Genomic DNA, 115,343 nt, shown 5'->3' on the forward strand with positions numbered 1-115,343 from the left:
GGTACCAACAGCTGCACGGGCACGCTGCAAGTCATCAATGGCGCGGGTCACAACTTCAACAGCATTCTGTGCACCAGCTGCGGTAGAGATTGCGTTTGCACCAAGATCACTAAGCGATTCCTGACCGGTACCACCAGTTCCAAGTGCGGCGGAATCAACCGCCGTCAGATCAATCGAAAGACGGTCGTTGGCAGTATTGCCGCCGCCAACCTGGAATTCGATATTGGTCGCAAGCTGCTGCCCGCTATCGGCCGCCATTGTGACAGTTGTGTCGCTAACATCCACGCCGCCGCCGCCAAAGTCGGTGCCCGAGCCAAAGTCACTGTCGCCCGAGTTGTCACCGGAAATGGTTGCAACCGTTGAGGAGAAGTTGGTGTTAACTGTGAAGGTCAGGCCGAGTTCATCGAAGTTCAGCGTTGCGTTTTCACCTGCGCTAATTTCCGTGGTGCCACCGGTAGCATAGTCCGTGACATCAATCGATTGCGTCCGGTCATTCGCGCCGCCACCATCAATGGTGCTGGACACAGTCATAATGACCTGGCCGCCCGCAGCATAGTTGATATTTACGGTGAATTGGCTGTCCGTAAGGTCTCCACCGGTATCTGTGTCGGTTGCCCAGTAGTTGTTGTCGGTAATGGCAAAGCCATCAAAGCCGAATGCCGGAACAAGGTCTTCGCCACCCTGGCCGGCAGCAAGGTCACCATATTCAATCGCAACGTCACCACCGTTGCCCAACAGCTGGATGCCGTTGAAGTTGGTAGAGGACGCGATACGGTCAATCTCGTCTCGCAGTTCGGTGAACTCGTCATTCAGGAAGCCGCGTTCGGTGTCAGACAGGTTGCCCGAGGATGCCTGAACCGCCAGGGTCTTCATCCGCACGAGAACATCATCAATGGTGGCCATCCCGCCATCAGCGATCTGGAGCATCGAGTTGGCCTGGCCAACGTTGACGGTTGCGGTTTTAAGAGCCTGAGTGGTTGCGTTCAGACGTGCACCAATTGCCATGGATGCAGCATCGTCACGTGCCGAAACGACGCGCGTACCAGCAGACAGCTTGGATAGCGAACGGGTTGCCATCTCATCAGATGCAGTAAGGTTACGGTGTGCAACGTTAGCTGCGTAGTTTGAAATAATATTGAGTGCCATCGTTTGGATTCCTACTTGGAATGGGGCTACCAGAAGGTAGCGGTTCGGGTGCGCAGGAAGTTCATCATGAACAACCAGTAATTGCGAACTCCGCTTATTTGGCTATCGTGCAGGGACGATGTCAAAAGAAATTGCTTGGTAAATAAGAAAAATCTTACAAACCCTATGCGGGAGAGGTGGCCAAAATATGCAACCCAATTCGTAAGTATATGTTGAATTTTGCATATAGAGGCAATTTTAATAGCTAAGGAGAAGGCAAACAGTTTGAAAACAAACGATTCGCCTGCTGCGTTGGGCTGTTGGTTGAAGCGTCTTTGGTCGAGGCAGGGCACAGAGGCAAAAAGAAATGGCGGCAATCCTTGATTGCCGCCATTCGCCGCCGTGGCTGAGAGGTTTGGTTGGACTAAGCTTAGCCCTGAAGCAGACGCAACAGATTCTGCGGCATCTGGTTTGCCTGTGCAAGCATAGCCACACCCGATTGAACCAGGATCTGCTTGGAGGTGAAGTTGGTCATTTCTGCCGCAACGTCGAGGTCAAGCAATGTGGAGCGGGCCGACTCAGTGTTTTCCTGAGTGGATGCCAGGTTCTGTCCCGCGAAGTCCAGCCGGTTCTGGTATGTACCGATATTGGCGCGAGAGCGTTGCAAGTCATCAATTGCTCGGCTGACAACTTCAACCGCACTTTGGGCGTTGGCCGCGGTGTCAATTGCGTTATCTGTAAGGTCGGCGATTGACGTTTGAGTGCCTGCAGACCCACCGCCCAATGTATCTGAATCAACAGCTGTAAAGGAAATAGCAAGCCGGTCGTTCGCCGTATTGCCTGCGCCGACTTGGAAATCTACGGTTTGTTGTAGTTGCTGGCCATTGTCAGCTGCCATCGTGACAGTGTTGCCCGCGGCAGAGTCCAGGCCAGAGCCGTTGAAGTCGGTGTCGGTACCAAAGTCGGATGCGCCAGTGTTATCGCCCCGGATCACAGATACAGACTCAGAGAAGTTGGTATTGACCGTAAAGGTCAGGCCAAGTTCATCAAAGTTAAGCGTTGCATTGTCGCCGGCGCTGATCGCAGTCGTGCCACCCGTGCGGTAATCCGTAATATCGATTGACTGGGTTCGGTCAACTGCGCCATCAATCGTGCTGGTAACGGTCATGATAACCTGATCACCTGCGGCGTAATTGATGTTTACTTCGAAGTTGTTGTCCGTGACGCCATCATCGCCTGCGTCCGTCGCCCAATAATTGTTGTCAGTGATATTGAAGTTGTCAAAACCGTTAACTGGCACAAGGGCTTCGCCCCCACCGCCAGCCGCAAGGTCGTCGAACTCAAGGGCCACATCACCGCCATCACCAAGCAACTGAATACCGTTGAAGTTGGTGGAAGACGCGATACGATCAATCTCGTTGCGCAGTTGAACGAACTCATCATTCAGGAAGCCGCGTTCAGTGTCAGACAGGTTGCCCGAGGATGCCTGAACAGCAAGCGTTTTCATACGCACCAGGATGTTGTCGATCGTTGCCATGCCGCCATCGGCGATTTGCAGCATCGAGTTCGCCTGGCCAACGTTGACGGTTGCGGTCTTCAGGGCCTGTGTCGTTGCATTCAGACGCGCACCGATGGCCATGGACGCAGCATCATCACGTGCGGAAACAACACGGGTACCAGACGAGAGTTTTGCAAGCGATCGTGTCGCCATCGTGTCCGAAGCAGTCAGGTTTCGATGGGCGACGTTCGCTGCATAGTTGGAAATAATATTAAGAGCCATTTTATTTCTCCTACACGGATAAGAAAGAATGGCTCAGGCCATTCAATTCTTCGGCGACATTGCCTTGTGGGACACCAAAGCAACGCACGTGCCAATATACTAGGCAAAAATTACAGGTCGTGCTGCACAGAGTATTTTTCATTCGGCAAGATATGCTGCCAGGCAACCTGACGTGCCGTATCTACAAGAATAGGGGCGCGTAAATTCGTCGACATTGTAATGCCCTCACCACTGGGGGCGCTACGAATAGTGACAACCATCAGAATGGCCATGTCCGCACTGTCGATGGCGAGGCTTTTCTGCGCGGTCATCAAGTCTTTGTCTGCGTAAACGCCGCTTTCCATATTGTAGGGTGCGACAATGAAAGACAGGCTGGCATCCGTCAGGCTTTGATAAAGCTTGAACTGATCCAGTGACGTGTTGGGAATATTTGCCAGTCCGAAGACATGATGTTCAGGAAAGCCGAGAAGACCTACCGGCATATAAATGCCCTTGTCCCAGCTAAACTCGATGTCGCCGAAGCGTGTTTCCACGACAACGGATTCAGGTGTTTCATTTTCGGCGACGTTTTCGGTTTCCATTCCCGCAATTCTCCGACGGTCGAAAGGTTCTGTCCTGGATACTACTTAAAGTATCATTCTGACAAAACGGTTAATGACGCAATACTATCTATATCACAATCAACGCAAATAGTTAGCCAAAGATAAATCTGCGGCGCGCGAGATGGAAATAAAACTGGCCTGCAAGGCTGTTTCGTACTGGGTCAATTCCGCAAGCGTCAGAGGCACATCGACGGTTTCAATGTCGCTGATCGCCTGGGCCGCAAAAACCTTGAAGTCCTGATGGCGTTCTTCAAAACGTTCGACATTGGCAATATCAAGGCCAATTTGCCCCTGAACGTTGGGAAGATCATTGATGGCATCATTGATAAAGCCAAGGGCGGTAGAGAGCGCGTCCTGATTCTCAGTGCTTGCGGCAATGCCAAGACCCTGTATCAGCTGCTGGAAAGCCGGATTTTCCGCCAGAATGCCATAGGACACATCGTATTGCTCATCGACGCGCAGTTCCATGATCTGGTGGTCGCCCATGTAATAGTCGGCGTCCGGACGTGGATTGCCGATTTTTTCCATGCCGAGCTTAGAGAGAAAATCACCTGTACCGGTTTCGGTAATGGTGATCGAGCCATTGCCGACATTTTCAATGTTCAGCAGGGGTGTTCCCTCACCACCGAGACCTCGCAGTGATGCCATTGCACGGTTCGTCGTGACATTGTTGATGCTGTTCATGATGTCGCCGACGGTATCGCCAGTGGTGTAGCCAACTGTCGAAGTCGAACTGTTGCCATCTACGTCGGTGCTGACGATCTGGATGGTTCCATTTGCCGTGACGCCCAGTGATGCAAGGGTCGCGCCTGTGGTAACGGACGTGCCAAGTTCGCTCATATAGTTGTCCGGCGCCCCGATCTTTTCAATATCGACGGCAGGTTCTTCAGAGCGTCCTCCTGCAAAAAGGTAACGTCCGTCAAGGTTTGTATTGAGCAGATTGGCAATCTGTTGAAGGGCCTGATTGGCTTCCTCGCGAATGTTGACATCGTCGGCCTGTTGCGCCGAGCTGGCCTGAATCATCAATGTCTTCATCTGGGTCGCGATGGTCAGCATGCTATCGACAGCTGTTTCCATGCTTTGCAGGCGCAATTTCCCCTGCGTTGTATTGCGCAGGTACTGTTCCGTGCGGGTATATTCGCCTTCAAGATTGAGCAGGCGTTGCGTACTATCTGCTATCCCGGCGTAATTGCGCGACTTATAGCCACTCGACGCCTGATTTTGAAGGTCGGTTACACGCGCTGCGTTCCGGAGTGCAAGGTCCGAAAGCAATGTGTGGTTCGTATATGTAGCGACACGCGTTACCATGACAGCCTCACTTTACAAGCTTGCAGTTTAAACTGCATTGAGCAATGCATCAAACATTTCATCAACCGTGGAAATTACCCGTGCGGTTGCGGTGTAGGCGCGCTGAAAAACAACCAGATCAGACATTTCTTCATCCAGGTTGACACCAGCTTCGTTCTGAATGCGCGTGCTGAGGTCAACGACCAGATTGTTCTGGAAGTCAAAAGAGCTCTCGGCAACGCGGGTCTTGGTTGCAGCGGTTGCAACGATGCCGGCGGCATAATCGGTCAAGGACGTGCGTTCACCTGACAGGCCATCAGTTGCTTCGAAATCAATGTCCGAACGTTCAAAGGCATTACTGATCGAATTGGCGGCACTGTTGTCGCCCTCATGCACCCCGAAATTGATCCCAAGGCCAAGAATGGTCGTCAGTGCATCCGCATTGGGAAGCCCGTCATCACTGAAATAGAAGGGGTCGCCATCGGCATCGATCACGTGCAGTTTGTAGCCGCCAAGCTGACTGTCGAACTTGACTTCGGCAGTTATGTTGTTGTCGGTCATGGTTGCACTGTTGTTGATCGCGTCCGCGATATCCTGCAGCGAAGTGTTGGTGTCATAATTGATGTTAACATCCGTGAAATTGCCACTCACGGTCAGGGTGTAATTCAGCGGCGGGGGCGTGGTCGGCCCCAGGCCGTTAATGGCAGCGTCAGGATCAATGACTGCTGTTGACGTATTGTAGGTATCTGCGTTGAGCTGCCCACGCACGATCCTGGATGGGTCATTCTGGATCGCGGCGGCAACGTTCATGTTACCCGACAGGGACGGGCGGTCCTCGGTGAAGCCGATCTTCGAGGACATCGTCCCCGAATCATTGATCGTCAGGTTTGCGTTATATTCAACGACCAGACGATAGCGATTGCCGTCTTCAACAATGAACGCTGCTTCTTCAGACGCAGCAGCAGTCATGCCTGCACCCTGAAGTGCTGTACGAATGCTATCGCGCACGTCTTCAAGTGAATCAGTCGCTGTATAGTTGACAGTAATGCCGGCCCCGGCCAGCACCCCGGTGCCCGCGCTGATGGTAAAGGAGCTTGCCGTAACGCCCAGTGCGTCGGTTGAGCTGCTTTGCGGCGCAGAGGTCATCGTGTCGGACCGTTTGGTGGTCGCGATGAAATCATTCAGACCAAAATAGTGCGATGCGCCCTGCTGGCGGCCGTCGCTTAGCGTGATCTGGCTGTCGAGTTCGTTGATGGCCACACGGTTACCGTCCTGGCCTTCGATTACGAGCCGGTCATCAACCAGCGATGCGGTCAGATAAGAACTCGCATCCGATGCGTTAATTGCGTCAACAATACCCTGAACGGTCGCCGGGGTGGTTGGCAGTTCGATATCGGCCCAGCTGTCGGTTGCAACAAGGTCGCCATTCTGATCAAGGGCGGCGACGCGAAATGCACCGGTTGCAGTCAGTGGGTCACTGCCAGCGACTGTACGTGTACCTGAAAGGTTGGCTGGTGGCGGGAATGAGGTACCCTTGTTGTGTTCCTCATTGATGGCATCGCGCAGTTCGCCAGCCAGCTCGTTGATCTGGTCATTCAGTGCCGGAATTTCGGAATCGCGCATCTCAAACAAGCCCTTGAGCGTGCCCGTACGCAATGTATCGGTGATGTCTTCACCGTCAAGCGAGACACCCGAACCACCTGTGCCCGGTTCAAAACCGGCAGTCTGGGTGAAGCTCAGCGAATTCGGTGTGCGGTCCAAAAGCGTGTTCGCACCTGCCGCCGAGTAAACGACAATCGAACCGTCACTGCGGCTAAACGTGGTGATGTCGATGATCTTCGAAAGTTCGTTCAGTTTCTGGTCGCGCTGATCCTCGAGCTCCGTGGTCGGTTGCTCAAGGTTATTCAGACGGATGATGCCACTGTTAAGTTCCGAGATCTGTGTGAGCAGCGTGTTGGCAGTATTCACTTCGTCTGTGATCTGGTCGTCAATGTCGTCACGCAGATCCTGAAGCTGGCTTGAGAGCTTCTCGAAAGATTCCATGACCTGGATCGCACTTTCGATGGCTTCGATGCGTGGCGAATTCTGATCCGGCGTCACACCAAGCTGTTCGAATGCATCGGCCAGATCATTGATGCGCTGACTGATCGCAGCATCAGATTGGGTCGTGCCAAACAGCGTCTGAATACGCTGGAAAAACTCGTAACGGGCTTCTTCGCGGCCGGCTTTACCCAGTTCGCCGCGCATTTCACGTACCAGGCCCTCATTGACGTTGCGATAGATGTCGGCAACCTGAGAACCAGCACCGATACCGTCCAGCGTCAGGGTTTCCTGACCGGCGATCTTTTTGGAATAGCCCTCTGTGTTCACGTTCGAAATGTTCGATGACGTGATCGCAATACGGGCCTGTGCCGTGTTAAGGCCGGAGATCGCAGTATTGAGTGCCTGAGTAAGTGACATGATACTTGCCTTTACCCTTAAAGCGTTTCGTTGACGCTATAGGCGCCACCGGATTTGTTGATCGTGCGACCATAACCGCCAAGCGATGCCTTGCTGGTTTTCGCCGCGCGGTTATAGGTGGTGCATTCTTCCTTGGACTTTTCATTAACCGCGCGCACGATGGCCTGAACCACACGTTCGTTGGTTTCCTTGGCCGCCATAAGGGTGGACATGTTGCGTCTTGCGGTTTCCTGGAACTCGGCCTGCAGTTCGCGCAGTTCTTCACGTTCCTCTTCGGACAGAGCGCGAAGCTCTTCGCCACGGCTGCGCAGTTTTACGACAAGTTGTTCGTACTGCATCGACAGGGCAGATTTTTCCGACAGGAATTGCTCATATTCGGCTGATGTAAGACTGCGAAGTTCGCTCGACTCACGTTCCAGCAGGGACATAAGGTCATAAGTGACGCTTTTAAGTTCGGTAACCAGCTCTTCGGTCGTCATTTTCATCCCTCCTGGACTTTGAGGATTTCGCGGGTAACGGCATCTGCAATTCCGATGCCACCAGCGCGGGTCATTTCTTTGGCGTATTCGTCAACCAGCATGGAACGCATCATCGTTTCGCCATGCCCGCCGCCAAACATTTCGTTGGTTTCAATCCCGGAGAACATGTGGCTCAGCATTTGACCGAGAAACATTGATTCAAATTCTTCGCCGGCCTTGCGCGCCTGTTCTTCGGTTTTGATATGGCCATCGGTGAGTGAATTCATCCGGGCTGTGATATTGTTTTGTTTGCCGTACTGTGCGCTTGCCTGTGCCTGCGCCATCAGTGCTGCGGTGCCGTCGGTCATCATTACATCACCTCGATTTCAGCCTGCAGCGCGCCAGACGTTTTGATTGCCTGAAGGATCGTGATCATGTCGCGCGGACCAACGCCAAGACTGTTGAGACCGTTGACCAATTCCTGCAGGCTGACGCCACCATCCATGATACCCAGCTGGTTGTCTTCGCCTTCATCGACTTCGATGTTGGTGCGGTCGACAACCTCGGTTGTGCCTGCCTGCGCAAAAGGCGAGGGCTGCGATACCTGCGGGGTTTCCGTAACACGGATCGTCAGGTTGCCCTGGGCAATTGCAACACGATTGATGCGGACATTTTCCCCCATGACAATCGTGCCGGTGTTTTCGTCAATCACGACACGTGCGATCTGATCCGGCTCGACGCGAAGCTGTTCGACATCGGTCAGAAGAGCGACGATGTTCTGATTGTAGCGTTCCGGGATGCTCAGACGCACCGTCCCCGGATCGCTCGGGCGGGCCGCGACTTCACCCAGATAGGCATTAATTGCTTCTGAAATACGGCGTGCGGTGGTGAAATCAGGGTTACGCAAGACAACCGACATGTCCTGCATGGAATTCAGGTTAAAGTCGATTTCGCGTTCGACGATACCGCCATTGGCAATACGTGCCGAGGTCGGAACGCCTTTGACGATTGTTTCTGCATTACCACCGGCCGAGAAACCACCAACAGCAAGGTTGCCCTGGGCAACGGCGTAGACTTCGCCGTCTGCGCCGACCATCGGGGTTACCAGCAACGTGCCGCCCTGCAGGCTTTCTGCAGTGCCGATTGCACTGATATTCACGTCAATCCGTGACCCCTGACGCGAAAATGGCGGCAGGGTTGCGGTTGCCATGACCGCAGCAATGTTATCGGATTCCAGATCTTCGATCTGATCGCGGACGTTAATGCCAAGGCGCTCAAGCATCGCGACCATGCTTTGACGGGTAAATTCTGCATCGCCCAGGTCATCGCCGGTGCCGTTCAGGCCAACCACAAGGCCATAGCCAACCAGCATGTTGTCACGCACGCCTTCAAAATCGGCGATATCCTTGATGCGCGACTGTGCATGTGCAGGGCCAAGCTGCGTCAGGGCAAGCATTCCCAGCGTGAGCGTAACGGCCGCTTTTTGCGCTATTTTGCCAAGACCTGTGATCATACTCTTACTTCCGCTTTTACGTTGGATGCATGGCATCCGGTAAATGAGGCGATTGATCGTAAACCGCGTTTGCAAACGTATTTGCGAAAACCGTGCCAACTGAGGCTTTGTGCCGCTGTGACGTTCAGGAAGCTGGAATGGCGCAGAAATCCGCGCAATTTCCGGGAAGTTGCCGCGGTTCCGCCGCCCTTGTCCCGTCAACCCGGCATTTTTTTCCCGTTGCGCGTCTGGCCCGATTGAGGGAGACTCCCGATTGTTGGTCACACGGATGGTGTTCCATCTGACCTTTCGGGTATGATGCCCGCGTCCAATATGTGCAGTGCATATGTTTATTGAGCGCACCTATAACAACTGAGCGGGAATGGATCATGAAGGTAAACGGTTCCAAAGCTGCCGGTGCGGGGGCTGCCTCGCGCAAGAAGGCATCCGGTGCGTCCGGCGGAAGCGGTTTTGCTGATACCATGCGTTCGCTTGATTCTTCTGGTGATGCTGTCGGAGCGGGCGGCGTTCGAAGCACCGGTACTGTCAGTGCGTTGGATGCGCTGCTTGCGCTTCAGCAAAGTGGTGATGCACTGGATTCGCCCAAAAAGGCTGCCATGTTGCGCGCCAAAAGCATGCTTGAACAACTGGAAGCCGTGCGTGATGGCCTTCTGAGTGGGCAACTGTCCCCCGCTCGGCTGCAGCAACTGGTCGGGTTGCTTGATCAGCAGCGTGAAACGATTGACGATCCTGAACTTTCCGCAGTTCTTGACGAGATTGATCTGCGTGCACGGGTTGAGCTGGCGAAACTGGAAGTTTCAGGCCTGATCTAGCTGTTTGATTTGCGGTATTTTCCACTAAAAAATCGCAGAATTCTGCGCCATTGAGGGGTGGTTGACATTTATTTGTTCAATCGGCTTGCACCGTTGGCGTGTGCCATCTATATTGCCGCGCGATCGATGAGTCCTGTATAGAGGGCATACATGACTATCACTTTACCACCTGACTATCGTCCTGCAGAGGACGAAGAGTTCATGAACCCGCGTCAGCGGGAATATTTCCGGCAGAAACTTCTGACCTGGCGGGCAGAGCTTCTGCATGAATCTTCGGAAACATTAGCGAACCTGCAAGATGGCGGGCTTCAGGAACCGGATCTCACCGACCGTGCGTCGGCTGAAACAGACCGGGCACTTGAACTTCGTACTCGTGACAGGGCGCGCAAGCTAATTTCAAAAATTGATGCTGCTTTGCGTCGAATTGAAGACGGATCATATGGTTACTGCGAAGAAACCGACGAGCCGATCAGCTTGAAAAGACTTGAAGCTCGTCCGATTGCTACGCTGAGCATTGAAGCTCAGGAGCGTCACGAACGGATGGAGCGCACACGTCGCGACGATTGATCGCGCCGGGTGGAAAAAATGAAGGATCCGGCTTAGCCGATCCTGGTCATGCAACGACATGACATGGTGGGAGATACCTGGTTAGGGATAACCAAAATCAAAAGCCCGGCCTATTTGGCCGGGCTTTTCCTGTTTGGGGCGCTCTTATGCGAAAAAGGTCACCCGAAGGTGACCTTTGAACGCTTCGTCATATGGCCAACCGGAACCCGGAAAACGGGATTGAGCCACAAGACTTTTCAAATGTTAGAACGGCAGAATGATGTCGAGAACTTCGCTGCCATAACGCGGTTGCTGAACATCGGAAATAGTTCCGCGGCCACCATATGAAATTCGGGCTTCGGCAATCTTGTCATAGTTGACTTCGTTGGCAGAGCTGATGTCTGCAGCGCGAATGACGCCGGCAATCTGGACTTCGCGAATTTCGCTGTTCACACGAATTTCCTGACGACCGTGAATGACATAGTTGCCGTTCGGCAGAACCTGAATGACAATGGCCGCAACCCGCAAATCAATTGCTTCGTTACGATCAAGAGTTCCAGCCCCCCGGTTTGACGTGTTGCTGTCAAAATCCAGCATGTTGGTCGGATCAATCGTTTCAGGCAGCACCTTGGTCATTTCGGCCTCAAGCCCGAACAGGTTCGGAACCGCAAGGTCTTCCGAGTTGGTGCGCGATCGCACCGTGGTGTTGGCAAGTGCCGCACTGTCCTGCATTTCGACAACCACGGTCAGAATGTCGCCAACCTGATTGGCGCGCTGATCCTTGAAGAAGGATCGGGCGCCGGAACGCCACAGCGAGTTTGGATTGCGTTCTGCGACCTGCGGGGCAGGCATCGGCAAGCTTACCGGGCGATAGGCCTCGGACTGGGTCGGGTTGTCTATGGATGACAATTTTGGCGGCTCACCAACTTCGGAAAGTCGTTTCATCGCGTTGCAGCCTGACAACAGTGCAGTCGCACCGATCAGGGTGCCGACAATGGCGATGCGTCGCCAAGATATCTGTGCATTTTTACCGGACATGAATTCCTCCTGGGTTCCTGCATTCTGTAACGCAAGTACCGTGCCAGTTATCAGCCGATCCAAGAGGAAAAGCTTGCCGGGTTGGCTGAGGGTTTGCCGGATGTGACGGGGTAAATTACTGCGACATTGCAGGCAGGGCGCGAACTTCGTTTTCTGCAACGACTTCGACCTGAATGGTCTTGTTGCTTGACTGGTTCACCACACGAATGACGTCGCCGAGCGATCCGTTTTCCATCGCTTTGCCCCGTGCGGTCAGGGACATATTGGCTGTGACCAGTCGGATAATGACAAGCGACCCGCGTCGCACCAGGATAGGGTTGCTCAAATCGCGGAACATCAAGGGTTCATTGGGGTTGCTTGGTCGTGTGACTTCTTTGCCAATAACATCGTTGATGTCGCGAATGGCCCCGGCAGGAACCCGTTCTGAACGAAATTCGCGGTATTCGACCTGATCGGCACGAATAACCGATCCACGTGATACCGGTTCGACCAGCACGGGAACATTCGTCAGCGGGTAATATTTGCCGCTAATCCGATAGGTACGTTGTTGGGAAGTTTGTGCAGCGGTTGTCACACTGGCAACAAACCGTTGGGTGCGCGAGTTGATTTCAAGCGCACTGACATCAATATCGCTGCGCGCGTCAACCGGCAGGTGAATTTGAAAATTCTCGCTGGAAAGGTCGACGGTGAAGGGGCGCTCGATACCGTGATCCACCAGGGCAACTTCGACCGCATCACGGATTTCATCAATTGTGATGACCTGACTGGCCCGGGTGATCAGAACCTGATCGGCGGTCGTGCGCGGCCGCCATTCAATATCGTGGCGCTGCGCAATGCCGTACAGCCAGCGATAGTCCAGAATGGTTTGTCTGCCCGGTTGCGGGGCATGTGCGACAGCAATGTCTTGCTGCTGGGGATCGACACCCGAAAACAGATCGCCAAGGGTTACATATTGCCCTTCGACGAGTGCATCGGGTTTGAGAAAGATGGAAGAACTGTTTGGCTGAATGTTGCGCAGGTCATTGCCTTGCGACGATTGCGCGAAGGCAGCCTCTGACAAAAGAGGCAGAGACGCAAGTGCCGACAAGATCGCGAATGCGAGGATTGTGTTCTTTATCTTCATCCACCCACAATACCACGGAACGGTATACATCGTGTAAAGACAGTTTGCGCAAGTGCGCGCGTGATGCGACGGCGACTTGCGCAAACCCAAAGCATGTTTCAGGCGGTGGTATTAGCGCAGGTTGCTGACCGCGCTCATCATTTCGTCGGTGGTCGAGATTGATTTGGAGTTCATCTCGTAGGCACGCTGCGCCTTGATCAGGTTGGTAATTTCCTGAACGACGTTGACGTTTGAGGATTCAAGATAGCCCTGCTGAACCGTGCCAAAACCCACATCCCCGGGGGAGCCCACACTTGCGGCACCCGATGCCTCGGTTTCAAGGAACAGGTTATCGCCAAGGGCATTCAGGCCCGGGGGGTTGATAAAGGTTGCAAGCTGGATCTGGCCAAGGTTCTGAAGGGCGACCTGGCCATCAATCTCGGCAAAAACTTCACCGTTGGAGTTGATGGTAACAGAGCGGGCATTGTCCGGAATGGTGATACCCGGCTGAACCGCAAAGCCATCCTTGGTCACAAGGGCACCGTCAGCATCCAGTTTAAGGGTACCATCACGGCTATAGGCGGTTTCACCACTTGGCAGGTCAATCTGAAGATATCCGCGGCCCTGAATGGCGATATCAAGTTCGTTTTCGGTCATGGTCAGCGACCCCTGACCCATGTAACGGCCGATCGCGGCGGTCTTCACACCAAGGCCGACCTGAACACCGGTCGGGACAATGGTGCCGGTGTCCGAGGACGGCGAACCCGCACGGCGCAAATCCTGATAGAGCAGATCCTGAAACTCTGCGCGCTGGCGTTTGTAGCCCGTTGTGGTCATGTTGGCGATGTTGTGCGAGGTGACGTCCACGTTGGTGGACTGTGCCTGCATCCCCAAGGCGCCGATATCAAGTGACCGCATCTGTCTTCTCCTTCGATTGCGCTGATTTTGCGCTAAATTTCCGTGTTATCGGGATCGCTGCCGATTAGGCGCGAACATCTCCGAGCTTGTTGATCATGTTGCGCATACGCTCGTTCTCGCTTTCCAGAGAACGGGTAACGGATTGATACGTGCGAAGAACATCAATCATCTGGGTCATTGCACCGATCGGATTGACGTTGGATTTTTCAAGTGCGCCCTGCACGATGCCCGGGTTCTCGACCAGTTCGACCAGATCCTGATTGTCCTCGCCTTCCGGCGCCTGATACAGCGTGTTCCCGGTAACGGTCATTTCCTGGACGTTGTCGACGGTCACGACCTGAAGTTTGCCGATCTGACCGATGTCGGTGGCGATGGTTCCGTCACCCTTGATTTCGATCTGGCCGTCCGCTTCGTTGAAGAACATGGGCTGGCCTGCATCGCTGAGCACCGGGAAACCGTCATTGGTAATCAGCTGCCCGCCCGGATCCAGCGAAAAGTTGCCCGAGCGGGTATATTGAACACCGGTCGGGGTTTCGACGGCAAAGAACATGTCTGGCTGACTAAGCGCGACATCCAGCGGGCGGTCGGTATGTTCGATCGTGCCTACTGTGGTGTTGCGATACTGGGAGATATCCTGAACCAGCGAAATCTCGCGTTCGCCACGGAACGGCGCATCCTTGTTCTTCGCGATCCAGTCGGTGAACATCATGCGCTGCTCTTTGTAACCGGTCGTATTCATGTTTGCCATGTTCTGCGACAGGTTGGACATCATGCTGCGCAGCGTCTTTTGACGGGACAGTGCAATGTATGAAACGTTTTCCATGGTCGAAATTTCCCTTTCAGGACTGTAGCTTGACCATCAGGAATGCGATCTGTGTGCCAGTTTCATTAAGATATTGATTTTATTTAATAAAAATCAGGTTCGGCATTTGTTGCCGGGCGTTTTTATCGGCCAGCTGGCAGAAACTGCCGGAAAATTTCTGGGTTTCAGGAAAAGGATTGCCGGGATCGGGATGCGTGACGTGACCATCGGCAATTTCTTCCGGTGGGGACGGGGGCGTGCATTGTTTTTACCGCGCGCCTGATACATATGGCGCAGAGATGCAAAAATTTCCGCCTGTCTCAAATCGTCAGTGGACGGAAACGCAACAGATTTTTAACGTGATAGCGTTATGGCTTTTAATCCGGCACAGTGTTTGCTGGATCAGGAAGACAGAACTTCAAACGCAGGAATTTGCGAAGCGATGGGTGACGACGTCGACGAAATTGAAATGGACGAAGGTGGCGGCGGCCGCAGCAAGAAAATGCTGATTGTGGTCGTTTTGCTTGTGCTGCTTTTGTTGGGTGGTGCTGCGGCGGCGTATTTCACAGGTTTGCTTCAGCCAGTGATCGACATGCTGACCGGTGGCGGTGGCGAGCAGACCGAAGAGGTCATCACCGAAGACTCCATTGAAGAAGCCCCGGGGGTGCCGGAAAATGTCGGTTTCGTGGATCTGCCTGAAATTCTGGTCAATCTGAATACAGGGGGTGGCAAACAGAGCTACCTTAAAATTCGGGTCAGTCTGGAAGTTGCCGATCAGGGAATGCTGCCGCAGGTCGAACAGATGATGCCGCGCATTGTTGACAACTTTCAGGTTTATCTTCGCGAACTGCGTCCCGAAGACCTTTCCGGGTCAGAGGGGATGTTCAGGCTGCGCGAAGAACTTCTGATCCGGGTAAGTGCCGCAGCCAAGCCTGCGAAAATAAACGACGTTTTGTTCAAGGAAATGCTGGTACAATAATCTTGTAGCAGCCCGAATGCCAAATTCAGGAAGCAATCGCTGATGGCTGATGAAGACGATGATGATGATGCTCTCGCCGCTGAATGGGAAGCCATGGCAGGCGGCGATGACGAGGATGGAGACGACGGCGGCGAGGATATGGCCGCCGAATGGGAGTCCATGCTCGGTGACGATGACGGCGACGAAGGCGGCGGCGATGACGAAATGGCCGACGCCATGGGTGGCGGTACATCTGCGCGCGTTCTGAACCAGGACGAAATTGACAGTCTTCTGGGCTTCGATGACGGTTCGGGGGCGGGCGATCAGTCGGGTATTCAGGCCATCATCAACTCTTCAATGGTGGCCTATGAACGACTTCCGATGCTTGAAGTCGTATTTGACCGCCTTGTGCGTATGATGTCGACTTCCCTGCGTAACTTCACATCCGATAACGTCGAGGTATCGCTTGATAACATTCTGTCTTTGCGTTTCGGCGATTACCTGAACTCGATCCCGCTGCCCGCAATGCTTGGTGTTTTCAAGGCAGAGGAATGGGATAACTACGGGCTGCTGACAGTTGATTCAGCGCTGATTTATTCCATTGTGGACGTTCTTCTGGGCGGGCGTCGTGGTACGGCGGCAATGCGTATCGAAGGCCGCCCTTACACCACGATTGAACGGAACCTTGTCGAACGCATGATCCATGTGGTTCTGGGTGACCTGTCAGCGGCGTTTGACCCGCTAAGCCCGGTAACCTTCCGTTTTGAACGCCTTGAAACCAACCCGCGTTTTGCCACCATTGCCCGTCACGCCAACGCTGCCATCGTCGCGAAGCTGCGCATCGACATGGAAGACCGCGGTGGTCGTCTTGAACTTCTGATCCCGTATGCAACGCTGGAGCCGGTTCGTGAACTTCTGCTTCAGATGTTCATGGGTGAAAAGTTCGGTCGTGACTCCATTTGGGAAAACCACCTCGCAAACGAACTGTGGCAGACCCATGTTAATCTATTGGCAGTCCTTGATGAGCAGGTCATGGCCCTTGGCGATGTGATCAACCTTGAAGTTGGGAACCGACTGGTTCTTAATACTGGTCCGACCTCGCCAGTCGAGGTTCGGTGCGGGGATGTACCCCTGTTCAAGGGATTAATGGGGCGCAAGGGTGACAGGATCGCAATTCAGGTTCGTGATCGTGCGCGCTTAACCGAGGAAGATAGCTGATGGACTTCGCGTTCTATCTGGATCTTGTGATGATCGTGTTGCTGGTGGCAACGATCATTTATGCGATCATCCTGAACCGGAAGCTGGCGGCCTTTCGGCGTAGTCGCGAGGATATGCAGAACTTTTTGACCGCTTTCAACGCGGCCAACGAACGCGCGGAAACCTCGATCACAGCGCTTAAGGAAATGGCCGAGCAGTCTGGTGAAAGGCTGCGCGAGGACATTGAAAAGGCAGGGGCGCTCACTGAGGACCTCAGCTTTATGGTCGATCGTGGTGAAAGTATCGCCAACCGTTTGGAAAAGGCCGCGCGTGACGTGAACTCGGTTCGTCGCAACGCAGGTGGCAGCGAAGGTGTGCAATCGGGATCATCGGCGAATAGCGATACGGTAAAGTCCCCCGGCGGAGCGACGGCTGGTCTTGGTCGTATGATGGGGGCCCAGGATCGCAACGACGTGATTGATGATCGCGACCATGTCGGCGTTGAAACCCGCGCAGAGGAACTCGCTGCAAGAATGGTGGGCGAGATCGAGCGCGGATCAAACGGGCCGGTTGATGATGGTTACGACCGTGAAGAACCTGCGCGTGGTGGCATGCAGGGCAGTCGGGCCGATGTTTCTGATCCCTATGACAAGGACGAAGACGCCGGCCGCTCTGAGGCAGAACGTGAATTGCTGGCCGCACTCCGGTCAGTACGATAAGAGGCCGCGAACGGCGCGTTTTGCGTCGTTTGTGGGCTTGAGATTATGAGTTTTCTTTTTATCTAATGGCTAGGATCCTGTTCCGCTGGAAACGCCATTGGAACAGAAAGAAATCAAGTGAGAAGGAGCATGGGCACTTTGTGCCGACATGCTTGGGTGTGTGAATGTCAGGTGTGCGAATTCTGCCGTTGGTCGTCTTGGTCGGCGTGATGGTGCTGTCGATGCGGGTGGTCAACCTGTTTTCCTATGATACCGATGCACCGGTATCAGCAACGAAAACGGGTGTGAGCATGGTGCAGATCGCACAAGCGCAGGCACCGGAAACCGCAGGTGATCCAGCAGCAGAACAGGCCGCCACACCGGAAAATGGTGACCCGGGGCTCGACAGCCCCGAAGGACTCACCATGGAAGGTGAACCGATTGACGGTGTTACCGGCGATGCTGCCGTCCCGCCAATGCTCGGTGGCGATCCAACACTTTTCACGCAAGAAGAAATCGACCTGCTGCAGAACCTTTCGGTGCGTCGCGGCGAGCTTGATCGCAAGGAACAGCGTCTTGACGAACGCGAAAGCCTGATTGCGGCGGCCGAAGCGCGTATTGATGCCAAGATCGAAGAAATGAAATCCCTGAAATCGGCCATCGAAGATTTGGTCGAGACCAAGGAAGCCCAGGAAGATGATCGCATCAAGAAGCTGATCAGCGTTTACGAAAAAATGAAGCCGAAAGATGCCGCGCGCATCTGGAACGACCTTGATATGGATATCCTATTGCAGGTCGCCCTTGGTATGCGCGAAGCCAATACAGCTGCGGTTCTTTCGGAAATGACACCGGATCGTGCGCGTGCGCTGACCTCGGAGTTGGCCTACAAGCAAGATATCAATATGTTGCCGCTGCAATAGCGACACAGCTTCAAAGGATTGACCGCGCGGTCCGAATGGGAAAGAGTGATCGACAGGACAATTTTTTGAAAAGAGCCAAGGTGATGAACAATTTAATAGCGGGTTAAACATCTTGATTAACCAATATTAAATATGTACATCACGATTATTAGGGGCCTTGTCACTATGCGGAAGTATGGTAGGCAAGGGTGGGAGATCAGATAGCTGATGGAGTTGTGAATGGCCGTCGATCCGAATATGCCGATCCTGATTGTGGATGATTACAAAACCATGTTGCGTATCATCCGTAACCTTCTGCGGCAGCTCAACTTTACGAATATTGAAGAAGCGACCGATGGTAGCATGGCGCTTCGCAAGCTGCGTGAGGCTCCTTTCAGTCTCGTGATTTCTGACTGGAACATGGAGCCGATGACCGGTCTCCAGCTTCTGAAAGAAGTGCGCGCAGATGCCAAACTGAAGGATATGCCCTTCATTATGATCACCGCTGAAGCCAAGACCGAAAACGTTGTCATGGCGAAAAAGGCAGGCGTTTCCAACTACATCGTGAAACCGTTCAACGCAGAGACGTTGAAGGGCAAGATGAAGACTGTCATTGGTGATTTCTGATCAGGAGCGCGGGGCTTTTGTCCCGCGATACCGCTATGTCTAAGGCGTCCAAGGACGAACTACGGCAATTGTTGAATGATCTTCGGGCGCGCCTTGATGGTGATGACCTTAAGGTCGAACAATTGTCAGAGCTGATGGATCAGCTTTCGCGCTTCATGGGCGACAAGCCGTCCGAGGACCAGCAACGGCTGTTTGGCGAGCTTGACGAACTGTCGGGCATCATCCGCAAGATGAAGTCGGAGATTGCCTCGCTCCGTCCGGATGACATCAAGGCTGAATATATCCCCAACGCAACCGACGAGCTCGACGCAATTGTCGATGCGACGGCGGGGGCAACCCACGAGATCCTTGATGCCATGGACGCGCTTGAGGAGTTCGCGACAACCTTGCCGCCAGAACAGGCAGAAATCGTGACGGGTGCAACCATGCGCGTGTACGAGGCCTGTAACTTCCAGGATATTACCGGGCAGCGCACGACCAAAGTGATCAAGGCCCTGAAATCCATAGAAGAACGTGTTGAGGGGCTGGTCACGGCATTTGGCGACGAGATTGCCAAATACGCAGCGGCTAATCCGCGCCAGAAAAAAGAAGCCGAAGGCGAGGATGCCTTGCTGAACGGTCCGCAGCTTGAAGGAAAAGGCGTAACGCAGGCCGACATCGACGCGATGTTTAACTAAGTGGCGTTATCATGGCGGAGATAGAGGAAGACGGACCAACACCACCATCCCCCCCAGCGAACGGGGCCGTGGCGTTGTTTCTGGCCCTCTATCTTCTTCTGCTTGCCTTCTTTATTCTGCTGAACACCATCTCGACCTTTGAAGAGGTCAAAACCCGCGAAGTGCAGGAAAGCCTCTCCTCGGCATTCGCGGCCATTCTCCCGCCGACGACCAGTCTGCAGACCGTGACCTCGATTGAAGGGCCAACGGTCTCTGCGCAGGAAACCCAGGACAAGCTGGGGCATCTTTTTGAAACTGCCATCAAGGTGGTCCGGGTTGAAGTCATTCAGCCGGGCAAGCTGATGGAAGTCATCATGCATGTCGATCAGCTGTTTGATACCAATTCCATCCTGATCCGCGAACGTCAGGCCGACTTCATGCGTCAGCTTGCCGAAGTGCTCGCAGATGAAGAAGGCTACGCGTCCTACGAGATGGAAATGGTGATGGGTAGCCAGATCGAAGACAAGGGCACGATCCAGATCGAAAACAACCTTCAGATCGCGCAGGCAGGATCGTTTGCGCGTGAGCTGATTGATGTTGGCGCCCCGGAAGACCATTTCTTTGTGGGCATTGACCCGGGCGCTGACCCGTTCATCGTGACGTTCCGGTTCTTCTGGAATTTCGGACCCAAGGAACCGCCAGAACCCATCGAGCGCAACGGGAATGGTAATACGCCTGATGTAACGCCTGACGCCACATCACCGGGCACGGATGGCAACGGTGGGGGAAGTTCCGGGCAAACCGGCGCAATTGCACCTCAGCAGTTCATGATTCCGCCGGCAACGGGCACTGGCCAACCAGCCATTTCCCAGCCAATCCCGCTTGGGCCGCAAGCATCGGGAGGTGGCGGATGAGCGACGACGCACCGCGCAAGGAAGAACACAAGGGGCCGCCGCCCTGGATGCTCAGTCTCGCGGACTTGATTTCGCTGCTGCTGACATTCTTTGTGATGTTGTTTGCCATGTCCAAGGTCAAGATCGACCGTTGGGACGAGGTGGTCGACGCCTTGTCGCAGTCTATCAAACCCTCGCCGGTCGAAGATACCGACGAGCCGATGGCAAATATGAACATCCCGCGTGTCTATCGTAAACCGGCGATGAACCTTGATTATCTGAGCGCCGTGATCGATGACGCCATTGATGACAACGCGGTTCTGGGGGATGCCCGGATGTCGCGCGAAGCTGACAAGCTGGTGATTTCACTGCCGGGTGATCTTTTGTTTTTTGCTGGCAGCTCGGAAATGACGCCAAAGGCAAGGCAGGCTTTGTTTGTGCTGGGCGGGGTGTTGCGAAATATCGGCAACCGTATCGGTGTTCAGGGGCATACCGATCCGCGTCCGCTAAGTGGTCGTGGGCAATATGCATCCAACTGGGAGCTTTCCCTTGCCCGTGCCGGTTCAGTTGCCAACGAGTTAAAGCAATCTGGTTACACAGATTACATAAATATTTACGGATTTGCGGCATCAAGATACGACCAGCTTCCCAAATTGTTGGATGAGGAGGCGCGATTTGAGATGGCGCGCCGGGTCGACATTGTAATCGAGCCTCATGGGGGAAGCGGGATCGGAGGCACGTAAGTATGGCGAAACTTGCCGTGCGCATCCTGCTGGCGGTTGTTGTTGCGACCACCACGGCAATGGTTTTGCCCTTAAGCGGTATGCGCCCTGCAATAGCCCAGGTGGCGGACCCTGTTATTATTCGCTCTGGGCTTCATAACGGTTATGGACGAATTGTTCTGCAATGGAACGAACCGGTCAATTACACCGCCGAAATTATCGGCGATCAGTTGGTTGTGCGTTTCGATGAACGGTTGGTTGCCTCTTTGCGTGGTGTTGTTGCGCCCGTTTCGCGCTATGTTTCCGATGCTTTCTTTGATCCTGACGGGCGGACTATCGCCTTTGTCTTAAGCGATGACTACGAGGTCCGCGCCTTCAACGTTGGCAGCAACGTGGTGCTTGATATTCTCGATAAGCCCGAAGCTGAACCGACACCTCCACCGGCATCGGTCCCGACGCCGCCTGTGCGCCCCGCACAGCAGGATCAGAATCAGACCCCTGAAATAACCCCGGCCCCAACGACGCCGGTTGAGACAGTCGCTGATGACGGTGCGACACTGCCCGAACTTGATGTCCGCGTCGGGCGTCACCCGACATTCTATCGGCTGGTTTTTGATTGGCCGAACCGGACTGACTATGCGCTTGAAGGTGCGCAAGGATCACAAACCATTGCCTTTGGTGCTCCTGCCCGGATTGATGCAACAGATGTTTCCCGTCGCCTGCCTCAAGGTGTGCGGGTGCGTCAGGATGGCACCAACCCGCTTGATGTGGTTATCGAAACCACACCGGCACGGCAATTGCGCCATTTCCGGTCCGGTAACAAGGTGGTGGTAGATATCATGGGGGTGCAACGTGCACCGGCAACGACCAGCGCGCAAAACCGCACCGCAGGAACAACGGATCCAGCAACAACCGCCCCGACACCACCTGCACCTGCGGCACCCGCGACTGAAACCGCGGCGCAAACGGATGACACCCCCGCAAATGGCAGCGCCGAAGACTCTGGCGATGCCGCGGTTAATGCCGAGGGGGCGGAACTTGACCCCAATTCGCCAGAAGCACTGGCGCAGGCGGCCCAGAACGCGGAAAACACCGTTCGTACAAACGGGCAGGCACCAGTCGAGCGCGAAAGCATTGGCGATCTTGTGGTCACGGTCGAACAGACTGCGACGGAACTTTCGCTTGGTTTCCCGTTCGGGCAACCGGGCGGTGCCGCTGTCTGGTCGCGCGCAGGTTTCTTGTGGCTGGCCTTTGATGTCCGTGCCAATCTCAACCTTGATACCGTGCGGCAAGAAGCTGCCCAGATCATCGGGGTGGTCGAACAGGTCGAAAGCCCCTATGCCACGATTGTGCGCATGACAATCCCACCGGGTATCGGCCTTTACACGACCCAAAGTGATGCCGGTGACTGGCGTGTCACCATGCAGCAGGGCATAATGCAGCCGGTTGAGAAGCTGGGCCCGTCAATTGAACTTGATGAGCAAACCCGCGCACGTCTGATCGTGCCGCTGGATGATGTTGGGCCGATCATCCCGATTGATGATCCAGAGGTCGGTGACACGTTGCGTGTCACCACAACAACCCAAAGCGGGTATGGCATCGAGGTTTCTTTGCGCTATCCCGAATTTGAGGTTTTGCCATCTGTTCAGGGTGTTGTTGTCGCCCCGATGAATGACAGCGTTCAGGTCGCCGGGCGTGATGACGGTCGGGGTGTGATCGTCACGGCCGAAGATGGTTTGAACATCTCGCCAGAAGGGGCGCGTTTGTTGGCATCGGCAACTGGCGTGCGGGCAGGAACCGGCGATGGCCGCGAAGGATTGATTTTTGAGCTCGAAGAATGGCGTCGTGGTGGGCTTGATAATTACAACAGGACAATCCGCGATCTTCGCCAGGGTATTGCTGATAGCGGTGACGAACATCGCAACAAGGCCCGTCTGGACCTGGCGCAGTACTATCTGGCCAATGGACTGGGCCCAGAAGCCGATGCTGTCATTTCGACAATGGAACACGATGATCCATTGATCGCACAGCGCCTGCAATTCCGGGCGCTCAAGGCGGCGGTAAAGTTTCTGAACCGCGATTACGAGGAAGCTGAACGCCTGCTTGAAGACGAACGTTTGCGCGAAATCCCCGAAATGCAGTTGTGGCGCGCGGTGACACTTGCTGCGCGCGGTCGCCCGAACGAAGGTGCGCGCGATCTTCTGGAAAGCGTTCATATTCTTGACTACTACCCGCCGGAACTGTTGTCGCGCATCGTGCCGATTGCAACCGAGCAGGCGCTTATCGTCGGCAACCCGGAAGCGGGGATGGACATGATCGAGAAGATGCTGGTGACGCCCGGATTGTCCGAAAGCAAGATTATGGATATCCAGTACCTCAAGGGGGTCTTTGAGGAAGAGGCGGGCGAGCTTGAGCAAGCGGTCGCGACCTGGGATCAGGTTGCCGAGGGCGAGAACCGCAAGGCGCGCGCCCATGCAATCTTTGATCGAACAGAACTTTTGATGCGTCTGGAGCGTTTGACGGTCGAAGATGCGATTGAACAGCTTCAGAAGCTTCGCTTTGCCTGGCGCGGTGATGCATTCGAGATGGCATTGCTCAAGCGCATTGGCGAACTGCAGATCGAGAACAAGGATTTTCGTGAAGGGCTGAACACGCTGAGACAGGTGGCGATCTTCTTCCCCAATATGCCGGTGGCCAAAGAAGCAACCGACATGATGCATGAAACCTTCGAAAATCTGTATCTGGGTGACGAGATTAACAACATCTCGGCGATCAAGGCCGTTGCGCTGTATGACGAATTCCGCGAACTGACACCCGCCGGCGAAAAGGGCGATGAACTGATCCGTCGCCTTGCCGACCGGATGGTCGATGTCGAACTTTTCGAGCGTGCCGAGGATCTTCTGGAACATCAGGTAGACTTCCGCCTGTCCGGTGTTGAAAAAGCCCGGGTCGGGGCGCGATTGGCGCTGGTTTATCTTCTGGATAGCAAGCCCGAAGACACCATTCGCGTTATCGAGGAAACGGAAGTACCCGATCTTTCCGAGGAACTTGCAACGCAGCGTCGCCATCTTCGCGCGCGTGCACTGCTTGATACGGACCGCGGTGCCGAGGCCGTTGCATCGCTTGAGGGTGACTATTCACGTAATGCGGAACTGCTGCGGATTGATCATTATCGCAGCACCCGTGATTACATGTCCGCAGCCGAAACATTCCAGCGTCTGGTGGGTGAAGAGCCGTTTGACGGGGACGGGATCTCTGATGAGCGCGGGCGTTACATGCTCAACTGGGCGGTCAATCTGGCAATGGCTGGTCAGGAACGGACGCTTAACATGCTCAAGCGCCGCTACGGCGAGATCATGGCCCAAAGCCCGTATGCAGAGGCATTCAGCCTGATTACATCATCGCCGACCCAGGGGCTGATTGATTATCGCACCCTTGCGGATCGGGTTGACGAAGTAGAAGACTTCCAGGGTTTCCTTGCAACCTATCGAGACCAGTTGGAAAAGTCTCAGCTTAGTGCTATAAATTAACGTTCAATAAATATATCGTGGTGCCGAATTCGCCCTTTGCGGGTGTGAGCGCTATGATTCTGTTGGATTTTTTGAACGGTAATGAGTGTAGAGCTGTGATGGATCGTGCACTTAAAATGGTCTATTACGATGAGGCAAATGTCGAAAAGGACATTTTTGCCCAGCTTTCGCTTGCCCAGAAACACTATCAGGGCGACGGGATGCCGCGTGACGAATCCGCGACCCGCCGTATCCTTGACCAGATTCACCGCCAAAGCCGTGCGTTTGCTGCTGTTTGCTATGGATATATGCGCAGCAAGGGACTCGGCGTTGCCGAAGACCTTGGTGAAGGTCAGCAATGGTACCGAGAGGCGGCCTATTGGTTTAACGAAGAAGCCACTTCTGGCGGCCCGGTATCGGCCAACAATCTTGGATATCTCTATGCCAAGGGGCTTGGCGTTCAGGAAAATGCCGAGACCGCTGCACACTGGTTTGAAGAAGCAATCGAATTCGGATCGGTCGCAGCCCTCTATAACCTTGGTGTCTGTTATCTCAACGGATGGGGCGTGCCACAGGATGACGAAAAGGCTGTGTCCTATTTCGAACGTGCAAGCGAACTGAACGACCCGTCCGCTGCCAGTGTTCTGGCGTACCTTTATCTTGAAGGGCGCGGGGTGCGTCGCGATCCATCCAAGTCATTTGAATTCAACATGCGCGCAGCACGCGCCGGCAGTGTCGAAGCGGCATCGGCCCTTGGCTACGCGCTGGGTGTCGGGTTGGGCGCAGAGCGCAATATTGCCGAAAGCATCAGCTGGTTTGAACTCGCCGCGAGCGAGGGGGACGCCTATGCGCAGGCCAATCTTGCGATGTATTTCTGCCATTCTTCTGATCTGAAATTGTTTAATCGCGGCTGGAAGATGTTGAGCCATGCGGTGGATCAGGGGGATGCATCTGCGAAATATCAGATGACCCAGATCCAAATTTTCGGTGTGCCACATCGCGAACCGGATTATGCCAATGCGCTTGATCTGGCGATGGATCTGGCGGAGCTCAGTCATCCGGGCGGATATCATCTGATCGGGGTTATGTACGAACATGGTCTTGGCGTGCCTGTTGATATGGTACGTGCGGCGACCTGGTATGAACGCGCGGCCCGCAAAGGGTCAGCAAACGGTCAGGCAGCACTTGGACGCCTCTATGCGATTGGCAGCGGTGTCGAACAGGACAATGTTCTTGCCTATTACTGGCTGAAAATGTCCGCACCGACAGAAGACAGTCAGGCGCAGCGTGAAATGGGGGCGATTTACGCCCGCATGAGCGAAAGGGAGCGCCAGGTGGCCGAGAAATATGTGACCGAAAATCCGGGTCCGCGTCGGGGAAGTTTTGGCCTCAAGCCGCTTGAACAGGATGTTTTTAAATCCGGTCGCCAAAAAGGCTAAACCGGATATCTGTGGGGCATCAATGCCCAGGTCTAGGGAAGACCAGAAGCCGCCATGCAATGCAGGCGGCTTTTTTATTTGTCCTGTCAGATATTGTTGGCTGTGCTGTTGCGGCGACGTACCGATCAGGTCAACGGAATGTATTGATATAGTTGGAACTTGAGTTAGGGTTTTTAAATCAAACTGTTACTTCACGTATTCTGGTCTTGAGGCGAAATGCCCTGCCACCGAGGTCCGCATGAAAGATGAACTGACATCGCTATGGGAGGCGACCGCCAATGACGCCCCCAAGACCGAAAAGCCCGAAGGCGAATATGATTGCGATGTCATGATTGTCGGCGCTGGCTTTACGGGCATGTCCTGCGCGCTTCAACTGGCCAAGGGTGGTGCATCGGTCATTGTGGTCGATGCTGTGCAACCGGGGTTTGGGGCCTCGGGCCGAAATGGTGGGCAGGTTATTCCCGGGTTGAAACATGACCCCGAAACGATTGACCGGCTCTATGGTGCGTTCTCGACCGAGTTTGCGGGGAATACCGCCAAAACCACATTTGATCTGATCGCGAAACACAGTATCGATTGCGACGCCACGCCAAGTGGCTGGATACAGGGCACGATCAAGCGTGATCACCTTGACTTGCTTGAAACCCGTATGCGGGAATGGCAATCGCGCGGCGCGGATGTACGCTTGCTAGATGCAGCTGAAGTTCAGGCGATTTCAGGCAGTAAACGCCTTGTTGGTGGCTGGCTTGATAACCGTGCAGGTCAACTTCATCCGCTTAAATACATCCGCGGTTTGACCCGTGCTGCGCAGGCGGCGGGATGTCAGGTGTTTGCCCCCGCGCCAGTTCGCAGCATGAACTGCATTTCCGGAAAATGGCATGCCAGGATTGCCGAGGGCACGGCAACGATCAAAAGTGACCATGTGGTGGTCGCAACAAACGGCTATTCCGATGACCTGTTCCCGAAATTGCGCAGAAGCCTGATTCCGGCAAACAGTTTTCAGGTTGCAACCGCACCGCTTGGCGCGGAACAACTTGCCAGCGTTCTACCAAACAAAACGCCTGTTTCGGACAGCCGGCGCATTGGTAATTATTTTCGGATTGGGCCAGGTGGGCGGTTGATGATGGGCGGACGCGGGACGTTTGCAGATCCGGTTGGCCGTGATGCTTTCAGGGAAATTATCTCGGAGCTGCATGCCTATTACCCGCAGGTCAAATCTTTGCCGATTGAATTTTGCTGGTCGGGTACGCTTGCCATGACCTATGACCATTTCCCGCATCTGCACCGACCGCTGGAGAATATGACCATGGCGGTTGGCTATAACGGGCGCGGCGTGGCCCTGTCGACCTCACTGGGCAAGGCGATTGCCGATAACCTTCTGAGACCGGATATGCCGTTGCCGCTGCGTTTTAGCGACATCAAACCGTTATTTGCCCATGATCTGCACCGTGCCTATGCCACGATGGCGATCTGGTATTATCGCCTGCGCGATCATCTCGAACGCTAAGATGACCTGTTTTCTGTTCGTCTGGAATGGAACGTTTTCGGCCCGCCGGCCTAACCACCGAAACTCTCGACCAGAGATCCGGCGATCAGATACCAGCCATCGACCATCACAAAGAAGATCAGTTTGAATGGCAGGGAAATAATAACCGGCGGCAGCATCATCATGCCCATCGACATCAGGATACTGGCAACCACCATGTCGATGATCAGGAACGGGATGAACAGCAAAAAGCCGATCTCGAACGCACGGCGCAGTTCACTGATCATGAAGGCCGGGATCAGGGAACGCAGCGGGATATCCTCGGGCGCGGTGACTTCCTCAATACCAGCCAGATTGACAAAAAGCTGAAGGTCGCGTTCGCGCACCTGGGTCATCATGAAGTCATGTACCGGCTGGACGGAGCGTTCGAACCCTTCGAATTCGTCAATGTTGCCATTGATCATCGGCTCCAGGCCTTCGTCCCAAACCCGTTCAAGGGTTGGCATCATGATAAACAGGGTCAGGAACATCGCCAGACTGATCAGAACCTGGTTCGGTGGTGACTGCTGAATACCAAGTGCAGTTCGCAGCAGGCTGAGCACCACGATGATACGGGTAAAGGACGTCACCATCATAAGGATGGCGGGGGCAATACTCAGAACCGTGATCAGGCCGATCAGCTGAATCAGGCGGCCAGATGATGTCACGCCCGGACCGTCACCCAGATCAAAATTGAAAGACTGCGCCTGAACCGTGTCGCCGCCCGCCAAAATGGCAATCATCGGGATCAGTGACCAGATCGCACACAGGGTTAGCCAGCGCGGCGCACGCCACCCGGCCTTTGCCGGTTTCTCATCCTCGGTGCGGGCTGATGGGATATCACGGTTCATGCAGGCGTATTCCTGTCAGTCGGGGCGGCATCTTTTGTGGCATCAATGGCAATTTCGGTGGTTTCAGGCGACAGGGTTTCGTCTGACGGGGGCTGATTACCAAGTATTTCGCTGAAATGGGTGCCAATATTGCGTTCGACCACGGTGTCGCCATTTGGTCCAAGCATGACAAGATGTTCGGTATCATCGCGTCTGAGCAAAACCAGACGGCGCTTGGTGTCGACAGGAACGACTTCGACGACCGACAGGCGTCTTTTCACGCCACGGCGGTTGATGTTGCGCGCGCCCGGAACAAATCGCCGCGCCAAAAGGGCAAACACGCCAATAATCCCCAGCACAAAAAGCAGGGCGGCAACAAACCGGAAATAGGCGCTTAGTTCCATCAGGCAGCTTTCCCCGTCAACAACCCGTGATCATCTGTTGGCAGCATTACCATCGCACTTGCGATCACCGTCTTCATGTCCTTGTTTACCGTGCCGTGCAAGGCCAAGCAAGATGACATCCAAACCCCGCCTTTACGATAGCCGTTTTCAAAACAGCGCCTTAGGGGGGCTTTGCTATTTGGTGCGTGCAGCCTGTGCATAGGCATTTGTTGCCTGCGCGGTGTTGCTGATGCCACGAAGCTGGCGCTGAATGTCACTGTATTCCTGCTGCATCCGGGTTTCGAATTGCCCCAGTTCCTCGGTCAGTGATGCAAGCAGCGGCGCGACTTCCTGGCGTTGCTCCGGGGCAAGGGTGCGGGCCTGTTCGCACAGGTCGGCAATGCGGCTTTCAAGGGCTGACAGTTCAACGACCTTGCCGTCTTCGAGATATCGTTGTCCGGTGCGGATCAATGACAGGACGCGCTTCAGGTCGTTTTTGAACTGATCGGGCTTGTATTGCTCTGGGCTCATGATGGGCCTTCCCCGTTTACGTCATCTGTTGGTGTTGCCAGGATCTGATCTTCTGGATCGGACTGGCTGCGCGACGGACCGCCATAAATGCGATTGATCCGGTATATATAGTTCAATATCTCGGCGACGGCTGCAAAGGCTTCAAGCGGTATTTCACTTTCAACGTCCACAGCCATCAAAATCTCGGCAAGATCACTGTCCTTGCGGACCTTGATCCCGTTGGCAAAGGCGACCTGCAATATCTGTTCCGCAACGCTGCCTTCGCCTTTAGCACTTAGTGTCGGGGCATTGTCCCGCCCATGCTTGTACCTTAGCGCGACCGCCTTTTGGTCAGGCGCACCCGGTGCGGCAAGGTCTTCCGTCTTGCTCGCCGGTGTGTCGGTAATGTCATAGGTCGGCTTTTTCCCGCTCATACGGTCCTTCAATTCAGGACGGTTTGCCATTTTTGCCAGTGGCAGGCACCCCTAACAGGGTCGACCATAGACCCAAGATGGTCAACAAAACGTTGTCGACCTGAACGTCGACCCAAATCTTGTGATCATCACATCGGCAATACAATCAAAACCACACTGGCCAATAGGCCTGCATGCTGTTGATGGTAGGACAAATTGTCGGGATTTGTTACCGGTCCGAACTCTGTGTGACCGGCGCAAGGGTGCTAGTCGTCGCTGGAGCTTTCGGTCGACTCAGCATCGGCCTTTTTCTTGGAAGCGGCTTTGTCAGACGGGTCAACATTGCCAAGATGACGAATAAGGTCCTCGCTGACGGCTGCAGAACGGTTTTCTTCCTGAATGCGGTCATAGAGTTCGCGGCGCAGGACCTGAACATCTTCGGGGAAGGTGAAGCCAAGTTTCACGGTTTTGCCACGCACCTCAACGACGGTGACTTCAATATTGTCATCAATGACAACGGAGTCGCCAACTTTTCGTGTGAGATAGAGCATGCAGTGTCCCGGTTTCGATAGATAGGTGACAAACTTAATTCGTCAGATGAGCCCAATATGCCCGGTTTCATAGGCGGGGTCTAGTACTCGCAGTGATTAGAACTATTCTTGGGTGAATTCAACGCTGTTTTTGGTTTTGGCACGCAACGTGCATTTGTGTTGGCAGGATTTGACGGGGCGGCAAAAACGGCCTTTCGGAAAATCCCGGCCCGATCAGGGCGTGACGTTAACTTCGGCTTTACCCGCGCACTCAATACTGAACGACGCGCAGACAAGGAGCAGGAAATGGATATCGGCAAACTTGGCATGTTCGCCAATCTCAAGGAGAAGATGGACTGGCTGACACAGCGTCAGGAAGTCATCGCGCAGAATATTGCCAACTCCGATACGCCAAACTACCGCGCCAACGATCTTAAGGAATTCGACCCGAAAAATATCGGCCGCGACCGCCAGTTCATCCTTGCGATGCAGGCGACCACGCCGGGCCATAGTCAGGGTCTTAACAAACCGCAGAACTTCAAGGACGAGGAAGTGCGCAAGAACTACGAAGTCGCACCGGGCAAAAACGCCGTCATCCTTGAAGAACAGATGGTCAAGATGAACGAAAACCAGGTCGATTATCAGACCATGACCCGTTTGTACGCCAAACAGAAAACAATGTTTATTTCGGCACTTGGCCGCTAACCGGTAATCAGAGAGTAAGAAACCATGGAACTCTACAAGGCTTTTAAAATCTCTGCTGCCGGCATGCGCGCACAGGGGACCCGTCTTCGGATTGCGGCAGAAAACGTTGCCAACGCAGACAGCTTGCCGACCGCGCCCAATCAGGATCCGTATCGCCGCAAGCTCCTGACGTTCAAGAACGTTATGGACCGCGAAGTCGGTGTTGAAATGGTCAAGGTCAATAAGGTAATGCCGGACCGCTCTGATTTTGGTATGAAGTACGAACCAAGCCATCCGGCGGCCAACGATCAGGGTTATGTCCAGACCCCGAATGTCGAAACGCTGGTCGAAATGATGGATATGCGCGAAGCACAGCGGTCCTATGAGGCAAACCTCAATGTGATCCAGTCATCGCGTAGCATGTTGCTCAAGACCCTTGATATTCTGCAATAAGCAGCCGATATAGCCGGGTACGAACACGTTTAAGGATTAAGACCGATGGTCGGAAGCTTCAACGATGCCATTTCTGCCTACCGCAATGCGGCCGCAGGCAAGACCAATACCGTTACGGAAACCGTGACCGGTACGGGCCAGTCCGTAAACCCGGGGGAAAGTTTTGCCGACATGGTGAAGGGCGCGGCATATGATGCCCGCGACACCATGGCGATGAGCGAGCAAATGACCCAGAAAGCCGTCACCGGTGATGCGGAACTGCACGAAGTTGTCACCGCCGTTTCCGCAGCCGAGGTTACCTTGCGTACCGTGGTTTCAGTTCGCGACAAAGCCGTCGAAGCGTATCAGAGCATCCTGAATATGCCGGTCTGATTGGCATTCGCAGACGTGACTGACAAAACCGCGCGATCATTCGTGCGGTTTTTTGTTCTTTTGGAACGATCCACAACGAAGCATTTGATAAGACAGGAAATCATGGCAATACCCGTGATAAATCCTGTATGAAGGATAAAGGCCCGACGCGGCGCGCAAGACAAGACGGCGAGACAGGAAGACCCAATGGATCAAGCGGAAATCATGGACGTGGCCTATGACGCGGTTTGGACACTGCTGAAAGTCACCACGCCGCTGATGCTGATTGCCCTTGGTGTCGGTTTGATCATCGCCCTGTTTCAGGCCCTGACCCAGATTCAGGAAATGACACTGACCTTTGTCCCCAAGATTCTGGTGATCTTTGTCGCGCTTCTGGTTTTGCTGCCGTGGATGATGACCGAGATGATCGAATTCATGGGCCGAATGGTTGACCACTTTATCGGGTTGCCCAACTAGCGTTAACTCCGCCGCATGCCAGCGTGAATATGTAAGGCAGTCGAAGACGACATGGATCTTCAAGAACTTCTTACGCTGAATGTTTACGTCGTCCTGATGACTTTCGCCAGGGTGGGGGCGGCTTTTGCCTTTATGCCCGGAATCGGATCCCGCGCCGTGCCTGCACGTGCCCGGCTTTTGTTTGCCTTTTGGGTGGCGGTTGTGATCTCGCCGCTGGCCGGGCCGTTATTCCCGCCACAACCGGCTGATGCGCCGTCTCTACTTGTCGGAATCGGATATGAAGTTACGGTTGGCCTGTTTTTCGCCCTGTTTGCCCAGGTCATGTTGGCGGGTATTCAGACGGCCGGGTCAATTATTGCCTATCTGTCTTCGATGGCGAACGCCTTTACCGCCGACCCGCTGTCAGGCGCGCAAAGTGCGGTGACGGGTAACTTGTTGATGCAAGTCGCGCTTGTGCTTTTGTTTGCGACCGGGATGGATCATTTGATGATTCAGGCCGTGTTTGAAAGCTATACCTTGTTCCCGCCCGGTGGTGTTTTGCCCGTCGGGGATATGAGCGAATTTTTCGCCAATGCGCTCAATGACAGTTTCGTCATCGCAATGCAAATGTCTGCACCGTTTCTGGTCGTGGCGATTTGTTTGCAAATTGCGCTGGGCTTGCTGAACAAGCTGATGCCGCAATTGCCCGTGTTCTTTGTTGCCATGCCGGTTCAGATCGCGATTGCGCTGCTTTTGTTGACCTTGGCCCTGCCATCCATGATGATGGTCTTTCTTGCATATTTCGAGACCGGGCTTGAGGCGTTTCTCAATCCATAATACCAAGGAGTAGAAATAGTCACCTATAGAGACACCTTATCGGGTTCTCTGGTTAGGAGAGGCTCGCGCGGCGATGCGGAGCACCGGAAATGAGCTACGCCGCGATCCGGAGGGCGTGATAAGGTGCCGTCCCGGTCGCGCAAACAAACTACCGGCTGGCGTCAGATCAGCTTGACGATGCACCGCATCGCCTGCACTGTTCTTCTTGGCCAATAGCTCGTTTGCACGATCTCTATTGATGAGTATTTCTGCTCCTTGGTATAAGGCCGTGACGGGCGGCGTTTTGCCCCGTTTTGCCAAGCATGGGTGTGCCAATGGCAGAAGAAGACGACAGCCAAAAAACAGAAGACCCCACAAGTAAAAAGCTTGAGGACGCGCGAAAAAAAGGTCAGGTGGCGGTTTCCAAGGAAGTCGGGAACTTCATGATCCTGTTCGGCGGTGGTCTTGTCATGACCATGCTCGGCCCGACCATGGCGGCTGGCGTGCGTGATCTGGCCTTCGGTTTTATTGAACACCCGCATATGATTGATGTGACCCAGGCGGGTGTCCCCGGTCTGTTTGAAGACGTCATCCTTGGCATGCTTTGGGTGATGGGCATCCCGTTTGTGCTTTTGGTATTCTTCGCCGTGGCCGGGCATATCGTGCAGAACGGGATTGTCGTCGCGGTTGACCGTATCGAGCCCAAGCCCGAAAAGCTTAATCCGCTAAAGGGGCTCAAGAACCTCTTTTCGATGAAAAGCCTGGTCGAGTTCGCCAAGAATGTCAGCAAGATCATATTGGTCGGTGTGGTCCTTGCACTGGTGATCATGCCCGAACTGGTGGATGTCGAACTGTATCCGCAGCTGTCCCTCGGTCTGACGCTTGAACGCCTTTATGACATGATCATCATCCTGTTGATCGCGACGGTTTCTTTGACCGCTGTGATTGCCGGGCTCGACTTTGCCTATCAGAAGTACGAGTTCAATCAGCAGATGAAGATGTCCAAGCAGGAGATCAAGGACGAATTCAAACAGACCGAAGGTAGCCCCGAGATCAAGGCGAAGGTCCGTCAGATCAGGATGGAACGTGCCCAGCAGCGCATGATGTCAAACGTGCCAAAGGCCGATGTTGTCATCACCAACCCGACGCACTTTGCCGTTGCCCTGCAATATGACATCGACACCATGGGGGCACCGATGTGTATCGCCAAGGGGCAGGACAACGTTGCGCTCAAGATCCGTGAAGTCGCCGAAGAACACAACATCACGATCATGGAAAACCCGCCGGTCGCCCGGGCGTTGTTTGCCACCGTCGAAATCGATCAGGAAATCCCGCCCGAACATTACAAGGCGGTTGCCGAGATCATCTCGTTCGTGTTCCGTCAGCGCGGCAAGAAGCTGGGCTAGCGCGGCGCGTCGGTATCTTTATCTGAATGAAAACTTGCCGGTAGCCAGTCGGGCGATAAGCAGCTAAAAGTATAGACTATTTTGTTAAGTTATTGTCGTTAAAGGCGGTCGCGTGCTGTTTCGGGGGCTTATCCTTGCTGTAAGTGTCGCATTCGTTGCGTTTGTCTTCGTCCTGATGGATGTGCTGGCAAAGGCAGGACTCGACGCGCGTCTGATGTGGATTATCGGTGCCATGGTCACGGGGGTGGCTGTCGTGGCTGTGGCGTCGCTTTCCCTGTCGGCAAAGCTTCGCAGTGGCGGTCATGATGGTCTTGCGCCGCTGATTTCGGGTTTTGCCAAATCTGACATTGGTGTTGCGCTGATTGATGCCTATGGCAAGACGATCTATGCCAACCCGGCCTTTTCTTCCAAGCTTGGTATTGATGCAGGGTCGGACATGTTGTCCGCACTTGAAGCCCGTCTGTCATTTCTGGGGATCGGCGGTGACGAACTTGCCGAACTTCGCACACGGGCGATGCGCGGCGAGGGCGGCCAGATGTTTGTTGATCTGTCGCGCTCTGACAAATTTGCCGATGATACAGGTGCTTCTGACAACGAAGGTTCCGAAGAAACCGGCGAGGACAACGAAGACGACCGCACCGAGAATACAGAGACATCCGCCAACGGTGCTTGTCTGAGGATTGCTGTCACGGCGGCCAATGCACGTGCGGGTCAAATGCTTTGGACTGTTGACGGGGTTGATCAAACGGTCTTGGCCGATCGCGACGCGTCCGTGCTTCTGCCGTCAGACGAGCCACAGCAAAGCTTTGCCCTTTCTGCGCCACAGGCACCTGAAATGGCGGCCAACCTGCCGGTTGCCGCCGCCCAAGGTGGATTTGAGCATGCTGATCAGATGATCGAACGCCTGCCGGTCGGGGTGTGCGGGCTCGATGAAGACGGGCGCATTATTTACCTTAACCGCCGCCTTGCAAGCTGGCTGGGTGGAGAGCCCGAAGACTTCAATGACGGCACGGTTGAGCTCGCCGACCTGATCGTTGGGGACGGTGTGAATGGTGAAGTCAAATTCAAGGTGGCCGGTGGCGAGCCCATTCGCTGCTTTGTGACCCACTCAATCAATGCGCCGGGCACAGGGCCTGTGCGCAGTCAGGCGGTGGTCTTCCCGGACCCGATGCCGGCCCACGAATGGGAACATGCGCTTGCCGAAACCGAACGTCGCGTGCGCTGGTTCTTTGATGAAAGCCCGCTTTCCATTGTTCTGGCGGATATGTCGGGCACGGTAACTGATGCCAACCGTGCCTTTATTGTCACCGCCGGTCAGACACATGACAAGGTCGTCGGGCGTTCGATCCTGGAGCTGATCGTTCCCGAAGATCGCGACGAAGTGGCGCGCTATTTGTCCAAGGCTGTGATGGGAATGGGCAAGGGCGGCCAGATTGAGGCCCGCCTTGCCGGTGCGCGCGGTGTTGCCGCACAGATTTATCTGCAACGCGTCGCAGGCCGTTCTGGCGAAGCCGGTGCGCTGCTTTTGAACTTCCTTGATACGACCGAACAGAAGAACCTTGAGGAACAATTTGCCCAGTCCCAGAAAATGCAGGCTGTTGGCCAGCTTGCCGGTGGGGTGGCACATGACTTCAATAACCTTCTGACGGCGATGATCGGTTTCTGCGATCTTTTGTTGTCGCGTCACGGGCCGGGCGATCCGAGCTTTGCCGACATCATGCAGATCAAACAGAACGCCAACCGTGCGGCCAACCTTGTCAGGCAGCTTTTGGCGTTCTCGCGGCGTCAGACATTGCAGCCGAAAATCATCAATATCACTGATGCGCTGGCCGAAATGTCCAATCTTCTGCGCCGCCTGATTGGCGAGAAGATCGACCTTAAGGTGAGTCATGGGCGTGACATCGGATTGGTCAAGGTCGATCCGGGCCAGCTTGATCAGGTGATCATCAACCTTGTCGTCAATGCGCGTGATGCCATGGCAGGCGAGGGCGGAACGCTTACGGTGCAAACCAGCCCCGAAATCATTGACGAACCGACCGCGACCGGTACCGAGATCATCCCGCCGGGGGATTATATTGGCATCAAGGTGACCGATACCGGTATTGGCATTCCCAAGGAAAACCTGACGCGCATCTTTGAACCCTTCTTCTCGACCAAGCAGCGTGGCGAGGGTACCGGGCTTGGGCTTTCGACCGTGTATGGGATCGTCAAGCAGACCGGTGGTTTCATCGCAGTCAACAGCGAAGAAGGCAAGGGCACGACCTTCACCATTTATCTGCCGCGCTATGAGGCATCCGAGCAAGAGCTTGCCGAAACGCAGGCCGTGATCGAAGAAACCCCGTCACGCGACCTGACCGGAACCGGCGCGATCCTGTTGGTCGAGGACGAAGACGCGGTGCGCACATTTGGCGCCCGGGCGCTGCGCAGCAAGGGATATGACGTGCTTGAAGCCAATAACGGCGACAACGCGCTTGAAGTCCTGAACAATACGGACAAGACAATCGATCTGGTGATTTCGGATGTCGTGATGCCGGGCATTGATGGCCCGACACTTATTCGCATGCTGCGCGAACAAAAGCCGGAACTCAAAGTCATCTTTATATCGGGCTACGCCGAAGATACCTATCGCGACGAACTGGACGAAGAAAATGGTGTTCACTTCCTGCCCAAACCGTTCTCGCTCAAGGATCTCGCAACCAAGGTCAAGGAAGTGCTTTAAGCGCTTTGGCGTAAACTGACCGAACAGAAATGAACAAGGCGTCTGGTTCTCAGACGCCTTGTTTTTTGGTTCATGCGGCAATGTTTTCATCAGTCGGGCCGAAAAATTCGTAGTGAATGCGATCGGTTTCCACACCGCGTTTTGCAAGTGCATATACCATTGTGCGCAAGAACGGTTTTGGACCACACAGGAAAAAGTCGGCATTGTGAAACGGCGTGTTGGCCGATAGCCAGTCTGGTGAAATATATCCGTCCTGATCATGCGTTTTACCACAGAGATCATCGTTCGTCGGGTCGCTATAGAACGTTGCGACAAACATCTTTCCGTGCTGCTTTGCGACTTGGCGGACATGTTTGTCCATCGCATGTGTCCGGCTGTTGAGCGCACCATGGACATAGTACGTTTCAATATCAGGGTAATGTGCACCGATAGTTTCTGCCATACTGACCATCGGCGTCAGGCCGACACCCGCTGACAACAATACAACAGGGCGTTCGGGTTCATCGGGCAGGAAGAAATCACCAGCCGGGGGCGTCAGGTCAATAACATCACCAATCTGTGCAGTTTCATGCAAGAAGCGCGACCCGCCTTGGCCGTTTGGCTCCAGCTTGACGGAAATCCGATAGTGATCATTATTTGGTGCGCAGGATATTGAATAGTTCCGCTTGATCGTACGTCCATCTTCGAGCTTAAGGCGCAGCGTCAGATATTGTCCGGGACGATGGTCCAGAACAGGTAACCCATCGACCGGTGACAGCGTAAAGGATGTGATAACGTCACTTTCTGGCTGCTTTGCCGTTATCTTGAATTTGCGCCATCCGTTCCAGCCGCCTTTGCTGTTTTCAAGCGTTGTGCGGATGTCGGCTTCACGATTGATCAGGATATCGGCAAGAAACCAATATGCTTCTCCCCAAGCCTCAAGAACCTCTTGCGTGATATCGGGTGCAAGGACTTCTTCAATGGCAGCAAGAAGTGCGCGGGCTACATAGTCATAATGTTCGGGCAGAATATGATAGCCGATATGTTTGTGGGCAATGCGTTCAACGACCGGAACCAGCGCATCAAGTTTGTCGATATTCTGTGCATAGGCAATGAGCGCGCCTGACAGGGCATGAACCTGTGATCCGTTATCACCTTGGTTGGAGTGATTAAAAAGCGCCCGGATATGGTCATCCTGAAACAGTTTTCCATACATCACCGTTGTGATGTCGCTGCCCCGCGCGGAGAGGGCCGGGACGGTTGATTTTACCAGTTCGATGGTGCGTGGAGAAAGGGGGTTTGACATTGCAAAATCTCTTTTCAGGCTTCGGTTAAAGACAAGGGTAACGGTTCGGCACTTCGGACGAAGTGCCGGTCACGATGCGAAAACGTGACGGAGGCAAGCTCAGTCAGGCGTCTTGAAGACGCTGATCCGGTTTTGTGTCAGGGATGAATATCGGCATGCTGGTGTCCGTGACACGGTTCATACATGACCGCCTTTAGGCGAGACGAGATGCGCCGGGCCTTGGTCTGCATGATCATGGCCACTTCCGGGGACAGCAATTCGTCGGTGGTGGCTGTCCATATTGCAAGCCAGCGATCAAACATGTTCGGGGTAATCCGGTCGGAATGCAGCGTATGCATCACAAGCGGATTTCCCTTGTAGCGCCCGGATGCCAGCATCAGTGACGACCAGAAGTCTTCGAGGCGGGCGAGGTGTTCGTCCCAATCTTCAACAATGTCATCAAAGACCGGCCCAAGTTCGGGGTCCTTGCGCACGCGTCCGTAGAATACCGACAACAGTTCTGTGATCCTTTGCGGGGGGAACTCATCAACATGTTTCATGACGACCTCTTAATAAGTATTCTAAATGCATATATAACTATAAATATGCATTGTAAATACCAATTTTATGACATCGCATTTCAAACTGAGCGGTTGCAGTCTAGTGATTTGATATGAAGTGACTTATTTGGCGTTCATGCTGATCAAAAGATCAAACATGCCGCTCTGACGTTTCAAAACATCCGCCAGCGTGACCTGATCCAGGGTTCTGAAAAACGATTCTTCTGCATCTTTCAGGACAACCGCCAAGCCACAGGCAACTGACAGCCGACAATTGCCGCGATCTTCACGCATGCATTCGACAAGGGCAGTCTGGCTTTCAAGTTTGCGGACGAGTGTGCCGATGCAAATTTGATCAGGCTGTTTTGCCAGGGCGATCCCGCCGCTGCGTCCCCGGATTGTCTCAATATAACCTTCATTGGCCAGCCACTGCGTGACCTTGGCGAGATGGTTGTATTTGGCACCATGCAAGTCGGCTATTTCGCGTGTCGACATGAGGCGTCCGTTGGCGGCGGCCAAGTGCATCATGACGCGAAGGGCATAGTCAGTGAAACGGTTTAACTGCATGAATTCATTCTACAGATAAAAATGCGCATTTGGAATGCAAATATTTCTGCGTGGTCACAAGGCGATGAGAACCGGCCGGTCAATGTTGTGACGTTTAGCCTGCCAGATAAAAGATCGACGCCCCATAAAGGGCCAGCATCGCCACACTTTCCCAGCCGATATTGCCCATGCCGCGTCTCTCGCGGTTGAGCATGCCCAACAGCAACACGCCGCTCATCAGGATAACCAACGCGATGGTGAACAGGTGCTGATTGCTAAAGGCGGCATAGATTGACCCTTCGCGATAGGCGATGTCAGATGCCGCCAGAAACAGCACATCAAAGGCGTTGCCGCCGATAATGTCCCCGACCGCCAGATTAACAGCACCAATGCGCACTGCCGCAATGGCCGAGACAAATTCTGGGAAGGACGTTGAAATCGCCGTCAGGAAAGTTCCAACTGCGGTCTCGCTGATCCCTGTTTTGGCAACAATGGCAAGGCCAGCTTGACCGATAATGTGACCGGCAACCGCCGTTAGCAGGGCAAAGGCAAGGAATTCGGCCCACAGTCTTGCGCTGGTTTCCGGGTGACTGTCATGTCCATCCTGTTTGGCATCTTCTTCGGTCAGGTCGGTTTTCTTGGGGTGCCACATCGGCTCGTCGCGGATCTCCGACAACAGACTCAGGCCAAACCCGTAAATAATGAACAACAGGATGGATGCCGGATGAATATGGAAAAAAGTCCAGTCCGGTCCGGCATAGGCCAGAACCGGCACGGAAAGCATGCTGACAAGCAATGTCGTTTGCGCAAGGCCGGTTGCGCTGGCAGCGGCATGTTCAAGATTGCCCTTGCGGTAAAACAGATCGGCAATCGCCAAAAACGTCGTTTGGGCCGCAATCCCGCCAAGCGCATTGCCAATGGCAAGATCGGTATGCCCCTGCCAGGCGGTGGTAACCGAGAGGACACTGCCCGGAAGACTGGTCGACATGCCAACAAACAGCGCCCCGGCGATGATTTGCCCCATGCCCGTGCGTTCGGCCAACTTGACCGCCACCCCCGCAAGGCGGGTTCCGGCAAAACCGATGATCAGCGTGCAAACTGCAAAGGTCAGCACAATCATGCCAAGCGACTGCTGGCCAAGGTCAAAGGGCATATACGACTTTCCACAAACAGATAAGGCTTGATGATGTAACTACTGGCAGGCTTGCTTGTTCCCTTGGCATCGGGTTTTGTTTGCCAACGCAATGTTCGTGGTTGGCAATTCACGTTCGCGGGTCTTTTCTCAATCCATGGAATCCTGCACCTGACCCTTGTTGGGCCAGCGTATTTCGGCGGGTTTGGCCAAACGGCGTGTTTCGTGCTGGTCAAACCAAATATTCCCACGTATCGTCTTCCCAAAAGGGGCAACTGACCCGAAAAAAATTAATCCCGATAAGATTGAATCAAGAAACTTCGGGGGCGGCATAACAAGAATAATGAAACTGCCGTGGGGGCTGTATGGTGCGCAATTCAAAGTATCGTTTTGTCAAAATTTGCGTGCTCGCAACAATTGGCTTTGTTGCCCTGCTGCTGTCCTTTGGGCTTTTGCCTTCTGCCAGTGCCGAGCAAAGATGCCTTCGGATCGCGATGCCGGAAATCCTTGCCGATCAATGGAAAATCGATCTTTATCATCAGGTTATGAAGGACGAGGGGCTTTGCGTTTATCCCCGTATGTATCCTCAGGTCCGGGCTGTTTATGCCCTGCGCCTTGGCAGGATTGATGGTGTTTTCGCTGCACGGGATGATTTGCCCCGTGAGGCAAATGTCGCGATGGTGCGCGGGGACGTACTGTTGGGGGCGCTAAACGGCTATCTGATTGTGCGAGATGGTCCCGTCAAAGGTATCGAAGACCTTGGTGACGAGGTGCTCGGCGTGCCGATTGGCGCGACATGGTGTGACAAGCTGTTGGGAGACTATCCGAACGTTGTCAAAGTTCCACGCGGCGCATCAATGTTGCAGGAAATGCTGGCCGAAGGGCGAATAGATGCCATGCTGCTTGATGCCTATTCGCTCGGGACCTCCGGGGGCATACCGGACGGGTACAAGGCCATCACAGTTGATCATTTCGAAGTTCATAGCTGGCTAAAAGCAGAGTATGCCCAACTCAAGCCGCAGTTCGACCGGGCTACCAGCACCTTTCTTGCCGCGCTTGCCCAATAGGGCGTCTGATACGCTTCAGTCATCAGTAATGACGTTGGCCTTTGATGTGCGCATTTGCCCGCCAAATCGGGATTTGCAAATATCGGTTTCGTCGGGCGCTTGTCGTGTGGAAACATGCGCGACTTAGATGATCATCAAAACCTATACGTTTGCCTTATCCTGGAGATAAACAGGCGCTTGCAGGGGCTTTTGGATTGCGCTTATAGTTTTTCCCATAACGGCAAAAGCCGAACCTAATAATCAATGATAATGACCCGACCGCATTTAAATGACGGCGGGCAATCAGGAAGGTAAAGCAACCTGTCCCACAACGATTGGGATTGATGTTGCCTTGGGGGTATTAACATGGCGCTTCGCAAGCCAAATGCGATCGTTCGCTCGTGGATGTTTGCTGTCATTCTTCTGACGGCGCTTTTCCTTTCATTTGAACTTTTGCCATCGGCACGTGCCGATGAGGAAGTCTGTCTCAAGATTGCCCTGCCGGAAATGGCGGACCATGACCGTTCTGCCGAACGATATCGCGCGGCAATGGCCGAGGCGGGCTTGTGTGTTCAGCCGGTTTGGCTGCCCAACAAGCGGACGGCGGTTTCGCTGAAGCGCGGTGAAATTGATGGCGTGTTTGCCAGCGGGGATACCATTCAACAATCCGCCGGCGTGCCGCTTGTCGCCGGAGGAGTCGTGGTCGGGCGTCCCAAAAACGTGCTGATCACCGCAGATACAACGATCCATGCATTAAGCGATCTTAAAGACAAGGAGATCGGGGTATGGCTTGGTGATGATCGTGGCAAACAGGAACTGGTTGGCCTTGCCGATATCGTGATGGTTCCCGGTGGGGCGGACATGATGTTGCGAATGTTGCGCCTTGGGCGGCTGGACGGACTGTTGATTGACGATTTCTCCCTTAATCAAAGTTCAGGTGTGCCTGAGGGCTATCGCACGATCGAACTCGAAGCCCATACGACATACAGCTGGCTTCGTAAGGAATACGAGGCCCTGTTGCCGCAATTCAATCGCGGAACATACCTTTTCCGAGCTTCGCTGGAACCGGAAACGGGAACCGAAACAAAGTCGTGAATCTCCAGACCTGATCTGATAAGTTGAAATTGTATCATCTTATCTAATGTTTCAGATCAGGCTTGGAGTCCGCTTTATGCGGTTGTTCGGTACCGCTAGTGTGTTGATTGCCCTTGTGATTCTCATCGGGCAGCCAATTTCAGTAAGAGCACAACCGTGTTTGCAACTGGCTGGCCTTGAAGATGCCATCGGCAGAGAAGTCGGTGAAAAGCTCGAACACATCTTTGTCGGTCATGACCCCTGCCTTTCAGTACAATATATGCCTGCAAGTCGTTCAGAGACTATGCTTCTGAGTGGTCAGATTGACGGCGATTTTCCAAGGTTGCCGGAGTTTGCGCCGTATGTCGGCGGCAAGGCAGTAATGGTTCCGGTCCCGCTGATATCCGGTGATGGGATGTTGGTAACCTCTGATCCCACCATCACATCGATTGATGATCTTGGTGCCGTGACATTGGGGCTTCGGCGTGGCACGAAATGGTCGCTGGAGGCCTCTGGCGCGCATATCAACCGGATCTTTTTACCTTCATATGACATCGTCGTTGATATGTTTCTAAGAGGTCGTCTGGATGCGTTTCTGATCGAAAGCAATAATCTGAGACAGTATGAGGCGCAATTGGTTTTTGCGACCAGAACCCTGGTCAGACACGGCCGTGCCTATCTTTGGCTCGCAAAAAAGAACGAAAAATATCTGCCAGAAATCACGCGTGTGCTGAACCAATCTGATTTTCAGGCTCTTGATATCTACGATCGATAAACATCAAACACCGTCTGGCCGCTGTGTTGCGCCCTCAAGACCTTCATCAAGACCATCATCTGATCAGTCTATTTTCCGTTATGCGGCCTAAGACATGTCGGCCAATGGAAGCTTGCGTCTTTGCCGGGTAATAAAATCCATTGCAAATGATGTAAAACTTCGCTGTATGACAGAGGCAGGTATGCGTCACCACGGCCTGCACTCATAACCGGCATCAAAGTCGGACAGACAAACCATTTTTTGGAAACGCCCCATGATCCCCCTGTTTGGCGAAGCTGCCGCCCTAACTGCTGCGCTCTGTTGGGCGACATCGAGCATGATTTTTTCCAATGTTGGCGGCAAGGCCGGTGCACAAACCGTCAACCGTGGACGTCTGGCATGTTCGATCTTTTGTCTGACCTTTTTGCACTGGATACTTGAAGGGCAGCCATGGCCAAACGCCGTCACGTGGGAACAGCTTGGCTGGTTGTCGCTTTCCTCGGTGCTGGGGCTGGTGATTGGTGATGCCATGCTGTTTCAGGCCTTTGTTCTGATTGGGGCGCGACTGTCGATGTTGTTGATGTCGACGGTCCCGATCATGGGCGCGATTCTGGCCTGGATCCTGTTTGATGAAACACTTCGACCGATTGAAATCACCGGAATTGCATGCGGTGTGGGCGGGGTCTTGATTGTCATTCTTGGCAAAAAGGGCCGGCCGATCGGGCTTGAGGGGCGCAATTACGTCATTGGCATTTTGTTTGGTCTGGGTGGCGCGGTCGGGCAGGTCGCAAATCTGATCACCGCGAAATATGCTTTGATCGATGGTTATTCCGCTCTTTCCGCGACCTGGATCAGAACACTGGTCGCGGTGATTGCCATGTGGGGACTGGCGGTCATCCTTGGCCGGGTGCGTCGGACTGTTACGGCCTGTATCGCGCCGGATGTTGGCAAATGGCTGTTGCTAGGCGCCCTTGTCGGGCCTGCCATCGGTGTGTGGCTTTCGATGCTGGCGGTTCAAAATGCCAATGTCGGTATTGCCTCAACCCTGATGGCGCTGCCGCCGGTTATTCTGATCGTCTATGAAGGCCTGATCCTGCGCAAGCCTGTCGGGTTTCAGGCCGTGGCAGGAACGTGCCTTGCGTTTGGCGGGGTGGCCTTGCTGTTTATGCCCTGATCAGTCCGACGGTTTCCGGGCGATCTGGCGACGCTGCCAAAGCAAAAGCCCGCCAAACAGGTTGGCGAGGATGCTGCAGCCAAACAGGATGCTTGCCCAAAGCGGCAAATCAAACAGGGCGGGTGTGCCCTGGATGGTCGTTGCGGTCATTGCCGACGCGCCAGCAGCTTTCTGGCCGCCCGCCGGAACGGCAGTGGTATCGGTTGGTTGATAAGTCAATTGCACAACATGCCCCATGCCATCGGCCACCTTGAGGTGGAGTTCACTTGGCGCATCTTGTGGCGTTGTGCTGCCAAGCCCAAGGGAGAACTGACCGATCCGGTCCGTACGCGCCTTTTGCCAGACCTTGCCGTCCTTGGTTGTGACAACAACCTCGGCAAAGGCCATCGGGGATCCGTCAGTATATCGGAAACCATAGGTCTTTGTTTGGGCGCTGTCTTCGACCTGCCAACCAGCACCATGGGCATGGGCCGATGTCGAAGTGGCCAATGGCCCCGCAATCAGCAGGGCCATCAGAACCAAAAGGTGATAAAAGGCGATCCGTGCCATCATCATTCATCAACGGCAAAGGAAAGAGTCGCGCGGAGGTTATGGTTGCCAACGCCTTCCTCGGCATCGGGCATATCGGCTGCGACACGCACAATCCACAAACCCGGGGCAGAAACCCGGATCTTGGCAATACCGCTGCCATCTTCAGTGCTGAGTGTTTCGGTCGCATAGGCCCAGGAGGACGGTGTTTCGGTAAATCCGCCGTAGGTTGCCAGCACCGATGTCGTCAACGGGTGGCCGTTTAGCAGAATCCGGAATTCTGCATCCTCGCCAACCCCGGTGTCACGCGGGTCGCTGAGCGGGACAATTTCAAGCATGTCGCCAATCGGTTTGGTGACAAAATCAGAAGTGCTTTCGCCGCCAACCAGAAGTTTGGCAAACTTTTCATAGCGGGTCGATGCAATGGCGTCCGGGTGCTTGTCAGCACCCCCAGCCTGCCAGCCATCAGGGGTTTGTGACCAGACAACACCCAGACGATGCGCGGCAATCCAGCTGGCTGCATTGGGAATTTCAAAACTGCCGATCAGGTTGGGAGCGTCGTCATTTTGGGAAATCGCAATGTCGTTCGTGCCATCGGCGGTGATCAGTGTGGCGCGGACATCATTCACGCCTTCTGCTTCTTCGGGAAGACCAAACTGATGGGTAGAATCAAGAACAAGTGTCGCATTCTCGCCCGGTTTTGCGTTCGCAGGGGTGTGGCTTGCCATGAATTCATGGGCGCTTGCCGACATGCCGATCAGGAATGTTGCCGCACCAATCGCCATGCTGGCTGCGAACTTTGATTGAAACATTTGCGATCCTTTGGGAAATTGGTTTTATGGGAGAACAATGTCGGGTATGAATTTTTCAAAAAAGATCATACTCGTCAAGCCGTTGATTTTGAAAGGTAGTCAATATGACCCGCGTGACCGTATCGATTGAAGACGATCTGATGGAGGCGTTTGACGCTTTTTTGGATCATCGGGGGTACACCAATCGGTCCGAAGGGTTTCGCGATCTGATTCGTGAAAAGCTTCAAAACACCAAGTTGGAAGAAAATGCCGACGGGGTCGGGATTGCGGTTCTGAACTATGTTTATGATCACGAAGAACGCATGCTGGCATCGCGTTTAATGAGCACACAGCACGAACACCACAATCTGACCGTCTCCACGGTTCACTTCCACATTGATCATGATACCTGTCTTGAAAGCGTGACCTTGCGCGGACGCCTTTCCGAAATTCGTGCGTTTGCAGACAAGGTATTGGCACAACCCGGTGTGCGACATGGGCAGCTTTACTCCGTACCGGGAGAGCTTCATGTCGAGACCCATCACCATGGCGGTGATCACGAAGGTCACCCGCACAAGCACGAACATCTGAAAATTTCGACCTGATTTTCAGGCGTGGCAGCGCCCAGTGGCCGGGAGGGCGCTGTCTGAGGACGCCGTGCGATGGCTCTAAAACCGCAAGGCATTTGACAGCTGCGCCTCCCATCCCCTGAGGGATACGCGTTTGGGACGCGATGCGAGAAGCATACTGCCTGCCTGCCGGAATACAATGTGCCGAGAATCCAAATAAATGTGCATGGCGTCCAATTCTTGCGACGCCAATTGTTCAGCCTGCCTTGTGGGAGGTGCCGGTGCCATTGCCATGATCTGGTTAAACGGCTGCCCGATCCCTGTTTGTGCAGGATTTGCCCCGGACGCGACAGCTCTTGGGAAGGCAAACGGCGTTGGCTTTCCTGCTTGATAAATGGATAAATGAGAACAAACTTGCAACATCTGAAGTTTTGTGAGAATGTTCGCATTATGTTCTCAATTGTTTTGTTGATGAGAACGCGGTGGCAGGCCGCGGCAACAGGCAAGACAGTCTAGCGGTGGCGTTCCGCATCTAGGTCCGGGGAACCGCCTGCGTTGCATCCAACCCGGCCCTGTGGAATAAGAGAGTTCGAGCAATGATTCAGACCGCGCTGCATTTGGTGGATAAGGATACTATGGATAAGCAGAAGGCACTCGAAGCCGCCCTTGGGCAGATCGAACGGGCATTTGGCAAAGGTTCGATTATGAAGCTGGGTCAGCGGGAAAGCGCCGTTGATATCTCCGCAATTTCAACCGGTTCGCTCGGTCTTGATATCGGGTTGGGCATTGGCGGTCTGCCGCGTGGCCGTATCGTCGAAATTTATGGCCCGGAAAGTTCCGGTAAAACCACGCTCGCACTCCATACCATCGCCGAAGCCCAGAAGCTTGGCGGGACCTGTGCCTTTGTCGATGCCGAACACGCACTTGATCCAAGCTATGCGCGCAAGCTGGGTGTAAACACCGATGAGCTGCTGATTTCCCAGCCCGACGCGGGTGAGCAGGCGCTTGAAATTGCCGACACGCTGGTACGTTCGGGTGCGATTGATGTTCTGGTCGTCGATTCGGTTGCGGCCCTTGTGCCGCGTGCTGAACTCGAAGGTGAAATGGGTGATACCCACGTGGGTCTGCAGGCCCGCCTGATGAGCCAGGCGCTGCGTAAACTGACCAGTTCCGTTTCGCGGTCGAACTGCATGGTCATCTTCATCAACCAGATCCGTATGAAGATCGGTGTAATGTTTGGCAGCCCGGAAACCACCACCGGTGGTAACGCGCTGAAATTCTATGCCTCTGTCCGTCTTGATATTCGCCGTATTGGTCAGATCAAGGACCGTGACGAGGTCGTGGGCAACCAGACGCGCGTCAAGGTCGTCAAAAACAAGATGGCCCCGCCATTCAAGCAGGTCGAATTCGACATCATGTATGGCGAAGGCGTTTCCAAGATGGGTGAAATCCTTGATCTTGGTGTCAAGGCTGGCATCGTCGAGAAATCCGGTTCCTGGTTCTCTTATAACTCGACCCGTATCGGTCAGGGCCGCGAGAACGCCAAGAACTTCCTGCGCGAAAATCCGGAAATGACCAAGGAGATCGAAACCAGCATTCGCGAGAGCGCCGGTCTGATCGCCGAAGCCATGACCAACATGAGCGAGGATGATCCGGTCAACGACGATTGATCTGATTGATCTTTCGAACGGATTGCAAAAAGGCGGGATCAACATTGGTCCCGCCTTTTTCTTTGTTCATTTACGCCAACAGGTCGCGTTGCCCACATGTGGGACTATGGGGACGATTTTTGCTGCCACTGGCTTGGTGTTTTGCCGGTAATCCGCAGGAATTCGCGATTGAAGTTCGACTTGGTGTTAAAGCCGCTTGCCAGCATGGTGTTGGTGACATTCTCGCCGGCGTCAAGTGCGCGACAGGCATGGTCGATCCGGTATTTATTGATATAGCGCGACACATTTTCGCCAGTAACCGCGTTGATCGCCGTTGAAACCTGTTTAAGCGGATATCCCAAACGCCGTGCGATGCGCGCCAGCGTCAGATCCGGATCAAGATAAAGCTTCTCGCGGCTGACCAGTTCTTCCAGCTGTTCCATGATTTCTGTAACCGGAATATCGGGATCATGATTTCCGGTGTCCGGCTCGGTCTGTCCTTGCTGATCATCATCCTGCGCCAGCGCAATCGCGGGTGACAGGGCCAAAAAGCCGATGGCGAGCAAGGCCAGCGACGAGAAGATGCTCAGGATAATGCCCGGTGCGTCCTTTGCGCCCAGTTGCAGGGTCGCGGAAATCAGGGCGTCACTTGCTGCCGAGATGATCAGGGCAATGGCAATCACCCGCCAGATCAAGGCCGGGACCGGACCGGATGCCAGACGCGTGTGGGCCAGTTCATTGCGCTGACGGTGCAAGACCAGAAGAATTGCAAGCCCGTACCCGACAAACAATCCCCCCAGAAGCGCATCAATCAGCATTGGCGCGATCGTCACCACCCCGGCCATCACGATCGGGGCGGCAAGATGCCAGATATCGCTGCGCTGAAAACGCTGGTGCACGCCGCCTTCAAGAAACGCGACCCATGCCAAAGCCGGGATCACGGATGCGGTGATCGGCTGAACAAGGCGCAATTCCGTCACGCCGTAATAATGAACGATGGAAACGACGACACTTTGAACTGCACAGGCCAGCAAAAGAGCCCCCAGCAACGGCGTGGTTTTTTCAAACAGCACAGAGCGAACGAACAGGAAAACCAGCAGTAGGGCAACAATCAAGGGAACGGGTAATGCAATCATGGTGGCGGCGCTATCCAGACGATCATGTCCCAAAACCGGTTTTGCACGTCCTGAAACCGGTTCGAGGACGCCACAAACCGCAAGGCAGGTGCAATTTGATGTCCGTGAAACTTAGAACACGGATTGAAATCATGAAACACGTAACTTCTGCACTTGTTGTTGCCGTTGGCATTCTCGCAACCCTCGGGTCCATGCCGGCCCATGCTGGTGGTGATCTGGCAGGATATGATCGATTTGATGTTGATGCTGCCCATCGTTCGCGTCCGGTTGCGGCATCCATCTGGTATCCTGCCGATACATTCATCTATCGCGCCCCGGTCAATCAAAGTGCGATCTGGAAAAGCACGGATGCCTATATCGGCGCGGCTGTTGCGCCTGGCAAACATCCCCTGATTTTGCTGTCGCACGGTTCGGGCGGGAACATGGACGCGATTGGCTGGTTATCGTCGGAACTGGCGCTTCGCGGGGCCATGGTGCTTGCGGTCAATCACCCCGGCAGCACATCGGGTGACTCATCGCCGCGCCGCCAGCCAGAGCTCGGCCCGCGTGCGATGGACCTTCATGCCGCCCTTGATCAGCTTCTCTCACACCCGGAGTTCGAACCATATATCGATCCTGATCGCATCGCGGCGGCGGGCTTTTCGCTTGGCGGGGCGACGGTGCTGAACCTTGCCGGGATGCGCTTTGATCGTGATGCCTATCGCGAATATTGCCAACGGTTCGGCACGACGGTTCAGGATTGCGCCTTCCTGCAAAAGGGCGGCGTACGTCTTGATCAACTGCCCGCGGATTTTGAAGCTGGATCAAAAGACCCCCGCATATCAAAATTCATTGCGATCGAGCCGGGCATGACATTTGCGGTTAATGACGCCAGTCTTGATGATGTTGATCCGGATTTGCTGTTTATCCGTCTCGGGCGCGAACATGGCTGGAAGGCAGCAGATATTACGGAGACTGGCAGTAACCTTTTGGGCAAGTTGGATAACCCGTCCTATGCGGTTTTTGCCCCGGCCGATCATCTGACCTTCCTTGGTGAATGCAATGCGGGGGCGGCCGAATTTTTGGCAAAGATGGAAGATGACCCAATCTGTTCAGACCCCGAAGGCACGGACCGCGCCCTGATCCATCGCCAGATTATTGATGAAATCAGTCGCTTTCTTTCGCTTGATCCCGGTGCATCGTGAAGTGACCGGTTAACACCAAGACGGGCGCGGGGGATCAAGATTGGTCTTCGCGTTTGCTCCTGCCCCAAAATGATCACGATTGGGAAAATTCCCCGGAAAAATGGGCCTTTCCAAGGGGGTGTGTTGATAAAAAGAATACATTGAAAAACCGTCACCGGAACAATTCACGGTTGTTGTCGTTTGAAATCCTGTGAGCATCAACAAGAGCAAACAGGAGAAAGATCATGTCGAACACGATGAAAAAGCTTTTCGCGATCCTGATGATTTCGGGCATGGGCCTTGGCCTTGCTGCCTGTGAAACCGCCGAAGGTTTTGGCGAAGACGTCGAAGATGCTGGCGAAGCCATTCAGGAAGAAGCTGATTGATAGATCGGTCCTTGCTTGTGTTGCTGACAGACCATTTGGCTGCACCTGAACAGGTTGCACCAATGGTGTGTCAGCGAACACCGAAAAAGGAGATAAGAACATGTTAGGTTGGGCACTATTCTGCTTGGTTTTGGCACTGATCGCCGCCGTTCTTGGCTTTGGCGGACTTGCCGGGGCCTTCGTTGGCTTTGCCAAGATATTGTTCTTCGTCTTTATCGTGCTGTTTGTGATTTCCCTTGTGGTCAACGCATTCCGCGGCCGTCGTCCGCCCGTTTGATCAAGCCATCTGATTGAGGCATTTACAAATTTGCGATACGAGCAACGCTTTATAAAAGGGACGCCAAAATGGCGTCCTTTCTGCGTTTGGGCCAAACCTGACCGTCTTGATAACAGTTGCACGCGTATGCGTGGCGCGCCAAACTATTGCAATAAATAACAAGCCGGGCACAATGCCCGATATTCGGACTTGAATGGAGCATTCAGCAAAGATGGAAACGATCACAAAGCGTCTTTTCGCCATCCTGATGGTTCTTGGCTTTGGTCTTGCCCTTGGTGCCTGTGAAACCGCCGAAGGGTTCGGGCGCGATATGGAAAACCTTGGCAAGACGATTCAGGACAGTGCAAACGACTAGTCCGAAAACGGCACACGTTCCTGCAGCCCCGCTTTATACAGAACGTCTTGAGCTCTGTGGCGCGCGGCTGGCCGACATCCCCGATCTTTATGCCTTCCTTGGTGACAGCACAGCCATGCGCTTCACCCAGTGCGATGAAAGCTTTGCGGCCTGTCGCAAGCGTGTGTTGGTGCATGAATGGTTCCGGCGTCGCGACGGGTTTGCACCATGGGTTGTGCGGCTGCGCAAGACGGGCCGTATCATCGGCTGGGGCGGGCTTTATACCGATCCGTTTGACCCCGGCTGGGGACCGGAACTTGGCTATTACCTGGTCCCGGCGGCGTGGGGTCAGGGATTTGGTCGGGAACTGGCGATGGCCGCACTTGAACATGCGCGTGACATGACGCCAATCAAGGAGTTAACGGCCTTTGCTCATCCTGAGAACGTCGCATCGCGCAAACTGCTTTTGGGGCTTGGGTTTGAACCGGCCGGGTTTGTTGCGGCAATGAACCGCGACCGATTCACATTTCTGCCTTGAGGGTGGTGAATTTCGGGTCAGCAAAAGCAGATTAAAAGCCATCTGATCGCCAATTTCTGGAAAACTTGGGGCAAATGCCCCGGACTCCTTTCGCCTGACTGGACAGGGCAGGGCCGAGCCGCTAAATAGGGCAGTCCGTTCGCCAGCATGGCGGACGCAGTTGTTCCGCGTTTTCCGGGTTGGAGAGATATGCAGACCGTTAACGATATCCGCACCACGTTTCTGGAGTTCTTCCGCAAGAACGGCCACGAAGTCGTTTCTTCCAGCCCGCTGGTGCCGCGCAATGACCCTACCCTGATGTTCACCAACGCCGGGATGGTTCAGTTCAAGAACGTTTTCACCGGTCAGGAACACCGCGATTATTCGCGTGCCGCGACCTCGCAGAAATGCGTGCGCGCCGGAGGCAAGCATAACGACCTTGAAAATGTCGGTCATACCGCCCGCCATCACACCTTCTTTGAAATGCTCGGCAACTTCTCGTTTGGCGACTATTTCAAGGAAAACGCGATTGAATTTGCCTGGAACCTGATCACCAAGGAATACGGTCTTCCGGCCGACAAGCTTCTGGTCACGGTCTATCACACCGATGACGAGGCACATGCTCTTTGGAAAAAGATCGCCGGTCTGACCGATGATCGCATCATCCGTATCCCGACCTCGGATAACTTCTGGTCGATGGGTGATACCGGTCCGTGTGGTCCGTGCTCGGAAATCTTCTTTGACCATGGCGATCACATCTGGGGTGGTCCTCCGGGCAGCCCGGAAGAAGACGGTGACCGTTTCATTGAAATCTGGAACCTCGTCTTCATGCAGTACGAGCAGATGGCAAATGGTGATCGTGTCGATCTGCCAAAGCCGTCCATCGATACCGGCATGGGCCTGGAACGCATTGCGGCTGTTCTGCAGGGCAAACACGACAACTATGACATCGATTTGATGCGCGCGCTGATCGAAGCATCGGCTGACGCCACCAATACCGATCCGGATGGCCCGCATAATGTGTCGCACCGCGTGGTTGCCGACCATCTGCGTTCCACCAGCTTCCTGATCGCCGATGGCGTTCTGCCGTCCAATGCCGGTCGCGGTAACGTTCTGCGCCGCATCATGCGCCGCGCGATGCGTCACCTGCACATGATCGGAACCCAGGACCCGGTGATGTATGAACTGGTCCCGTCGCTGGTTCGCAAAATGGGCGGTGCCTTCCCGGAGCTGGTCCGTGCACAGGCGCTGATCGAAGAAACGCTCAAGCTCGAAGAGCAGGGCTTTAAAACCATGCTCGATCGCGGCCTCAAGATGCTTGATGACGCCACCGATGGCATGGATGCTGGCGCGACCCTTTCGGGTGAAGTCGCCTTCAAGCTGTATGACACATATGGCTTCCCGCTTGATCTGACGGCTGATGCGCTCAAAGAACGTAAAATCGGCATCGACGAAGACGGTTTCACCTCCGCCATGGAAGAACAGAAAGCCAAGGCACGTGCCGCCTGGTCCGGGTCGGGCGAAGCTGCGACCGAGGAAGTCTGGTTTGACATCAATGACCGTGATGGCGCGACCGAGTTCCTTGGCTATGAAACCGAAACCGCCGAGGGTGTTGTTACCGCACTGATCAAGGACGGGGCCGAAGTCAAATCCGCATCTGCGGGTGATGAAGTTGCCGTGATTGCCAACCAGACGACTTTCTTTGGGGAGTCCGGTGGTCAGCAGGGCGATTCCGGTGTGATCAAGACCGAAAACGGTGCGATCATCGAAATCACCGACACCCAGAAAAAGCTTGGTGCTTTGCATGTGCATCTTGGCAAGGTGACCGAGGGCGACGTCAAGGTCGGCGATGCCGCGGAATTCCGCGTCGATCATGCCCGCCGTTCAAGCCTTCGTGCCAACCACTCGGCCACCCACCTTTTGCATGCTGTACTGCGCAAGCATCTTGGTGATCACGTGACCCAGAAGGGATCCTTGGTCGCGGCTGATCGTCTGCGTTTTGATATCTCGCATCCCAAGGCCGTCACGGCAGAGGAAGCAGCCGTGATCGAAGCTGACGTGAACAGCCTGATCCGCGAAAACAGCGAAGTCACCACCCGTCTGATGACCCCGGACGAGGCGATTGAGCTGGGCGCGATGGCGCTTTTTGGCGAAAAATACGGCGATGAAGTCCGCGTTGTGTCGATGGGCGAACCTGTTGCCAATGAACATGCCTATTCGCTTGAACTTTGCGGCGGTACGCATGTAAAGCGCACCGGTGATATCGGCATGTTCAAGATCGTTTCCGAAGGTGCTGTTTCAAGCGGTGTGCGCCGCATCGAAGCACTGACCGGTGCGGATGCAGCCAACTACATGTCGGCACGTGAAAACGTTCTGGCTACTGTTGCTGCGGATCTGAAAGCTGTTCCGGAAGATGTCCCGGCACGTGTTAAGGCACTGCAGGAAGAACGTCGTCGTCTGGAACGCGAAGTCTCCGATCTGCGCAAGAAGCTGGCAACTGCTGGCTCGGGCGCGACGTCGGGTGGCGATGCCTTCAAGGAAGTCAACGGTGTCAAACTGGCACTGCGTTCGCTTGACGGTATTCCGGCCAAGGAACTCAAAGGCATGGTCGACGAACTCCGTGAACAGATGGGGTCGGGCATTGTTGCACTTGTGTCCGGTGACGGTGGCAAGGCCTCCATCGTTGTTGGTCTGACCGAAGACCTTAAAGACAAATACAGCGCAGTTGACCTTGTGCGCATCGGTGTTGAGAAGCTTGGCGGCAAGGGCGGCGGTGGTCGTCCGGATATGGCCCAGGGCGGCGGTTCTGATCCGTCGCAGGCGGATGCCGCACTGGCCGCGATCGAGGCGCATATCGCGGGATAAGCGATCTCAGCCACAAAAGTATGAAGAATAAAAAGGGCCCCAAACGGGGCCCTTTTGTTTTGTCTGATGATTATCAGTCACGCCAGTGGCAAAAGAATATCTGTAATCGCCTCATGTTCGGCGACGTCTGGATAAAACGCGATCCGTTGGAAAATCAGCGGAAAGTCACCCGGTGTTTCACCGCTGTGCGGTAGCCAGTCACGATAAAGCGCAAGCGCACTGTCGCGTAATGTCTGGTCGCTGCCGATATGGCGCAGTTTTGCATAGCGTCCGGCGGGCAGGGTTTGGGAATAGAAACCCTTTTTGTTGTCTTCATCTGAAAATTCCTGATCGGTGGCAACGGCAAGGCCCATGCGAAATTCATCGGCTGGAGTGTCTTCGGGGTTGCACCAGAGGATATTGAAGGTTGCGTGTTTTGACGGGTGCAGATGATGGATCTTGCGCCAGGCAATAAAGCGCTGGATGGTCTCGCCAATCCGGGCCGGCGAGCCAATATGATCCATGCAGGCGGTTCGGGTTTCCGGGAATTCGATGATGGTGACGTTATCAGATTCCGTGCCGGTCATCGTGTTCCTCCGAATCTGTTGAAGTTTGGCATAGGGGGCTTGCCAGTTATCCCAGTCGGGATGGCTGCGAAAGTCTGACGGGCTTTGATCATGGAGCTTGCGAAACGCGCGCGAGAAGGACTCCGCATTCTCATACCCGGCGTCAAAGGCGATGTCGGTGATCGGGATATCTTTGCGAAACAAAAGACTGTGGGCCGCACGATATATCCGAACCAACCGGATATAGTGGGTTGCAGTGATGTCAAACAGGGCGGCGAACTGGCGGTGGAAATGAAAGGGCGAAAAAGCCGCAATCCCGGCCAGTTCTGCCAAGTCCAACTGGCGGTCTGCATGGGCATCAATGTGGGCGATGACACGGGCAAAGCGGGTTTGCAAGTGATCATTCGGGCAGGTTGTCATCGGGATCGCTTTTCAACGGAGTTGGTTGACGGCTTGATTGCATCAGTCTGCCCGGAATTGAAAAGGATTGCCTGACCATTCTTGCGGTTTATGCGCCTTTGGCGTCATCGGCGTTTGCGGCCGGTTGCTGATGGCGAAGAACACGGGTTGCGGCCCTGAGCACAGCTTTGCGGTCGTTTTCTTCGGGCACGCTGCGTTCCGCAGCACTTGCGATCATGCGGGCATGTGTGCGCAATGTGTCGCGTTGTTGGTCGGTCTTGGCCGGTCGCATCAGACTTTCCAGCACCTCTGCCATCGGCAGCAAGATATCGGGTTTGCTGCCTGCAGCCTGACGGATCTGATCAAAGGCGGCACCCAGCATGCCGTCGAAATCCGATAGCTTTGCTTTTAAGCGGAGCTCTTCATGATCATCAATCCAGATGCCGACCGGATAGCGGAATTCCATGGCATGGGGCAGCGCACGGCCAAGGCGATAGACCGCAGCAATGGCGGTGAACGGATCATTGATACCAGGCGACAGGGCGCGCAAGGCAACCTCGACCAGCTGGCGCAACGCAAATTCGACATCAAGCATCGCAGTCCGGTGGGTGCCGATCATGATCACCTCAAGGAGATCGGCATGGCATTGGGCGATACGCTTGCCGGAACCGTCCGGTTTCAGAGGCACGATCTGTCCCACGATGTCACCTGCCAGCACATGATGTCCGGCACGGATGACCAGCGAAATGCGGGTATCGGTCTCCTTGGCGATTTCGCAGACCTTTTCATAGTCGATGCCCTGCACATATCCTGATGCGCCGATGCAAATGCCCTGATCCTTGGTGATGTCCTGCGGGTCGGGCAGGGTGGTTTGTGCCTTTTCAGCGGCCTTGATTGGTGCGGCCAAAGTGGTGCAGGCCGATTGAATGGTTTCTTCAAGGTTCTTGCCGACATGCTGAATGACTTCATCGGCAACGATGGACCGGCCAAGATGATGAACAAACAGGATCAGGACAAAGACGCTGATAACAAAAAGCGCAATCCCGACGGTCGCGCCAAGACGCGGGACCGGTCCGCTTTCCGGATTGCTTCCCATCATCACAAGCGATGTGATCAGAAACAGGATGCTGCCGACAAAGATGCCAAGCGCGTTCTGGGTTTTGTTATCGCCCATAAAGTTGCGGATCATGCGCGGGCCCAGCGATCCGGCGGCAAGGGTCAGAACCACCATCGTGATCGACAGGGCAAATGTCGTCATGGTGACAATGGTGGCCAGCAAGGTCTCAAGAAGGCTTCGGACCGTTTCGATTTCACTGAAACCCGGCAAAAGGTCCGGCAGGCTATTGCGCAGGATCTCTTGCGGGAGGGCCATTACCCCAACAGCAATTGCCGCCCCGCCCAATGCGAAAAGCAGGGGCGAAAGCCACAGGCTATAGGCCAGAAATTCCCAGACGCGGATCAGGCGTTGAACCATGACGCAAGGCCCCCTTTTTGAACCAAAGGCAGATCAAACAGTATCGCGCCATCCGGATCAGGGAAAACGCAAGCGACATCATACGATTAAACGCCGGGCAAGGCATGCAGTTCCCGCCCGGTCTGCTTTACGGGCAGGAATGAATTCGGGAAGTGCTCGAAGAAGGACCTGAGCCAGATCAGATATCAATCTCTTTGATGGCGGCCATGCTGATCAGGGTTGCTGCCTCTGGCGTGCCCTTGCGGGCATTGTCAGGCAGCTTTGCCAGTTGATCTGCAGCAGTGCGGATTTCATCAAGATTCTCGATCGCGTCGCAGACCACCATCACCCGGTTCCAGATCGCATCATGATCCATACCGCCCATCACGGTCAGGGCGATGGCGCGATTAAGTGTCGCCTGCGGGTGTTCCGATTCTTGTGAAAGGATTTGTTCGAATGCCTCGAACGCTGCGATCAGGTGACCTTCACGCAGGTTGATCGCACCGAGATCGTTGGATGCGCTAAGCGACGACGGGTTGATGCGCAACAATTGTTCGACTGCACGGCGTTCGTTTTCAAAATCCTCGTTCCTGCGATAGCAGCTTGCGATGAGGCGGTGAATGGTTTCAGAGCCTGGGCTGTGATGCCCGGCGGATTGCAGCGCGGAAAGTGCAGCTTCATAGCGTTCAAGTGCGATCAGCGCCTGAGCACGCAGGGTCAGAAATTCCGGGTCGGTTGGTTTGCCACGCAGGACAATATCAACATGGTTCAAGGCACTGCGTGCATCGCCATTTTGCAACAGGGCGCGTGCAATGTGATGCAGGCAGTCTTCATGACCCCCATCAGATTGCAGCACCGTGCGATATTCACCGATTGCTTCGATGATCGAACCTTTTTCATGAAGGGCACGTGCCAGCCCGAAACGGGCCGCAAGATTATCCATGTCTTCGCCAAGTGCCTGACGCAGCATATTGATCGCGGCATCAAACTGCTGCTGTTTCAAGGCCGCAAGCCCCATATCGGAAAAGGACATTGCATTCATAGGTGGTCTCCCAATCCAGTCATGATCCGTTGTCCGGACCCCTAAATTTATCGATTAACGATGGGATTATAGTCACCAAACCGATCATTACCAGCCCTATGTGGTAACGACTTCATGACGTCTTTCATGGGCTGCGCGTGACGGTGAAACAGAAAAGGCCCCGGAGCGTGCCGGGGCCTTTGCTTTACGGATTTAGTATTCGCCTTAGTCCAGGAATGTCGATCGAATGGTGTCTTCTTTCTCTTTTGACCAAGCGATGACAGTTTCCAAATTCGTTTTCCAGAGTTCCCGTCCGAAAGACTTGTCATAGTTGAACTTTTCCGCTGGGGTATAGCCGGGAATTACGTTGCCAGTAGGCTGTCGATAGTTGAACCCGTATTGTACAACAAGCAGCTTATGCCCGCGTACCACGCGATACGCGCTGAATAGCATCGAATCATGCCGATACACGTTATGGGTATCGAGATAGCTATCTGCTTGGGTCAGATGAGCTTCGTCGGAGTCGTCGAGCGAAACTCCTAGATCCCGTACCGAAAAGCATCCCTGAACGCCTAGTTCCTGATTGGATGACTTTTCGTGATACAGGTCGCCTTCCCTACGATCACAGGCACCAGTAGCATAGAAGCCATAACCGAAATGGCTTTCAAGTGGTGTCGTGAAAAAGACCAAACCATCCAATTCTTTGGTCACAGAAATCTGCGCCAAGGCCACTTGCCCAAATGGATGGTAATTGTTGTTTCGAAATAGATCTTTGCCAACAACAGTCCACTTGCCAGGCGGGAGAAGTACGTCTCCCTGTGGCGTTGAAACCTTGTCTGTTACGACTGTTCCGATAGGCATGTCGGTTTGAAATTTGTCTGCGGCAGTCACACAGCCCGTCAGCAAGGCGGCAGTTGCAAGTGCGACGAGTTTTTTGATCATTTGTGTCCCTTTCCTCAACGTCACTTCAATTTTTAAGTGTCTGTGATGAAAGGGTAAACTATTCAAAGTTATGGGTTGTTGCGCAAACGGATAGGGATGGATGCCAAAAGTATCTGTTGGGAAAGAGGGTTCGCACGGACCGGTATCTGGAATCTGAGAGGCCCCGACACATGCCGGGGCCTTTGCAATGTGGTCTTGGTATGGAATCAGAGTTTGTGGATCATCTTGATTTCCATGAAGTCTTCCAGGCCGAACAGGCCGCCTTCGCGACCGTTGCCCGATTGTTTGTAGCCGCCAAACGGGCTGCCTGCGAGCGGGGAAGAGCCATTGAGCAACACCATGCCGGCGCGCAGTTTGCGGGCGACGCGGTCTGCCTTTTTGGCATCCGGGGTCTGGACATAGGCGGCCAGTCCATAGGGTGTGTCGTTGGCGATCTCGATTGCTTCTTCTTCGGTGTCAAACGGGATCATCGAGACCACCGGACCAAAGATTTCCTCGCGCGCGATGCGCATATTGTTGTTCACATCGGCAAAGATGGTCGGCTTTGTATAGTAGCCTTCGTTGGTGCCATCGGGCTTGCCCGCACCGCCAACAAGAAGGGTCGCACCTTCATCGATGCCAGCCTGAATAAGGGTCTGTACGCGGTCAAACTGGATGTGGCTGACCAGCGGGCCGATGTGGTCACCTTCTTTGGTCGGATCGCCAACCGATGCTTCTTCGCCGACACGTTTGGCGACCTTGACGGCGTCGTCATAGATCGAACGTTGCACCAGCATGCGGGTGGGCGCATCGCAGGTTTGGCCGGAGTTGTTGAAAACGGCGTTCACGCTCCAGGCGATACGGTCTTCGATATCGACATCATCAAACACGATGTTGGGCGATTTACCGCCGAGTTCCAGGGTGACGCGCTTGATGTTTTCCGACGCATCCTTGGTAATTGCCTTGCCTGCACGGGTCGATCCGGTAAAGGACATCATGGTGATGTCGGGATGACGCGAAAGGGGTGCACCGGCAACCGGACCCGCCCCCTGAACCATGTTGAATGCGCCTGCCGGGAAGCCTGCCTCGTGGATCATTTCGGCATAAAGCATGGCATTAAGCGGGGTGAATTCGGATGGTTTCAGCACGCAGGTGCAGCCGGTGGCAAGGGCCGGAATGACCTTGAGAACGATCTGGTTGATCGGCCAGTTCCATGGCGTGATCAGGCCGCAAACCCCGATGGGTTCGCGCAACAGATGTTCGCCGTTATAAAGCGTTTCCTCGGTTTTAAGCTTTTTCAGCGCAACGATGAAGTCTTCCAGATGGGCTGTGCCCGCCGCTGCCTGCTGTTCGTGCGACATGGTGGTTGGCGCGCCGAGTTCGGATGTGATGGTATCGGCGACTTCGCTATAGCGGCGCTTGTAGATCGCAAGCAGATTTTCAAGCCAGCCAAGGCGCTGTTCGACGGTTGTCTGGCTGTAACTTTCAAAGGCACGCTTGGCCGCGGCGACGGCAAGGTTGACATCTTCTTCGCTGGCCAGGGTGATTTGGGTGATGACTTCTTCGGTGGCCGGATTGATGACGTCCATCGTTTCTGACGAAATCGGATCAACCCATTTGCCGTTGATGTAAAATTTGCCTGCGTTATTCATTGGAAGCCTTCCTGAGTTTCTCTGTGTTGGGCCAGGGCGTTAACCCCGGCATGGGTGGCGCGGTTTCAGGTTCGTTTCCTCAGCCAGCTTTTTATGATTTCGCGATGGCGTTCGCCGCCATAGCTGGCAAAATGCCCGCCATGCACGACCCGGACCGGCAAATCATAAAGCCGTTCCATGGACCGAACATAGTCGGTTGCATTTGCATGATAAGTGTCTTCGATCAAAGGTCCATCATAAACAATGTCCCCGGAAAACAGGATACCGGTCGCCTTTTCCCATAGCGCAATCCCGCCGGGCGAATGACCCGGTGTGTGAATGACCTCGAAATGTCGGTCGCCCAGATCAATCACATCGCCGTCTTCGACAATCCGGGTGGCCGGTGCGGCCTTGACGGCGTAAGTGGTTGAAGAATATGGCAGCGGCGGGAGTTTCGTGAAAATCTCGTCGGTCACATAGGGATCGGCCAGCGTGTTTTTGCGGGTTGGTGCGGCCAGCAGGTCGGCTTCGCAGCGATGACACACCCGGTTTTCAAATTCGTGGTGGCAGCCGATATGATCAAAGTGGGTGTGGCTGGCAACCGCCTGCACGGCGCGTTCGGTCACAAGCGGTACCCATTGGGTCAAGGACACCACCCCCATGCCACTATCAATCAGCATGTCGCCATCGCGGCCACGCACATGCCAGATGTTGCAGCGGTAAAATTCCTCGATAAACGGTTCGCCAATATAGGTCACATCATCGCCAACGGTCTTCAGGCTGTACCAGTCTTCGGGCTTGGTGCGTTCCATGTTTTCTGACGTCATGATGTGACACCTTCCTGTGCAGTCTGGGTCGGATGGCCGGGCAACAGCACGACCGAGGTCGGGTCAAGGGTCAGTTCAACCCAGGCGCCCGGTTCGATGATTGCCGATTGCGGCATGTGGGCGGTGATCGTCATGTTGGGGTAATCAAGCGGGCTAAGATGCGCACGATGATGGGTGCCAAAGAACGAACCGTCTTCGACCTTGGCCTTGCCAAGGGTGACGCGCGGTCCGGTCCCGGTGCTGGCACGGAAATGTTCCGGGCGGATGGCAAGGGTCACCGGCGCATCGGGCGTAAAGCCAGCATGGTCAAACGCCGGAAGTTCAACAGTGCCGAGCGGCGTTTTGATGGTGAGCGCATTTTCGCGCGCACTTTCGAGCGTGCCGGGGATGAAATTGACCTCGCCCATGAAGCTTGCCGAGAACAGTGTTTTGGGCTGCATGTAAATGCTTTCCGGGCTTCCGACGTCTTCGATCCTGCCAGCATTCATCACCACGATCCGATCGGCAATCGCCATGGCTTCTTCCTGATCGTGGGTGACGTGGACAAAGGTGGTGCCAACCCGTTTCTGAATGGCTTTCAGTTCATCCTGCATTTGACGACGGAGCTTGAGGTCAAGCGCACCCAGCGGTTCATCAAGCAACAAGACATCGGGTTCAACCGCCAGCGCACGGGCAAGAGCAACGCGCTGGCGTTGACCGCCGGAGAGCTCGTGCGGTTTCTTATTGGCCGATGTTTTGAGCCCGACCATATCAAGGAGTTCTTCGGCCTTGGCATGGCGTTCGGCTTTGCCGACCTTGCGCATCTTAAGCCCGAAGGCGACATTGTCGCGCAGGCTCATATGCGGGAACAGGGCATAGTCCTGAAACATCGTGGTGGTCGGGCGTTTGGCGGGGGCAACATCGCCCATATCCTTGCCATTGATTTCAATCGTGCCACTGGTGGGCGACAGGAAACCGCCCAGAAGCGACAGCAGGGTGGTTTTGCCACATCCCGACGGGCCAAGAAGAACGATGAACTCGCCGGCTGCGATTTCAAGGCTGACATCGTCAAGGGCAGTAAAGTCGCCAAAAATCTTGGTGGCGTTGCGGATGGATACAGGGGCGGTCATTTCTTTGCCGTCCTTCTAAAGACAATCAATTCAAGAATAAGCAGCAGCGCAACCGATACAAGGAAGACAACACTTCCGACCGCGTTGGTTTTCGGGTTCAGGCCCGAACGCAACATGCTCCAGATTTCAACCGGCAGGGTGACGTCAAAGCGCGACAGCAAGAATGCGATGATGAATTCATCCCAGCTAAACGTCACCGACAGGAAAAAGGCCGCAAGGATCGAGGGCATCAACATCGGGGCGGAGACCTGCGTCATCACCTGCCATTCGGCAGCCCCCAGATCGCGGGCGGCCCGTTCGATATTTTTCTGATGGTCCCCCATCGAGGCATAAATAATCGCAAAGCACAGCGGCAGATTGATCACCACATGCCCGATCCCGACAGTCCAAAGCGACAGCGAAACGCCGAGCCAGTTAAAGGTGGTCAGCAAACCAAGCGCAATGATCAGGTAACTGACCGTCATCGGTGCAATCAGAAGGCCACGCTGAAGACGCGAGGCGGGCAAGACAAATCGCGCCAGCCCATAGGCCGCACAGAAACCAAGCACGCAGGCAACCGTGGCCGAGCCGATGGCAACCATCAAGGAGTTGGTCAGGGCCGACATCAGGCGACTGTCTGAAAAGACCTCGCCATACCATTTAAGGGTCGCGCCGTTAAATGGCGGAACCGGCAGGCGGCCATCCTGAAATGAAAACAGGACAAGGACCGCCACAGGTAAAAAGATAAAGCCATAAAGTGCCGCCAGATAAGACCAGGACAGCAGTTTGGAAAAGCGTGAAGAGATCATTTTATGTTCTCTCCATCTTGAGCCAGCGCGCACAGGCAATATAGGCCATCGTTACCACCACCATCAGAATGATCGAAAGGGTGGCAGCCATCGGGAAATCAGCCCGACGTCCCAGTTGCAGCATGATGACTTGCGGCAGGGCGAGTTCATTATTGCCGCCCAATATCTGCGGGGTGATGTAATCACCGATACACAGCACAAAGGTCAGGAACGCACCGACCATAATGCCCGGCAATGTGAGCGGTAACACTACATGCCAGAATACCTGAAACCCGTTTGCACCAAGATCGGCCGCAGCCCTGCGATAGTTCGGCGGCATCTGCACCAGATTGGCATAGATGGTCAGGGTCAACAGCATGACAAAGAAATGCACAAACCCGATGACGGTCGCACTTCGCGTGCTGGCCAGTTCGAGCGGTTCGGAAATCACCCCCAAATAGACCAGCGTGTTATTGATCACCCCGTTTTGCGCCAGCACCAGAAGCCAGGAATAGGACCGCACCACATAGCTTGTCCAGAATGGCAGGATCGCCATGATCAGCGCCATGCGCTGCCATTTCTGCGGGACGCGTTCGGCAATGATCCAGGCCAGCGGATAGGCAAGGATCACGGAAATGATCGTGACCGTGAGGGTGATTTCAAGCGAGACAAAAAGACCTTTCAGTAAATGGGCCTTTTCAAAGAACTCGATGTAATTGTCGAAATTCCACGCCATGATGATCTCGCGCCCCTTGCGGGTCGCCAAGCTGATCGCGGCCATGACGATAAAGGGAATAACGAAAAACGCGACGGTCCAAAGCAGGGCCGGGGTTACAAAGCCCCATGCGCGGCGATTTTCGCGTGTTTCAAGGCTGGCAGTGGCCATAACGGTATCCTTTTCGCAAACCGGCCCGCCTGGATGGGTGGGATGGTTGCTTGTAACTCGCTTGGGATAGTGGGCGCCGTTGGGTCAGCTTACCGCAAGTTTGGCACCGATGCCCCGCAAAAAGCGGGACATCGGCAGGTGGCAGTAGACAAGGGATTGCTTACTGCTGGAGCATCTCGACCCAGGCATCCTGCATCTCGGCATCGAGATCGGCATCCGGGATCGGGTAAAGCTGCGAGTTCTTCAGGTATCCTTCCTGATCATCCCAGCGAAGGGCTGCTTTCTGGGCGTCGGTCAGGTTTTCGCCTGCCTTGGCGTTGGCGGGCATCCCCCAGTAGCAAGACGAGGTCGCAAGACGTGCCTGGCCTTCGGGGCTCATGATGTATTGGACGAACTTAAGCGCCAGATCAGGCTTTTCAGAATCCTTCATCACCCCGATCGACTGCGCCCAGCGCAGGCCACCCTGCTTGGGTATGATCCAGTCAAGGTTCGGCTTTTCTTCGGACAACACGGCCGTAATCCATTCACCGCCACCCACAAGGATATCGACTTCCCCGGTTGCAAGAGCGGTCTGGGAAGAAACAACTTCACCAACCTGTTTGGAGACCTTTTTCATCGCAAACAGCTTTTCCTTGATCGCGGGCATGTCGTCCGCGCCAAGATCAGCCGTATCAATACCAAGACCCAGGCCAACAAGGCCGATGACCGGCAGGTAATAATCATAAACCGCGATGCGGCCAGCATATTTGTCCGACCAGATCACCGACATGTCTTCCATGTCCTTGGGATCGACCTTGGTCTTGTCGAACGAAATGGTGTTGTAGCCGAACTTCTCGGTGACGGCATAGGTTTTGCCATCCACCACATTGTTCTCGGCCATCACGACTTCGGGGAAAATATCGGATGTCGGCAGGGCATCGGCGGGGATTTCGGCCAGAACACCCATTTCAACCGCGCGATGGACATCAACACCATCAATCACGAATACATCCCAGTCACCGGGACGGGATTGCTCGATAATTGAAAGGCCGGCACCGGTACCTTCATATTCCTTGAGATTGACTTTGACGTCGTACTTTTCTTCGAACGGCTCGATCAAGGCCGGATCGGTGTGGTCGCACCAGACAAGGGCGTTGAGCTCTTCGGTCGCCTGTGCCGTTTGCGCCATGGCAACGGCGCCCAGAATAAAGGTCGCAGTGCTACTCAGAAACTTGTTGCGGGTCTTCCCCGTAGAGACGTGACGAGACATAGGCTCTCCCTGATTTCATATTTGAGGCCTCCCTTGAATTGGGTTCTTCGGTGCTCTGTTTCGGCACCGTTGAAAAAATATTGAACGCGTTCATTTTTTGAGTCAATGTAAATTTTGAACCCGTTCAGTTTTTCCGGAGTGACGATGTCAGGACTGCGCGCCCAAAAGAAAGCCGATAAAAACCGCCGTATTCTGGAGGCGGCGACGACGTTGTTTCGCAAGGTCGGATATGACAGTGCGCGCATCGAAGACATTGCGGAAATGGCCGGTGTGTCTGTCGGGACGTTCTATAACTACTTCAAAAACAAGGGCGATATGCTGATGGCCACCGTCTCGATGGAAGTCGAGGAAGTGCTGGCTGCGGGGGATGCCATTATCGCGCGCGAGCATGAAGATGTCGCCACGGCCTTGTTCGAACTGATCGGGAAATATTACGATCATTCCCTGACATATCTGTCCAAGGAGATGTGGCGCACGGCGATGTCACTGTCGATTGCGCAGCCTGAAACACCGTTTTCCCAGCGTTACACAGCACTTGATCATCGGCTGTCAAAACAGGTCTGTGACCTTTTCGAAGCCCTGCAGTCGCGTGGGGTCGTGCGCAAGGATATCGACTGCACGGCAACGGGTGAGCTTGTCTTTAATAACGTGAACATGATGTTTATCGAGTTTGTCAAAGACGAAGACATGGATGTTGACGGCCTGAAACAGGAAGTCGAACGCCAAAGCCAGCCACTGGTCTGGATGATGTCGGCAGCCTGATCTCTGCCCGCCAAGGGCATCAATTCCTGATTGCTCTCTTTGCGCGTGTTTTGCTATCTTATGCTCGCCATATAATCGTGTGGGCTTTAACGGAGCAAAGCGCATGGCGAAGTCACCAGACAGCTATTTTGCCAACAGCCGGATCTGGCCAAACGAAGCATCGTGCTTGCGCGCCATCTTGCGCGATTGCGATCTAGATGAAGCAATCAAATGGGGCAAGCCGTGCTATATGCATGATGGTCATAACATCGCGATCATTCAGGAAATGAAGGATTTTCTGGCGTTGATGTTTTTCAAGGGGGCGTTGATTGACGACCCGGATGGCGTCCTTGTCCCACCCGGACCCAATTCCAATTCAGGTCGGCAAATCCGGTTTCGCTCTGTCGACGAGGTTACAGCCAAAGCCGATCAGATCATGGCCTTCGTCAAGGCAGCCATTCAGGTCAATCAGGCCGGATTAAAAATCAAAAAGCCCTCGGTAATTGAACTGCCCGAAGAGTTGCGCGACCGCCTTGATCAGGATGCGGAACTGAAAGCCGCGTTTGACGCGCTGACACCGGGGCGTCAGCGGGGCTATGGTCTTTATATCGGCGGGGCAAAGCAATCTGCGACCCGGATTGCACGAATTGAAAAGCACCGGGCACGCATTCTTGAGGGCAAGGGCATTCACGACCGTTAGGTCGGCGATGTGCCGACATATGCGCTTTCATCGGCCGAATTCATTGCCCAATCAGTGCCAACGTTTTAGACTGATATCAACATAAGCCATTGTTAATTGGCATAAATAAAGGCCCGGCGTGCTTAAGCACCATAAAGGCCAAAGACAGATTGGCGGTCGTCAGTTCAAGGTTCTGACGGCGGTTGGTACGAGCAAGTTGTCAGGAAAAAGATATTATGGACGATACCGCGAACGGCGCGGGAAATGCGTTTGGCATGCTATCCGGTGGTAATCAAGTGGACAGCATCGGTGAGCTCAGGCTGGCTGATGGTGAACTGTTTGAATTGCCCGGTGTGACCGGGCGTCTGGAACGGATCGATTTCGGGAATGGTATCTGTTTGCACCGTGCGGAATTGAATGTCCGCGAGGATTCCAGATTTGATGTTCAAAACGCTTTGCCACCGGGCTGGATTGCCGGGTCTGCAAATATTCTCGGCGAGCTTGATTTTGATAGCCCCGATGGCGCCAAACACGCCATGTCCGCCGAAACCGGTTTGATGATGCGCATCGACCGGCCCGGGACGCGCTATTTTCTGCCCGGTGGACAAGTGATCCGCCATGCAGGGGTTACCATCGGGCTTGATGCGCTGCGTGCCAAGTTTGGCGATGATCTGCCAGCAGCACTTGATCCATATCTGTCTGATGATCAAAGCGTGATTGAAGTCAGGCCTTTGGGCCTTAATAACAAGATCAGAAGCATCGTCAGCGCGATGTTCTCCGCCCAAGCGACCGGCGTTGGGCGCAAGTTCAAGCTTGAAGGTCTATCAACCCTGTTTCTGGCTGAGATGATTTATGCCTATTGCCTGCTGCATCACGATGGCGAAAAGACGCCGGAACCAAGCGTTCTTGAAAAGACGGTGATCGAAGACGCGATTGCCAAAATCACCCGCGATCTGGCATCCGCAGTATCGGTTGCCCAGTTGGCAGATGCGGGCGGTATGACGGAAAGCCGCCTTAACAGCCTGTTCAAGCTTGAGACGGGCAAAAGCTGTGCGGATTTTATCCGCTCCAGGCGGATGGAGCACGCCCGGGAGTTGCTGGCCTCACGCGAGTTTACCGTCAAGCAGGTCGCAGTAGCGGTTGGCTTTAACCATGTCAGCAACTTTTCGCGGTCCTATCGCGACTGGTACGGCGAAAGTCCGGCTCAGGCACTCAAGCGCAACAGCGCATAGACTGTGTGGTGTTTGGGCCCTTGCTCAAATCGGTTGGACGCCCTAGGTTAACGCAAACGTCAGCTTATGTTGCAGGGCAAAAATGAAGTTTCAGGGTACGGAAAATTACGTCGCGACCGAAGATCTGATGGTGGCGGTCAACGCTGCTATCACGTTGCAGCGACCGCTTCTGGTCAAAGGCGAACCGGGCACCGGCAAGACCGTTCTGGCCGAAGAAATCGCCAAGTCGCTTGGCAAGAAGCTGATTACCTGGTCGATCAAATCCACGACGCGCGCCCAGCAGGGCCTTTATGAATATGACGCGGTATCGCGCCTGCGTGACAGTCAGTTGGGTGACGAGCGTGTCCATGACATCGGCAATTACATCGTCAAGGGCAAACTTTGGGAGGCGTTCGAGGCAGACGGCGAAGCGCCCGTGCTTCTGATTGACGAGATCGACAAGGCCGATATCGAGTTCCCCAATGACCTGCTTCAGGAACTCGATCGCATGGAGTTCTTTGTTTACGAGACCCAGCAGATGGTCACAGCCACCAACCGCCCGATTGTGATCATCACATCGAACAACGAAAAGGAACTGCCCGACGCGTTCCTGCGGCGTTGTTTTTTCCATTACATCCGCTTCCCGGATGCAGACACCATGGCCGAGATCATCGAGGTGCATTACCCCGGCATCCAGAAACGTCTGGTCGCCGAGGCATTGAACCTGTTTTACGATATGCGTGACGTGTCGGGCCTGAAGAAAAAGCCTTCGACCTCAGAGCTTCTTGACTGGTTGAAGCTTTTGATGGCCGAAGACCTGCCGCCCGAGGCCCTGCGCGCCAAGGATGCCAAAACCGCCGTGCCACCGATGCATGGGGCGCTTCTGAAAAACGAGCAGGACGTGCATCTGTTTGAGCGTCTGGCGTTTATGGCACGGCGCGAAGGGTGATGACTCAATTGGAGAGTGGAACGGTGAAGTTTAAATCTATAGATGATTTCAAAGATATGAACTTGACTCAATTTGTTCAGGAAATAGATCAAGTTCCTACTGGTCTATTGGTTGAACTTCGTGAAACGCAAAAAGATAGGTACCAGGGCAATTGGCGTCGTATCGTTGTGGGAGAGCTGGCACAACGTGATTATGACTCAATTCGACAGTCTGCAAATGCAGCTAAATATGCGGCTTGTGCGACCATTGCTGCTGCTGTGATTGCCGGTGTAACCGCTGTTTTGCAGACGGCAGATTTTTTTCTAACTTGTAGTTCATAAGAATGTTCACCGGCTTTTTCTATAAGCTGAAAGATGCGCGCGTGCCGGTCAGTCTGCGCGAATACCTGACATTGCTTGAGGCAGTGGAAAAAGGTCTGGCCGGTTATTCGGTTGAGGATTTCTATTATCTGGCGCGGTCCGCGCTGGTGAAGGATGAGCGCCATCTTGATAAGTTTGATCGCGTGTTCTCCGAACATTTCAAGGGCGTGATCGACCTGACCGATGGCATGGACGAGGTCGAGAAGACAGAAATCCCCGAAGAGTGGCTGAAAAAGCTAGCCGAGAAATTCCTGACGGACGAAGAAAAGGCCGAGATCGAGGCGCTTGGCGGTTGGGAAAAGCTGATGGAGACGCTGAAACAGCGTCTGGAAGAACAAAAGGGCCGTCATCAGGGCGGTAACAAATGGATTGGTACGGCCGGGACATCGCCGTTTGGCGCTTATGGCTATAACCCCGAAGGGGTGCGGATCGGGCAGGATAAATCCCGCCATCGTCGCGCGGTCAAGGTTTGGGACAAGCGCGAATTCAAGAACCTTGATGACAGTGTCGAAATCGGCACGCGCAATATCAAGGTCGCCTTGCGACGTTTGCGCAAATGGGCGCGGACCGGGGCGGCGGATGAGCTTGACCTGCCCGGAACGATTACATCAACCGCACGCCAAGGCTGGCTTGATGTTCAGATGCGCCCCGAGCGCCACAACGCGGTCAAGGTCTTGATGCTGTTTGATGTTGGCGGATCGATGGATGATCACATCAAGGTCTGTGAAGAGCTGTTTTCAGCGGTCAAAACCGAATTCAAGCATCTTGAATATTACTACTTCCACAACTGCCCCTATGAAGGGCTTTGGAAAGATAACGCGCGGCGCTCGAACGAACAGGTATCGACCTGGGATGTGATCAATACCTATGGCGCGGATTACAAGCTTGTGATTGTTGGCGACGCGACCATGAGCCCCTATGAAATCACCTATCCCGGCGGGGCGGTGGAACACTGGAATGCCGAGGCCGGTGTTGTGTGGATGCAGCGATTGCTCGATCATTTCGAACACGCCGCCTGGATCAATCCGCAACCGGAAAACTGGTGGCGGCACCATCAATCGATCCAGATCATGCACAAGCTGATGGAAGGCCGGATGTTTCCCCTGACCCTTGACGGGCTTGATCGCATGACCGGGGAACTAAACCGCTAGGTCCGCGTTCTTTGCTGTAACAGTTTCATGAAGATTGCACCCAAGACGCGCTGACGCGTTTTTGTGCTGCCAATCCGCGCCTATAGTCCTTTGCTTAAAAGGACACTGGATAAGGATACCCTTGATGCTGATACGCAAAATGATCAAGTCGACGTTGCTGGCTGTTGGCGGACTTGCCGCAGCCACATTGATGCCTGTTACAGGTGCAATCAATTCGGCCCATGCACAGGCGCTTGATCAGGAAATGGTGGTGATCGCCCATCGCGGGGCATCGGGGTATTTGCCTGAACATACCTTGCCAGCCAAGGCATTGGCCTATGGCATGGGGGCAGATTACATCGAACAGGATGTTGTTCTGTCCAGGGACGGTGTGCCCGTCGTCCTGCATGACATCCACATCGATACCACCACCGACGTTGCAAAGAAATTCCCGGATCGCAAACGTGAAGACGGGCGTTATTACGCGATTGATTTTACACTGGCCGAACTCAAGACACTTAGCGTGACGGAACGGTTCAAGGCCGATACCGGCAAGCAGGTTTATGCCGATCGCTTTCCGGCTGAGTTTGCCATCTTCAAGATCCCGACCCTTGAAGAAGAAATCAAACTGATCCGTGGCTTGAACCACTCCACCGGGCGCAATGTCGGCATCTATCCGGAAATCAAGGACCCGGCCTTCCATCACGCAGAAGGGCAGGACATCACCAAAACCGTGATCGCGGTAATGGAGAAGTGGGGGTATAACAACCCCGGCTCAAACGCCTTTGTGCAGTGCTTTGACTGGTCTGAAACCAAGCGCATTCGCCAAGAGCTGAACTATCAGGGCAAGCTGGTGCAGCTTCTGGGCGAAAACCGCTGGGGCCCGCCGGAAGGCACGGACTATGACTACCTGAAAACCGACGAAGGCGTTGTTGAAATGGCGCGGGTGGTTGATGGGATTGGCCCGTGGTTGCCACAGGTCATCGAAGGCCTGAGCGAAAATGGCACGGCAATCATGACGCCAACCCTGATTGCCGCCCAGCGCGCGCAATTGAAGGTTCACCCCTATACCCTGCGTGCCGATCAGTTGCCGAAATGGGCGGGGGATATGCAGATCGCGCTCAAGGCGATTTTTGATGATGCCGGGATTGATGGCATTTTCACCGATTTCCCCGATCAGGTGGTTCAGTATCTGGCCCGGAATCCCGATGCGTAATCCAGATACCTGACCGGGTTCGCATCCGATAACGAACAGACTGTTTCCAAGCTGGCCGTTATCAGGGGTGCATTCTTAAGTCACTATGCAAGCCGACGAAATTCAACCAAGGAGGATGACGTGGCGAAAGTACTGGTTCTTTATTATTCGATGTATGGACATATCGAAACCATGGCCAATGCCGTGGCCGAAGGCGCACGCGGTGTTGCCGGAACGCATGTTGATGTCAAACGTGTTCCTGAAACCATGCCCGAAGATGTCGCAAAGGGCGCGGGCGCCAAGCTTGATCAGGCTGCCCCGGTTGCCGAGGTTTCCGATCTTCCGGAATATGACGCGATCATCTTTGGTGTACCGACCCGCTTTGGCAACATGCCTGGTCAGATGCGCACCTTCCTTGATCAGACCGGTGGTCTTTGGGCCGAAGGCAAACTGATCGGCAAGGTTGGTTCTGTCTTCACCTCGACCGGCACCCAGCATGGCGGTCATGAAACCACCATCACCTCGACCCATACCACCTTGCTCCATCAGGGGATGGTGATTGCCGGTGTACCTTACAGCTGTGCCGGCCTGACCAATATGGACGAAATCACCGGTGGTTCGCCCTATGGTGCCGGTACGCTTGCCGGTGCTGATGGTTCTCGCCAGCCGTCCCAGAACGAACTTGATATCGCCAAGTTCCAGGGCAAGCACGTAGCAGAACTTGCGGCAAAGCTTGCAGGCTGATTTCGCATCAGCTTTCACAAAAAAGGCAGCACCTTAAACGGGTGCTGCCTTTCTTTTTGGCCGGATGGCCCTAAAACTCGTAACCGAGTTCGCGCGCTTTTTTCATGGCTCTCTTCGCTGCCTTGGGGGCGATCATTAGCCCCCATTGTTGTCCTACCTTTGAGCCGATCGTTGTGAAATGAGGGTTCGCCTCGGCAAGTTTCTGGCCACTTGGTGTCTTGTAAAAGGTGATCGTGTCGTCGATCGTTTCCTCCGACAGAAGCGAGGAATATTGCGGGATCATCAGCTCAAAGAAGATATCGGTGCTGCTGCGCATTTCTTCTTTCATCGCCTCGACCATAACATCGATGTGCTTTTGTGGGGCGTTGGGCAGGTTTGCTTTGATGCTCATCTGTAGCTGTTCGGTGACCATGGGCATCATTGCCTCAATCATTTTGTCAGCGTTGGACAGCTTGATCAGCTTGCGAATTTTGTCGGCCTTGCGTTGTGAAACATCCTGAGCGTAGGTGGGGGATGTAGTGCTGATGAACGCAAGGCCGGTGATCAGAAGTCCCACTACGAACACAGCGCGAAGGCTTTTGACAGCAGGCATGGGTTTGTCCTTTGAAGATGTCGGCCTGTTTTTATCGTTTTCCGAGCGTTTTCGACTTGCCAAGAGATATCTCTATACTCGCGGCATCAGCCAATCAAAGCAACCCTGACGTGTAATGCAAGGTCTTTGTTGGGTTTTTGGAAACAATCAGGTGCCTGATTGGATCTTGTTTAGCGACAGTTTTGTGCGACCATGCCCGACATGAAATTTTGTCCGGCAGTATTGCCGATAGGCGCAGGAGGTTTGAAATGTCTGAGACCGTTAGCAATGCACGTGGTGTCGAGCGGGTCTTGCGCGCGATGGATACGTCTGATGGTGCGGGTGTATCGTTGCGCCGGTCCATCGGGACGCCGCAGCTTGATATGCTTGATCCGTTTCTGATGCTGGACTCGCTTTCGACTGACAATCCCGACGAGTATATCGCAGGCTTCCCGGAACATCCGCATCGCGGTTTTGAAACCGTGACCTATATGGTTGAAGGCGCCATGCGTCACAAGGACAGCATGGGTAATGAGGGTGTTCTGCGTTCAGGCGGTGGACAGTGGATGACCGCGGGTAGCGGCATTGTGCATTCCGAAACGCCGGAACAGGAAAACGGTCTTTTGCAGGGCTTCCAGCTTTGGATCAATCTGCCGGCCAAGGACAAGATGATTGATCCGCGCTACCAGAATATGGAGCCAGATGAACTGCCGGAAGTTTCGCCGGTCGAGGGCGCGCAGCTGCGTTTGCTGGCGGGTTCGATGCATGGCGCAACAGGCCCGATCAACGGAATTTCCACGGACCCGGTCTTTGTCGATGCCAAACTTGATGCCGGTGCGGAACTGACGGTTCCGCTGCCAGAGGGCCACACGGCAGTCGTTTACGTCTTTGTCGGAGATGCGGTCGTTGGCGGCAAAGATGTGCCGACCCATCATTTGGCAATCCTGAAGGACGGTGATGGGGTAACGCTGAAAGGCGGTCCTGACGGAGGCCGCATGCTGGTGATTGCCGCACGTCCAATCCATGAGCAGGTCGTGCGCTATGGCCCGTTTGTCATGAGCAGCAAACAGGAACTGATGCAGGCCTTTGACGATTACCAGCGTGGCAATTTTGTCCGCAAGGCTGCTTCCTGACTTCAGCGACGATCACGCTACCGAAATGTGAATAACCCCCTGATCCGGCGTGTTCAGGGCGTTATTTCGTTTCATGAATCTGATTTGCAGGTGTGAAGCTCTCGCGAGGGAAAGACGACGCCCTTTTTGTCAGTTGTTGTCAGGTGTCGGCATTGACGGGCTCAAGGGCTCCGTCAACCTCGTCTTCAATCACCCAGCGGTCATTCATCCGGCAGGCTGATTTGATTTGGCTGCTGGTACGGTTTCGTGCGGTGAGTTCCTGACGGTAGGTTCGGCACCAGATACCTTTATCGGTTTGAACTGTCTTGAGGGGGGTCACCGCCATCTCAAGGGCACCATAAGATGCAGTTCGCGCAACGCCCGAATTGTTGTTCTCAAGCGATTGCTGAACTGTGTCGGCCAATACATCTTGAGCCGGTTCTGCAATTTTTGCCGGGGCAGGGCCATATGTCACAAGTTCTTCGCTGTGATCATCCCCTGAATTCCAGGATCGATTACGTTTGACGTAAAAGCCGATTTCAGGCGCGTACCACCATTTGGTCGTCTGCATCCAAGATTGCTGGTAATAGCGGGAACACTCGATGACGAAGGTATCAAAAGTGCCTGCCGGAACTTCGATGTTTGCCGTTGCGGGCACCTTGCAGATCAGCCACTGGTCATATTCGTTTACATCGCCTGTATCCGGATCCACATTTGCCGATCTGGTTGACATACGGACTTGTTTGTCAAATTCCAACGGCCAGATATTTCCAGATCCTTCTTTGACATAGGCCGAACCAGAGCGTTCGCGGTCTTCCTTGTCGGTATAGGACCATTCAAGGATCGGACCGGTGAAGTCGCCTGTGGTTTCGAAAAGGTAGTCGCCACCGCCGTTCCAAACAATGCGGTCGCCTTTGGTCTCTTCGACATAAATCGCGCGACCCCCATCAAAAACAAACGCATCGCCTTTGCCAAACACGGGCAATGATGCCGGGCGGAGGTCCGGGCCCGTGTTTTCCGGGCGGTCGGCATATTGGCCAAGACCGTCATTTAGTTCATTGAGAGAGTTGCCAATCTGATCAAGCGTCTGACAAGCGGCCAACGAAGAGAGGCCCAAAACGCAACAAAACGCCCGCAAGTGGCGCATGTGTTTTGGCGTATTCATGTATCTGATCCTGCGCATTCTTTTATTTTGACTGCCCTGGGGCCTTACGTCCACATCTTGTTTGTCGTCTCAAAAGTCAAGGCAGCGATGAAGAGCCTTTCATCGCTGCCTCGTATTTCAAAGCTTTTGTTTCGTCTTCAGTTCGCTTTCTGCATCCGACAGCTTTGCCCCTGGAATCAGACGATAAATGGTTTCCCATTTTCCTTCGCCCGTGCGGCATGCCCGACCATAGAAATTGTCTGCGTTGGTGGTTGTCGCGCTCGACGGGAAGGTCACCTGATATTCGCGGCAGAAGCGCTCGTCCTGACGGAAGGTACGCAGCGGTTCGATTGAAATGGTCTCGGATGTCGTGTCTTCGACACCAAGTGAGACCTGGCGAATATCACCGCTCAGCGTGCGTTCAAGAGTGAGGCTGATTTCCTCATCAAGAAGCGGATTGTTCAATGGCGAGTACGAAGCTGCAAGCGCCACATTTGTCCCAGTTGATGCCGTTTCAACGTCTGCATCCAGCATTTCGGCGTTGAACCAGTTCCCGCCAACGAACGCCAGAAGAACAGCCGCCGCAGCACCGATACCTGTCCAAATCGGGGTGTTGTTGTTTGCGACAACACGGGGGCGCGTATCAATATCGCTTTTTTCCACAAAGCGTTTTGCCGATGTCTTTTTCTGATCAAGGATATCTTCGATGTCTTGGGCCAGTTCCGGATACACACGATCCGTAAGAAGACGTTCGGCCTGATTGCGCAGCACGACAGATTGCCCTGCCATGATATTGAATTGACGCGTCATGGCCGGACATTTTGCAATCCGGTCTTCAAGTTCGCGACATTCAGTGGGGCTCAGTTCGCCATCAATATAGGCAGACAGCAAATTATAGTCCTGATCTTCAAGCTTTGTACTCATGACGAACCTCTTTGAATGCTGTCTTTATCTGTTGTCTTGCCATCGTCATCATGTAATGCGGCAAGTGTTTTTCGGGCTCTCGCGACGCGGCTCATGACTGTGCCATCTGGCACGCCAAGAATTTCTCCGGCTTCGCGATAGCTGTATCCTTCAATCAAAACCAGTGTCAGGGCTGCCCGTTGTTCCTCGGCAAGCGAGGCGAGTGCTGCCTGCAAGAACATCCTGTCCGTGCCACCGTGTGCTTGACCTGGAAAGGCGCTTTCGCGGGCATCCTCAAAAGACACGACATTTCCATGTCGCTGGTCCCGGCGCTTCTCGTCGATCCAGCTCGTCTGGATGATCCTGTAGAGCCAACTGTCCAGTCGGGTGCCCTTTTCAAATTGTGCAATGCGCTCAACGGCCTTGGCGTAGGCAGTTTGCACCAGATCCTCAGCTGCGACGGCATCGCGAGTCAGCGAGCGTGCAAACCGCAAGGCGCGTGGCAAAAGTTCTGCGAGCTCTTGTCTTAAAGCGGTGTCCAAACCAAACGTCCCATTCATGTTTGCAGGCACAATTTTTCGACTTTGTTACGCATATAACGATGGGGCCACGAAGTTTCTTCCCTGACGGATCAAAAAAACATTTGGAAAAATAATTTTCACGGTCGGGAAGAAAACCGGAAGCCGGTGCGTTGTCCTGTCAAATGAACGCGAAATTCACTGGATTAAAGTGGAGCTGACGATGTTGATCACGGATAAAAATAAAAACCTTCGTACACGAATTGCGACAGCAAGCATTCTCGGGTTTGGCGCCTTTGCGATTGCGGCGACACCACTTTCGCTTGACGTCACGCAGTTCGATCTGACCGGTAAAAGTGCATTTGCACAGGGCCAGGGCAACGGCGGTGGCAATGGTAACGGTGGCGGCAACGGCGGCGGCAATGGTAACGGCGGCGGTAACGGCGCCGGTAATGGCGGCGGCGGAAACGGTGGCGGCAATGGCGGCGGAAACGGTGGCGGAAATGGGCCGGGTGGCCCAGACGGCCCCGGGAATAGTGGCAATGCCGGTGGTGGCAATGGCGGCGGTAAAGGTAATGGCGCCGATGGCCCGGGTAAAGGTGCTGCCGCGCGTTCTAATGCCAAGGGTCTGGGTATGCAGGCCGGGGGTGTTGGGCGTGGTGCATCTGCCGCAGAGCGCGGTGTTGGTGCCGAAAAAGGTATGCCGCCCGGTATTGCAAATGCACCGGGTCTTGCGGGCGCTTTGCCACCGGGGATCCAGCGGGTCTTTGGCGCGGCAACCGGACCTGATGTTGATCCGGACGTAGAACGCGAAATCATTACCCAAGGGTGGAAAGATCTGACCGCGCCTGGCGCTGGTGACGATGGTGACACGCCTGATGATGGGGAGCCAGATACCGGTGACACGGGCGATACCGGCGACACTGGTGATACAGGCGACACTGGCGATACAGGTGACACCGGCGATACCGGAGACACTGGAGATACTGGCGACACAGGTGACACAGGTGATACCGGTGGCACGGGTGAAACCGGCGATACAGCCGCCTAACATATCCACTTCAAAGCAGCTGATCCTGCTTTGACCGCAGCGGCCTGAGCCTGGGCCGCAGCAACTTTCAACCCCGTCTGGTCCCCCGCCGGCGGGGTTCTTTTTGTCCGAATTTCAGCCGTTATAAAAGAAAACCCCCGCCGGTTTCCGGCAGGGGTTTCCTGATTGGCAAAGCTGCCGACTGATCAAATTGATCAGGCCATTGCAGCTTTCAAACCTTCATCCAGCTTGTCGAGGAACTGGTTGGTGGTCAGCCATTTCTGGTTCGGGCCGATCAGCAGTGCCAGATCCTTGGTCATGAAGCCGGCTTCGACAGTGTCGACGCAGACTTTTTCAAGGGTTTCAGCAAACTTGACGACTTCCGGGGTGCCATCGAATTCACCACGGTATTTAAGACCCTGGGTCCATGCAAAGATCGACGCAATCGGGTTGGTCGAGGTTTCTTTGCCCTGCTGGTGCTGACGATAGTGACGGGTCACGGTGCCGTGGGCTGCTTCTGCTTCGACGGTCTGCCCATCCGGGGTCATCAGAACAGAGGTCATCAGACCAAGCGAGCCGAAGCCCTGTGCGACGGTGTCGGACTGAACGTCGCCGTCATAGTTCTTACAAGCCCAAACGAAACCACCGTTCCATTTCATCGCACATGCAACCATGTCGTCGATCAGGCGGTGTTCGTAGGTGATGCCAGCTGCTTCGAACTTGTCTTTGAATTCTTCCTGGAAGACTTCTTCGAACAGGTCCTTGAAGCGGCCGTCATAGGCTTTCATGATGGTGTTCTTGGTCGACAGGTAGACCGGCCACCCGAGGTTGAGACCGTAGTTCATGCAAGCACGTGCAAAGCCCTTGATGCTGTCATCAAGGTTGTACATCGACATTGCAACGCCCGAAGACGGGAAGTCGAAGACTTCGTGCTCGATCACTTCACCGCCGTCTGCTGGCTGGAACTTGATGGTCAGTTTACCTGCGCCCGGAACCTTGAAGTCGGTCGCGCGGTACTGGTCACCAAATGCGTGACGGCCGATAACGATCGGCTGGGTCCAACCCGGAACCAGACGTGGAACGTTCGAGCAGATGATCGGCTGACGGAAAACGGTACCGCCAATGATGTTACGGATGGTGCCGTTCGGCGACTTCCACATCTTTTTCAGATCGAATTCTTCAACGCGCTGCTCATCAGGGGTGATGGTCGCGCATTTGACACCAACGCGGTGTTCCTTGATGGCGTTTGCCGCATCAATGGTGATCTGGTCGTCGGTCTCGTCACGTTTCTGAACCGAAAGATCGTAGTATTTCAGGTCAACGTCGAGATACGGCAGGATCAGTTTGTTTTTGATGAAGTCCCAGATGATCCGGGTCATCTCATCGCCGTCAAGTTCGACGATCGGATTCTTAACTTGAATCTTGCTCATAGAATACTCCCTTGCTGGCCGCGGCCGACATGCAGCGCGGCTGCCATTCAAGATGGTTAAATCTCTGTCTTCCGGCGCGCGAGGGAGCGCCCTGGCCGCGTCGGGAGTGCGCAACATACAGTAAGCCACCAGAAAATCAAAGAGGGCTGGAATACAACAATGTGATGAGGGGCACGTAACCCGGAATTCTGCGCTTTCTGATCGTTGATTTAAGCGATTTCTGAGGCTGAAAAGTGCAATAATCCTGATTGTTTAGGCGAATTTGACGATAAGTTCGAAAAAACTGTCTATCGGCCTCGCAGAGCTGATTTTTCTGATCCGGATCAATGACCGCGCGGTCAGTTAAGCGATATCGTGATGCTATTGCTGGTGAGCGATGGAGACTCCGGCCATCGGCAATTCATCAAAGGGGAACTGTCATGAACATGACAAATGAAAACATCATTGTCCTGATAATCTGCGTGATAGGCTTTTGCCTGCTTGGGTTCGGTTTTACCAACCGTGACCGCAATTGGGGTGTCGCAATGATGTGGATCGGGCTTGTCACCATGTTGGGGCCGATTGCCTGGCGGTTGCTGACCCTGTTTGCGTGAAAGTGTCCGATATTTTCAGGCGGGCATGCCTGCAGATCTGTCAGTTATTGAAATTATCGGGTCCGGCGCTGTTCGCGATATGGTGGCAAAAGCGCAGTAATTCTTTCTTTGCGCTACCACCGGGGTGCTCCGCGTAAATTGGCGCGTGGTTACGTTTCGTGCTCGACGCAAATTTTTTCAGAGTCCTTGTCTGACAGCGGCACATTCAAAAGCCCGCAACGGTGTGACCCGGCGCCGTTTTCCGTCTTGTCCGTCCGCTGGAAAAAGCGGCAGCTTGCACAAATTCCAAAGCTTTTTGCATTGTTGAGACGGATTGCCTCATTCAAAACTTGTGAAAGGGCCTCTTGCAGGGACAAGCCGTTCCGGGTTGCTTCGATGCAGGAAGCAAGTTTTTGCCGAGGGTCATTTGTCAGATGCTGTTGTCCCAGTGGGGTAAGGGCAATGTCCACCGAGCGTTTGTCGCGTGCACTGGGCGTTCGTTTAATGCAGTCCTTTTTCTCCAGTGCAATCAACGTTTGGGACACTGTCCCGCGCGTTGAGCCAAGATATTCTGCAAGTGCGGCTGGGGTTCTTGAAAAGCGGTTGGCTTTGGCAAGATAGCGTAATGCTTCCCATTGTGCCGGGTTTAGCGGGCCTTTTTGTTCTTCGGCCTGCATCAGGCGGGCGATCCGTTCAATTAGATCTGCTGCCTTAAGTGCGTCTGGTTTCATATTAATAGCGACTCGATACTAAATGGTTGACCTTCTCGTGGCCTGTGAATATAGATAATAGCGACTCGATACTATTATCACAAGGATCGCAAAATGACTTCACGTATTCTCCCCTTGGCTGGCACCGTCCTGATTGCAGGATTGATTGGCAGCTCAGCACATGCACACCGGATTGAAGCGCCTCTGACGGCAGATAACCCTGCATTTGACATTCATCATGCAGATATCGTTCGCAAAGATACAACCCTTGAATTCACCATGTATTTCGAGGGCGGGCCAGGAACCGAAACACCAGATGCACACGGACAATTGGCAGGCGCCCCGGTGTGGTCATATGTATGGCCAACCTCGATTGACACCTCTGTAATCGGTTTTGACGCAGATGCGGGTATTCTCTCGTTTGCGGTAACGTCCCATCCTGACTTTGATGATACGCCTCTTTTTGATGAAGACGGTGACGGGAATCCGGAAAATGACGGTCGCCGCTGGCATTCGCATTGGGTGGTTCTTGTGCCCGATGACGCCTGTGGGCAGGACGGGTTGAAGGTGCGCGATATTCCTGAGGGTGCAACGCCCAGTCTGCCCAAAACCTGGCCGGGCCTTCCCATTCTGATCGACAGCCCGGGCTGGCATCCCCGCTTTACCGAGGACAGCCTGGTTGTGACCGTCCCGTTTGAGGCAGAGGCTGATCTTGAAGGGGCCAATTTTGATGCGGTAACGGCTGCCTTGCAGGTAAATGCCAGCGTTCACAATCCACTTTTGTGTGTGACCGATGTCTTTGAAGCTGCTGGTGGCTTGAAAATGCCTGGCACGATAAACTAAGGGAGCCGCCGATGGGGAAAACAGCAATCGCCATTCGTCATGTCGGGTTCGAAAACCTCGGTGCTTTTGCCCCTGCCATAAGGGCAGCGGGATATGACATTGTCTATCACGATGTCGGTATGGATGACCGGGAACAACTGGAAACACTGGACCCCGATCTATTGGTTGTTCTTGGCGGCCCCATCGGCGCACATGATGAACACAACTATCCTTTTCTGACGGATTATATTCGTTTCCTTGCCAGCCAACTGGAACGCGACCGGCCGACGATGGGAATCTGCCTTGGTGCACAACTGATAGCACGGGCAGCCGGAAGCCGTGTGTATCCCGGGTCAGTGAAAGAAATCGGTTTTTCTCCGATCACACTTACCGAAGCCGGGCAGAAATCTTGTTTGGCGGTTTTTCAGGAAAGTCCGACAACTTTGCACTGGCACGGCGATACATTTGATTTGCCACGAGGTGCGCAACGTCTGGCAAGCAGTCAGTTTTATGAAAACCAGGCATTTTCCCTCGGTGCGAACATTATCGCGTTCCAGTTCCATCCAGAGGCGACATCAGTTGGTTTTGAGCAATGGCTGATTGGTCATACAGCCGAATTGTCGCAAGAAGGTATAAGTATCCCCCGGCTTCGTGCTGATGCGGAAATGTTTGGAGAGTCACTAGACAAAAAGGCCGGCATTATTTGCAGGTCTTGGCTCAACCAGATTCGGGTGTGAGGGGCGAACTATCTGCGTGGCTATTGTCTGGTTCGATGCCATAGCCACGCAGAAACATATCGACCGCCGCAATTACATGGCTATGCAGGTCCTTTGCCTGTGGTTCCCAGCCCATATAGGTCATCTGGCGAAAATCGTAGTCGGCCTTAACGAGGCTTGTGAAGAATACGGCGGCCTGTTTTGCATCGCCCTTCGGGAAGTTGCCTTCGGCCATCTGGCGCTCAAAAAAAGACGTGATAATACGTCGCCCTTTCATAAGGCCGCTTTCATAAAACACCTTTCCCAGTTTCGGGAAGCGCGGGACTTCCGCCAGAAATAGCCGCATATAGCGGATCGTATCGGGCGAGGTCAGAAGCGTCATAAGCGTTTCGGCAAATTCGATCAGCGCGGCACGCAAGGGCAGTTGCGACAATTCCAGATCAGCCATCACCGATGTAACCCGGCCAGTGCAATCGCGAATGACGGCTTCGAACACGCCATCCTTATTTCCAAACAGCTCATAGATCGTTCGGCGAGATCCGCCGGCCTCGGCGGTGATCATTTCCAGTGTCGTGCCGGCAAGCCCATGTTCGCAAAACAATTCGCGCGCTGCCTCGATCATGGCTTCGCGACGTTTCAGGGTTCTGGGATCAATCTTTTTGCTGTCTGGCACAGGGGTTTTCCGATTCCGCACTTGACGTTTGGTACTGGATAGTACCATAAATTCCCAAATGGTACTGATCAATACCAAAAGGAAGAATCAGGCAATGAGTGTGAAGAAAATTATCCTGCCCCTGATCGCAGCAGCGATTATCGGTGGCGGTGGATATTACGGGTATTATTGGGTGACCGAAGGTCAGTACCATGAAAGTACCGACAATGCGTATCTTCAGGCCGATGAAGTCGCCGTCTCGCCCAAGGTGTCGGGCTATGTTGGCGATTTGCGGGTTGCGGAAAACCAGCCGGTGCGCAAGGGCGACTTGCTTCTGACCATCAAGGATGATGATTTCCGCCTTGAACTGGCTAAGGCCAACGCCGCCCTTGAGGCGCGCCGCTCTGCCGTCGTCACCATGGAAGAACAGATCACCCTTCAGGATGCGGCGATCAAACAGGCAACTGCGAATGTCGATATTGCGCGGGTCGAACTTGGACGCACCAGCGATGATTTCAATCGCTATGAAGATCTGGTCAAAAAGGGTGCGGCCAGCCGTCAGAAATTCGATTACGCGAAGGCAGACCGCGAGAGCGCACAGGCACAGGTGGCAGCTGCCAATGCGACCTTGGCTGTCGAAAAAGGCCGTCTTGGTGTGTTGCGTGCCCAGAAGATCGAGGCAGAACGCGCCGTAAGACAGGCCGAAGCCGCACGTGATCTGGCCCAGCAGGCGCTTGACGATACCCGCCTTTATGCGCCGTTTGATGGTGTTGTCGGAAACCGTTCGGTCCAGACGGGCGCATTGGTTCAGCCGGGTGAGCAACTTCTGGTGCTGGTGCCGCTTCCGGGCACCTATATCGTTGCCAATTTCAAGGAAACCCAGATCAGTCACATGGCCCCGGGGCAGAAGGTCTCGGTCGAGGTGGATGCCTTCCCGGATGCCGAGATTGTTGGCCATGTCGCGAGCTTTGCCCCGGCAACCGGTGCGCAATTCAGCCTGCTGCCACCGGAAAATGCCACCGGCAACTTCACCAAAATCACCCAGCGTGTCCCGGTTCGGATCGAACTGGATGACAGCAAATGGGCCAAGGCACTGCGACCGGGGCTTTCGGTGGTGGTCAATGTTGATACCCGCAATGCCAATGGCGAAGAAGAAGTCGCCGGTGTTGGTCTTGCGCAGGGGATCGTCCCGACGGCGGAACTTTCGGAGCTTAACTGATGGCAACCGTCAGCCCGACAACAGTGCCGCAATCCGAAACGCGCCCGATGGAAACCGCCCAGTTTATCGGCTGGGTGGCGATGGTTGTCGGCATGTTTCTGGCGATCCTTGATATTCAGATTGTCGCCAGTTCGCTTGAAAACATTCAGGCAGGATTGTCGGCAAGCCCCGATGAAATCGGCTGGGTTCAGACCAGTTATCTGATTGCCGAAGTGGTGATGATCCCGCTTTCGGGGTTCCTGTCGCGCCTGATGTCAACGCGTTGGCTTTTCGTGATTTCAGCACTTGGCTTTACCGTGATGTCGGTGGCGTCGGCCTTTGCCTGGTCGATCGAAAGCATGATCTGGTTCCGCGCCCTTCAGGGGTTTCTTGGCGGGGCGATGATCCCGACCGTGTTTGCCACGACCTATATCATTTTCCCGCCTGACAAACGCAATGCCGCGTCGGTCATGATTGGGTTGATTGCCACCATGGCGCCGACCATCGGACCTACCCTTGGCGGGTTTTTGACGCAGTCATTGTCCTGGCACTGGCTGTTTCTGATCAACGTGATTCCCGGTCTGATGATTGCCGCGATTGTTGCCATGACATTGCGTGTGGATCGGGGTGATATCGGCTTGCTCAAGGATTTTGATCTGCGCGGGCTTTTGGCGATGGCGGTATTTCTGGGCAGTCTGGAATATGTCCTTGATGAAGGGCCCAAGGATGACTGGTTTGATGAAACTGCAATCGTTTACGGCACGATCACATGCGCCATTGCCGGGATCTATTTCTTCTGGCGAATGTTTACCTATGACAAGCCGATTGTGGACCTGAAATCCTTTGCCGATCGCAACTTCACCATGGGCTGCGTGTTCAGTTTTACCCTTGGTATCGGGCTTTATGGCAGCGTCTATGTGATGCCATTGATGCTGGGGCGGGTGCGTGGTTATGACAGTCTTGAAATCGGCGTGGTCATGGCGGTAACCGGCATCAGCCAGTTCCTGTCCGCCCCGATTGCCGGAAAAATGACGGCAAAGTATCCGCCGCGTGTTGTGCTGGGTATCGGGCTTGCGCTGTTTGCGACGGGCCTTGCCATGCATGGTTTCAATACCAGCGAAGTGTCTTTTAACGAATTAATCTTGCCGCAAGTTGTCCGCGGGGCAGCGCTGATGTTTTGCATGTTGCCGGTGACCAATCTGGCGTTGGGAACCCTGCCGCCTGAAAAAATCAAAAACGCCAGCGGGCTTTATAACCTGATGCGGAATCTGGGTGGGGCGATTGGCATGGCGGCGATCAACACGCTGCTTGATAAACGCATTGATTACCACTTCTCGGTTTTATCCGATCACATCAACCCGGCTAGCGCGGCGTTCAGGGACTATCTGGCGACCCTTACGGCACGCTATAGCGAGATGGGCCTGCCTGATGCGCATGCTGCGGCGATGAAGTTCATTGTTGGCATCGTCAATCGTGAGGCATCGATCATTTCGTTTAATGATGTCTATCTGGCGATGGCAGCAGCCTTTTTGATGGCGTTTCTGTTATTGCCGTTTGCAAAGCCCCCACGCGGTCAGGCGACCGTGGGCGATGGGCACTAACAGGCGGAAACGAAACGCAAAACGCGGGAAAAGACAGAAAAAGGCCACACACGTGTTCCCCCGACCCCGGCAAGCAGATGCTTGCGTGTGGCCTTGCCGACCCTTGGTAACCAAGGGTCGGCTTTTTTGGTTCTGGCGACTTATAAAAAAACAAGCGTCATAAATAAGTTATTCAACCAACAGTATTTTTACGATAGCATTACCCGACTATAACAAGCTCGACAGGTCTTATCGCAACGTAGCCTTTGAGACGGAGTGCAAGGGACTAATTTCCACTTCGTTGCGGTTCCAGCTGTGAATAGCTGATTGTTTTCCTGATAAAAATCACTGTGGCCCCACACGTTCCAGGGTGAGATCGCCCGGAACTCTTTTGGTGATATGCCATGTGCATGTCCGAAGGATAGGAGCAGACGATGAAGAAGTTTCTGACAACGGCGGCGGCGGTGATTTCACTGGTTGCAGTCGGTGGTATTGCATCGGCGCAAGACACCGGTTCAGAAGAAAAACCAAATATTCTTGTGATCTGGGGTGATGACATCGGGTGGCAAAACTTGTCATCCTATGGTCTGGGCACCATGGGCTATACCACGCCCAATATCGACCGGATTGCCAATGAAGGCATTCGTTTCACCGATCACTATGCCCAACCCAGCTGCACGGCCGGTCGCGCGGCCTTTATCACCGGGCAATATCCGATCCGTTCAGGCATGACGACGGTTGGCCAGCCGGGCGCGACACTTGGCCTGCAAAAGGAAAGCCCGACACTGGCAGAGCTTCTGAAGCAAGAGGGCTATCGCACCGGGCAGTTTGGCAAAAACCATCTGGGCGACCGCAATGAACATTTGCCGACCGTTCATGGTTTTGACGAGTTCTTTGGCAATCTTTATCACCTCAATACGCAGGAAGAAGCCGAGCAGCGTGACTATCAACGCTTTGCCGAACAGTTCGCCGGATCGCTTGAGGAATATGACGCCCGCTTTGGCACCCGCGGGGTATTGCACAGCTTTGCCACCGAAGAAGACAACGGCACGGTCGATCCACGCTTTGGCCGGGTTGGCAAACAGATCATTCAGGATACCGGTCCACTCACCCAGGAACGGATGAAGGATTTTGACGGGGCGGAAATCATCCCGGCGGCGATCAACTTCATGACGGCTGCCAAGGATGCCGACGAGCCGTTCTTTGTCTGGCTTAACACCAGCCGCATGCACCTTTACACCCGCCTGAATGACCAGTGGCGCTACGCCGCCGAGGAATATACATCCGAGGCCGACTATCACGGCAGCGGCATGTTGCAGCATGACCACGATATCGGCGGTGTGCTTGACTGGCTTGATGCGCAGGGTTTGGCCGAAAACACCATTGTCTGGTATTCGACCGATAATGGGCCTGAGCATGCATCCTGGCCGCATGGCGCGACCACCCCGTTCCGTGGCGAGAAAATGACCACCTATGAAGGCGGCGTTCGTGTGCCATCCATGATCCGCTGGCCGGGAAAACTGCCCGAAGACAAAATACTGAACGGCATTCAGGGCCATCAGGACATGTTCACATCCCTTGCCGTTGCTGCCGGGATTGATGATCCTGCCGAACGTGTGATGGAAGAAAAAAACCAGTATATTGATGGGGTGAACAACCTGCCTTATTGGCAAGGCGAAACCGACCAGTCGGCACGTGATCACATCTTCTATTATTTCGAAAGCCAGTTGACGGCTGTGCGTGTCGGTCCTTGGAAAATGCACTTCGCGCTCAAGGAAGATTACTACGACAACATGACGCCGCGGAACTTCCCGATGATCTTCAATCTGCGGATGGATCCGTTCGAAAGCTATAGCAGCATTGATTCCTATGGCCACCTTGCGCAGAAGGTTTCCTGGCTGATGCAGCCCGTCAGTGTGCTGATGACCCAGCATCTTCAGACGCTTGGTGAATATCCTCCTGTGCAGGGCGGGGCATCGTTTGACATGTCAAACATGGTTCAGGACTTCCTTGCCAAGGGACGTCAGTAACATGCCAAGATCGACGATCTTTGCGAGGCACATCGTTATGCGATGTGCCTCCATCCTTTCCCTGAGTGTCCTTTTAGTCGCACCACCGGTCAGCTTTTCATATGCGGCGGAGCTGCCGGAGTTTGTCGAGATTTCCGGCGGGACGTTCCTGATGGGGGAAGACCGGATCTATCAAGAAGAAACCAAAATCCATCAGGTGACCGTGTCTTCGTTTGCAATCAGTCGCACAGAAGTCACCAATGCCCAGTTCCGCAAATTTGTTGAGGAAACCGGGTATGTTACCTCGGTGGAGAAGCCGCTTGATCCGGCGGACTATCCCGGCGTGCCCAAGGACCTGCTTCAACCCGGATCGATGGTTTTTGCCCAACCCGCTGGCGCGGTGGATATGGGTGATATCCGAAACTGGTGGCGGTATATCGCCGGGGCAAACTGGCAACATCCGACCGGACCCGAAAGCAGCATCGATGGCCTTGATGATCACCCGGTAACACAGGTGTCCATTGAGGATGCCCGTGCCTATGCCAAATGGGCAGGTGGCAGGCTTCCGACCGAGGCGGAGTGGGAATTTGCCGCGCGTGGTGGTCTGTCGCGCAAGGCGTATGTCTGGGGCGACACATATGACCCCGCCCAGGGCTGGAAAGCCAATAGCTGGCAGGGGCAGTTCCCCGGCGAGGACCTAGCAGATGACGGCTATCACGGAACCGCACCTGTCGGGCAGTTTGCGGCAAATGCATATGGTCTTTACGACATGGCCGGAAATGTTTGGGAACATGTCAGCGACTGGTGGGTGCCGGGACATCCTGACAAGGCCCAGACGGACCCAAGCGGCCCGCCGATGAAACTTGCCGCACGTTTTGCCAGCGGTGCAACCGGCCCGATGACCGTTGTTAAGGGCGGTTCATGGTTATGTGCACCAAATTTCTGCCTGCGCTATCGCCCGGCCGCCCGACAACCTGCCGAGGGGCATATCGGGTCCAACCACATCGGTTTCCGCATCGTCAGGGATATGGAGTGACGCGCCGGATCCTGTAACAAAGGAGCAGCACATGGGCTTTACGCAATTTTCGACGCAGCTTTTACAACAGATAGTCTTGGTCTGTGTGATTGGACTTGGTACAGCGCTGACGCATGCGAATGCCCTTGCGCAAACGGATAACTCCGATCTTGCAAAACAACTTGCCAATCCGGTGGCCAATCTGATCAGCCTGCCGTTTCAGGGCAATTATGACAGCGGATATGGTTCGGCTGACGGGGAAAAATATCTGATCAATGTGCAGCCGGTCATGCCAATGCGCCTGAATGATGACTGGAACCTGATTTCGCGTACCATCCTGCCGCTGGTGCACCAGAACGATCTCAACGGCAATAGTGGCACGGATACCGGCATTGGCGATACGGTTCAAAGTTTCTTCTTGTCGCCGGTTGAACCCACCGAAAGCGGCCTGATCTGGGGTGTTGGTCCGGCATTGCTGCTGCCAACCGCCAGTCAGAACAGTCTTGGCGTTGATCAATGGGGGGCAGGTCCGACGGCTGTGGGTTTGTTTGCCGATGGTCCATGGACCTATGGTATGTTGACCAACCATGTCTGGGGCGCGGACGAAGGGTCTGCTGCTTCGGCCACAAACGCCAGTTTCTTCCAGCCATTTATCAATTACACCACGCCGAATGCCTGGACTTTCGCGCTGAATACCGAAAGCACCTATAACTGGGCTGCCGATCAATGGTCGGTGCCGGTCAATGGCATCGTTTCCAAGCTGACCAGTATTGGCGATCAAAAAATCAGCGTGGGTGCGGGGGTACGCTACTGGGTGGATGGTCCAGATGCCGGTCCCGATGGATGGGGTGCACGGCTGGTGCTGACATTCCTGTTTCCGAAGTAACAAGCCAGATTGAATGCCGGGTTGGGGATATTTTTAAAAACCAGCATCGCGCGTGTGCAATAATCGGAAACAGACGTAAACACGCGCGACGACAGATCGCATGTTGTTTTTTGAGGGGGGGGAGGGGAGCTGTGAAGGCACCGTCAATTAGTGACCTTTGGGGGATTGCAGGTTTCGGGGTGCTGGCTATTGCGTTGGCGCCGTTCGATGCCCGTGCTGCCAACTGCGCAGCCAGTGGCGGGTTGATTTTCGTTGGCAAAACATCTGATAGCGCCAGTTCGGTCTGGCTTTCAGGTACCAGCGCCGGGGCGTTTCGCCTTGATGCACAAGGGGCAACCAAGGATACCTGGAACCAGGCGCGGCGCGGTTTGCATCTGACCCTGTCTGATGTGGTATCGACCGGAAATGGCGGCACGCACCATTTGTATGACAACAGTGGTGGGGGCTGTCTTCTGGACAGTCAAAACCAGAAAGGCGGGGTGAACCTGCCACCCATCGGACGATTATTCCCTGATTTTCTGACACCAGAGGTGCCGGTGGTTGTTGATCCGCCCGTTGCGATCAAACCCCCGATCGGGATTTTGCCGCCCCAAACGATCACACCGGAAATCCCCATCGCCGTGATCCCGCCAATCGGTATCCTGCCGCCGACCGGTATCACGCCCGAGATCCCGATTGCCGTCAAGCCGCCCATCGGCATTCTGCCACCCGATCTGATTACGCCGGAACTCCCGATTGGTGTAACACCCCCCATCGGAACCTTGCCGCCAACCGGGATTACCCCGGAACTTCCCATCGACACAAAACCACCCATTGGTGTGCTGCCCCCGGAGCCAATTACACCGGAACGCCCCATTGGTGTAACGCCCCCCATCGGAACCTTGCCGCCAACCGGGATCACCCCGGAACTTCCCATCGACACAAAACCGCCCATCGGGGTGCTGCCCCCGGAGCCGATCACGCCTGAGGTTCCGGCGATCACCCCGCCATCGCCAAACGTGCCTGAAACAGTTGCCAATGCGCAGCTTCCAAAGCGGCCGGACGCGTATCTTGCGGACAGTACCTGTGCGATCCTTGAAGGAAATGGATATCTGTATCTCGATGAAAGCGGCGCGATCTTTACCGCACCGTGCACCTTGGTACGTCAGGGTGGTTACGAGGGGATAACGGTGGCCTCGCTTCTGGAGCAATCCGATGTGCCTTTGACCCCCGGCAGGGACTTTTTCAGTGACCCCTTGTGGAATTTCTGGTCGGAAACGCGCGGGGTTTATGCTCAGGATCGTCGATACAACCTTGATACCGAAGGTTACAGCGGATCCTTCCTGTTCGGGGTTGATCGCGAAATTGCCGAGGATACGGTTGCAGGTGTTTCCGCCTCTTTCGAAACCAGCGGATCAGAGGGATATGACGGTGGTCTTGAAACGGCGGCTTATGGTCTGTCGGTCGGACCATATTTTGCCCATAGATTGTCGCCGCAATGGGCGATTCAAGGGTCGCTTGGCTATATGTTGCTGCAAAATGACCTTGAGGTTGTTGTGCTTGAAGGGAATTACTTTTCCCATCAACTTTCAGCTGCTGCTGCGATCAACGGGCAGTATCGTTATGAAGAATGGTTCTTGCGCCCGCGCTTTGGACTTTCCTATGCCGAAACCTTTGTCGAGGACTATGACCTGAGCGGGACCATCAATGGCACACCCGTGACGGTTGATATCGGGTCGGATCATTTTGGCTATGGTTCGGCGGAAATATCGGGCGAGGCCAGCCGCTATGTTGATCTGGGTGATGATCTTCTTGGGATGCCCTATGGCGAGCTTGGGCTACACATCGCACTGGATCGCCCCAATGATGGCAAGATCCTGTCGGGTGATCTGCGACTTGAAGACACATCACCTGTGACCGGTACAATCCGGGGCGGGATGCGGTTTTTCTATGAGGACCGGATCGCCTTTGATGTCGGGGCCGGGTATCTCAGTATCGGGCAGAACGGGCTTGATATCTGGGAGGCGAAGGCACGCGTGTCCTTCGCGTTTTGATCCGCAAAAGAAAACGCCCGGGTGGGAGGCCCGGACGTTTCAGCCTTTCGGGGGGAGGCCGAAAGGCGCAAGATGTTGCTGCCGCATCGTGTCTGGGGAGATCACGTGGCTCTCCGTGTGGTGCCACGGAGACACATCCTGCAGGGACTGGATGTGAGAACCAATGTGATACAATCGGGCGCTCAAGAAAAGAGATCGAGAACACACCCCCGAACGGTGACACTCTATCGGATGCCTGCGCGCAAGAAGGCCTGAATGAATTGCCGCTGGAAGATCAGAAACGCCATCAGAAGCGGGGCGATGGTCATGATAGTTGCCGCACTGATCACCGAGATATCCACCCCGGTTTCCGGTGCGCCAAACAGTGATAAGCCCACCGTCAGCGGCCTTGTTTCTGGCGAGTTGGTCACAATCAACGGCCACAGGAAGTTGTTCCAGTGTGTGGCGATGGATACCAGCGCATAGGCCAGATAGACCGGCTTGGCCGCAGGTACATAGACCTTCCACAGAACACCCATCCAACTGCATCCTTCGATCCGCGCGGCTTCTTCAAGCTCGATTGGCACGGATTTGAAGGCTTGCCTTAACAAGAAAATGCCAAATGCACTGGCCATGTAAGGCAGACCGATGCCAAGTGCTGTATCAAACAGACCCAGCTTGGACACGATGGCGTAGTTTTCGACAATCAGCACTTCCGGCAGAATGAAAAGCTGCAGAAGGACCAGGATAAAGACCGTATCACGCCCCTTGAACTCAAACCGGGCAAAGGCAAATCCGGCAAGGGTACACAGCACCAACTGACCTGCAAGGATCAGGGTCACAAGCACCACGGTATTGGTAAAATACCCGCCCCACGGCACGGCACCCCAGACATAGACAAAGTTCTCGAACGTCAGTGGATTGGAAAAATCCAGACCAAGGGCCGTGCCCGATGGTTGCAATGCCGCCCAGGCGGCAAACAGCAGCGGTGAAATCCAGACAATTGCGAGAACCCATGCGCCAAGTACATCCAGTACCTTGTCGAGATCAGGCAGTTTGAGTGTGGTGTTGGCAGTGACGGTATCTGTTTTCATCGGTAGTGGGTCCGTTTTTCAACCAGTCGGAACTGCGCGACGGCGACAAGGCCAAGGGCCAGCAAGACAAGAATGGTCATGGCGGCGGCATGCGGGCTGTCGAAATAGGCAAATGCCATTTCCCAGATCCAGTACAGGATCAGTTTTGACGCATTGTTGGGCCCGCCCTTGGTCAGGATGAACAGATGGTCGATCAGCTTGACCGAATTGATCATCGCATTGACAAACACAAAGATCGTGGTCGGCATCAAAAGCGGTAGCAACACGCGGCGTGTATAGGTCCAGCGACCGGCCCCCTCGATCCGGGCGGCTTCGCGCAGATCCGGCGGGATGGTTTGAAGGGCTGCCAGATAAAAGATCATGAAGAACCCGGCTTCCTTCCAGATCGTCACGATGATCACGGATGCCAGGGCCGTTTCCGGCTGTCCCAGCCAGTTGGTCGGCGATGCGCCAAAGAAGCCGGTAATCTGGTCAATCACCCCAAGATCGGGGGTATAGAAAAACAGCCACAAATTGGCTGCGGCAATCATTGGCAAAATGGTCGGCGTGAAATAGGCACTGCGCACGAATGATCGTGCCGGGATATGGGCATTGGCCCAAAGCGCCATGACGAGCGCAAAGATGATCGAAACCGGGATCGTCACCCCGGCATAAATCAGGTTGTTTGTCGCAACCGTCCAAAAGGTCGGATCAGCAAACAGATCGCCATAGTTTTCAAATCCGGAAAAGACTGACGGGCGGCGTGACGTGCCGCGGCTAAACAGGCTGTGCCAAAAAGTCGCAATGGCCGGGTAAAAGGCAAACAGGCTCATCAGGGCCAATGCCGGTGCGGCCAGCATCCAGCCATAAAGCGCCAGCCTGCGTTTTTGAAGTCGGGCCATTTCATTCATGGTCGGCACGTCCTGCGAAGAAATCAATTAATCAAAATCATCAAACAAAGGCGCCGAAGCGGGGAATGTCCCGCTTCGGCATGCAGATCGGGCGCTCTTAGTGGAAGGCCCGCAGAAGACGGTTGGCTTCGGCTTGCGCATCGCCAAGGGCTTCTTCCGGGGTTTTTTCACCGGTCAGGGCCGCCTGAATGGCGTTGTTCAGACCTTCGCGGACACGCGCGGTGTCATAGGTGGAAAACTCGGCAACCGAGACTTCAAGCTGATCACGCGCGACCAGCGCTGGCGGGAAGTCGGCAACATAGGCCTTAAGCGCGTCGGTTTCGTAGGCATCCGGGGTGACGCCAACATAACCGGTGGCAATCGACCATTCTGCCGCACGTTCCGGTGCGGTCATGTATTTGATCAGCGCCAGTGATGCTTCTTTCTGCTCATCGGTTGAGTCCTTGAACAGATAGAAGTTGCCGCCACCTGTCGGTGAGCCCGGCTGTTTGTGTTTCGGCAGCATGGCAACGCCGAAATCAAACTGTGCTTCGCGCTTGACCGCCGACAGGTTGCCGGTCGAATGCCACATCATGGCTGTCTGGCCCTGAACGAAGGCCTGACGAAGCGTGCCCCATTCAATGGTGCCTTCCGGCATGATTTTTTCTTCGGTCGCAAGGCCGCGCCAGAATTCAAGCGCCTCTACAACCGCCGGATCATCGAAATAGGTCTCGGTGCCATCAGCACTCATCAGTTCCTTGCCATTCTGGATGGCAAAGCACTGGAACATCCAGTACGGATACCCGGTCGAAGGTACCATCAGGCCCCATTTGCCGTCTTTCGAAAGCGCCTTGCCAGTCGTTACCAGTTCTTCCCAGGTCTTAGGCGGCATTTCCGGATCAAGACCGGCTTCGCGGAACATGTCCTTGTTGTAGTACATGACAATGGTCGAACGCTGGAACGGGATGCCCCAGGTTTTGCCATCGACTTCACCATTGGCCATCAGCGCCGGATAGAAGCCATTCAGCCATTCCTTGTCTTCGGCGGTTTTGACGACATCATCAAACGGAACAATCAGGTCCTGTTCGATCAGGTCATAGACGTCGATTGAAAACATCACGGAAAGCTGTGCTGGATCGCCGCTTTTGATCGCCGAAACTGCGCGCAGGCGGGTGTCGTCATAGTTGCCAGCATAGATGGCATTGACTTTGACATCCGGGTTTTCGGCTTCAAAGCCTTCGATCATGCCGTCAATCACGCTGGTCAGCGGGCCGCCAACAGCGACGGGATAATACATGGTCAACTCGGTCGCAGCAAAGGCCGGGCTTGCCGCCGTTGCCATCAGTCCGGCCGCGATTGCAGCACTGGTTACGATGTTACGCATGGACAATAGTTCCCTGTTAAAGTGTCGAAGTTGCAGTGTCAGGTTGAGAGGTGATCTTGGTAACGTGCGCTGATGTGCCCGGTACCGTCGGTGTCAGACGGTGACCGTGTTCGCCATCAAACCAGTGGGCCGCAGCGCCAGCCCAACTAAGCGAGACTTCCGTCCCCGGCGAAATTTCAACGCGACCGGGCAGTCGGGCGGTGGCCCCATCCGTTCCCGGGATCGCGACAAAGACAAATGTTTCTGCACCCAAAAACTCGCTGCCGGTCACGGTGGCGGGAATGCCCCAAGGTTGCTGCCCAAGCTTGGTCGACAGGATCAGGTCTTCGGGGCGGATGCCAAATGTCAGGTGATTGGCATCAAGACCGTCGGGGATGACCGAGGCAGGCAGGGCGTTTGCCGGTATAAGCGCCATGGGCGGGCTGCCAACAAAACCGGCGGCAAAGGCGGTGGCGGGTTTAAGGTAAAGGTCGGCGGGGTTGCCAACCTGCTCGATCCGACCGTCTTTCATCAGGATGACGATGTCGGCCATGCTCATGGCCTCGGTCTGATCGTGGGTGACATAAACAACCGTAATGCCAAGGCGCTGTTGCAGGTCGCGGATATCCTTGCGCACGGCATGGCGCAGCTTGGCATCAAGATTTGATAACGGCTCGTCCATCAGGCAAAGCGAATGACCGGCAACAATCGCGCGCGCCAGTGCCACGCGCTGTCGCTGCCCACCGGAAAGCTGGGCGGGTTTGCGGTCTTGATATCCTTCAAGGCCGGTCACACGCAGGGCATCGGTCAGGCGGGTGTTGATTTCATTTTTCTTGGTTTTGCGGACCTTGAGGCCAAAGACGATGTTTTCGGCAACGCTCAGATGCGGGAACAGGGCATAGGACTGAAACACCATCGACAGGCCGCGCTTGGATGGCGGGGTGCTTGTGACGTCCTTGCCATCAATCGCAATCGATCCCTGATCGGCGGTTTCAAGACCGGCAATCAGACGCAGGGTTGTCGACTTGCCACAGCCCGATGGCCCCAGCAGGACGACAAAGCTTCCGCGCGGAATGTCGAGTGACAGGTCATGCACGCCATTGCCGCCGTTAAACACGCGCGACACAGCATTGATGCGAATAAAGGGGGACTGGTTGGTCATTCGTAACTTTCGCTTTTGGCAATTTGCAGACGCGCGCGAACGTCCTGACGGTCAAATAACGGATCGAAAACGCCACCAGGCGCGCCATCGACCACGATCAGGTCAGGATCGGTCAGATGGCCGCCCTTGGCCGGGGCCGGGCGGCCGAATTTGGATTGATCGGCAACAAGGATGGAGTTGCGGCAATTGGCGGCAATCGCCTGACGCAGTGAAACTTCGCGATGATCGAAATCGGTCAGGGTACCGTCGGGCTCAACACCGCCAACGCCAAACAGGCCAAAATCGACCTTGTATTTGTTAAACATCGCCTCTGCCTCGGGGCTGATGACATCGCGATCGGGCAGGCGCAACGTGCCACCGGGAATGACAATCCGGTTGCCGGTATTGTTGCCCAGCGCCATGGCGGCATTCATGTTGTTGGTGATCACGGTCAGGTGGCGATGATCGGCCAGATTAAGCGCGACCAGTTCAAGCGTGCTGCCAATCCCGATCAGGATGGAGGCCCCGTCGGGGATCAGGCTTGCGACATGCAGCGATATGGCATGTTTGGCGGCGATATTGGTGACCTGCCGGCTTTCATAGGACAGGTTCATGCCCGGCTCACCTGCATATTCAACGCCGCCATGGCGACGGCGCACCAGATTGGCATCGCTGAGCATATTGACGTCGCGCCGCACGGTTTGCGGGGTAACGTCAAAATGCGCGGCCAGCTTGTCAATCGAGATAAAGCTGTCACGGCGGAGGATATCGATGATGTCGCGTTGTCGCGCGGAAATATTCATATGATCGTTCAATTTGTTGTTTTGAACATGAAAACGATCATAGGCGGCTTCGTTGTCACTACGGTTTCAAGTAAGTGACATTCGTGTGAATGTTCCGGCGGTTGCTAACGGCCCGGAAATCATGGGCTTAGAAAAGATGATTATGTGAGCAACGCCAATAGATCATCGGCGATGTGACGGGGACGGAACAAAAAACGCCGCCCGATCTGGCTCGGACGGCGTCGTGAAGCGTGCAATTGGCGCTTTGCTTGAATCAGAACAGCTTTTCGCGCGGGTCAAAGCGCGGGGCCGGTTCGGCGGCAAGCTGTTCAAACACCTCTTCAAGGGTGTCGGCAACGGTATAAAGGTTCTTGTGGCTTGGGCGGGCAAAGCCCTCCTCGATGATGCCGTCAATCATGTCAAAGCATTTGTCCCAGTAGCCCAGCGCATTAAGGAACACCATCGGTTTGTCATGAATGCCCAGTTGGCGCAGTGTCATGGCTTCAAACGCCTCATCAAGGCTGCCAAGCCCGCCCGCCAGGGTAACGAAAGCGTCCGATCGTTTGAACATCTCGACCTTGCGTTCATGCATGGACTTGCAAATGATCAGCTCGGACAGGCCGGTATGGCCAACTTCGATATCGTCAAGATGGGCCGGGATGATGCCAACAACTGTTCCGCCATTTTGCATGACGCCATTTGCCACAGCGCCCATAAGGCCGATGCGGCCCCCGCCATATACCAGTGTGATGTCGCGTTCGGCCATCATCTTGCCAAATGCGATGGCGTTTTCCATGTGTCGCGGGTCCTTGCCGTCCGAAGCACCGCAAAAGACACAGATTGATTTTATTTTCGTCATGGCGACCTGCCTTGTGTTTTTTGTTTCGCAGGTAGCGGGACGGCGCATTTGCAGCGCTTCGTCCCGTACGGAAAGCGACCATAACCGATCAAATCGCATCTGTGGCAGTAATTTCCGCATGGCAGCATCTGAAATTTAAATGACACGCCTGTGCCCAGATTTGATCGTCTTTGGCCGCATTGTTGCCAATTGGCTGTGGGATTAATCGGCAAGGCTTGGAAACCTGCGGATCGCGCGCTTTTTGTCGCAGGGTTAACAAGTTCTGAACCTGATTGTGGGATGGGTAGTTTTCAAAGCAGGAAACTGCGCTCGGCGTAACCATAAAAAGAAGGCAGGACCGCCCAACGTGTTTGTCGATAGTCCTTTCATTCTCGCTATTATGATATCGGGCATCATTGCTGCCGTTCTGATGCTGGCCTTGTGGCTGGGGCTGGAACGCGCGATTGCGCGCCGTCTTGTGCTGGGCGCAATCATCCCGGCGGTCGCCGTTGCGGTACCCGCGGCCATTGGCTTGCCCGAAACCGCACGTGGGGGTGTGGGGGCGGCACTTCTGATGCTTGTACTTGGCGGTGTCTGTGGCGCGATCATGGATATTTCGCGGCTGTCGGAACGCATTTCGCTGGGTGTCGCGGGGGTGATCCTGTTGCTGGGCGCATGGCTGGTTCTGGCCGCGCCAGTGAGCGGGCTTTTATACCATCCGACTGCGATCCAGATCGTCGCATGGCTGGCCTTTTTGCTGATCGGGGGCTGCTTCCTGTGGGTGACCCGCCCGGATTTCTCCGAAGATGACGAAGAAGTCGCGAAACCGGCCAAGGGCAGGAAAGCCAAAGGGGCCAGGTCAAAGGCCACCAAATCCCCGGCAGCGGAAGCGGCGGTCGATATTGAAAGCCTTGCCAAACCCGGGCCGGTCGCGGTTTTGATGACGCTGGCACTGGGGCAGGGGATCGTTGTGCATCTGTTCGGGCTGAATGATTTTGTTGTCTTGCAGGCAGCCCTGAGCGTTGCGCTGATTGTGGCCCTGATTTCTGAAAAGGCGGCACCACAATATCGTGTGGCCGTTTGGCTTGGTGTTGTCGGGGCGCTGATGGCAGGGGCTGCAAGTGCGATGATCATTGTTCCGGCATCCTGCCTTGCCTTTGCCGTGCTGCTGCTGGTGGTGTCCGGCCGTCAGGCATCTGTCCGGTTGGCAGCCCATCTTCCGGGTGATAATCCCGCACAAGCGGTGCTTTTGGGGACGGTCATAAAGGTTGGTGTTCTTGCCTTGCCGCTGATCATTGCGGCCCTTGTCGCCTATGTCGGTGCTGAAATGGCGGCAAGAGGTCTCTGAGTGTACGGGCAATGTCCGGCAAGTACTCTGAATCTCTTCATCTTTGCCTAACGGTTGCGCTGTATCGTTTGTTCGTTACGTTATGGAAACTGCGCGCTGAAAGTAGTACAAGTTTCTAATTAACGTGCTCGGACGGGTTGTTTGAGGGGAATATGGCAAACAATTTCAATGTCTTGAGCACGAGCGGTAGGGCAAGGACCTATTTAACTATAAACATCGTTCAAGGATATTTCCGGTGAAGCGACCCTATATCCTCGTCATTGTCGGCGTTGTATTGATCATTGCAGCGATTGCGCTGAATTATATGCTGACCAAGAGTGCGGACGAAGAAACCGCACCGTCAGTAACACAGGCGCCTTCGGTTACCACTGAAACGACGCCCAGCGAACCGGCATCGGAACCGGACAGCGCGCAGGACTCTGCCGCGCCTGAAATCACCAATCCAAGCTTTGATGTCGTGCGCATCGGCCCGGACGGAAATGCCGTCATCGCAGGCCGCGCCGAACCCAACAGCACGGTCCGCATTCGCGAAGGTGAAGAGGTGATTGGCGAAGCCACAGCCGATGAACGCGGCGAATGGGTTGTTCTGCCAAACAAGCCGCTGGCAAGTGGCGATCGTGAATTGTCGCTTGAGGCCGAAGACGAGACTGGCAAGGTTGCCAAGTCCGAGGACAAGATCGTTGTTCTGATCCCCGAGGAAGAAGCACCTGCGTCGACACCGGCGCCTGCGCCTGCGAGTGATCCGGCAACCGAAACCGCCGAAGCACCAGCAACAACCGAAACAACCGAAACAACCAAAGCAGCGGATGTTGCAGATGGTGTATCGGCACAATCTGATGAAGCTTCCAGCGAACCGGCCAAGGAAAAGCAGCCGATTATTGCGCTTAAGGTCCCGTCCGAAGGTGATGGTGCCGCAACCGTGATGCAGGGCCCCGCACCGGAGACCGCATCCGCACCCGAAGCGGAAGCAACCGAAACACAGGATCCAAGCCTGCCGCGCCTGTCGATTGATATCGTTGATTACGATACCGAAGGCCGCGTTGCGATGTCGGGCAAAGCTGATCTGGATCACACGGTTCGGATTTACCTTGATAACAAGCATGTTGGCACCGCACCGGCCGATGAAAACGGCAACTGGGCGCTGACCATCGGTGAGCCGATTGAACCGGGCAACTACACGATGCGTGCCGATCAGCTTGACAGTTCGGGTAACGTCACCGCACGCGTTGAAATTCCGTTCGAGCGGGCACGGCCCGATCAAATCCTTGAACCGGGGTCACGCTATGTCGTTCAACCGGGCAACAGCCTGTGGCGTATTGCGCGCCGCACCTATGGCGAAGGCCTGAAATACTGGGTGATCTATCATCAGAATCGCAATCAGATCCGCGATCCTGACCTGATTTACCCGGGGCAGATTTTTGCACTGCCGAACGAAGAAATTCAGCAATAAGCATCACTTTTCTTTTCGAGGGGCAAAGCACATGGTAAGTGTGTTTTGCCCCTTTTACGTACTGAACCTAAGTTTGGGGCCAAACATATGACGCGGGTTGCGTTGCCCTTTGTCATCACTAGATGCTAGGGAAGCGCCCGCACGGTACCAAGCGTACCAATTGATATGCCCAACCATGGCAACCAGGGAATTAAGACTTTGAAATCCGTTCTTGTGCCGATCAATCCGGAAGGCTGGAAATTCGTTGCGATCTTTGCAGCGATCACTGTGGGCTTGTTCCTGATTGCGGAACCGCTGGGCTGGATCGGCGTGATCCTGACACTTTGGTGCGCGTATTTCTTCCGCGACCCGGATCGTATTACCCCGATCGACGAAAACCTGGTGATTTCGCCAGCAGATGGCCGTGTTTGCATGATTTCGCAGGCTCCGCTGCCCAAGGAACTCGAACTTGATGACAAGACCCCGCGCACGCGTGTGTCGATCTTCATGAATGTGTTCAACGTCCATGTGAACCGCTGCCCGGTCAATGGCGAGATCATTGGCGAGGCCTATGTGCCCGGCAAGTTCGTCAACGCGGAACTCGACAAGGCATCGGAAAACAACGAACGCCAGATCCTTCTGGTGCGTGACAAGGAAGGCCGCGAGTTTGGTGTTGTCCAGATCGCTGGTCTGGTTGCACGTCGTATTCTGTGTGATGTCGGCACCGGGTCACAGCTTAAGGCTGGCGAACGTTTCGGCCTGATCCGCTTTGGCTCGCGCGTGGATGTTTATCTGCCAGAAGGCGTATCCCCCAATGTGATTGTCGGGCAAACCACGATTGCCGGTGAAACCGTCCTTGCCGATGTCTCGGTCAAGGACAAGGACGCGGCAGTCGGGGAGATCCGCTAATGGCAGGCGGCATCGATCCCATTCGTCGTCCCCGTCGCTTCAAGGCGATGTCGCTCACACGGCTGGTGCCCAATGTGGCAACGATAATGGGCATGTGTGCCGGTCTGACCTCGATCCGCTTTGCAATGCAGGATCGCTGGGAGGCCGCAGTTGCCGCCATTCTGATTGCCGGGATTATTGACGGTCTTGATGGCCGTCTGGCACGGATGCTGAATGCATCCAGCCGCTTTGGCGGCGAGCTTGACAGCCTGTCGGACTTTGTGTGCTTTGGCGTCGCACCGGCGATGATGCTGTATTTCTGGTCGCTGCATGAATTTGGCGGGATTGGCTGGGCTTTGTCATTGCTGTTTGCAGTTTGCATGATGCTGCGTCTGGCACGCTTTAATACCCAGATGCTGGGCGAACCGGAATTGCCGACATGGGCCTATCGGTTCTTTACCGGGGTTCCGGCCCCGGCGGCCGCCGCCCTTGCGATGTGGCCGATTGTGCTGACCTTCCAGTTTGGCGAAGGCATCTTTGATAGCCCCTATATCGTTGCGCCCTATGGCGTGATTATCGCGGGTCTGATGGTGTCGCGCTTGCCGACATTCAGCTTCAAGAAGGTCAAGGTGCCGCGTGCCTGGGTGCTGCCACTGATGCTGGCGTTCGGGGCGTCGGTGGCGTTTCTGGTATCCTCGCCGTGGCTGACGCTTTCGGTGATTGCCGCGATCTATTTCATCACCTTCCCGCTGTCCTATCGCTCCTATCGTCGTATGGGTGTCGAGAACCAGCAGCGTCGCGATGAGCAGGATGAAGAAGAGGATGACGGCGAGCCCGATGACGACCCGGAAGACGGGTTGAACCGCGTCCATCAAAACTGATCAAAAGATCAAAACAAAAGCCGGCATCATTGCCGGCTTTTTTGTTTATTGTGCGGCTGACGGACTGTATTCCAGCCGTGTTTCGAAATGTTCGGAATGGATGTACTGGTCGCGCGCGGCATAGAACCATTCACGGTCACTGGGACCAAGCCATTGGGCATAGAACTCTGTCCAGGGCATGGTCGGGTTTTCTTCGATGATGGTGTTGATTTTCGCAATCGTCTGTTTGCCGAGCGGGGTGTTCGCGCAGCCAATTGTGCCTTCAAGCAAGGTGGTATTGCCGGCAATTGGCAGGGCCTTGATTGCAAGTTCTGGCGTTAACAGACGGCGGTAATATTCTGCCTCGGACGGGAAATAAAGCGTCCAGTCGATCCTGCCAAGGTCAAGCATGCGGACAAACTTGGTATCCTCTGCGACCTGCATGACCTGATTGGTCTCGCGGAACTGGTTGATATGTGCATCTACATTTCTGCCATAGGCACGTCCGATGCGGATCGCTGCTGACAGGTTTTCGTCGCCCAGAATCCTGTCGAGTTCGATGTGACCCTCGTCATTGAGATAAGGGGTAAAGCGGTCCTCATCCTCCGCCCGAATGACGACCGAAACCGGCAGATGCAGCAAAACGGTATCGGCAAAAGTTATATATTTGCGTCGTTCCGGGGTGGGGATCAGTGTTGTTGAGCAGCGCAAGTCCCCGTCGCCGTTTTTCATTTCGGCCAGAAGACGGGCAAGGGGCACAAGCAGTACATCGTGATCGTATTGCGGAAGCTGGGCGGCAAACCAGTTCTGGGTATCGGCGGCATAGCCGCTCAGTTTGCCGGACTCATTGATGAAAGCCGGTGCAAAGGACGGGACAGCCCAGACAAGGGATTGATGATCTGGTGATGTGTCTTCGGCCACAGCCCCATGGGGCGTGAGCACACTTGACAGACCTAGTGTGCAGGTAAGTCCAAATGCCAGTGATCGTGCTTTATGCCAATGGGCCCATGCCATGAAATACCTTTGTTCCCGCGAGAAAACAGCTTTGAAAATGATTTCTAGAATACGTTTGGAATTCTTAGCAAAGTGTGTATCGCATGCCGCATTCATACAAATTCCAAAGCCAAATGTCACATGGTTATAATAAAGTGATTAATGTGGTTTTTCAAAGGCTGCGCGATACATGTGATGTCGCAGTCCAAAAAGAACCGGCCCCCAAAAAGGGGGCCGGTCTAACCGCGCGGCGGGGTCGGGGGAAAATGTCGCGCGGCTATGGGGTTTAAGGACTTGCTGACCTGTTTTATGGCGCCTGCTTCTTTGACCTGCCAAACCAGGCTGATACGGCAGATTTCAACCGTGATCCGATATTCATGTTTCGGATAAGGTTGCCGAGCTTGTGGCGCATCATCAACGCACAAGGCGTGAAGATCAGGGTCAAAGCAGTCGCAAAGGCCAGGCCAAACGCGATAGAGGTCGAAAGCTGAACCCACCACTGCGTGGAAGGTGCACCGACCGAAACATCGCGGGCGGCAAAGTCGATATTGATCTGCAAGACCATCGGTACCAGACCTAGAATGGTCGTGATCGTGGTCAGCATCACCGGACGCAGACGTTGCGCACCAGTTTGCAGGATGGCGGCCTCGATGCTGCTTGCGGTGTGCTTGAGCCGGTCAAACGTATCAATCAGAACGATGTTGTTGTTCACCACAATCCCGGCAAGCGCCACAATCCCGATCCCGTTCATCACAATCGAGAAGGCCTGCCCGGTGATCATCAGCCCCAGGAACACGCCAGCCGTGGACATGATGATGGCGACCATGATCATCAGCGAACTTGAGATGCTGTTAAACTGCGTCACCAGAATGATGAACATGATGAAGAGCGCGATCGAGAAGGCGTTCTGCAGGAATTCAGCAGACTTTTTCTGTTCTTCGTCCTGTCCTTTGAATTCAATCGAAACGCGCGGATCAAGTTCAAGTGTGCTCATCCACTTCTTGACTTCACCCAGTTTGGTATCGACCAGAACCCCTTCCTGCACGTCGGCCTTTACGGTCAGTGCGCGGCGGCTGTCAACGCGGGTCAGCGTGCCGGTTTTGGGCTTGGGCGTGCGTTTGATAAAGTTCGACAGCGGCACCAGACCTTTGTCGGTCACGATCTTGAGGTTTTGCAATTCCTCAAGCGAGCGATACTGGGCCGGATAGCGTCCGACAATATCAATCTCCTCGGTTGAGTCGTCCGGGCGATAGGTCGAGAAATTGATGCCATTGGTCACCAGTTTGACGACATTGCCAATCTGGTTGATGTCAGCACCAAATTTCAGGGCTTGTGCGCGGTCAACGCTGTATTCCCAGTCAATGCCCGGGGGGGACTTCCCGTCTTCGAAGTTATAAAGCCCGCCCATTTCCTGCAAACCGGTCATCAACGTGGTCGCGGTTTGATCAAGAAGTTCGGGATAGAAGGAACGTAGCTGGATCTGGATGTCCTTGCCTTGTGGCGGACCTGCTTCCTGGGCGCGGACCTCGATCCGGATACCGGCCAGATCAGCAGTTTCGGCCAGAATGCGTTTTTCGATCTCGGTCGCCTTGGGGCGGGTCTGCCAATCGGCATATTCAAGCTGAACCACACCAATCACGTCTTCGGCTGCTTCATTGCCACCCGCGCCCGAGCCGGACCGGGCATAGACAGTATCAAACCAGTTTTCGCCTTCGTGATGGGTATCAAGGGCAAGAATACGGTTTTCCACTTCACGCAACAGCGTGTCTTGCTGATAGTAGGACATGTTGCCGCGTGCGCGCACCTGAACAACGGCGACTTCGGGTTCGACCGCCGGGAAGAATTCAACGCCCTTGCCCAGTTGTCCAAATGCCGCCCAGACCGAAACCAGCACAACAAAGGCGGCGGGCACAATCAGCCAATAGAACCGGAGGCAGCCCTTGAGCATCCGGACATAAACCCCGGTGCCACCTTTGACCTTTTCGATGTCATCGCCATGGTCGGCGGCGATGGCTTCAAGGCTTTCGTTGTTTTGGCTGCCAGGCCTGCCGAACCACGCGCCAACGGTTGGCACGAAGATCAATGCCATGGCAAGCGATGCCGTCAGGGTGAACAGCACCGTGATCGGCAGGAATTTCATGAATTCCCCGACAATATCGGGCCAGAAGGCCAGCGGCAGGAAAGCCGCAAGGGTGGTTGCCGTTGATGCAATGATCGGAAGCGCCATGCGTTTCGCCGCAAGCGGGTAGGCCTTGCTGCGATGCAGGCCTTCGATCATTTTACGATCAGCATATTCCGTGACCACGATGGCCCCGTCGACCAGCATCCCGACGGCAAGAATAAGACTGAACAGCACGACGATATTGACCGTCATGCCCAATGCCCACAGCACAAGGATCGCGGTCAGGAAGGAGCCCGGAATGGCAAGCCCGACCAAAAGGCCAGAGCGCCAGCCAAGGGCCCAGATCACCACAACCATCACCAGCAGGATCGCAAGGATCACACTGTTCTGAAGGTCGGTCAGCATCGTGCGGATATCTGATGACTTGTCCTGCGAATAGCTGACTGTCAGGTTCGGCGGGAAGCTTTCCTGGGCTTCTGCGGTGGTGGCTTTGATGGCATCGATAACTTCGATGATGTTTTCGCCAACACGTTTGGAAACCTCGATCGCAATCGCCGGTTCGCCGTTCAGGCGGGCAAAGCTTTCGGCATCCTTGAAGGTACGGCGCACCTCGCCAATGTCGCGGAAGCGGATGACGGAATCACCATCAACCAGAAGCGGCATATCAAGAATGTCATCAACACTTTCAAAAAGACCGGGCACCTTGATGTTGAAGCGTCCGTTACCGGTATCAACGGCACCGGCCGCCACAAGCGCGTTCGAATTGCGCACCAGTGTCACGATATCGACACCGTTCAGGCGGTAGGCCTCGATCTTCATCGGGTCGATGATGAATTCGACCAGTTCTTCACGGTCACCAGCCAGATTGGCCTCAAGAACCGCAGGCAGGCCTTCAATCGCGTCTTTCAGGTCACGTGCCATGCGCAGCAATGCACGTTCAGGCACATCACCGGAAAGCGTAACAACCAGAACCGGGAACAGCGAAAGGTTGACCTCGTGAACTTCGGGGTCATCGGTGTCGTCAGGCAGCTCGGATTTGGCGATATCAACCCGTTCGCGGACATCGGCCAGTGCTTCGTCGATCTCGACGTCAGAATAAAATTCAAGGGTTACGGATGCGCCGTCCTGATAGGACTGCGAACGCATTTCCTTCACCCCTTCGATGGAGCGAAGTTCCTGTTCCATCGGGCGCAAAAGAAGACGTTCGGCATCTTCGGGTGAAACACCGTCATGATGCATGGTGACGTACAAAACCGGGATTTGCACATCCGGGTCGGCTTCCTTGGGAATGGCGTTATAGCCTGCCCAGCCTGCAGCCAGTAGCAGAATAAGAACCAGAATGACGGTGCGCGACCTGTTCAGCGCGTGATCAATCAGGGACATGTCTTATCTCCTCATGATACGCGCTAGTGCGCGGTGTTTTCTGAAAGGGTCTGGCCGTTTTCACCGGCCCCTGAAACAGGCGAGTTCTCATCCTGCATGATGGGCAGGCCATCCTTGTCTGTTTCAAGGTGGACAACATTGACGGTTGCGCCTTCCTTGACCCAGTCATGACCGACAACGATCAGCTCAAACTCTTCGGGAAGGCCGCCGATCCAGATGCGGTCGCGGCTGCCGCCTTGCAGTTCGACCGGCAGAAAATCGACCTTGTTGTCATCAACAATGGCGCGAACACCCAGTTCGCCCTCGTCATTGAGTGTCAGTACAGAAGACGTCACCTGATGGGCCCGCTTGGTGCCGACCGGAATTTCAAGCTGGGCGGTCATGCCATCGGGAATGCGCAGATCGGCATTCTCCATTTCGACTTCAACACGGAACGTACGGGTGTCATTGTCCGATACGCGCGCGGTATAGCGCACAATACCGTCATGGGTACTGCCATCAAACAGCGTGACCGTGGCCAACTGCCCAAGATCAATCGCGCGGATGGAATGTTCGGGCACATGGGCAACGACCAGCATCGGGTCGCCCTGAATAAGTGTCGCAAGCGTATCACCAATCGAAAGAAGGTCTCCGATTTCGGCCGGGCGTTCTTCAACAATGCCGTCAAATGGTGCGCGGATTTCAGTATTGCCAAGTTCCGTGCGCGCAATGGTCAGATCAGCACGTGCTTCCTCGAGCAGGGCAAGCGCCTGCGCGACGCCGGTTTTGGAGCGATAATTCTTCTGGGCCAGGCTTTCAGCAGCGGAATGTTCAAGTTCGCGCTGGGCCACAAGGGCACGGGCCTTGGCAACACGGGCCTGACGGTCGCCAATGTCGAGACGGGCAATCAAATCACCTTTCTGAATGGCTTGACCCTTGATCGCGCCGATTTCAACGACACGGGCTTCGGTTTCGGCACGAATTTCAACAGAAATGACCGCTTCGGTGCGTCCGGTAATGCGCAGATGATCAACGTGATCAACCGCTTTGCTGGTGATGGTTCGCACACTGGCCAAGGGCTTGGCGGTTTCGCTTTCGCTCGCGGTGTCGTTTGCTGCGGTCTGATCGGTCGCATCATCTCCCGTCATATAGGAGCTGCCGATCCATATAACGGTCCCTACGACCAGCAGAATAGCGATCAGTCGAGAAGCGTTCATTGTTCTGTTCCCTCAAATATTCCGTTGCCGGAATGCGTCAGTGGCAGTATCGGGCGCGTCTTGCGCTCTGTGTTTCCTCGCCATGCAATCTTGCGTGCTGCTTTGGCATCGGCCTGTCAGGATTTTTTGGTCTTGCGACTTTTCAGTTCATCAAGCAGGCCTTGCTTGTTTTCTCGAATAAACTTCAGCGTTGCGTCACACATGGCCTGTCCCAGCCCGGCAACAAAGCAACATCCCGGTTTGAGTTCGCCATTTTCATCGTGGGCATTCGATTTTTGATGCGCCGGTTTGTCGGTATTTTCCGGATCAATCTGCTGGCTCATCAACTCGTGACGTGCGGCAAACTCGTCAATCAGTGCTTCGGTCAGCTCGATGGGCATTTCCTCGGCAAAGGTCAGCATGAACAGAATGTCGGACCGATAGCGATCTTCAGCCGGTCTTGTTTGCAAAAGGGTGCGCAGGAATGTGCGGCGCCCTTCTTGCGTCAGTTGATAGATCTTCTTGTCCGGTCTGTTTTCCTGTTCATGTTCAACAAATGTCACCAGACCATCCTGAGTCAGTTTGGTCAGTGCAGGATAGATCGAACCAAGGGACGCGATTTGAAAATGACTGAAGGTGCCATCTTCAAACATCTTGCGGATTTCATATCCTGTTGCCTCGCCACCCATCAGGGCACCCAGACATAAAGTACGTACGTCCATCTTGTGTTCTTTATCCTTGTTGTTTCCCGGATCAAAAGCGCTTTGACGGGGGAAGCTGTCAAAGCAACTATATCAATCCGACATATGTCGGACTATCATATATCAGTTCGATATAGTCAATCGAATATAACGGAACTTTTTATGACAGCCCTTCAATCTGGACGATCCATAGGTGGATTGTGTTACATCTTGATCCGCGATGGTGATCCAGTACGGCGCATCCGGTCCCGAGATTGGCAAATATGGCCAATTGTTGCGTCCGCCTGTGCATAATCGGACGCCGATAGTGTCCGTTTGTGTCTATTGAAACGATATAGACGGTCTGATTGGCGCATGTGTGACCGCCCAGACAATGATGGCGTGATAAAGAATTCGGGAGTATGGCGGGATGGCCGGTTGGACGCATTATATCAGTGCTGTGGTGTCAGCAGTCGGCGTGGCACAGGCGGTGTTCCTTTGCCTGATATTGCGGTCCGAAGGCACCCGTGCGTTCGGGGCCAACCGGTGGATGATGCTGTTTATCGCCGGTGTTGCGCTTAATCTGGTCGAAGATGTCGCCGAGATCATTGTTTCGCCCGAGTTGGACGACTTCCTTCACCTGTTCTTTGATCCTGTCAACTTTACCATTGGACCGGCGATTTATCTGTACTTCCGTGAAATTTCGGGAAACCCGTCCCGCCGACCGTGGGGGCATTTCGTTTTGCCGCTGGTGGCGTTGAACCTGACGGCCTGGACGGTGACCCATGGCGGGGACCAATCAGTCCTCCGGGGTGGGGAATACAGTGCACGTCAACTGGTCGATGCTTTCTGCTGGACCGCGATTTTCGTCCAGATCAGCGTTTATCTGGTGTTGCTGTGGCGCGTGGCGTCACGTTATTTGCGCAAAACCGAAGAACAGCTTGGTGCGGATCGCAAGGCGATGCAACGCTGGATCGCGGTTATTGTCGGTGGTCTGACATTCGTGTTCATCACGGTGTCTGTTGGCAAGATCGTTGGTCTTTATCTGCCCGATAACACCGCAATGTTTGGCAGCGAGATCGCCTTTGCGCTGGTTCTGTTTGCCATGACTTATGAAATTGCGACCCAGCCCGCGCTGTTTGTCATGGCGGACTGGCCTGCTGATGACGGCGCTGATGATGGCGCCAACGAAACCGCCGGTCAAACCTTTGAAGCGCAACGCGAAAAAACGACGCCGATCGCTGCAAGTGCCCCGGTGACAAAGGAAACACAAACCGATATTACCGCGCCGCGCCCGTTGCTTGATACCGATGGGGTAAATCGGGCGCTGGCACGCCTTGGTGATATTCAGGCGCGGGGAGATATCCTGCTTGATCCGTTGGTGTCGTTGCCAAAGCTCGCCCGTGCGGTCGGGATAACACCCAATCAGCTTTCCTATGTGCTTAATCACCATGTCGGCAAAAGTTTCTTTGATTTCGTCAATGCCGCGCGCATTGATGAAGCACGATCGGTTCTTGTGCTGGAGCCTGATCGCACCATTCTTGATATCGCGCTCAGTGTCGGGTTCAATTCGAAATCGACGTTTAACCTTGCATTCAAAAAGATCACCGGCGAAACCCCCAGTGCCGTACGTGAAGCTGCAAGGCGTGACGCTGTTCGCGCCGCCGGAGCATCCGAATTGCCAACGGCACGACCGGATCATCAGCATTGGACGCCAAAGGCCGGGTGATCGGTGATGCTTGGGCTCTCTTTCTCAATGGGGGCGACCATGCATCAGAACCGGACTTATTCAAACATTTCATCCCGTGCAGCAGCGTCAGACGTTTTGGCGTCTGACGATCTGCAGCGCATTCAGTGCCAGCGCAAACGCACCCTTCGACTGGGTGTGGCAGGGTTGTTTTTGTTGGTGTGTTTTGCCAGTGCGGGATTTGACCGTGCCAGCCAGATCCATGACAGCATTGAGGCGCTCGGGATCGTGGCGATACTGATCTGTATTTTTGGGCGCGGATGGTGTGCGCTTTATATCGGCGGACGTAAAAAGACCTCGCTTGTTACGCTTGGGCCCTATTCGATCAGTCGCAATCCGCTTTATGTGTTCAGTTTTCTCGGTGCCTTCGGGGCAGGGGCGCAAACGGGCAGTCTTATGATTGCGGGGTTGTTTGCGCTGGGGTGTTGGCTGGTGTTTCGGGGTGTTGTCGTTCATGAAGAGGCTATGCTGGCCGACCGCTTTAAAGGTGACTTTGATGCGTATTGCCAGTCTGTACCGCGCTTTGGCCCCAACCTGATGAAGTGGCGCGATACAGATACCATTACGGTCAAGCCCGCCCTGTTTCTAACGACCTTGCGAGATGCCAGTTGGTTTCTGATTGCCGTCCCGGTGTGCGAGGGCATTAAACATCTTCAGGATCAGGGATGGTTGATCACGCTGATCTCGTTACCCTGAGCGGTCGGGTGTGCTTTCTCAGGCGGCGGCGTGATCCGTTGGGCTGCCGCCAAAGGATTTGATCATTCGGTTGCGTTCATCTTCACGCAGCGGATCGGAATCAAGGGCAAGGGCAGCTTCAAGTACCTGCGGTTCGACCTTCAGGACGTCAATACCGTCCTTCATATCCGCCTTCGCCCAGAGATGGACATGGCATTCCAGCTTGATATAGCTGCGCATCGCGGCATCGGGATCAAGTTTTTCCAGGGTGTCGACTTCATACTCGCCAGGCGACAGCAATCCGGCATGGCCGGGCAAATGGAACGGATGAAAGAACGTCACCGTACGATGGGTTGTGCGAGTTATGCTCATAGCATGGCTCCTTCGAGCATCCGAAAGATGACCGTTGAGGGTGCGGATCTGGTTTTGTTTTGAGTATTCACCCCTTTGGGGCGGTTTAAGATCCGCAATCCCCGGTCTCTTCGGGTCATTCGGTGGGGCGCCGATGCCTGTGTCATATGCTCGGGACGCACAGGCATCATTTGGGCTGGCGCCAAATGTGTCACCCTGCCTGCGAACAGGCACGGTGTATACATTATATATGGGGGTATTCGGCCAAAACACAACGTTTGGCACAAATATGTGCACCATCCGGGCATGACAAACGCGCGCTTGAATTTGGCGGGTTTCAAGGGATGGCTGGCTCAAAGATGTTCAGGGCGATCCGGATCTGCATCCCGTGTCATGGCAATATCGAGATCAACCGGTTTGATGGTAAGAATGCGGTCGACCATCATGCCGTTATGTTTGTATTTCAGATGCAAATCGGTCGACACCCTGCGATAGGCTGTAATCGAAACGCCTTCGATCAATTCTTCGGTGGTGTCGACGACATAGCTTCCCGGCGGAAACAGATCGCTGTGTCCGCGCAAGTGAAACGGATGAGCAAAGGTCACCGTTTTGTGTGTCATCCTGCTGTGCTGCATGGCATCAGCCCTTTATGAAACGGGAAACGGGCGTTTCCTGCATGTTCATGATTTTCGGAAAATTCGGCCAGAAAAGGCGATGGCGGAGGAAAACCTCCGCCAGCACGGTATCAGTCATTCGCGCCTTGATGCGCGGTCGGTTTGGTTTCGGCAGGGGAAGTTTCGGCCTTTGGCTTTGCGGCAGGGGCCGCTGCGGTATCTGACGATTTTGCACCCGGCTTCGCGCCCGCGTTTGCGTGGCTCTTCGAAAAACTGCGAAATGACATGATTTGATCTTTCCAATTGCCGGCGCAAAGCGCGCCCGCTAATGGAAAGATGGTGTGTGTGCGGGCAACTAGCAAATGCGCCAATTGGCATGCAGCGCGATTTATCGCCTAAATGCGCGGGAAAGGCTCGCTTATTTCGGATAAAATATATTTTCTGATCACTGGCAAAGTGCAGGCGCGGGCTTACACCCCGCGCAGGTTGCCCCAGACATGCACGTGCCATTGCGGCAAAACCCGTACGTCAAACCATTTGCGCTTTGCGACTTCATCGACCAGCCAGCGATACCGTTCGGTCAGGCCGTCGATATCAACACCGTCCGCACCATCCGGGTGCGGTTCGGCGGGCGTTGTATTGACCGGCTGCAAACAGACCGGAACGCCAATGTGAAGGTTCCTCACATAATCGGCAAACATCAGGTCAGCCGTATCACGCACCGGGAATTTGAGGGTAATCGCCGGGCCGTTCAGCATGCCATTGGCCTGTGCGGCATCCATGCAGGCTTGCAACGCGTCCTTATCGAAACTGGTCGAGGAACTTGGTGGTTTGGGGCTGATGGTCAGGAAATTAAGGTCGGCAAACCAGTCCTTGGCGATGCTGCCTTGGGTTTCGATGGCAAAGGTAAAACCTTCGTCCTTGCCCATGGCGATCAGATCCCCCAATGGCTGGATGGCCGGGTTGCCGCCCGACAGCGTAATCAGGATCGGTTTGCCACCGGAAAGCGTTTTGACTTCGTCCAGAACTTCGGTCGCAGACATAGGTTTCCAGTCGGCGCGAAAGGCCGGATCAACCGCATAAAGCGTGTCGCACCACGAACAGCGGAAATCACAGCCGCCCGTGCGGACAAACACCGTCGGCATGCCGATCAGGGCTCCTTCGCCTTGAACCGTCGGGCCGAAGATTTCCGAGATGCGGATTTTGCCGCGTCCCCCGGAAAGGTCGGCAAGGTTGGGATCGTGCGCCGTCATGGACGATATTCCGCCCAGGTTTTCGGCGTTTCGGACACGCGCACAGCCGATACTTCCGGCCAGCGATCATGCGCCCATTCATAGAAAAACAATGCCAGACGTTCGGCGGTCGGGTGATCGTGCCCAAGAACCTCGTTCAGGTGACGGTGATCAAACGCGTCATCGATCAGGCGTTTGAGTGGGCCCAGTTCGCGGTAATCGCGCACAAAGCCGCTTTCATCAAGTATCGTACCCTTCAGCTCCACCTCGACGATATAGTTATGGCCATGCAGACGTGCACATGGGTGGTCTTCCTCAAGGCCGCTTAGTTGATGGCTTGCGGAAAAGGCGAATTGTTTGGTGATGGTGAACATCGGTTTTCTTTCGGTGTCGTCCATTCTTGCGAGCACGAACATGCGGATCGAGGTCCCCGCGTTCGCGGGGATGACGGTGCCAAATCAGGCGGGTTTGCAGTCGATCCGTCATGCCAGCTTCGGCGGGCATCCATGATGCAGGAAATGGAAAGTGTTACTCGGCCGCGCTGGAGGTGGCTTTCGTTTCGCCTTTGGCAAACTTGCGGGCCATATGATCGGCGCGGGCCTGCTTCCAGTAATCGCGATCGACATAAACGGTCGGATCCTTGACCCGTGCCAGTTCAAGCGCCTCGCGCCGCTCGACACAGGTGCCGCATCGTCCGCAATGGGTTTCCCCGCCCTTGTAACACGACCAAGTCAGATCGACCGGCACGCCCAGTCGGCCTGCCTCGGCAGCAATGTCTGCCTTGGAGACCTTTACAAACGGGGTGTAAAGCGAGACGTCCCCGACACCTTCAAGCGCATGGTTCTGCATGGTTTGGAAGGCATTGATGAAATCGGGGCGGCAATCGGGATAGATGAAATGATCCCCGCCATGAACGGCTGTGGCAACCGCATCGGCCCCGGCACTGGCAGCCGCACCAAAGGCCACAGACAGCATGATGGCATTGCGGTTCGGCACCACGGTAACGCGCATGGTTTCTTCGGCGTAATGGCCATCGGGCACATCAATTTCATCGCTGGTCAGCGACGATCCGGAAAGAAGCGCACCCACAGGTGTCAGATCAACAATGTGATGCCGGACGCCAAGATCACGCGCCGTGCGGGCGGCGAAATCGAGTTCCTTTTTATGGCGCTGGCCATAATCGAATGAAATCAGGGAATGGAGCTTGTGCTCGACCGCGACCTTATAGGCCAGCGTGACGGAATCCAGTCCGCCAGAGCAGACGACAATCGTCTTCATAATGATCAGTCTTTCGTGTTTTTAACCTGGTGCTACGACAGGGGAAGGATCACCCTTCCAAGGGGGCGGGGTTTGCCATGGCGTGTGCCCGAACGCAAGCAAAATCCACGCATGAGGCCATGCAGGACGCGCAGGAATGCTTGGTTCCTGCTGGAAATGGGTGTCAGACGGCGGGCTTTATCACGCGCGTGTGCCGCTAAGTACATGAAAACAAATCGGGACCTGAAAATGGCCGTCTTCGATATAAGGGGCCAAGGTTTCAAACATCGCGGCATTGATCGCGCCGACTTCCATGTCCGATGACTTGCGCAGGACATTGCCAAACAGCATGTCCATTTGCGGTTTCCAGAAGGGGGCTGTTTCGGGAATGCGGCCCGCCGGGCTGTGGCTGGTGGCCTCGATCCCGGTAAAGCCTTCATTTTCCAGGCGCATCATCGATTTATCCGCATCGCCAAAGCAAAACGGATCAAGTCCGGCTTTATCAAAGCCGATACCCAGAATATTGCCCAGAACGGCATCCATGGCGGCGAACAGGGGATTGTCGATCAAGGGGGCCCATACCATGAAGACGGCCTTGCCGCCGGGGCGCAGAACACGAAAAGCTTCGCGTAATGCCTGATCCGGGTCATCGCAAAACATCACGCCAAAACGACAGGATACGACATCAAAGCTTTGATCCCCGAAAGGCAGGTTTTCCATATTGGCCGGAATGGCCTTGATGTTGGAAATCTCTTCTTCGGACGCGCGTTCCATCAGGGCGTCGCACATGTCGGGCACGATATCGGATGCGGTGACATTCCCGGTCACACCGGGGATATTGACCCGGTCTTCCTCACTGCCGCCACCCAGCGCACGGGCAAAGGAAAAAGCAGGCTCCCCAACCCCGGACGCCAGATCAAGGAC

114 protein-coding genes (1 of these 114 running past the window's edge) are annotated in these 115,343 nt (G+C 54.7%); 57 read left to right on the top strand and 57 right to left on the bottom strand.

Going from position 1 to position 115,343, the window contains the following annotated elements:
• The 8 genes from AUQ43_RS06505 to AUQ43_RS06545 all read right to left on the bottom strand — a co-directional run.
• Positions 1-1,146, bottom strand: a 1,146-nt coding sequence (locus tag AUQ43_RS06505; RefSeq protein WP_062955461.1) for a hypothetical protein, incomplete at its 3' end; no start/stop codon positions are given.
• A gap of 409 nt (positions 1,147-1,555) precedes the next feature.
• Positions 1,556-2,905: a flagellin gene (locus AUQ43_RS06515; RefSeq protein ID WP_062955463.1), complete on the bottom strand. Its 1,350-nt coding sequence runs from the start codon at positions 2,903-2,905 to the stop codon at positions 1,556-1,558.
• A 110-nt stretch (positions 2,906-3,015) separates the two neighbouring features.
• Positions 3,016-3,486 (bottom strand): flagellar assembly protein FliW, encoded by a 471-nt coding sequence (gene fliW / locus AUQ43_RS06520; RefSeq protein ID WP_062955464.1) that lies wholly within the window; start codon positions 3,484-3,486, stop codon positions 3,016-3,018.
• Between the two features lie 99 nt (positions 3,487-3,585).
• Positions 3,586-4,815 (bottom strand): flagellin, encoded by a 1,230-nt coding sequence (locus AUQ43_RS06525; RefSeq protein WP_062955465.1) that lies wholly within the window; start codon positions 4,813-4,815, stop codon positions 3,586-3,588.
• Positions 4,816-4,842: 27 nt separating this feature from the next.
• On the bottom strand, positions 4,843-7,254 hold the full coding sequence (gene flgK / locus AUQ43_RS06530; protein ID WP_062955466.1) for a flagellar hook-associated protein FlgK: 2,412 nt from the start codon (positions 7,252-7,254) through the stop codon (positions 4,843-4,845).
• A gap of 17 nt (positions 7,255-7,271) precedes the next feature.
• Positions 7,272-7,733 carry a hypothetical protein gene (locus AUQ43_RS06535; RefSeq protein ID WP_114129862.1) on the bottom strand — a complete coding sequence of 154 codons (462 nt, stop codon included), beginning with the start codon at positions 7,731-7,733 and terminating at the stop codon, positions 7,272-7,274.
• A 2-nt stretch (positions 7,734-7,735) separates the two neighbouring features.
• A complete protein-coding gene (locus tag AUQ43_RS06540) occupies positions 7,736-8,083 on the bottom strand; it encodes a rod-binding protein (protein ID WP_062955468.1) in 348 nt (115 codons plus the stop codon).
• Positions 8,083-9,225 (bottom strand): flagellar basal body P-ring protein FlgI, encoded by a 1,143-nt coding sequence (locus AUQ43_RS06545; protein ID WP_062955469.1) that lies wholly within the window; start codon positions 9,223-9,225, stop codon positions 8,083-8,085. Before AUQ43_RS06545 ends, AUQ43_RS06540 begins: the two co-directional genes overlap by 1 nt.
• 368 nt (positions 9,226-9,593) lie before the next feature.
• Here AUQ43_RS06545 and AUQ43_RS06550 point away from each other — a divergent pair, with 368 nt between their 5' ends.
• Positions 9,594-10,037, top strand: a complete 444-nt coding sequence (locus tag AUQ43_RS06550; protein ID WP_062955470.1) for a flagellar assembly protein FliX — start codon at positions 9,594-9,596, stop codon at positions 10,035-10,037.
• Between the two features lie 150 nt (positions 10,038-10,187).
• A complete protein-coding gene (gene dksA / locus AUQ43_RS06555; protein ID WP_008890403.1) occupies positions 10,188-10,604 on the top strand; it encodes an RNA polymerase-binding protein DksA in 417 nt (138 codons plus the stop codon).
• A 243-nt stretch (positions 10,605-10,847) separates the two neighbouring features.
• Here dksA and flgH read toward each other — a convergent pair whose 3' ends face one another.
• The 4 genes from flgH to AUQ43_RS06575 form a co-directional block, all read right to left on the bottom strand.
• The gene (flgH, locus tag AUQ43_RS06560; RefSeq protein WP_062955471.1) at positions 10,848-11,621 is read right to left on the bottom strand and encodes a flagellar basal body L-ring protein FlgH; all 774 of its coding nucleotides are present in this window, start codon (positions 11,619-11,621) and stop codon (positions 10,848-10,850) included.
• Between the two features lie 115 nt (positions 11,622-11,736).
• Positions 11,737-12,744 carry a flagellar basal body P-ring formation chaperone FlgA gene (flgA, locus tag AUQ43_RS06565; RefSeq protein WP_232310608.1) on the bottom strand — a complete coding sequence of 336 codons (1,008 nt, stop codon included), beginning with the start codon at positions 12,742-12,744 and terminating at the stop codon, positions 11,737-11,739.
• Positions 12,745-12,855: 111 nt separating this feature from the next.
• Complete coding sequence (flgG, locus tag AUQ43_RS06570; protein ID WP_062955472.1) at positions 12,856-13,641, bottom strand: flagellar basal-body rod protein FlgG; 786 nt, start codon at positions 13,639-13,641, stop codon at positions 12,856-12,858.
• A gap of 64 nt (positions 13,642-13,705) precedes the next feature.
• Positions 13,706-14,464 (bottom strand): flagellar hook-basal body complex protein, encoded by a 759-nt coding sequence (locus AUQ43_RS06575; protein ID WP_062955473.1) that lies wholly within the window; start codon positions 14,462-14,464, stop codon positions 13,706-13,708.
• A gap of 421 nt (positions 14,465-14,885) precedes the next feature.
• Between AUQ43_RS06575 and AUQ43_RS06580 the strand changes: the two genes are divergently transcribed.
• The 11 genes from AUQ43_RS06580 (at position 14,886) to AUQ43_RS06630 (ending at position 27,548) form a co-directional block, all read left to right on the top strand.
• Complete coding sequence (locus tag AUQ43_RS06580; RefSeq protein WP_062955474.1) at positions 14,886-15,422, top strand: flagellar basal body-associated FliL family protein; 537 nt, start codon at positions 14,886-14,888, stop codon at positions 15,420-15,422.
• 42 nt (positions 15,423-15,464) lie between these two features.
• Positions 15,465-16,619, top strand: coding sequence for a flagellar motor switch protein FliM (fliM, locus tag AUQ43_RS06585; protein ID WP_062955475.1), 1,155 nt, complete (start codon positions 15,465-15,467; stop codon positions 16,617-16,619).
• Positions 16,619-17,317, top strand: coding sequence for a DUF6468 domain-containing protein (locus AUQ43_RS06590; RefSeq protein ID WP_062955476.1), 699 nt, complete (start codon positions 16,619-16,621; stop codon positions 17,315-17,317). Before fliM ends, AUQ43_RS06590 begins: the two co-directional genes overlap by 1 nt.
• 164 nt (positions 17,318-17,481) lie before the next feature.
• A complete protein-coding gene (locus AUQ43_RS06595; protein WP_062955477.1) occupies positions 17,482-18,216 on the top strand; it encodes a MotE family protein in 735 nt (244 codons plus the stop codon).
• 219 nt (positions 18,217-18,435) lie between these two features.
• Entirely contained in the window at positions 18,436-18,822 is a 387-nt protein-coding gene (locus tag AUQ43_RS06600; RefSeq protein WP_008890394.1) for a response regulator, read from the top strand.
• 35 nt (positions 18,823-18,857) lie between these two features.
• Positions 18,858-19,499: a protein phosphatase CheZ gene (locus AUQ43_RS06605; protein ID WP_062955478.1), complete on the top strand. Its 642-nt coding sequence runs from the start codon at positions 18,858-18,860 to the stop codon at positions 19,497-19,499.
• A gap of 11 nt (positions 19,500-19,510) precedes the next feature.
• Entirely contained in the window at positions 19,511-20,392 is an 882-nt protein-coding gene (locus tag AUQ43_RS06610) for a flagellar motor protein MotB (protein WP_232310609.1), read from the top strand.
• A complete protein-coding gene (locus AUQ43_RS06615) occupies positions 20,389-21,114 on the top strand; it encodes a flagellar motor protein MotB (RefSeq protein ID WP_062955479.1) in 726 nt (241 codons plus the stop codon). The genes AUQ43_RS06610 and AUQ43_RS06615 overlap by 4 nt, the downstream gene beginning before the upstream one ends.
• Positions 21,115-21,116: 2 nt before the next feature.
• The gene (locus AUQ43_RS06620) at positions 21,117-24,623 is read left to right on the top strand and encodes a hypothetical protein (protein ID WP_062955480.1); all 3,507 of its coding nucleotides are present in this window, start codon (positions 21,117-21,119) and stop codon (positions 24,621-24,623) included.
• 98 nt (positions 24,624-24,721) lie between these two features.
• Positions 24,722-26,041 carry a tetratricopeptide repeat protein gene (locus tag AUQ43_RS06625; protein ID WP_062955481.1) on the top strand — a complete coding sequence of 440 codons (1,320 nt, stop codon included), beginning with the start codon at positions 24,722-24,724 and terminating at the stop codon, positions 26,039-26,041.
• Positions 26,042-26,279: 238 nt separating this feature from the next.
• Positions 26,280-27,548, top strand: a complete 1,269-nt coding sequence (locus tag AUQ43_RS06630; RefSeq protein WP_062955482.1) for an FAD-binding oxidoreductase — start codon at positions 26,280-26,282, stop codon at positions 27,546-27,548.
• Positions 27,549-27,598: 50 nt separating this feature from the next.
• Here AUQ43_RS06630 and fliP read toward each other — a convergent pair whose 3' ends face one another.
• From fliP to csrA, 5 genes are all read right to left on the bottom strand, one after another.
• Positions 27,599-28,417, bottom strand: a complete 819-nt coding sequence (gene fliP, locus AUQ43_RS06635) for a flagellar type III secretion system pore protein FliP (RefSeq protein ID WP_181838561.1) — start codon at positions 28,415-28,417, stop codon at positions 27,599-27,601.
• Positions 28,414-28,800: a flagellar biosynthetic protein FliO gene (locus AUQ43_RS06640; RefSeq protein WP_062955483.1), complete on the bottom strand. Its 387-nt coding sequence runs from the start codon at positions 28,798-28,800 to the stop codon at positions 28,414-28,416. The genes fliP and AUQ43_RS06640 overlap by 4 nt, the downstream gene beginning before the upstream one ends.
• Positions 28,801-28,974: 174 nt before the next feature.
• Complete coding sequence (locus AUQ43_RS06645) at positions 28,975-29,310, bottom strand: hypothetical protein (RefSeq protein WP_062955484.1); 336 nt, start codon at positions 29,308-29,310, stop codon at positions 28,975-28,977.
• Positions 29,307-29,723: an EscU/YscU/HrcU family type III secretion system export apparatus switch protein gene (locus tag AUQ43_RS06650; protein ID WP_062955700.1), complete on the bottom strand. Its 417-nt coding sequence runs from the start codon at positions 29,721-29,723 to the stop codon at positions 29,307-29,309. The genes AUQ43_RS06645 and AUQ43_RS06650 overlap by 4 nt, the downstream gene beginning before the upstream one ends.
• A 245-nt stretch (positions 29,724-29,968) precedes the next feature.
• Positions 29,969-30,253 carry a carbon storage regulator CsrA gene (gene csrA, locus AUQ43_RS06655; protein ID WP_062955485.1) on the bottom strand — a complete coding sequence of 95 codons (285 nt, stop codon included), beginning with the start codon at positions 30,251-30,253 and terminating at the stop codon, positions 29,969-29,971.
• Between the two features lie 108 nt (positions 30,254-30,361).
• Between csrA and AUQ43_RS06660 the strand changes: the two genes are divergently transcribed.
• The 7 genes from AUQ43_RS06660 to AUQ43_RS06690 all read left to right on the top strand — a co-directional run bounded on the left by AUQ43_RS06660 (position 30,362) and on the right by AUQ43_RS06690 (position 37,117).
• A complete protein-coding gene (locus AUQ43_RS06660) occupies positions 30,362-30,937 on the top strand; it encodes a flagellar basal body protein (RefSeq protein ID WP_232310610.1) in 576 nt (191 codons plus the stop codon).
• 24 nt (positions 30,938-30,961) lie between these two features.
• On the top strand, positions 30,962-31,369 hold the full coding sequence (gene flgC, locus AUQ43_RS06665; protein ID WP_033068901.1) for a flagellar basal body rod protein FlgC: 408 nt from the start codon (positions 30,962-30,964) through the stop codon (positions 31,367-31,369).
• Between the two features lie 45 nt (positions 31,370-31,414).
• On the top strand, positions 31,415-31,741 hold the full coding sequence (fliE, locus tag AUQ43_RS06670) for a flagellar hook-basal body complex protein FliE (protein WP_062955486.1): 327 nt from the start codon (positions 31,415-31,417) through the stop codon (positions 31,739-31,741).
• Between the two features lie 186 nt (positions 31,742-31,927).
• Positions 31,928-32,197, top strand: a complete 270-nt coding sequence (fliQ, locus tag AUQ43_RS06675) for a flagellar biosynthesis protein FliQ (RefSeq protein ID WP_062955487.1) — start codon at positions 31,928-31,930, stop codon at positions 32,195-32,197.
• Between the two features lie 51 nt (positions 32,198-32,248).
• Positions 32,249-33,013 (top strand): flagellar biosynthetic protein FliR, encoded by a 765-nt coding sequence (gene fliR / locus AUQ43_RS06680; protein WP_062955488.1) that lies wholly within the window; start codon positions 32,249-32,251, stop codon positions 33,011-33,013.
• A 314-nt stretch (positions 33,014-33,327) separates the two neighbouring features.
• On the top strand, positions 33,328-34,398 hold the full coding sequence (flhB, locus tag AUQ43_RS06685; protein WP_062955489.1) for a flagellar biosynthesis protein FlhB: 1,071 nt from the start codon (positions 33,328-33,330) through the stop codon (positions 34,396-34,398).
• 112 nt (positions 34,399-34,510) lie between these two features.
• Entirely contained in the window at positions 34,511-37,117 is a 2,607-nt protein-coding gene (locus tag AUQ43_RS06690) for a PAS domain-containing sensor histidine kinase (protein ID WP_062955490.1), read from the top strand.
• Between the two features lie 70 nt (positions 37,118-37,187).
• Here AUQ43_RS06690 and hmpA read toward each other — a convergent pair whose 3' ends face one another.
• The 4 genes from hmpA to AUQ43_RS06710 form a co-directional block, all read right to left on the bottom strand.
• Positions 37,188-38,402 (bottom strand): NO-inducible flavohemoprotein, encoded by a 1,215-nt coding sequence (hmpA, locus tag AUQ43_RS06695; RefSeq protein WP_062955491.1) that lies wholly within the window; start codon positions 38,400-38,402, stop codon positions 37,188-37,190.
• Between the two features lie 137 nt (positions 38,403-38,539).
• Positions 38,540-38,941 (bottom strand): group III truncated hemoglobin, encoded by a 402-nt coding sequence (locus AUQ43_RS06700; protein WP_062955492.1) that lies wholly within the window; start codon positions 38,939-38,941, stop codon positions 38,540-38,542.
• Between the two features lie 123 nt (positions 38,942-39,064).
• On the bottom strand, positions 39,065-39,508 hold the full coding sequence (locus AUQ43_RS06705; protein WP_062955493.1) for an Rrf2 family transcriptional regulator: 444 nt from the start codon (positions 39,506-39,508) through the stop codon (positions 39,065-39,067).
• Between the two features lie 94 nt (positions 39,509-39,602).
• Entirely contained in the window at positions 39,603-40,640 is a 1,038-nt protein-coding gene (locus AUQ43_RS06710; RefSeq protein ID WP_062955494.1) for a sodium:calcium antiporter, read from the bottom strand.
• Between the two features lie 383 nt (positions 40,641-41,023).
• On the opposite strand from AUQ43_RS06710, the gene AUQ43_RS06720 reads away from it, so the two are divergent.
• From AUQ43_RS06720 to AUQ43_RS06735, 4 genes are all read left to right on the top strand, one after another.
• The gene (locus AUQ43_RS06720; protein ID WP_147250459.1) at positions 41,024-41,686 is read left to right on the top strand and encodes a hypothetical protein; all 663 of its coding nucleotides are present in this window, start codon (positions 41,024-41,026) and stop codon (positions 41,684-41,686) included.
• A 345-nt stretch (positions 41,687-42,031) separates the two neighbouring features.
• On the top strand, positions 42,032-42,760 hold the full coding sequence (locus AUQ43_RS06725; protein WP_062955497.1) for a hypothetical protein: 729 nt from the start codon (positions 42,032-42,034) through the stop codon (positions 42,758-42,760).
• A gap of 76 nt (positions 42,761-42,836) precedes the next feature.
• Complete coding sequence (locus AUQ43_RS06730) at positions 42,837-43,514, top strand: ABC transporter substrate-binding protein (RefSeq protein WP_147250460.1); 678 nt, start codon at positions 42,837-42,839, stop codon at positions 43,512-43,514.
• 253 nt (positions 43,515-43,767) lie between these two features.
• Positions 43,768-44,667: a DMT family transporter gene (locus AUQ43_RS06735; RefSeq protein WP_062955499.1), complete on the top strand. Its 900-nt coding sequence runs from the start codon at positions 43,768-43,770 to the stop codon at positions 44,665-44,667.
• Here AUQ43_RS06735 and AUQ43_RS06740 read toward each other — a convergent pair whose 3' ends face one another.
• Both AUQ43_RS06740 and AUQ43_RS06745 read right to left on the bottom strand, forming a co-directional pair.
• Positions 44,668-45,216 carry a hypothetical protein gene (locus tag AUQ43_RS06740; protein WP_114129864.1) on the bottom strand — a complete coding sequence of 183 codons (549 nt, stop codon included), beginning with the start codon at positions 45,214-45,216 and terminating at the stop codon, positions 44,668-44,670. It lies immediately after the preceding gene.
• A gap of 2 nt (positions 45,217-45,218) precedes the next feature.
• The gene (locus AUQ43_RS06745; protein WP_062955501.1) at positions 45,219-46,007 is read right to left on the bottom strand and encodes a DUF4198 domain-containing protein; all 789 of its coding nucleotides are present in this window, start codon (positions 46,005-46,007) and stop codon (positions 45,219-45,221) included.
• Between the two features lie 104 nt (positions 46,008-46,111).
• On the opposite strand from AUQ43_RS06745, the gene nikR reads away from it, so the two are divergent.
• Both nikR and recA read left to right on the top strand, forming a co-directional pair.
• Complete coding sequence (gene nikR, locus AUQ43_RS06750) at positions 46,112-46,591, top strand: nickel-responsive transcriptional regulator NikR (RefSeq protein WP_062955502.1); 480 nt, start codon at positions 46,112-46,114, stop codon at positions 46,589-46,591.
• A 560-nt stretch (positions 46,592-47,151) separates the two neighbouring features.
• A complete protein-coding gene (gene recA / locus AUQ43_RS06760) occupies positions 47,152-48,225 on the top strand; it encodes a recombinase RecA (protein WP_062955504.1) in 1,074 nt (357 codons plus the stop codon).
• Positions 48,226-48,329: 104 nt separating this feature from the next.
• Here recA and AUQ43_RS06765 read toward each other — a convergent pair whose 3' ends face one another.
• Entirely contained in the window at positions 48,330-49,340 is a 1,011-nt protein-coding gene (locus AUQ43_RS06765; protein WP_084272013.1) for an AraC family transcriptional regulator, read from the bottom strand.
• 131 nt (positions 49,341-49,471) lie between these two features.
• Here AUQ43_RS06765 and AUQ43_RS06770 point away from each other — a divergent pair, with 131 nt between their 5' ends.
• The 6 genes from AUQ43_RS06770 (at position 49,472) to alaS (ending at position 54,882) form a co-directional block, all read left to right on the top strand.
• On the top strand, positions 49,472-50,524 hold the full coding sequence (locus AUQ43_RS06770) for a hypothetical protein (RefSeq protein ID WP_062955505.1): 1,053 nt from the start codon (positions 49,472-49,474) through the stop codon (positions 50,522-50,524).
• 224 nt (positions 50,525-50,748) lie between these two features.
• On the top strand, positions 50,749-50,889 hold the full coding sequence (locus AUQ43_RS06775; RefSeq protein ID WP_062955506.1) for an entericidin A/B family lipoprotein: 141 nt from the start codon (positions 50,749-50,751) through the stop codon (positions 50,887-50,889).
• A 100-nt stretch (positions 50,890-50,989) separates the two neighbouring features.
• Entirely contained in the window at positions 50,990-51,166 is a 177-nt protein-coding gene (locus tag AUQ43_RS06780) for a DUF1328 domain-containing protein (protein ID WP_084272025.1), read from the top strand.
• 211 nt (positions 51,167-51,377) lie between these two features.
• The gene (locus AUQ43_RS06785) at positions 51,378-51,521 is read left to right on the top strand and encodes an entericidin A/B family lipoprotein (protein WP_062955508.1); all 144 of its coding nucleotides are present in this window, start codon (positions 51,378-51,380) and stop codon (positions 51,519-51,521) included.
• Positions 51,508-52,038, top strand: a complete 531-nt coding sequence (locus tag AUQ43_RS06790) for a GNAT family N-acetyltransferase (protein WP_062955509.1) — start codon at positions 51,508-51,510, stop codon at positions 52,036-52,038. The genes AUQ43_RS06785 and AUQ43_RS06790 overlap by 14 nt, the downstream gene beginning before the upstream one ends.
• A 189-nt stretch (positions 52,039-52,227) precedes the next feature.
• Positions 52,228-54,882 (top strand): alanine--tRNA ligase, encoded by a 2,655-nt coding sequence (gene alaS, locus AUQ43_RS06795; protein ID WP_062955510.1) that lies wholly within the window; start codon positions 52,228-52,230, stop codon positions 54,880-54,882.
• Between the two features lie 77 nt (positions 54,883-54,959).
• Here alaS and AUQ43_RS06800 read toward each other — a convergent pair whose 3' ends face one another.
• From AUQ43_RS06800 to AUQ43_RS06845, 10 genes are all read right to left on the bottom strand, one after another.
• Positions 54,960-55,847, bottom strand: a complete 888-nt coding sequence (locus AUQ43_RS06800) for a GyrI-like domain-containing protein (RefSeq protein ID WP_062955511.1) — start codon at positions 55,845-55,847, stop codon at positions 54,960-54,962.
• A gap of 88 nt (positions 55,848-55,935) precedes the next feature.
• The gene (locus tag AUQ43_RS06805) at positions 55,936-57,300 is read right to left on the bottom strand and encodes a DUF2254 domain-containing protein (RefSeq protein WP_062955512.1); all 1,365 of its coding nucleotides are present in this window, start codon (positions 57,298-57,300) and stop codon (positions 55,936-55,938) included.
• A 178-nt stretch (positions 57,301-57,478) separates the two neighbouring features.
• Positions 57,479-58,321, bottom strand: a complete 843-nt coding sequence (locus tag AUQ43_RS06810; protein WP_062955513.1) for a lipopolysaccharide assembly protein LapB — start codon at positions 58,319-58,321, stop codon at positions 57,479-57,481.
• A gap of 204 nt (positions 58,322-58,525) precedes the next feature.
• Positions 58,526-59,242 (bottom strand): hypothetical protein, encoded by a 717-nt coding sequence (locus tag AUQ43_RS06815; RefSeq protein WP_062955514.1) that lies wholly within the window; start codon positions 59,240-59,242, stop codon positions 58,526-58,528.
• 206 nt (positions 59,243-59,448) lie between these two features.
• The gene (locus AUQ43_RS06820; RefSeq protein ID WP_062955515.1) at positions 59,449-60,873 is read right to left on the bottom strand and encodes an aldehyde dehydrogenase family protein; all 1,425 of its coding nucleotides are present in this window, start codon (positions 60,871-60,873) and stop codon (positions 59,449-59,451) included.
• Positions 60,874-60,938: 65 nt separating this feature from the next.
• Positions 60,939-61,679: an MBL fold metallo-hydrolase gene (locus AUQ43_RS06825; RefSeq protein WP_232310611.1), complete on the bottom strand. Its 741-nt coding sequence runs from the start codon at positions 61,677-61,679 to the stop codon at positions 60,939-60,941.
• Entirely contained in the window at positions 61,676-62,788 is a 1,113-nt protein-coding gene (locus tag AUQ43_RS20670; RefSeq protein WP_062955516.1) for an ABC transporter ATP-binding protein, read from the bottom strand. The genes AUQ43_RS06825 and AUQ43_RS20670 overlap by 4 nt, the downstream gene beginning before the upstream one ends.
• Positions 62,785-63,576 (bottom strand): ABC transporter permease, encoded by a 792-nt coding sequence (locus AUQ43_RS06835; RefSeq protein WP_062955517.1) that lies wholly within the window; start codon positions 63,574-63,576, stop codon positions 62,785-62,787. The genes AUQ43_RS20670 and AUQ43_RS06835 overlap by 4 nt, the downstream gene beginning before the upstream one ends.
• 1 nt (position 63,577) lies before the next feature.
• Positions 63,578-64,441, bottom strand: a complete 864-nt coding sequence (locus AUQ43_RS06840; protein ID WP_062955518.1) for an ABC transporter permease — start codon at positions 64,439-64,441, stop codon at positions 63,578-63,580.
• A 160-nt stretch (positions 64,442-64,601) separates the two neighbouring features.
• Complete coding sequence (locus tag AUQ43_RS06845) at positions 64,602-65,690, bottom strand: PotD/PotF family extracellular solute-binding protein (protein ID WP_062955519.1); 1,089 nt, start codon at positions 65,688-65,690, stop codon at positions 64,602-64,604.
• Positions 65,691-65,834: 144 nt separating this feature from the next.
• On the opposite strand from AUQ43_RS06845, the gene AUQ43_RS06850 reads away from it, so the two are divergent.
• From AUQ43_RS06850 to wrbA, 8 genes are all read left to right on the top strand, one after another.
• On the top strand, positions 65,835-66,452 hold the full coding sequence (locus AUQ43_RS06850) for a TetR/AcrR family transcriptional regulator (RefSeq protein WP_062955520.1): 618 nt from the start codon (positions 65,835-65,837) through the stop codon (positions 66,450-66,452).
• 103 nt (positions 66,453-66,555) lie between these two features.
• A complete protein-coding gene (locus tag AUQ43_RS06855; protein ID WP_062955521.1) occupies positions 66,556-67,131 on the top strand; it encodes a YdeI family protein in 576 nt (191 codons plus the stop codon).
• A 215-nt stretch (positions 67,132-67,346) separates the two neighbouring features.
• Positions 67,347-68,342 (top strand): helix-turn-helix transcriptional regulator, encoded by a 996-nt coding sequence (locus AUQ43_RS06860; RefSeq protein WP_062955522.1) that lies wholly within the window; start codon positions 67,347-67,349, stop codon positions 68,340-68,342.
• 82 nt (positions 68,343-68,424) lie between these two features.
• The gene (locus tag AUQ43_RS06865; RefSeq protein ID WP_062955523.1) at positions 68,425-69,270 is read left to right on the top strand and encodes a MoxR family ATPase; all 846 of its coding nucleotides are present in this window, start codon (positions 68,425-68,427) and stop codon (positions 69,268-69,270) included.
• Between the two features lie 23 nt (positions 69,271-69,293).
• Positions 69,294-69,590, top strand: coding sequence for a hypothetical protein (locus AUQ43_RS06870; RefSeq protein WP_147250461.1), 297 nt, complete (start codon positions 69,294-69,296; stop codon positions 69,588-69,590).
• 2 nt (positions 69,591-69,592) lie between these two features.
• Positions 69,593-70,780, top strand: a complete 1,188-nt coding sequence (locus AUQ43_RS06875) for a VWA domain-containing protein (protein WP_062955525.1) — start codon at positions 69,593-69,595, stop codon at positions 70,778-70,780.
• A 124-nt stretch (positions 70,781-70,904) separates the two neighbouring features.
• Positions 70,905-71,975 carry a glycerophosphodiester phosphodiesterase gene (gene glpQ, locus AUQ43_RS06880; protein ID WP_084272014.1) on the top strand — a complete coding sequence of 357 codons (1,071 nt, stop codon included), beginning with the start codon at positions 70,905-70,907 and terminating at the stop codon, positions 71,973-71,975.
• 120 nt (positions 71,976-72,095) lie between these two features.
• A complete protein-coding gene (gene wrbA / locus AUQ43_RS06885) occupies positions 72,096-72,698 on the top strand; it encodes an NAD(P)H:quinone oxidoreductase (RefSeq protein ID WP_062955526.1) in 603 nt (200 codons plus the stop codon).
• Between the two features lie 70 nt (positions 72,699-72,768).
• On the opposite strand, the gene AUQ43_RS06890 is transcribed toward wrbA, so the two are convergent.
• Entirely contained in the window at positions 72,769-73,290 is a 522-nt protein-coding gene (locus AUQ43_RS06890) for a DUF2059 domain-containing protein (protein WP_062955527.1), read from the bottom strand.
• A 248-nt stretch (positions 73,291-73,538) separates the two neighbouring features.
• Between AUQ43_RS06890 and AUQ43_RS06895 the strand changes: the two genes are divergently transcribed.
• Complete coding sequence (locus tag AUQ43_RS06895) at positions 73,539-74,402, top strand: pirin family protein (RefSeq protein WP_062955528.1); 864 nt, start codon at positions 73,539-73,541, stop codon at positions 74,400-74,402.
• Positions 74,403-74,541: 139 nt separating this feature from the next.
• Here AUQ43_RS06895 and AUQ43_RS06900 read toward each other — a convergent pair whose 3' ends face one another.
• From AUQ43_RS06900 to AUQ43_RS06910, 3 genes are all read right to left on the bottom strand, one after another.
• Positions 74,542-75,546, bottom strand: coding sequence for a hypothetical protein (locus tag AUQ43_RS06900; RefSeq protein ID WP_114129865.1), 1,005 nt, complete (start codon positions 75,544-75,546; stop codon positions 74,542-74,544).
• Positions 75,547-75,663: 117 nt separating this feature from the next.
• Complete coding sequence (locus tag AUQ43_RS06905) at positions 75,664-76,449, bottom strand: zf-HC2 domain-containing protein (RefSeq protein ID WP_062955530.1); 786 nt, start codon at positions 76,447-76,449, stop codon at positions 75,664-75,666.
• Positions 76,446-76,970: an RNA polymerase sigma factor gene (locus tag AUQ43_RS06910; protein ID WP_232310612.1), complete on the bottom strand. Its 525-nt coding sequence runs from the start codon at positions 76,968-76,970 to the stop codon at positions 76,446-76,448. The genes AUQ43_RS06905 and AUQ43_RS06910 overlap by 4 nt, the downstream gene beginning before the upstream one ends.
• A 199-nt stretch (positions 76,971-77,169) precedes the next feature.
• Between AUQ43_RS06910 and AUQ43_RS06915 the strand changes: the two genes are divergently transcribed.
• On the top strand, positions 77,170-77,997 hold the full coding sequence (locus AUQ43_RS06915; RefSeq protein ID WP_157088440.1) for a hypothetical protein: 828 nt from the start codon (positions 77,170-77,172) through the stop codon (positions 77,995-77,997).
• A gap of 194 nt (positions 77,998-78,191) precedes the next feature.
• Here AUQ43_RS06915 and AUQ43_RS06920 read toward each other — a convergent pair whose 3' ends face one another.
• A complete protein-coding gene (locus tag AUQ43_RS06920; protein ID WP_062955532.1) occupies positions 78,192-79,406 on the bottom strand; it encodes an NADP-dependent isocitrate dehydrogenase in 1,215 nt (404 codons plus the stop codon).
• Between the two features lie 419 nt (positions 79,407-79,825).
• Here AUQ43_RS06920 and AUQ43_RS20240 point away from each other — a divergent pair, with 419 nt between their 5' ends.
• Positions 79,826-79,999, top strand: coding sequence for a hypothetical protein (locus tag AUQ43_RS20240; RefSeq protein WP_157088442.1), 174 nt, complete (start codon positions 79,826-79,828; stop codon positions 79,997-79,999).
• A 149-nt stretch (positions 80,000-80,148) separates the two neighbouring features.
• Here the strand turns inward: AUQ43_RS20240 and AUQ43_RS06925 are convergent, their stop codons facing one another.
• Positions 80,149-80,655 carry a MarR family winged helix-turn-helix transcriptional regulator gene (locus tag AUQ43_RS06925; RefSeq protein ID WP_198157156.1) on the bottom strand — a complete coding sequence of 169 codons (507 nt, stop codon included), beginning with the start codon at positions 80,653-80,655 and terminating at the stop codon, positions 80,149-80,151.
• A 147-nt stretch (positions 80,656-80,802) separates the two neighbouring features.
• On the opposite strand from AUQ43_RS06925, the gene AUQ43_RS06930 reads away from it, so the two are divergent.
• Together AUQ43_RS06930 and AUQ43_RS06935 are read left to right on the top strand one after the other, a co-directional pair.
• Positions 80,803-81,531: a hypothetical protein gene (locus AUQ43_RS06930; RefSeq protein ID WP_062955534.1), complete on the top strand. Its 729-nt coding sequence runs from the start codon at positions 80,803-80,805 to the stop codon at positions 81,529-81,531.
• 11 nt (positions 81,532-81,542) lie between these two features.
• The gene (locus tag AUQ43_RS06935; protein ID WP_062955535.1) at positions 81,543-82,247 is read left to right on the top strand and encodes a glutamine amidotransferase; all 705 of its coding nucleotides are present in this window, start codon (positions 81,543-81,545) and stop codon (positions 82,245-82,247) included.
• Here AUQ43_RS06935 and AUQ43_RS06940 read toward each other — a convergent pair.
• Positions 82,228-82,899 carry a TetR/AcrR family transcriptional regulator gene (locus tag AUQ43_RS06940; RefSeq protein ID WP_062955536.1) on the bottom strand — a complete coding sequence of 224 codons (672 nt, stop codon included), beginning with the start codon at positions 82,897-82,899 and terminating at the stop codon, positions 82,228-82,230. The genes AUQ43_RS06935 and AUQ43_RS06940 overlap by 20 nt on opposite strands.
• Positions 82,900-82,993: 94 nt before the next feature.
• Here AUQ43_RS06940 and AUQ43_RS06945 point away from each other — a divergent pair, with 94 nt between their 5' ends.
• The 6 genes from AUQ43_RS06945 (at position 82,994) to AUQ43_RS06970 (ending at position 91,599) form a co-directional block, all read left to right on the top strand.
• On the top strand, positions 82,994-84,097 hold the full coding sequence (locus tag AUQ43_RS06945) for an HlyD family secretion protein (protein WP_062955705.1): 1,104 nt from the start codon (positions 82,994-82,996) through the stop codon (positions 84,095-84,097).
• A complete protein-coding gene (locus AUQ43_RS06950) occupies positions 84,097-85,677 on the top strand; it encodes a DHA2 family efflux MFS transporter permease subunit (protein WP_062955537.1) in 1,581 nt (526 codons plus the stop codon). Before AUQ43_RS06945 ends, AUQ43_RS06950 begins: the two co-directional genes overlap by 1 nt.
• A 413-nt stretch (positions 85,678-86,090) precedes the next feature.
• The gene (locus tag AUQ43_RS06955) at positions 86,091-87,686 is read left to right on the top strand and encodes an arylsulfatase (protein ID WP_084272015.1); all 1,596 of its coding nucleotides are present in this window, start codon (positions 86,091-86,093) and stop codon (positions 87,684-87,686) included.
• 37 nt (positions 87,687-87,723) lie between these two features.
• Positions 87,724-88,701 (top strand): formylglycine-generating enzyme family protein, encoded by a 978-nt coding sequence (locus AUQ43_RS06960; RefSeq protein WP_084272016.1) that lies wholly within the window; start codon positions 87,724-87,726, stop codon positions 88,699-88,701.
• Positions 88,702-88,732: 31 nt separating this feature from the next.
• Positions 88,733-89,566, top strand: a complete 834-nt coding sequence (locus AUQ43_RS06965) for a hypothetical protein (protein ID WP_062955538.1) — start codon at positions 88,733-88,735, stop codon at positions 89,564-89,566.
• A gap of 131 nt (positions 89,567-89,697) precedes the next feature.
• Complete coding sequence (locus AUQ43_RS06970; RefSeq protein WP_062955539.1) at positions 89,698-91,599, top strand: autotransporter outer membrane beta-barrel domain-containing protein; 1,902 nt, start codon at positions 89,698-89,700, stop codon at positions 91,597-91,599.
• A gap of 224 nt (positions 91,600-91,823) precedes the next feature.
• Here AUQ43_RS06970 and AUQ43_RS06975 read toward each other — a convergent pair whose 3' ends face one another.
• From AUQ43_RS06975 to AUQ43_RS07000, 6 genes are all read right to left on the bottom strand, one after another.
• The gene (locus tag AUQ43_RS06975; protein WP_062955540.1) at positions 91,824-92,672 is read right to left on the bottom strand and encodes a carbohydrate ABC transporter permease; all 849 of its coding nucleotides are present in this window, start codon (positions 92,670-92,672) and stop codon (positions 91,824-91,826) included.
• Complete coding sequence (locus AUQ43_RS06980; RefSeq protein ID WP_062955541.1) at positions 92,669-93,562, bottom strand: carbohydrate ABC transporter permease; 894 nt, start codon at positions 93,560-93,562, stop codon at positions 92,669-92,671. Before AUQ43_RS06980 ends, AUQ43_RS06975 begins: the two co-directional genes overlap by 4 nt.
• Before the next feature lie 97 nt (positions 93,563-93,659).
• On the bottom strand, positions 93,660-94,925 hold the full coding sequence (locus AUQ43_RS06985; protein WP_062955542.1) for an ABC transporter substrate-binding protein: 1,266 nt from the start codon (positions 94,923-94,925) through the stop codon (positions 93,660-93,662).
• Positions 94,926-94,941: 16 nt separating this feature from the next.
• Complete coding sequence (locus AUQ43_RS06990) at positions 94,942-96,066, bottom strand: ABC transporter ATP-binding protein (RefSeq protein ID WP_062955543.1); 1,125 nt, start codon at positions 96,064-96,066, stop codon at positions 94,942-94,944.
• Positions 96,063-96,848 carry a DeoR/GlpR family DNA-binding transcription regulator gene (locus tag AUQ43_RS06995; protein ID WP_062955544.1) on the bottom strand — a complete coding sequence of 262 codons (786 nt, stop codon included), beginning with the start codon at positions 96,846-96,848 and terminating at the stop codon, positions 96,063-96,065. The genes AUQ43_RS06990 and AUQ43_RS06995 overlap by 4 nt, the downstream gene beginning before the upstream one ends.
• Positions 96,849-97,101: 253 nt before the next feature.
• Positions 97,102-97,686 carry a TIGR00730 family Rossman fold protein gene (locus AUQ43_RS07000; protein WP_062955708.1) on the bottom strand — a complete coding sequence of 195 codons (585 nt, stop codon included), beginning with the start codon at positions 97,684-97,686 and terminating at the stop codon, positions 97,102-97,104.
• Between the two features lie 346 nt (positions 97,687-98,032).
• Between AUQ43_RS07000 and AUQ43_RS07005 the strand changes: the two genes are divergently transcribed.
• From AUQ43_RS07005 to pssA, 4 genes are all read left to right on the top strand, one after another.
• On the top strand, positions 98,033-99,013 hold the full coding sequence (locus tag AUQ43_RS07005) for a hypothetical protein (protein ID WP_062955709.1): 981 nt from the start codon (positions 98,033-98,035) through the stop codon (positions 99,011-99,013).
• 235 nt (positions 99,014-99,248) lie between these two features.
• A complete protein-coding gene (locus AUQ43_RS07010) occupies positions 99,249-100,463 on the top strand; it encodes an Ig-like domain-containing protein (protein ID WP_062955545.1) in 1,215 nt (404 codons plus the stop codon).
• A gap of 165 nt (positions 100,464-100,628) precedes the next feature.
• Entirely contained in the window at positions 100,629-101,351 is a 723-nt protein-coding gene (locus AUQ43_RS07015) for a phosphatidylserine decarboxylase (protein ID WP_062955546.1), read from the top strand.
• A complete protein-coding gene (gene pssA / locus AUQ43_RS07020; protein WP_062955547.1) occupies positions 101,351-102,211 on the top strand; it encodes a CDP-diacylglycerol--serine O-phosphatidyltransferase in 861 nt (286 codons plus the stop codon). Before AUQ43_RS07015 ends, pssA begins: the two co-directional genes overlap by 1 nt.
• 45 nt (positions 102,212-102,256) lie before the next feature.
• Here pssA and AUQ43_RS07025 read toward each other — a convergent pair whose 3' ends face one another.
• From AUQ43_RS07025 to AUQ43_RS07045, 4 genes are all read right to left on the bottom strand, one after another.
• Positions 102,257-103,204: a TIGR02285 family protein gene (locus AUQ43_RS07025; RefSeq protein ID WP_062955548.1), complete on the bottom strand. Its 948-nt coding sequence runs from the start codon at positions 103,202-103,204 to the stop codon at positions 102,257-102,259.
• Positions 103,205-103,490: 286 nt separating this feature from the next.
• Entirely contained in the window at positions 103,491-106,688 is a 3,198-nt protein-coding gene (locus AUQ43_RS07035; protein ID WP_062955550.1) for an efflux RND transporter permease subunit, read from the bottom strand.
• 23 nt (positions 106,689-106,711) lie between these two features.
• Entirely contained in the window at positions 106,712-107,884 is a 1,173-nt protein-coding gene (locus tag AUQ43_RS07040; protein WP_062955551.1) for an efflux RND transporter periplasmic adaptor subunit, read from the bottom strand.
• A 116-nt stretch (positions 107,885-108,000) separates the two neighbouring features.
• Positions 108,001-108,585, bottom strand: coding sequence for a PadR family transcriptional regulator (locus tag AUQ43_RS07045; RefSeq protein ID WP_062955552.1), 585 nt, complete (start codon positions 108,583-108,585; stop codon positions 108,001-108,003).
• 388 nt (positions 108,586-108,973) lie between these two features.
• Here AUQ43_RS07045 and AUQ43_RS07050 point away from each other — a divergent pair, with 388 nt between their 5' ends.
• Both AUQ43_RS07050 and AUQ43_RS07055 read left to right on the top strand, forming a co-directional pair.
• Positions 108,974-110,272, top strand: a complete 1,299-nt coding sequence (locus AUQ43_RS07050; RefSeq protein WP_062955553.1) for an AraC family transcriptional regulator — start codon at positions 108,974-108,976, stop codon at positions 110,270-110,272.
• 6 nt (positions 110,273-110,278) lie between these two features.
• Positions 110,279-110,986 carry an isoprenylcysteine carboxylmethyltransferase family protein gene (locus tag AUQ43_RS07055; RefSeq protein ID WP_232310613.1) on the top strand — a complete coding sequence of 236 codons (708 nt, stop codon included), beginning with the start codon at positions 110,279-110,281 and terminating at the stop codon, positions 110,984-110,986.
• An 18-nt stretch (positions 110,987-111,004) separates the two neighbouring features.
• On the opposite strand, the gene AUQ43_RS07060 is transcribed toward AUQ43_RS07055, so the two are convergent.
• The 6 genes from AUQ43_RS07060 to AUQ43_RS07090 form a co-directional block, all read right to left on the bottom strand.
• Complete coding sequence (locus AUQ43_RS07060) at positions 111,005-111,337, bottom strand: hypothetical protein (protein ID WP_062955554.1); 333 nt, start codon at positions 111,335-111,337, stop codon at positions 111,005-111,007.
• A gap of 332 nt (positions 111,338-111,669) precedes the next feature.
• On the bottom strand, positions 111,670-111,936 hold the full coding sequence (locus AUQ43_RS07065) for a hypothetical protein (protein ID WP_062955555.1): 267 nt from the start codon (positions 111,934-111,936) through the stop codon (positions 111,670-111,672).
• A gap of 464 nt (positions 111,937-112,400) precedes the next feature.
• The gene (queE, locus tag AUQ43_RS07075) at positions 112,401-113,183 is read right to left on the bottom strand and encodes a 7-carboxy-7-deazaguanine synthase QueE (protein WP_062955557.1); all 783 of its coding nucleotides are present in this window, start codon (positions 113,181-113,183) and stop codon (positions 112,401-112,403) included.
• Entirely contained in the window at positions 113,180-113,536 is a 357-nt protein-coding gene (gene queD / locus AUQ43_RS07080; protein WP_062955558.1) for a 6-carboxytetrahydropterin synthase QueD, read from the bottom strand. The genes queE and queD overlap by 4 nt, the downstream gene beginning before the upstream one ends.
• Positions 113,537-113,690: 154 nt before the next feature.
• Positions 113,691-114,440, bottom strand: a complete 750-nt coding sequence (gene queC, locus AUQ43_RS07085) for a 7-cyano-7-deazaguanine synthase QueC (protein WP_062955559.1) — start codon at positions 114,438-114,440, stop codon at positions 113,691-113,693.
• Positions 114,441-114,620: 180 nt separating this feature from the next.
• On the bottom strand, positions 114,621-115,343 hold the 3' portion of the coding sequence (locus AUQ43_RS07090; RefSeq protein WP_062955560.1) for a class I SAM-dependent methyltransferase. 162 nt of this gene lie beyond the right edge of the window; 723 of the gene's 885 nt are visible here — the last part of the coding sequence; its start codon lies off the right edge, out of view; the stop codon is at positions 114,621-114,623.

Source organism: Thalassospira sp. MCCC 1A01148 (assembly GCF_001613795.1).
GTDB lineage: Bacteria > Pseudomonadota > Alphaproteobacteria > Rhodospirillales > Thalassospiraceae > Thalassospira.

Coding starts and splice junctions, on each gene's coding strand:
- AUQ43_RS06515 (WP_062955463.1), bottom strand. CDS start 2,905: ATGGCTCTTAATATTATTTCCAACTATGCAGCGAACGTCGCCCATCGA.
- fliW (WP_062955464.1), bottom strand. CDS start 3,486: ATGGAAACCGAAAACGTCGCCGAAAATGAAACACCTGAATCCGTTGTC.
- AUQ43_RS06525 (WP_062955465.1), bottom strand. CDS start 4,815: ATGGTAACGCGTGTCGCTACATATACGAACCACACATTGCTTTCGGAC.
- flgK (WP_062955466.1), bottom strand. CDS start 7,254: ATGTCACTTACTCAGGCACTCAATACTGCGATCTCCGGCCTTAACACG.
- AUQ43_RS06535 (WP_114129862.1), bottom strand. CDS start 7,733: ATGACGACCGAAGAGCTGGTTACCGAACTTAAAAGCGTCACTTATGAC.
- AUQ43_RS06540 (WP_062955468.1), bottom strand. CDS start 8,083: ATGATGACCGACGGCACCGCAGCACTGATGGCGCAGGCACAGGCAAGC.
- AUQ43_RS06545 (WP_062955469.1), bottom strand. CDS start 9,225: ATGATCACAGGTCTTGGCAAAATAGCGCAAAAAGCGGCCGTTACGCTC.
- AUQ43_RS06550 (WP_062955470.1), top strand. CDS start 9,594: ATGAAGGTAAACGGTTCCAAAGCTGCCGGTGCGGGGGCTGCCTCGCGC.
- dksA (WP_008890403.1), top strand. CDS start 10,188: ATGACTATCACTTTACCACCTGACTATCGTCCTGCAGAGGACGAAGAG.
- flgH (WP_062955471.1), bottom strand. CDS start 11,621: ATGTCCGGTAAAAATGCACAGATATCTTGGCGACGCATCGCCATTGTC.
- flgA (WP_232310608.1), bottom strand. CDS start 12,744: ATGAAGATAAAGAACACAATCCTCGCATTCGCGATCTTGTCGGCACTT.
- flgG (WP_062955472.1), bottom strand. CDS start 13,641: ATGCGGTCACTTGATATCGGCGCCTTGGGGATGCAGGCACAGTCCACC.
- AUQ43_RS06575 (WP_062955473.1), bottom strand. CDS start 14,464: ATGGAAAACGTTTCATACATTGCACTGTCCCGTCAAAAGACGCTGCGC.
- AUQ43_RS06580 (WP_062955474.1), top strand. CDS start 14,886: ATGGGTGACGACGTCGACGAAATTGAAATGGACGAAGGTGGCGGCGGC.
- fliM (WP_062955475.1), top strand. CDS start 15,465: ATGGCTGATGAAGACGATGATGATGATGCTCTCGCCGCTGAATGGGAA.
- AUQ43_RS06590 (WP_062955476.1), top strand. CDS start 16,619: ATGGACTTCGCGTTCTATCTGGATCTTGTGATGATCGTGTTGCTGGTG.
- AUQ43_RS06595 (WP_062955477.1), top strand. CDS start 17,482: ATGTCAGGTGTGCGAATTCTGCCGTTGGTCGTCTTGGTCGGCGTGATG.
- AUQ43_RS06600 (WP_008890394.1), top strand. CDS start 18,436: ATGGCCGTCGATCCGAATATGCCGATCCTGATTGTGGATGATTACAAA.
- AUQ43_RS06605 (WP_062955478.1), top strand. CDS start 18,858: ATGTCTAAGGCGTCCAAGGACGAACTACGGCAATTGTTGAATGATCTT.
- AUQ43_RS06610 (WP_232310609.1), top strand. CDS start 19,511: ATGGCGGAGATAGAGGAAGACGGACCAACACCACCATCCCCCCCAGCG.
- AUQ43_RS06615 (WP_062955479.1), top strand. CDS start 20,389: ATGAGCGACGACGCACCGCGCAAGGAAGAACACAAGGGGCCGCCGCCC.
- AUQ43_RS06620 (WP_062955480.1), top strand. CDS start 21,117: ATGGCGAAACTTGCCGTGCGCATCCTGCTGGCGGTTGTTGTTGCGACC.
- AUQ43_RS06625 (WP_062955481.1), top strand. CDS start 24,722: ATGGATCGTGCACTTAAAATGGTCTATTACGATGAGGCAAATGTCGAA.
- AUQ43_RS06630 (WP_062955482.1), top strand. CDS start 26,280: ATGAAAGATGAACTGACATCGCTATGGGAGGCGACCGCCAATGACGCC.
- fliP (WP_181838561.1), bottom strand. CDS start 28,417: ATGAACCGTGATATCCCATCAGCCCGCACCGAGGATGAGAAACCGGCA.
- AUQ43_RS06640 (WP_062955483.1), bottom strand. CDS start 28,800: ATGGAACTAAGCGCCTATTTCCGGTTTGTTGCCGCCCTGCTTTTTGTG.
- AUQ43_RS06645 (WP_062955484.1), bottom strand. CDS start 29,310: ATGAGCCCAGAGCAATACAAGCCCGATCAGTTCAAAAACGACCTGAAG.
- AUQ43_RS06650 (WP_062955700.1), bottom strand. CDS start 29,723: ATGAGCGGGAAAAAGCCGACCTATGACATTACCGACACACCGGCGAGC.
- csrA (WP_062955485.1), bottom strand. CDS start 30,253: ATGCTCTATCTCACACGAAAAGTTGGCGACTCCGTTGTCATTGATGAC.
- flgC (WP_033068901.1), top strand. CDS start 30,962: ATGGAACTCTACAAGGCTTTTAAAATCTCTGCTGCCGGCATGCGCGCA.
- fliE (WP_062955486.1), top strand. CDS start 31,415: ATGGTCGGAAGCTTCAACGATGCCATTTCTGCCTACCGCAATGCGGCC.
- fliQ (WP_062955487.1), top strand. CDS start 31,928: ATGGATCAAGCGGAAATCATGGACGTGGCCTATGACGCGGTTTGGACA.
- fliR (WP_062955488.1), top strand. CDS start 32,249: ATGGATCTTCAAGAACTTCTTACGCTGAATGTTTACGTCGTCCTGATG.
- flhB (WP_062955489.1), top strand. CDS start 33,328: ATGGCAGAAGAAGACGACAGCCAAAAAACAGAAGACCCCACAAGTAAA.
- hmpA (WP_062955491.1), bottom strand. CDS start 38,402: ATGTCAAACCCCCTTTCTCCACGCACCATCGAACTGGTAAAATCAACC.
- AUQ43_RS06700 (WP_062955492.1), bottom strand. CDS start 38,941: ATGAAACATGTTGATGAGTTCCCCCCGCAAAGGATCACAGAACTGTTG.
- AUQ43_RS06705 (WP_062955493.1), bottom strand. CDS start 39,508: ATGCAGTTAAACCGTTTCACTGACTATGCCCTTCGCGTCATGATGCAC.
- AUQ43_RS06710 (WP_062955494.1), bottom strand. CDS start 40,640: ATGCCCTTTGACCTTGGCCAGCAGTCGCTTGGCATGATTGTGCTGACC.
- AUQ43_RS06725 (WP_062955497.1), top strand. CDS start 42,032: ATGGCGCTTCGCAAGCCAAATGCGATCGTTCGCTCGTGGATGTTTGCT.
- AUQ43_RS06730 (WP_147250460.1), top strand. CDS start 42,837: ATGCGGTTGTTCGGTACCGCTAGTGTGTTGATTGCCCTTGTGATTCTC.
- AUQ43_RS06735 (WP_062955499.1), top strand. CDS start 43,768: ATGATCCCCCTGTTTGGCGAAGCTGCCGCCCTAACTGCTGCGCTCTGT.
- AUQ43_RS06740 (WP_114129864.1), bottom strand. CDS start 45,216: ATGGCACGGATCGCCTTTTATCACCTTTTGGTTCTGATGGCCCTGCTG.
- AUQ43_RS06745 (WP_062955501.1), bottom strand. CDS start 46,007: ATGTTTCAATCAAAGTTCGCAGCCAGCATGGCGATTGGTGCGGCAACA.
- nikR (WP_062955502.1), top strand. CDS start 46,112: ATGACCCGCGTGACCGTATCGATTGAAGACGATCTGATGGAGGCGTTT.
- recA (WP_062955504.1), top strand. CDS start 47,152: ATGATTCAGACCGCGCTGCATTTGGTGGATAAGGATACTATGGATAAG.
- AUQ43_RS06765 (WP_084272013.1), bottom strand. CDS start 49,340: ATGATTGCATTACCCGTTCCCTTGATTGTTGCCCTACTGCTGGTTTTC.
- AUQ43_RS06770 (WP_062955505.1), top strand. CDS start 49,472: ATGAAACACGTAACTTCTGCACTTGTTGTTGCCGTTGGCATTCTCGCA.
- AUQ43_RS06775 (WP_062955506.1), top strand. CDS start 50,749: ATGTCGAACACGATGAAAAAGCTTTTCGCGATCCTGATGATTTCGGGC.
- AUQ43_RS06780 (WP_084272025.1), top strand. CDS start 50,990: ATGTTAGGTTGGGCACTATTCTGCTTGGTTTTGGCACTGATCGCCGCC.
- AUQ43_RS06785 (WP_062955508.1), top strand. CDS start 51,378: ATGGAAACGATCACAAAGCGTCTTTTCGCCATCCTGATGGTTCTTGGC.
- alaS (WP_062955510.1), top strand. CDS start 52,228: ATGCAGACCGTTAACGATATCCGCACCACGTTTCTGGAGTTCTTCCGC.
- AUQ43_RS06800 (WP_062955511.1), bottom strand. CDS start 55,847: ATGACAACCTGCCCGAATGATCACTTGCAAACCCGCTTTGCCCGTGTC.
- AUQ43_RS06805 (WP_062955512.1), bottom strand. CDS start 57,300: ATGGTTCAACGCCTGATCCGCGTCTGGGAATTTCTGGCCTATAGCCTG.
- AUQ43_RS06810 (WP_062955513.1), bottom strand. CDS start 58,321: ATGAATGCAATGTCCTTTTCCGATATGGGGCTTGCGGCCTTGAAACAG.
- AUQ43_RS06815 (WP_062955514.1), bottom strand. CDS start 59,242: ATGATCAAAAAACTCGTCGCACTTGCAACTGCCGCCTTGCTGACGGGC.
- AUQ43_RS06820 (WP_062955515.1), bottom strand. CDS start 60,873: ATGAATAACGCAGGCAAATTTTACATCAACGGCAAATGGGTTGATCCG.
- AUQ43_RS06825 (WP_232310611.1), bottom strand. CDS start 61,679: ATGACGTCAGAAAACATGGAACGCACCAAGCCCGAAGACTGGTACAGC.
- AUQ43_RS20670 (WP_062955516.1), bottom strand. CDS start 62,788: ATGACCGCCCCTGTATCCATCCGCAACGCCACCAAGATTTTTGGCGAC.
- AUQ43_RS06835 (WP_062955517.1), bottom strand. CDS start 63,576: ATGATCTCTTCACGCTTTTCCAAACTGCTGTCCTGGTCTTATCTGGCG.
- AUQ43_RS06840 (WP_062955518.1), bottom strand. CDS start 64,441: ATGGCCACTGCCAGCCTTGAAACACGCGAAAATCGCCGCGCATGGGGC.
- AUQ43_RS06845 (WP_062955519.1), bottom strand. CDS start 65,690: ATGTCTCGTCACGTCTCTACGGGGAAGACCCGCAACAAGTTTCTGAGT.
- AUQ43_RS06850 (WP_062955520.1), top strand. CDS start 65,835: ATGTCAGGACTGCGCGCCCAAAAGAAAGCCGATAAAAACCGCCGTATT.
- AUQ43_RS06855 (WP_062955521.1), top strand. CDS start 66,556: ATGGCGAAGTCACCAGACAGCTATTTTGCCAACAGCCGGATCTGGCCA.
- AUQ43_RS06860 (WP_062955522.1), top strand. CDS start 67,347: ATGGACGATACCGCGAACGGCGCGGGAAATGCGTTTGGCATGCTATCC.
- AUQ43_RS06865 (WP_062955523.1), top strand. CDS start 68,425: ATGAAGTTTCAGGGTACGGAAAATTACGTCGCGACCGAAGATCTGATG.
- AUQ43_RS06875 (WP_062955525.1), top strand. CDS start 69,593: ATGTTCACCGGCTTTTTCTATAAGCTGAAAGATGCGCGCGTGCCGGTC.
- glpQ (WP_084272014.1), top strand. CDS start 70,905: ATGCTGATACGCAAAATGATCAAGTCGACGTTGCTGGCTGTTGGCGGA.
- AUQ43_RS06890 (WP_062955527.1), bottom strand. CDS start 73,290: ATGCCTGCTGTCAAAAGCCTTCGCGCTGTGTTCGTAGTGGGACTTCTG.
- AUQ43_RS06895 (WP_062955528.1), top strand. CDS start 73,539: ATGTCTGAGACCGTTAGCAATGCACGTGGTGTCGAGCGGGTCTTGCGC.
- AUQ43_RS06900 (WP_114129865.1), bottom strand. CDS start 75,546: ATGAATACGCCAAAACACATGCGCCACTTGCGGGCGTTTTGTTGCGTT.
- AUQ43_RS06905 (WP_062955530.1), bottom strand. CDS start 76,449: ATGAGTACAAAGCTTGAAGATCAGGACTATAATTTGCTGTCTGCCTAT.
- AUQ43_RS06915 (WP_157088440.1), top strand. CDS start 77,170: ATGTTGATCACGGATAAAAATAAAAACCTTCGTACACGAATTGCGACA.
- AUQ43_RS06920 (WP_062955532.1), bottom strand. CDS start 79,406: ATGAGCAAGATTCAAGTTAAGAATCCGATCGTCGAACTTGACGGCGAT.
- AUQ43_RS20240 (WP_157088442.1), top strand. CDS start 79,826: ATGAACATGACAAATGAAAACATCATTGTCCTGATAATCTGCGTGATA.
- AUQ43_RS06925 (WP_198157156.1), bottom strand. CDS start 80,655: ATGCAGGCCGAAGAACAAAAAGGCCCGCTAAACCCGGCACAATGGGAA.
- AUQ43_RS06930 (WP_062955534.1), top strand. CDS start 80,803: ATGACTTCACGTATTCTCCCCTTGGCTGGCACCGTCCTGATTGCAGGA.
- AUQ43_RS06935 (WP_062955535.1), top strand. CDS start 81,543: ATGGGGAAAACAGCAATCGCCATTCGTCATGTCGGGTTCGAAAACCTC.
- AUQ43_RS06945 (WP_062955705.1), top strand. CDS start 82,994: ATGAGTGTGAAGAAAATTATCCTGCCCCTGATCGCAGCAGCGATTATC.
- AUQ43_RS06950 (WP_062955537.1), top strand. CDS start 84,097: ATGGCAACCGTCAGCCCGACAACAGTGCCGCAATCCGAAACGCGCCCG.
- AUQ43_RS06955 (WP_084272015.1), top strand. CDS start 86,091: ATGAAGAAGTTTCTGACAACGGCGGCGGCGGTGATTTCACTGGTTGCA.
- AUQ43_RS06960 (WP_084272016.1), top strand. CDS start 87,724: ATGCGATGTGCCTCCATCCTTTCCCTGAGTGTCCTTTTAGTCGCACCA.
- AUQ43_RS06965 (WP_062955538.1), top strand. CDS start 88,733: ATGGGCTTTACGCAATTTTCGACGCAGCTTTTACAACAGATAGTCTTG.
- AUQ43_RS06975 (WP_062955540.1), bottom strand. CDS start 92,672: ATGAAAACAGATACCGTCACTGCCAACACCACACTCAAACTGCCTGAT.
- AUQ43_RS06980 (WP_062955541.1), bottom strand. CDS start 93,562: ATGAATGAAATGGCCCGACTTCAAAAACGCAGGCTGGCGCTTTATGGC.
- AUQ43_RS06985 (WP_062955542.1), bottom strand. CDS start 94,925: ATGCGTAACATCGTAACCAGTGCTGCAATCGCGGCCGGACTGATGGCA.
- AUQ43_RS06990 (WP_062955543.1), bottom strand. CDS start 96,066: ATGACCAACCAGTCCCCCTTTATTCGCATCAATGCTGTGTCGCGCGTG.
- AUQ43_RS06995 (WP_062955544.1), bottom strand. CDS start 96,848: ATGAATATTTCCGCGCGACAACGCGACATCATCGATATCCTCCGCCGT.
- AUQ43_RS07000 (WP_062955708.1), bottom strand. CDS start 97,686: ATGACGAAAATAAAATCAATCTGTGTCTTTTGCGGTGCTTCGGACGGC.
- AUQ43_RS07015 (WP_062955546.1), top strand. CDS start 100,629: ATGCCCAACCATGGCAACCAGGGAATTAAGACTTTGAAATCCGTTCTT.
- pssA (WP_062955547.1), top strand. CDS start 101,351: ATGGCAGGCGGCATCGATCCCATTCGTCGTCCCCGTCGCTTCAAGGCG.
- AUQ43_RS07025 (WP_062955548.1), bottom strand. CDS start 103,204: ATGGCATGGGCCCATTGGCATAAAGCACGATCACTGGCATTTGGACTT.
- AUQ43_RS07035 (WP_062955550.1), bottom strand. CDS start 106,688: ATGTCCCTGATTGATCACGCGCTGAACAGGTCGCGCACCGTCATTCTG.
- AUQ43_RS07040 (WP_062955551.1), bottom strand. CDS start 107,884: ATGAACGCTTCTCGACTGATCGCTATTCTGCTGGTCGTAGGGACCGTT.
- AUQ43_RS07045 (WP_062955552.1), bottom strand. CDS start 108,585: ATGGACGTACGTACTTTATGTCTGGGTGCCCTGATGGGTGGCGAGGCA.
- AUQ43_RS07050 (WP_062955553.1), top strand. CDS start 108,974: ATGGCCGGTTGGACGCATTATATCAGTGCTGTGGTGTCAGCAGTCGGC.
- AUQ43_RS07055 (WP_232310613.1), top strand. CDS start 110,279: ATGCTTGGGCTCTCTTTCTCAATGGGGGCGACCATGCATCAGAACCGG.
- AUQ43_RS07060 (WP_062955554.1), bottom strand. CDS start 111,337: ATGAGCATAACTCGCACAACCCATCGTACGGTGACGTTCTTTCATCCG.
- AUQ43_RS07065 (WP_062955555.1), bottom strand. CDS start 111,936: ATGACACACAAAACGGTGACCTTTGCTCATCCGTTTCACTTGCGCGGA.
- queE (WP_062955557.1), bottom strand. CDS start 113,183: ATGACGGCGCACGATCCCAACCTTGCCGACCTTTCCGGGGGACGCGGC.
- queD (WP_062955558.1), bottom strand. CDS start 113,536: ATGTTCACCATCACCAAACAATTCGCCTTTTCCGCAAGCCATCAACTA.
- queC (WP_062955559.1), bottom strand. CDS start 114,440: ATGAAGACGATTGTCGTCTGCTCTGGCGGACTGGATTCCGTCACGCTG.